General features: G+C 70.2%; 89 protein-coding genes and 11 pseudogenes (1 of these 100 cut by a window edge). 53 read left to right on the forward strand and 47 right to left on the reverse strand.

What is annotated here, in order from left to right:
• Positions 1–598, reverse strand: the 5' portion of a protein-coding gene (gene adhP / locus ACFYNL_RS36200) for an alcohol dehydrogenase AdhP (protein ID WP_388811471.1). It extends 413 nt beyond the left edge of the window; the window shows 598 of its 1011 coding nt (coding positions 1–598); it begins with the start codon at positions 596–598; its stop codon lies beyond the left edge, outside the window.
• 625 nt (positions 599–1223) lie between these two features.
• Here adhP and ACFYNL_RS36205 point away from each other — a divergent pair.
• From ACFYNL_RS36205 to ACFYNL_RS36220, 4 genes are all read left to right on the forward strand, one after another.
• Positions 1224–1916: a response regulator gene (locus tag ACFYNL_RS36205; protein WP_388811714.1), complete on the forward strand. Its 693-nt coding sequence runs from the start codon at positions 1224–1226 to the stop codon at positions 1914–1916.
• A 127-nt stretch (positions 1917–2043) separates the two neighbouring features.
• The gene (gene gap / locus ACFYNL_RS36210) at positions 2044–3072 is read left to right on the forward strand and encodes a type I glyceraldehyde-3-phosphate dehydrogenase (RefSeq protein ID WP_388811473.1); all 1029 of its coding nucleotides are present in this window, start codon (positions 2044–2046) and stop codon (positions 3070–3072) included.
• Between the two features lie 741 nt (positions 3073–3813).
• The gene (locus tag ACFYNL_RS36215; protein WP_388811476.1) at positions 3814–4806 is read left to right on the forward strand and encodes an Acg family FMN-binding oxidoreductase; all 993 of its coding nucleotides are present in this window, start codon (positions 3814–3816) and stop codon (positions 4804–4806) included.
• A 304-nt stretch (positions 4807–5110) separates the two neighbouring features.
• Positions 5111–5812 carry a PE-PGRS family protein gene (locus ACFYNL_RS36220; RefSeq protein ID WP_388811479.1) on the forward strand — a complete coding sequence of 234 codons (702 nt, stop codon included), beginning with the start codon at positions 5111–5113 and terminating at the stop codon, positions 5810–5812.
• 33 nt (positions 5813–5845) lie between these two features.
• On the opposite strand, the gene ACFYNL_RS36225 is transcribed toward ACFYNL_RS36220, so the two are convergent.
• From ACFYNL_RS36225 to epsC, 4 genes are all read right to left on the reverse strand, one after another.
• Positions 5846–6196, reverse strand: coding sequence for a cupin domain-containing protein (locus ACFYNL_RS36225; protein ID WP_388811480.1), 351 nt, complete (start codon positions 6194–6196; stop codon positions 5846–5848).
• An 11-nt stretch (positions 6197–6207) separates the two neighbouring features.
• On the reverse strand, positions 6208–7053 hold the full coding sequence (locus tag ACFYNL_RS36230) for a class I SAM-dependent methyltransferase (RefSeq protein ID WP_388811482.1): 846 nt from the start codon (positions 7051–7053) through the stop codon (positions 6208–6210).
• Positions 7054–7191: 138 nt separating this feature from the next.
• Positions 7192–8118 (reverse strand): cysteine synthase A, encoded by a 927-nt coding sequence (gene cysK / locus ACFYNL_RS36235; RefSeq protein ID WP_388811484.1) that lies wholly within the window; start codon positions 8116–8118, stop codon positions 7192–7194.
• Positions 8115–8702, reverse strand: coding sequence for a serine O-acetyltransferase EpsC (gene epsC / locus ACFYNL_RS36240; protein ID WP_388811487.1), 588 nt, complete (start codon positions 8700–8702; stop codon positions 8115–8117). Before epsC ends, cysK begins: the two co-directional genes overlap by 4 nt.
• Positions 8703–9362: 660 nt before the next feature.
• Between epsC and ACFYNL_RS36245 the strand changes: the two genes are divergently transcribed.
• Genes ACFYNL_RS36245 through ACFYNL_RS36255 form a run of 3 tightly spaced genes read left to right on the forward strand, consistent with a single transcriptional unit; the run spans position 9363 to position 12200 of the window.
• A complete protein-coding gene (locus tag ACFYNL_RS36245) occupies positions 9363–9665 on the forward strand; it encodes a ferrous iron transport protein A (protein ID WP_388811490.1) in 303 nt (100 codons plus the stop codon).
• A complete protein-coding gene (locus tag ACFYNL_RS36250; protein ID WP_388811492.1) occupies positions 9662–11611 on the forward strand; it encodes a ferrous iron transporter B in 1950 nt (649 codons plus the stop codon). Before ACFYNL_RS36245 ends, ACFYNL_RS36250 begins: the two co-directional genes overlap by 4 nt.
• Before the next feature lie 7 nt (positions 11612–11618).
• A complete protein-coding gene (locus ACFYNL_RS36255) occupies positions 11619–12200 on the forward strand; it encodes a NifU family protein (RefSeq protein WP_388811495.1) in 582 nt (193 codons plus the stop codon).
• A 111-nt stretch (positions 12201–12311) separates the two neighbouring features.
• On the opposite strand, the pseudogene ACFYNL_RS36260 reads toward ACFYNL_RS36255, so the two are convergent.
• From ACFYNL_RS36260 to ACFYNL_RS36285, 6 genes and pseudogenes are all read right to left on the reverse strand, one after another.
• Positions 12312–12572: pseudogene (locus ACFYNL_RS36260) on the reverse strand (DUF6457 domain-containing protein); the annotation flags it as partial.
• A gap of 59 nt (positions 12573–12631) precedes the next feature.
• A complete protein-coding gene (locus ACFYNL_RS36265; protein WP_388811497.1) occupies positions 12632–13267 on the reverse strand; it encodes a vitamin K epoxide reductase family protein in 636 nt (211 codons plus the stop codon).
• Entirely contained in the window at positions 13264–14040 is a 777-nt protein-coding gene (gene narI, locus ACFYNL_RS36270) for a respiratory nitrate reductase subunit gamma (protein WP_388811500.1), read from the reverse strand. The genes ACFYNL_RS36265 and narI (ACFYNL_RS36270) overlap by 4 nt, the downstream gene beginning before the upstream one ends.
• Entirely contained in the window at positions 14037–14828 is a 792-nt protein-coding gene (narJ, locus tag ACFYNL_RS36275) for a nitrate reductase molybdenum cofactor assembly chaperone (protein ID WP_388811503.1), read from the reverse strand. Before narJ (ACFYNL_RS36275) ends, narI (ACFYNL_RS36270) begins: the two co-directional genes overlap by 4 nt.
• Positions 14825–16369 carry a nitrate reductase subunit beta gene (gene narH / locus ACFYNL_RS36280; RefSeq protein ID WP_388811506.1) on the reverse strand — a complete coding sequence of 515 codons (1545 nt, stop codon included), beginning with the start codon at positions 16367–16369 and terminating at the stop codon, positions 14825–14827. Before narH (ACFYNL_RS36280) ends, narJ (ACFYNL_RS36275) begins: the two co-directional genes overlap by 4 nt.
• Before the next feature lies 1 nt (position 16370).
• Complete coding sequence (locus ACFYNL_RS36285) at positions 16371–20069, reverse strand: nitrate reductase subunit alpha (RefSeq protein ID WP_388811509.1); 3699 nt, start codon at positions 20067–20069, stop codon at positions 16371–16373.
• Between the two features lie 398 nt (positions 20070–20467).
• Here ACFYNL_RS36285 and ACFYNL_RS36290 point away from each other — a divergent pair, with 398 nt between their 5' ends.
• The 9 genes and pseudogenes from ACFYNL_RS36290 (at position 20468) to ACFYNL_RS36330 (ending at position 30105) form a co-directional block, all read left to right on the forward strand.
• The gene (locus tag ACFYNL_RS36290) at positions 20468–21319 is read left to right on the forward strand and encodes a DUF2249 domain-containing protein (RefSeq protein ID WP_388811511.1); all 852 of its coding nucleotides are present in this window, start codon (positions 20468–20470) and stop codon (positions 21317–21319) included.
• Positions 21320–21418: 99 nt separating this feature from the next.
• Positions 21419–21922, forward strand: coding sequence for a hypothetical protein (locus ACFYNL_RS36295; RefSeq protein ID WP_388811514.1), 504 nt, complete (start codon positions 21419–21421; stop codon positions 21920–21922).
• Between the two features lie 310 nt (positions 21923–22232).
• Positions 22233–23507 (forward strand): TIGR04053 family radical SAM/SPASM domain-containing protein, encoded by a 1275-nt coding sequence (locus ACFYNL_RS36300; RefSeq protein ID WP_388811515.1) that lies wholly within the window; start codon positions 22233–22235, stop codon positions 23505–23507.
• On the forward strand, positions 23488–26118 hold the full coding sequence (locus ACFYNL_RS36305; RefSeq protein ID WP_388811517.1) for a multicopper oxidase domain-containing protein: 2631 nt from the start codon (positions 23488–23490) through the stop codon (positions 26116–26118). Before ACFYNL_RS36300 ends, ACFYNL_RS36305 begins: the two co-directional genes overlap by 20 nt.
• Positions 26118–26564, forward strand: a complete 447-nt coding sequence (locus ACFYNL_RS36310) for a hypothetical protein (protein WP_388811520.1) — start codon at positions 26118–26120, stop codon at positions 26562–26564. Before ACFYNL_RS36305 ends, ACFYNL_RS36310 begins: the two co-directional genes overlap by 1 nt.
• Positions 26565–26593: 29 nt before the next feature.
• Positions 26594–27613 carry an Acg family FMN-binding oxidoreductase gene (locus ACFYNL_RS36315; RefSeq protein WP_388811522.1) on the forward strand — a complete coding sequence of 340 codons (1020 nt, stop codon included), beginning with the start codon at positions 26594–26596 and terminating at the stop codon, positions 27611–27613.
• A 406-nt stretch (positions 27614–28019) separates the two neighbouring features.
• Complete coding sequence (locus tag ACFYNL_RS36320) at positions 28020–28556, forward strand: GNAT family N-acetyltransferase (RefSeq protein ID WP_388811524.1); 537 nt, start codon at positions 28020–28022, stop codon at positions 28554–28556.
• A gap of 64 nt (positions 28557–28620) precedes the next feature.
• Positions 28621–28956, forward strand: a pseudogene (locus ACFYNL_RS36325) (transposase); the annotation flags it as partial.
• A 120-nt stretch (positions 28957–29076) separates the two neighbouring features.
• Entirely contained in the window at positions 29077–30105 is a 1029-nt protein-coding gene (locus ACFYNL_RS36330; protein WP_388811527.1) for an Acg family FMN-binding oxidoreductase, read from the forward strand.
• Positions 30106–30192: 87 nt separating this feature from the next.
• Here ACFYNL_RS36330 and ACFYNL_RS36335 read toward each other — a convergent pair whose 3' ends face one another.
• Positions 30193–30615 carry a pyridoxamine 5'-phosphate oxidase family protein gene (locus ACFYNL_RS36335; protein WP_388811530.1) on the reverse strand — a complete coding sequence of 141 codons (423 nt, stop codon included), beginning with the start codon at positions 30613–30615 and terminating at the stop codon, positions 30193–30195.
• A 313-nt stretch (positions 30616–30928) separates the two neighbouring features.
• Here ACFYNL_RS36335 and ACFYNL_RS36340 point away from each other — a divergent pair, with 313 nt between their 5' ends.
• The 6 genes from ACFYNL_RS36340 to narI (ACFYNL_RS36365) all read left to right on the forward strand — a co-directional run bounded on the left by ACFYNL_RS36340 (position 30929) and on the right by narI (ACFYNL_RS36365) (position 39883).
• Positions 30929–32212, forward strand: a complete 1284-nt coding sequence (locus ACFYNL_RS36340) for a nitrate/nitrite transporter (RefSeq protein ID WP_388811716.1) — start codon at positions 30929–30931, stop codon at positions 32210–32212.
• Positions 32213–32260: 48 nt separating this feature from the next.
• Positions 32261–32734, forward strand: a complete 474-nt coding sequence (locus tag ACFYNL_RS36345; protein ID WP_388811532.1) for a hemerythrin domain-containing protein — start codon at positions 32261–32263, stop codon at positions 32732–32734.
• 309 nt (positions 32735–33043) lie between these two features.
• On the forward strand, positions 33044–36730 hold the full coding sequence (locus ACFYNL_RS36350; RefSeq protein WP_388811719.1) for a nitrate reductase subunit alpha: 3687 nt from the start codon (positions 33044–33046) through the stop codon (positions 36728–36730).
• 2 nt (positions 36731–36732) lie between these two features.
• Entirely contained in the window at positions 36733–38448 is a 1716-nt protein-coding gene (gene narH, locus ACFYNL_RS36355; RefSeq protein WP_388811535.1) for a nitrate reductase subunit beta, read from the forward strand.
• Positions 38445–39116 carry a nitrate reductase molybdenum cofactor assembly chaperone gene (gene narJ / locus ACFYNL_RS36360; protein WP_388811537.1) on the forward strand — a complete coding sequence of 224 codons (672 nt, stop codon included), beginning with the start codon at positions 38445–38447 and terminating at the stop codon, positions 39114–39116. Before narH (ACFYNL_RS36355) ends, narJ (ACFYNL_RS36360) begins: the two co-directional genes overlap by 4 nt.
• Positions 39113–39883, forward strand: a complete 771-nt coding sequence (gene narI, locus ACFYNL_RS36365; RefSeq protein WP_388811540.1) for a respiratory nitrate reductase subunit gamma — start codon at positions 39113–39115, stop codon at positions 39881–39883. Before narJ (ACFYNL_RS36360) ends, narI (ACFYNL_RS36365) begins: the two co-directional genes overlap by 4 nt.
• A 178-nt stretch (positions 39884–40061) precedes the next feature.
• Here narI (ACFYNL_RS36365) and ACFYNL_RS36370 read toward each other — a convergent pair whose 3' ends face one another.
• Both ACFYNL_RS36370 and ACFYNL_RS36375 read right to left on the reverse strand, forming a co-directional pair.
• Positions 40062–41165 (reverse strand): AI-2E family transporter, encoded by a 1104-nt coding sequence (locus ACFYNL_RS36370; protein ID WP_388811542.1) that lies wholly within the window; start codon positions 41163–41165, stop codon positions 40062–40064.
• A 156-nt stretch (positions 41166–41321) separates the two neighbouring features.
• Entirely contained in the window at positions 41322–41684 is a 363-nt protein-coding gene (locus ACFYNL_RS36375; RefSeq protein ID WP_388811544.1) for a hypothetical protein, read from the reverse strand.
• A 405-nt stretch (positions 41685–42089) separates the two neighbouring features.
• On the opposite strand from ACFYNL_RS36375, the gene ACFYNL_RS36380 reads away from it, so the two are divergent.
• Positions 42090–42239, forward strand: coding sequence for a hypothetical protein (locus ACFYNL_RS36380; RefSeq protein WP_388811547.1), 150 nt, complete (start codon positions 42090–42092; stop codon positions 42237–42239).
• 22 nt (positions 42240–42261) lie between these two features.
• Here the strand turns inward: ACFYNL_RS36380 and ACFYNL_RS36385 are convergent, their stop codons facing one another.
• The 3 genes from ACFYNL_RS36385 to ACFYNL_RS36395 form a co-directional block, all read right to left on the reverse strand.
• Positions 42262–43071 (reverse strand): calcium-binding protein, encoded by an 810-nt coding sequence (locus ACFYNL_RS36385; protein ID WP_388811549.1) that lies wholly within the window; start codon positions 43069–43071, stop codon positions 42262–42264.
• Positions 43072–43608: 537 nt separating this feature from the next.
• Positions 43609–44715 (reverse strand): CU044_5270 family protein, encoded by a 1107-nt coding sequence (locus ACFYNL_RS36390; protein ID WP_388811552.1) that lies wholly within the window; start codon positions 44713–44715, stop codon positions 43609–43611.
• Positions 44712–45434 carry an RNA polymerase sigma factor gene (locus tag ACFYNL_RS36395; protein ID WP_388811555.1) on the reverse strand — a complete coding sequence of 241 codons (723 nt, stop codon included), beginning with the start codon at positions 45432–45434 and terminating at the stop codon, positions 44712–44714. The genes ACFYNL_RS36390 and ACFYNL_RS36395 overlap by 4 nt, the downstream gene beginning before the upstream one ends.
• 410 nt (positions 45435–45844) lie before the next feature.
• Between ACFYNL_RS36395 and ACFYNL_RS36400 the strand changes: the two genes are divergently transcribed.
• The gene (locus ACFYNL_RS36400) at positions 45845–46039 is read left to right on the forward strand and encodes a hypothetical protein (RefSeq protein WP_388811558.1); all 195 of its coding nucleotides are present in this window, start codon (positions 45845–45847) and stop codon (positions 46037–46039) included.
• 183 nt (positions 46040–46222) lie between these two features.
• On the opposite strand, the gene ACFYNL_RS36405 is transcribed toward ACFYNL_RS36400, so the two are convergent.
• The gene (locus tag ACFYNL_RS36405) at positions 46223–47779 is read right to left on the reverse strand and encodes a GMC family oxidoreductase (protein WP_388811561.1); all 1557 of its coding nucleotides are present in this window, start codon (positions 47777–47779) and stop codon (positions 46223–46225) included.
• A gap of 96 nt (positions 47780–47875) precedes the next feature.
• Positions 47876–48829 (reverse strand): alpha/beta fold hydrolase, encoded by a 954-nt coding sequence (locus ACFYNL_RS36410; RefSeq protein ID WP_388811564.1) that lies wholly within the window; start codon positions 48827–48829, stop codon positions 47876–47878.
• A 1146-nt stretch (positions 48830–49975) separates the two neighbouring features.
• On the opposite strand from ACFYNL_RS36410, the gene ACFYNL_RS36415 reads away from it, so the two are divergent.
• From ACFYNL_RS36415 to ACFYNL_RS36440, 6 genes are all read left to right on the forward strand, one after another.
• A complete protein-coding gene (locus tag ACFYNL_RS36415; protein WP_388811566.1) occupies positions 49976–50491 on the forward strand; it encodes a GNAT family N-acetyltransferase in 516 nt (171 codons plus the stop codon).
• A gap of 311 nt (positions 50492–50802) precedes the next feature.
• Complete coding sequence (locus ACFYNL_RS36420) at positions 50803–52071, forward strand: cytochrome P450 (RefSeq protein WP_388811568.1); 1269 nt, start codon at positions 50803–50805, stop codon at positions 52069–52071.
• 1093 nt (positions 52072–53164) lie between these two features.
• A complete protein-coding gene (locus tag ACFYNL_RS36425; RefSeq protein ID WP_388811570.1) occupies positions 53165–54463 on the forward strand; it encodes a phosphotransferase in 1299 nt (432 codons plus the stop codon).
• 842 nt (positions 54464–55305) lie between these two features.
• Complete coding sequence (locus tag ACFYNL_RS36430; RefSeq protein WP_388811572.1) at positions 55306–55584, forward strand: hypothetical protein; 279 nt, start codon at positions 55306–55308, stop codon at positions 55582–55584.
• Between the two features lie 183 nt (positions 55585–55767).
• Positions 55768–56877: a helix-turn-helix domain-containing protein gene (locus ACFYNL_RS36435; protein ID WP_388811575.1), complete on the forward strand. Its 1110-nt coding sequence runs from the start codon at positions 55768–55770 to the stop codon at positions 56875–56877.
• Positions 56878–56954: 77 nt separating this feature from the next.
• Positions 56955–57404: a hypothetical protein gene (locus ACFYNL_RS36440; protein WP_388811578.1), complete on the forward strand. Its 450-nt coding sequence runs from the start codon at positions 56955–56957 to the stop codon at positions 57402–57404.
• A 517-nt stretch (positions 57405–57921) separates the two neighbouring features.
• Here ACFYNL_RS36440 and ACFYNL_RS36445 read toward each other — a convergent pair.
• The gene (locus ACFYNL_RS36445) at positions 57922–58353 is read right to left on the reverse strand and encodes a DUF4259 domain-containing protein (RefSeq protein WP_388811581.1); all 432 of its coding nucleotides are present in this window, start codon (positions 58351–58353) and stop codon (positions 57922–57924) included.
• A gap of 58 nt (positions 58354–58411) precedes the next feature.
• Positions 58412–58636 carry a hypothetical protein gene (locus tag ACFYNL_RS36450; protein WP_388811723.1) on the reverse strand — a complete coding sequence of 75 codons (225 nt, stop codon included), beginning with the start codon at positions 58634–58636 and terminating at the stop codon, positions 58412–58414.
• Positions 58637–58687: 51 nt separating this feature from the next.
• Here ACFYNL_RS36450 and ACFYNL_RS36455 point away from each other — a divergent pair, with 51 nt between their 5' ends.
• Together ACFYNL_RS36455 and ACFYNL_RS36460 are read left to right on the forward strand one after the other, a co-directional pair.
• Complete coding sequence (locus ACFYNL_RS36455) at positions 58688–58972, forward strand: hypothetical protein (RefSeq protein ID WP_388811584.1); 285 nt, start codon at positions 58688–58690, stop codon at positions 58970–58972.
• A 224-nt stretch (positions 58973–59196) separates the two neighbouring features.
• A complete protein-coding gene (locus tag ACFYNL_RS36460) occupies positions 59197–60285 on the forward strand; it encodes an AraC family transcriptional regulator (protein WP_388811587.1) in 1089 nt (362 codons plus the stop codon).
• A 19-nt stretch (positions 60286–60304) separates the two neighbouring features.
• On the opposite strand, the gene ACFYNL_RS36465 is transcribed toward ACFYNL_RS36460, so the two are convergent.
• From ACFYNL_RS36465 to ACFYNL_RS36475, 3 genes are read right to left on the reverse strand one after another with little or no spacing between them, the layout of a single operon-like run.
• Positions 60305–61714 carry an aldehyde dehydrogenase family protein gene (locus ACFYNL_RS36465; RefSeq protein WP_388811590.1) on the reverse strand — a complete coding sequence of 470 codons (1410 nt, stop codon included), beginning with the start codon at positions 61712–61714 and terminating at the stop codon, positions 60305–60307.
• Positions 61711–62586: an SDR family NAD(P)-dependent oxidoreductase gene (locus ACFYNL_RS36470; protein WP_388811593.1), complete on the reverse strand. Its 876-nt coding sequence runs from the start codon at positions 62584–62586 to the stop codon at positions 61711–61713. Before ACFYNL_RS36470 ends, ACFYNL_RS36465 begins: the two co-directional genes overlap by 4 nt.
• A complete protein-coding gene (locus tag ACFYNL_RS36475; protein WP_388811594.1) occupies positions 62583–63929 on the reverse strand; it encodes a flavin-containing monooxygenase in 1347 nt (448 codons plus the stop codon). Before ACFYNL_RS36475 ends, ACFYNL_RS36470 begins: the two co-directional genes overlap by 4 nt.
• Before the next feature lie 267 nt (positions 63930–64196).
• On the opposite strand from ACFYNL_RS36475, the gene ACFYNL_RS36480 reads away from it, so the two are divergent.
• Positions 64197–64436 carry a hypothetical protein gene (locus ACFYNL_RS36480; protein ID WP_388811597.1) on the forward strand — a complete coding sequence of 80 codons (240 nt, stop codon included), beginning with the start codon at positions 64197–64199 and terminating at the stop codon, positions 64434–64436.
• Positions 64436–64813: a fic family toxin-antitoxin system, toxin component gene (locus ACFYNL_RS36485; protein ID WP_388811600.1), complete on the forward strand. Its 378-nt coding sequence runs from the start codon at positions 64436–64438 to the stop codon at positions 64811–64813. Before ACFYNL_RS36480 ends, ACFYNL_RS36485 begins: the two co-directional genes overlap by 1 nt.
• 287 nt (positions 64814–65100) lie before the next feature.
• Here the strand turns inward: ACFYNL_RS36485 and ACFYNL_RS36490 are convergent, their stop codons facing one another.
• Positions 65101–65268 (reverse strand): hypothetical protein, encoded by a 168-nt coding sequence (locus tag ACFYNL_RS36490; RefSeq protein ID WP_388811603.1) that lies wholly within the window; start codon positions 65266–65268, stop codon positions 65101–65103.
• A gap of 250 nt (positions 65269–65518) precedes the next feature.
• Here ACFYNL_RS36490 and ACFYNL_RS36495 point away from each other — a divergent pair, with 250 nt between their 5' ends.
• Positions 65519–66061, forward strand: coding sequence for an SUKH-4 family immunity protein (locus ACFYNL_RS36495; protein WP_388811606.1), 543 nt, complete (start codon positions 65519–65521; stop codon positions 66059–66061).
• A gap of 350 nt (positions 66062–66411) precedes the next feature.
• On the opposite strand, the gene ACFYNL_RS36500 is transcribed toward ACFYNL_RS36495, so the two are convergent.
• Entirely contained in the window at positions 66412–66792 is a 381-nt protein-coding gene (locus ACFYNL_RS36500; RefSeq protein ID WP_388811608.1) for a hypothetical protein, read from the reverse strand.
• 234 nt (positions 66793–67026) lie between these two features.
• Here ACFYNL_RS36500 and ACFYNL_RS36505 point away from each other — a divergent pair.
• Positions 67027–67296, forward strand: a pseudogene (locus tag ACFYNL_RS36505) (DUF4158 domain-containing protein); the annotation flags it as partial.
• Between the two features lie 469 nt (positions 67297–67765).
• Here the strand turns inward: ACFYNL_RS36505 and ACFYNL_RS36510 are convergent.
• The gene (locus ACFYNL_RS36510; RefSeq protein WP_388811611.1) at positions 67766–68422 is read right to left on the reverse strand and encodes a DUF4328 domain-containing protein; all 657 of its coding nucleotides are present in this window, start codon (positions 68420–68422) and stop codon (positions 67766–67768) included.
• 383 nt (positions 68423–68805) lie between these two features.
• On the opposite strand from ACFYNL_RS36510, the pseudogene ACFYNL_RS36515 reads away from it, so the two are divergent.
• A pseudogene (locus ACFYNL_RS36515) lies at positions 68806–69184 on the forward strand (integrase core domain-containing protein); the annotation flags it as partial.
• Between the two features lie 19 nt (positions 69185–69203).
• Here the strand turns inward: ACFYNL_RS36515 and ACFYNL_RS36520 are convergent.
• The 3 genes and pseudogenes from ACFYNL_RS36520 to ACFYNL_RS36530 all read right to left on the reverse strand — a co-directional run bounded on the left by ACFYNL_RS36520 (position 69204) and on the right by ACFYNL_RS36530 (position 71053).
• Positions 69204–69987: pseudogene (locus ACFYNL_RS36520) on the reverse strand (IS5 family transposase).
• Between the two features lie 82 nt (positions 69988–70069).
• Positions 70070–70357 carry a hypothetical protein gene (locus ACFYNL_RS36525; RefSeq protein WP_388811614.1) on the reverse strand — a complete coding sequence of 96 codons (288 nt, stop codon included), beginning with the start codon at positions 70355–70357 and terminating at the stop codon, positions 70070–70072.
• Positions 70358–70483: 126 nt separating this feature from the next.
• The gene (locus tag ACFYNL_RS36530; RefSeq protein ID WP_388811617.1) at positions 70484–71053 is read right to left on the reverse strand and encodes a GNAT family N-acetyltransferase; all 570 of its coding nucleotides are present in this window, start codon (positions 71051–71053) and stop codon (positions 70484–70486) included.
• 273 nt (positions 71054–71326) lie between these two features.
• Between ACFYNL_RS36530 and ACFYNL_RS36535 the strand changes: the two genes are divergently transcribed.
• Positions 71327–71608 (forward strand): hypothetical protein, encoded by a 282-nt coding sequence (locus ACFYNL_RS36535; protein WP_388811618.1) that lies wholly within the window; start codon positions 71327–71329, stop codon positions 71606–71608.
• A gap of 320 nt (positions 71609–71928) precedes the next feature.
• Here ACFYNL_RS36535 and ACFYNL_RS36540 read toward each other — a convergent pair whose 3' ends face one another.
• Both ACFYNL_RS36540 and ACFYNL_RS36545 read right to left on the reverse strand, forming a co-directional pair.
• Positions 71929–72186, reverse strand: a complete 258-nt coding sequence (locus ACFYNL_RS36540) for an ATP-binding cassette domain-containing protein (RefSeq protein ID WP_388811621.1) — start codon at positions 72184–72186, stop codon at positions 71929–71931.
• Positions 72187–72287: 101 nt separating this feature from the next.
• On the reverse strand, positions 72288–72485 hold the full coding sequence (locus ACFYNL_RS36545) for a hypothetical protein (RefSeq protein ID WP_388811624.1): 198 nt from the start codon (positions 72483–72485) through the stop codon (positions 72288–72290).
• 118 nt (positions 72486–72603) lie between these two features.
• Between ACFYNL_RS36545 and ACFYNL_RS36550 the strand changes: the two are divergent.
• A pseudogene (locus ACFYNL_RS36550) lies at positions 72604–72804 on the forward strand (iron chelate uptake ABC transporter family permease subunit); the annotation flags it as partial.
• Between the two features lie 168 nt (positions 72805–72972).
• Here the strand turns inward: ACFYNL_RS36550 and ACFYNL_RS36555 are convergent.
• Both ACFYNL_RS36555 and ACFYNL_RS36560 read right to left on the reverse strand, forming a co-directional pair.
• Positions 72973–74139, reverse strand: a complete 1167-nt coding sequence (locus ACFYNL_RS36555; protein ID WP_388811626.1) for an alkaline phosphatase PhoX — start codon at positions 74137–74139, stop codon at positions 72973–72975.
• Between the two features lie 415 nt (positions 74140–74554).
• Positions 74555–75746: pseudogene (locus tag ACFYNL_RS36560) on the reverse strand (IS110 family transposase).
• 344 nt (positions 75747–76090) lie between these two features.
• On the opposite strand from ACFYNL_RS36560, the pseudogene ACFYNL_RS36565 reads away from it, so the two are divergent.
• A pseudogene (locus tag ACFYNL_RS36565) lies at positions 76091–76821 on the forward strand (transposase family protein).
• Between the two features lie 50 nt (positions 76822–76871).
• Here the strand turns inward: ACFYNL_RS36565 and ACFYNL_RS36570 are convergent.
• Positions 76872–78266 (reverse strand): hypothetical protein, encoded by a 1395-nt coding sequence (locus tag ACFYNL_RS36570; protein WP_388811629.1) that lies wholly within the window; start codon positions 78264–78266, stop codon positions 76872–76874.
• Between the two features lie 10 nt (positions 78267–78276).
• Here ACFYNL_RS36570 and ACFYNL_RS36575 point away from each other — a divergent pair, with 10 nt between their 5' ends.
• Entirely contained in the window at positions 78277–78561 is a 285-nt protein-coding gene (locus tag ACFYNL_RS36575; protein ID WP_388811631.1) for a hypothetical protein, read from the forward strand.
• Here ACFYNL_RS36575 and ACFYNL_RS36580 read toward each other — a convergent pair.
• The gene (locus ACFYNL_RS36580; protein WP_388811632.1) at positions 78505–79140 is read right to left on the reverse strand and encodes a TetR/AcrR family transcriptional regulator; all 636 of its coding nucleotides are present in this window, start codon (positions 79138–79140) and stop codon (positions 78505–78507) included. The two genes, ACFYNL_RS36575 and ACFYNL_RS36580, sit on opposite strands and share 57 nt — an antisense overlap.
• A gap of 135 nt (positions 79141–79275) precedes the next feature.
• Between ACFYNL_RS36580 and ACFYNL_RS36585 the strand changes: the two genes are divergently transcribed.
• The 5 genes from ACFYNL_RS36585 to ACFYNL_RS36605 are packed head-to-tail and all read left to right on the forward strand — an operon-like array spanning position 79276 to position 85321.
• Complete coding sequence (locus tag ACFYNL_RS36585; protein WP_388811634.1) at positions 79276–80421, forward strand: VOC family protein; 1146 nt, start codon at positions 79276–79278, stop codon at positions 80419–80421.
• Positions 80422–80444: 23 nt separating this feature from the next.
• A complete protein-coding gene (locus ACFYNL_RS36590) occupies positions 80445–81419 on the forward strand; it encodes a fumarylacetoacetate hydrolase family protein (protein WP_388811636.1) in 975 nt (324 codons plus the stop codon).
• 19 nt (positions 81420–81438) lie between these two features.
• Positions 81439–83016, forward strand: coding sequence for a bifunctional 3-(3-hydroxy-phenyl)propionate/3-hydroxycinnamic acid hydroxylase (locus ACFYNL_RS36595; protein WP_388811639.1), 1578 nt, complete (start codon positions 81439–81441; stop codon positions 83014–83016).
• Positions 83013–84980 (forward strand): acetoacetate--CoA ligase, encoded by a 1968-nt coding sequence (locus ACFYNL_RS36600; RefSeq protein WP_388811640.1) that lies wholly within the window; start codon positions 83013–83015, stop codon positions 84978–84980. Before ACFYNL_RS36595 ends, ACFYNL_RS36600 begins: the two co-directional genes overlap by 4 nt.
• A complete protein-coding gene (locus ACFYNL_RS36605) occupies positions 84977–85321 on the forward strand; it encodes a DoxX family protein (protein ID WP_388811642.1) in 345 nt (114 codons plus the stop codon). The genes ACFYNL_RS36600 and ACFYNL_RS36605 overlap by 4 nt, the downstream gene beginning before the upstream one ends.
• Before the next feature lie 464 nt (positions 85322–85785).
• On the opposite strand, the gene ACFYNL_RS36610 is transcribed toward ACFYNL_RS36605, so the two are convergent.
• Genes ACFYNL_RS36610 through ACFYNL_RS36620 form a run of 3 tightly spaced genes read right to left on the reverse strand, consistent with a single transcriptional unit; the run spans position 85786 to position 87784 of the window.
• The gene (locus ACFYNL_RS36610) at positions 85786–86658 is read right to left on the reverse strand and encodes a haloalkane dehalogenase (RefSeq protein WP_388811645.1); all 873 of its coding nucleotides are present in this window, start codon (positions 86656–86658) and stop codon (positions 85786–85788) included.
• 32 nt (positions 86659–86690) lie between these two features.
• Positions 86691–87095, reverse strand: a complete 405-nt coding sequence (locus tag ACFYNL_RS36615; RefSeq protein WP_388811648.1) for a pyridoxamine 5'-phosphate oxidase family protein — start codon at positions 87093–87095, stop codon at positions 86691–86693.
• Positions 87092–87784, reverse strand: coding sequence for an NAD(P)-dependent oxidoreductase (locus tag ACFYNL_RS36620; protein ID WP_388811651.1), 693 nt, complete (start codon positions 87782–87784; stop codon positions 87092–87094). The genes ACFYNL_RS36615 and ACFYNL_RS36620 overlap by 4 nt, the downstream gene beginning before the upstream one ends.
• A gap of 76 nt (positions 87785–87860) precedes the next feature.
• Here ACFYNL_RS36620 and ACFYNL_RS36625 point away from each other — a divergent pair, with 76 nt between their 5' ends.
• The gene (locus ACFYNL_RS36625) at positions 87861–88517 is read left to right on the forward strand and encodes a TetR/AcrR family transcriptional regulator (RefSeq protein ID WP_388811654.1); all 657 of its coding nucleotides are present in this window, start codon (positions 87861–87863) and stop codon (positions 88515–88517) included.
• A 23-nt stretch (positions 88518–88540) separates the two neighbouring features.
• Here the strand turns inward: ACFYNL_RS36625 and ACFYNL_RS36630 are convergent.
• From ACFYNL_RS36630 to ACFYNL_RS36640, 3 genes and pseudogenes are all read right to left on the reverse strand, one after another.
• Positions 88541–88612, reverse strand: a pseudogene (locus ACFYNL_RS36630) (helix-turn-helix domain-containing protein); the annotation flags it as partial.
• Between the two features lie 80 nt (positions 88613–88692).
• Positions 88693–89127, reverse strand: a pseudogene (locus tag ACFYNL_RS36635) (recombinase family protein); the annotation flags it as partial.
• Positions 89097–89267, reverse strand: coding sequence for a transposase (locus ACFYNL_RS36640; protein WP_388811657.1), 171 nt, complete (start codon positions 89265–89267; stop codon positions 89097–89099). The pseudogene ACFYNL_RS36635 and the gene ACFYNL_RS36640, both read right to left, overlap by 31 nt.
• A 370-nt stretch (positions 89268–89637) precedes the next feature.
• Here ACFYNL_RS36640 and ACFYNL_RS36645 point away from each other — a divergent pair, with 370 nt between their 5' ends.
• Complete coding sequence (locus ACFYNL_RS36645) at positions 89638–91353, forward strand: RICIN domain-containing protein (RefSeq protein WP_388811659.1); 1716 nt, start codon at positions 89638–89640, stop codon at positions 91351–91353.
• Positions 91354–92187: 834 nt separating this feature from the next.
• Here the strand turns inward: ACFYNL_RS36645 and ACFYNL_RS36650 are convergent.
• Positions 92188–93141: pseudogene (locus ACFYNL_RS36650) on the reverse strand (hypothetical protein); the annotation flags it as partial.
• 361 nt (positions 93142–93502) lie between these two features.
• Between ACFYNL_RS36650 and ACFYNL_RS36655 the strand changes: the two are divergent.
• Together ACFYNL_RS36655 and ACFYNL_RS36660 are read left to right on the forward strand one after the other, a co-directional pair.
• Positions 93503–93841 (forward strand): hypothetical protein, encoded by a 339-nt coding sequence (locus tag ACFYNL_RS36655; RefSeq protein ID WP_388811662.1) that lies wholly within the window; start codon positions 93503–93505, stop codon positions 93839–93841.
• A 77-nt stretch (positions 93842–93918) separates the two neighbouring features.
• Positions 93919–95829: a hypothetical protein gene (locus ACFYNL_RS36660; protein ID WP_388811665.1), complete on the forward strand. Its 1911-nt coding sequence runs from the start codon at positions 93919–93921 to the stop codon at positions 95827–95829.
• A 732-nt stretch (positions 95830–96561) separates the two neighbouring features.
• Here the strand turns inward: ACFYNL_RS36660 and ACFYNL_RS36665 are convergent.
• Complete coding sequence (locus ACFYNL_RS36665; RefSeq protein ID WP_388811666.1) at positions 96562–97224, reverse strand: response regulator; 663 nt, start codon at positions 97222–97224, stop codon at positions 96562–96564.
• The gene (locus ACFYNL_RS36670; protein WP_388811669.1) at positions 97199–98371 is read right to left on the reverse strand and encodes a sensor histidine kinase; all 1173 of its coding nucleotides are present in this window, start codon (positions 98369–98371) and stop codon (positions 97199–97201) included. The genes ACFYNL_RS36665 and ACFYNL_RS36670 overlap by 26 nt, the downstream gene beginning before the upstream one ends.
• Before the next feature lie 175 nt (positions 98372–98546).
• Between ACFYNL_RS36670 and ACFYNL_RS36675 the strand changes: the two genes are divergently transcribed.
• Entirely contained in the window at positions 98547–100817 is a 2271-nt protein-coding gene (locus tag ACFYNL_RS36675) for an MMPL family transporter (RefSeq protein WP_388811671.1), read from the forward strand.
• Between the two features lie 423 nt (positions 100818–101240).
• Positions 101241–103727 (forward strand): GDSL-type esterase/lipase family protein, encoded by a 2487-nt coding sequence (locus ACFYNL_RS36680; RefSeq protein ID WP_388811674.1) that lies wholly within the window; start codon positions 101241–101243, stop codon positions 103725–103727.
• A gap of 453 nt (positions 103728–104180) precedes the next feature.
• On the opposite strand, the gene ACFYNL_RS36685 is transcribed toward ACFYNL_RS36680, so the two are convergent.
• On the reverse strand, positions 104181–104438 hold the full coding sequence (locus ACFYNL_RS36685; protein ID WP_388811725.1) for a hypothetical protein: 258 nt from the start codon (positions 104436–104438) through the stop codon (positions 104181–104183).
• 503 nt (positions 104439–104941) lie between these two features.
• Here ACFYNL_RS36685 and ACFYNL_RS36690 point away from each other — a divergent pair.
• Entirely contained in the window at positions 104942–105751 is an 810-nt protein-coding gene (locus ACFYNL_RS36690) for an IS5 family transposase (protein ID WP_388811676.1), read from the forward strand.
• Here ACFYNL_RS36690 and ACFYNL_RS36695 read toward each other — a convergent pair.
• Complete coding sequence (locus ACFYNL_RS36695) at positions 105690–106199, reverse strand: hypothetical protein (protein ID WP_388811721.1); 510 nt, start codon at positions 106197–106199, stop codon at positions 105690–105692. The two genes, ACFYNL_RS36690 and ACFYNL_RS36695, sit on opposite strands and share 62 nt — an antisense overlap.
• Positions 106200–106418 lie beyond the last annotated feature (219 nt).

The following is a 106418-nucleotide window of genomic DNA, read 5'->3' on the forward strand; positions in this document are numbered from 1 at the left end:
TGTCGTCGGTGACGTCGATCGCGGCGACCGTGGCTCCGGCGATCTTCGCGTACTGCACGGCGAGGTGGCCGAGACCGCCGATGCCGGAGATCGCCACGAGCTGGGTCGGGCGGACGCCGGCGACCTTCAGCGCCTTGTACGTGGTCACGCCGGCGCAGGTCAGCGGGGCCGCGTCGCGCGGGTCGATACCGTCGGGGACCACGGCGGCGAAGTCGGCCGGGGCGAGCATCTTCTCGGCGTACCCGCCGTCCACGCTGTAGCCCGTGTTCCGCTGCTGCTCGCACAGGGTCTCCCAGCCGGACAGGCAGTGCTCGCACCGTCCGCACGCCCAGCCCAGCCACGGCACCGCGACGCGCTGGCCGACGGCCAGGTGGGTCACGCCGTCGCCGAGTGCCTCGACGATGCCGACGCCTTCGTGGCCGGGGACGAACGGCGGGCTCGGCTTGACCGGCCAGTCACCGTGCGCGGCGTGGATGTCGGTGTGGCACAGCCCGGATGCTTCGACCCGGATGCGGACCTGACCCGGACCGGGCTCCGGATCCGGCCGTTCCTCGATCATCAGCGGTTCACCGAAGGACCGGACGACTGCTGCCTTCATGGAATGCTCCTCGGAATCTGTCGGTGCGGTGCGGTTCCAGCGTCTACTGCGGCCTGGTGCTGCGGCAGGTGCTGGACGTCCTCACGAGTGGGGCCGGTCGGCCCTGAACCGGGTGCGGCACCCGACCCCTCCGTCCGGCGGACTGCGCTGCTGTGGGATGAGCCGCGGCGTTCGGTGGGTTCGATGCAGTACGGGCGGCAGCCCGCGCCCTCGTGCCGATCCGGCCCGCCAGGCGACCCACAGGCCGCCGGGCTGATCCGCCGCGAGTCCAGCCGCCGGGCTGGTCCGCCGCGAGTCCAGCCGCGCGGTGCTGTGATGCGCGGGACGGCCACGGCGCGGCAGTTCACCCGGCCCGCATTCGTGTGCTGGGCGTACGCCGCAGGAGGCGTGACCGAGACCGACCGTCCCGGTGACCAAGATCTGGAGGTCATTCTCGCTCCACGGCTTGAGGGCGTCGGCCAGATCCGGGTACCCCATGGGCAGACGGCGTGCCAGTGCCGGTAGGGCCGACCGGCCCTGGCCCTTCGGCCCGAGATCGCGCAAGATCTGCGATAGACAAGGACCGGTCGCACCCATGGGTGAAGTCCGGTGCGGGATCCAGACGGCGCAGAACAAGGAGTATCCGATGGCGGACGGCGAGCAGCCCGGCCCCGACAACCCGATCCGGGTCTTCCTGCTGGACGACCACGAGGTGGTACGGCGCGGGGTGCACGACCTGCTCAACGACGAGCCGGACATCACCGTGGTCGGTGAGGCCGCCAATGCCGAGCAGGCCCTGACCCGCGTGCCCGCCCTGCGCCCCCAGGTCGCGGTGCTGGATGTGCGCCTGCCCGACGGCGACGGGGTGAGCGTGTGCCGGGAGCTGCGCTCGCGCATGCCGGAGCTGGCCTGTCTGATGCTGACCTCGTTCGACGACGAGGAGGCCCTGCTGGACTCGATCATGGCGGGTGCGTCCGGGTACGTGCTGAAGCAGATCCAGGGCTCGGACCTGGTGTCGGCGGTGCGCACGGTGGCCAGGGGCCAGTCCCTGCTCGACCCGAGCGCCACCGCCAAGCTGATGGCGCGGTTGCGTCAGGGCCAGGAGCCGGAGCCCGAGCCCGACGCCCTGCCGGGCCTGACCGACCGTGAGCGGGAGATCCTGGCTCTGATCGGTGAGGGACTGACCAACCGGCAGATCGGGCAGCGGCTGTACCTCGCGGAGAAGACGGTGAAGAACCACATTTCCCGGCTGCTGGCCAAGCTAGGTGTGGAGCGGCGCATCCAGGCCGCCGTCATCGCCACCCAGGCCCAGGACCGGCTGCAGCAAGAAGGCCGCTGACACCCCCGGGCGAGCTGTGGGGCCGAACGTCCCGCGGCTCGCCCCCGTACGGCCCATGCCCGATCGCATCCCCGGCCAGCAGGCTGGCAGCGCATACAGACGCGGATCGACCGGGAGGACGACGGACATGAGCGTGCGCGTGGGAATCAACGGCTTCGGCCGCATCGGACGCAACTACCTGCGCTTGGTGCTGCAGCGCGCGGAGACCGAGGCCGGTACGGCCGTCGAGGTCGTGGCGGTCAACGACCTCACCTCGCCGGCCGCGCTGGCGCACCTGCTGGCCTACGACTCGACGTACGGCCGCATCGGCCGCACCGTCGAGCACGACGACACCTCGATCACCGTCGACGGGCACCGCATCGCCGTGACCGCCGAACGCGACCCGGCCGCCCTGGACTGGGCCGGCCTCGGCGTCGACATCGTCATCGAGTCCACCGGCCGCTTCCGCACCCGCGAGGACGCCGGGCTGCACCTGAAGGGCGGCGCCCGCAAGGTGCTGCTGTCCGTGCCGGGCAAGGGCGTCGACGCCACCGTCGTCATGGGCATCAACGAGGACACCTACGACCCGCAGCGGGACCACGTCGTGTCCAACGCGTCCTGCACCACCAACTGCGTGGCGCCCATGGTGAAGGTCCTCGACGACCGCTTCGGCCTCGTCAAGGGGCTGATGACCACCATCCACGGCTACACCAACGACCAGGTCGTCCTCGACGGCCCGCACAAGGACCTGCGGCGCGGCCGCAGCGCCGCCGTCAACATCATCCCCACCAGCACCGGAGCCGCCCGCGCCGTCGGCCTGGTGCTGCCGGAGCTGGCCGGCACCCTGGACGGCATCGCCGTACGCGTCCCCGTCGAGGACGGCTCCCTCACCGACCTGAGCGTGGTCCTCGACCGGCCGGTGACCGCCGACGAGGTCAACACCGCCTTCCGGGAAGCTGCCGACGGGCCGCTCAAGGGAATCCTGCGCGTGTCCGACGCCCCGATCGTTTCCCGCGATGTCGTCGGCGACCCGGCCTCCTGCGTCCTGGACGCCCCGCTGACCCAGGCACACGGCGAGCTGGTGAAGGTGTTCGGCTGGTACGACAACGAATGGGGCTACACCAACCGGCTGCTCGACCTCACCGAGTACGTCGCCGGCACGCTCCCTCGCAACTGACCGAACGGGCCGTGCAATGAGACCAGCTCGGCCCGTCGGCCCCGGCCTTCGGCCCGTCGGCCCCGGCCTCCGGCCCGTCAGTGTGCTCTCACCTGCCGGGCCGGTATGTCCGTGCCCGCTGGACTCGGGATTCCATGGTCGGCCCCGATCCACATCCACGGAACAAGGAGCCATGCACATCAACCGCACCAGCTGGTACCTCTGTTGGGGCGACCGCAGTGGCAAGTGCTCAACGCGGCGGGCTGCGCCGGTGCCCGTAACGGGGACATTTCCCCAAAGGGCCCGGAGCCGGCCCGAATCTCGTCGATCCGCAGGCGACGATCCCTCTGGGGCCGGGCGGCCGCTTCACGGGCTGCCGCCCGGCGCGGGCGCCGTTCCGCCGGGGACGGGGGAGCCCTTCGCGGTGGCAGATCTCGACGCCCGCGCCTGATCCAATGATCATTGCGGGGCCATGGGTGCGTTGAGGGGCAGGCGGCCCCGGATCGGGGCCGATGAGGGTCTTGCTTGCCGGGGCCCGCCGTCCGTCGTGCTGCTGGGCGTGTCGATTCGGCACACACGCCTGCGGTGGCGTCCACGATTCCGTGAGACACCCGGTGCCCCTCGGGCGGACACTGGAAATGGCTCGTCGGGCGCGGACCGGTCGCCGTCGGGCCGCGGCGCCGGCACGTCCCAGCACGCGGCTCATCGGGGTACACGCCGATGCAGACCCGCGGAGTGCCCGCGGCATGTGAGGAGGATTCCATGGCTTCGCCGCAGCTGGATGAGAAGACCGTGACCGGGCTGGTGGCCGACGCCGCTGCGGCGCCGTCCATGCACAACGCCCAGCCATGGCGCTTCCACTACCTGACCGGGGAGCGTCTCCTGACGCTGCGCGCCGATCCGCAGCGGGCGATGCCCCGGTCCGATCCCGACAACCGCGCCCTGCACATCGGCTGCGGGGCGGCACTGTTCAACCTGCGTGTCGCCGCCGCGCACGCGAACCTCCTCCCGGAGGCCCGGCTGCTGCCCGAGCCGCAGGACCCACTGCTGCTCGCTGCCGTCCACCTGGCCGACGAGTCCAGGGGCCGGTCGGACGAGGACCTGGCGCGGCTGCACCCGGCGATTCGCGAGCGGCACACCAGCCGCCATCCCTTCGCCGAGAAAGACGTTCCCGAGGATGTGCGGACCACTCTGCAGGGCGCTGCCGAGCGGGAGGGGGCCGCGCTGCTCTTCCCAGGACTCTGGCATGCCGAGACCGTGCTCGACCTGATCCGCGACGCCGAGAGCCGGGACACTCTGGACCCGGACGCGAGCGAGGACCTGGTCCGCTGGACCCGGCTCGGGCCAGAGGCGGACACGGCCGTCGACGGAGTACCCGAGTACGCGTTCGGGCCGCGCAAGCGGGACGGCAAGGCGCCCGTGCGGGACTTCGCCGCGCGCCGGCGTGTCGCGGACCGCGGAACCACCACGTTCGAGCACGCCCCGCACCTGGCCCTGCTGAGCACTCCTGGCGACGGACCGGCCGACTGGTTGCGCGCAGGTCAGGCGCTGGAGCGCGTCCTGCTGGAAGCGACCCTGGCCGATCTGGCCACCTCCCTGACGTCTCACGCGTTGGAGGACCGCGCGCTGCGACTGCTGGCCCGCGACCCCGCATCGGGGACGGGCCAGGTGCAGATGGTGCTGCGCCTCGGATACGGCCCGAGGGGCCCGGCCACGCCCCGCCGCCCGGTACCGGACATTCTGGAGATCGTGTAGCCAGACGGCACTGCCCTGTTCGGCGGTGTTCTTACGCGTGCCGGTGGCCTCGGCGGGAGCTGAAGTCGGCCCAGTCCCGGTCCCACTGCGCCAGGCGACGCACATCCAGCCGTACCCGAACGGCCCACCAGATGCCTGCCACCAGCACGCCCACACCTGCCCCGGCGGTCGCGCCGAGGGCGGCTCCCTGTGAGCGGGCCTGTGCCGGAGACCAACGGGGTCGTCCTGTGGAGGGCCGATCGGCCCCGTTGCGAAAGCCGGCCGCGCCCACGCCGGCGAAGTGCCGTCGGGCACAATGCCGTTCATGACAGACGAAGCGGCTGATGGCGCCAATGCTCCTCAACTGGGTGCAGCCGTCGCGCTGTTGGCCGACTTCTTGGGCGCCGAGCCGTTGACCGTTGCCATCGCCGCACTGGAGCGGGATCTGGCAGGCAGGCCCGCAGGCGAGATCGGAGACGTGGCCGCCGCCCGGGGCATCAGTCCGGAACTGATGGTGGCAGCTTTGACGGTTCGTGAGAGCCTCGGCCGGCTGAACGACCTCATTCACGCGGCCGGGATCGTGCTGGCGCTGCCGTATCTCCTGGAGGACGGGGAGGAGATCGCCGTACGTCCTTCGCTGGCCGCCGGCAACGACCCGCACCGGCCGTTCGACCTGGAGACGGACCGGCGCGTGGCGGAGTTCAAACTCGCGCGATGGCGCGGCGCGGACGCCATGCGCAAGCGGCAGACGTTCAAGGACCTGGTCATGCTTGCCGCCGACCGCACGGGCCGTCGCGCCGAGCTGTTCGTCGTCGGGCCCGAGCCCGGCCGTTTCCTGCGCACCTCCAGGGCGACGGCGGCCTGGGCGCTGGACCGGACCCCGCACGCGCGCCGGGTGTTCGAGGAGTCCTTCGGCTCCCTCGACGTCTCCGTCGCGCAGTTCACCGAGCGCCACGCCGGCCATGTCCGGGTCACCGACCTGTGTGACGTGCTGCCGCCCACGGTGGCCACGGCGCTGGTGCGCTGAGCAGGGCAGGGCCGGTCCACGGCCGGGCGCAGGTCATGCTGCGGAAGGGACCCCGGATCCGGACGGCTCCGGGGCGGGCAGCATGGTCAGCAGCATGACGCTGGGCTCGATGGCATGCACGGTGTGCGGCAGCCGTGCGGGCAGGTGGATCCAGCTGCCCGGCGTCGCCTCGGTCTTCTCGTCGCCGAGGACGAGGTCGAGGCGGCCGGAGACGACCTGGATGACCACGGGCAGGGCCGAGGTGTGCTCGGTCAGCTCCTGGCCGGCGGCGAAGGCGAAGCCGACCACGCGCAGCCGGTCGTCGCGGTACAGGACCCGGCTGAGGGTGCCGTCCTCGGGCACGGTCAGCTCAGCGGTCAGGTCGGTGATCACGGTGGCGGTCATGGGATGCCTCCTCAGGCATGGGACGGGGTGGGGACGGCGAGCAGACTGATCGCGCCGAGGTGAGCGTTGTGGCGTCGGAAGACGCGGCGCATGTGCAGAACACGCCGTAGGGCGACCGGATCCCGCAGGGCCCGGCCGGCGATGCGCAGGGCGGGGATCAGCCCTTCGTCGTCGATCAGCCGGCGCGGTTCGAGCAGCGCCATCGGTGCTGTCCTCTGGGCGGTGACGGTGAAGCCCTCGGCGGCGAGGAGCTCGCTCCAGCCGCCGGGGGTCAGGGGGCGGGCGCCGACGTGGATGGCGTCCTGGAGGTCCGCAGTGATCCGCTCGACGAGCGCGGGGTCGAGGCCGTCGGGCAGCAGGCACAGTTCGTGGATGGCGTAGCGGCCGGTGGAGTCGTTGAGGAGGCGGCGTGCTTCCCGTATGACGCGTCGCTTCGCGGGGTCGGGCTGCATGGTCAGCATCGCCTCCCCATAAACGACGGTGGCGTCGCCGTCCGGCAGCCTGGTGTCCGCGGCGTCCGACCGAACGGCCCGCACTTTGGTCGGGCCGGGCGAGGCGAGGCTGCTCAGCGTGGCCACAGCGGCGGGATCGCGGTCGACGGCGGTGTAAGCGGCCGGGCGGCGGGTGAGAGTCAGCCGTGCCGTGGCTCCCAGGCCGGCGGCCAGCTCCACCACCCGGTCCTGCGGATCCACTCCCAGGGCGTCCAGCATCCACCGGGTCAGTTCCACACCGCCGGGGCGCAGCACGCGCTTGCCCAAGCGGGCCAGCAGCCAGTGGCCGGGCATGCGGGCGGCGTCCAGTCCGTCGCCGGGAACGGGTACGTGCTTGCGCAGGGCCCGGGGGTCCGTCGATGCCATGGTCGTGCCTCGCTCTCTGCTTGCGCTGTTGCTACTTAGGTGAACCTAACTTGGGAGGTCGGTTGAGTGCGGGGGCCGAACGTCCCGAAATGCAGGGCCCAGTGGCCCAGTCATGGCGGGAGGACTCCGCGGCGCCTCCTACTCGTCGTGGAACAGGTCCGTGCTGAGGTAGCGCTCTCCGGTGTCGGGCAGGATCACGACGATCAGGGCGCCCTTGTGCTGTGGGTGGCGGGCCAGGGTGGCGGCTGCGTGGAGGGCGGCTCCGCCGGAGACGCCGGTGAGGATGCCCTCGGTGCGGGCCAGCCGGCGGGCCTCGGCGCGAGCCTCGGGCGCGGAGACGCGCCGCACGCTGTCGTAGACATCGGTGTCGAGGACGTCGGGGACGAAACCGGCGCCGAGGCCCTGGATACGGTGCGGGCCGGGGGAGCCGCCGGACAGGACGGCCGACTCCGCCGGTTCCACGGCCACCACGGTGACCTCCGGCTTCTTCTCCTTCAGCACCTGGCCGACGCCGGTGACCGTGCCGCCGGTGCCGACACCGGCCACCAGGATGTCGACCTGGCCTGCCGTGTCCTGCCAGATCTCCTGGGCGGTGGTGCGGCGGTGGGCATCGGGATTGGCCGGGTTGCGGAATTGCTGCGGCATGAACCAGCCGTGCTGCTCGGCCAGTTCGGTCGCGCGGGCGACGGCGCCGGTCATGCCCTCGGCGGCCGGGGTGAGGACGAGGTCCGCGCCGTAGGCACGCAGCAGGGCGCGCCGCTCGGTGCTCATGCTCTCGGGCATGGTGAACGTGACCGGGTAGCCCTTGGCGGCGGCCACCATGGCCAGGCCGATGCCGGTGTTGCCACTGGTCGGTTCGACGATGCGTGTGCCGGGCCGGAGCGCGCCGGTCGCCGCCGCGTCCTCGATCATCGCAAGGGCTATGCGGTCCTTGACGCTGCCGCCGGGATTGGCGGACTCCAGCTTGACGAGCAGGCGCACGGGCAGGTCGGCGCCGTAGCGGCGCAGCGCCACCATGGGGGTGCGGCCTATCAGTGACGTGATCGAGGGATATATCGCCGTCATGGTCGTCCTTCTTCTTCGTGTGCGGGGGTGAAGACCCCGGAGCGGGGTGCCGGCGCTGCGTCGTGCGGGCGGGTGGTGGCGGCCGACTGTGCGGTGCGGACGCGGGAGTGGGCGGGGACGTCGCCGAGGACGAGGGCGTGCGCGCCGACGATCGTGTCGTGGCCGACGTGGACCGGGCCGAGCACGGTGGCGCCCACGCCGAGGACGACCCGGTCACCGATCGTGGGGTGCCGCTTGACGGTGTTCGTGTTGCTCCACCAGCCGGTGCCGCCCAGCGTGACGCGGTGGTACAGCATCACGTCATCGCCCAGGACGGCGGTCTCGCCGATGACCACGCCCATGCCGTGGTCGATGAAACAGCGGCGGCCGATGACCGCACCAGGGTGGATCTCAATGCCGGTGACGGCGCGGGAGAGCTGGGAGAGCAGCCGGGGCAGGAGCGGCACGCCGAGCCGGTACAGCCTGTGCGTGATCCGGTGGGCCCAGATTGCCCACAGGCCGGGATACAGCAGGACCTCGACCACATGGATGCCATGCAGGGCGGGGTCCTTGCGGCAGGCCGTCCGGAGATCTTCGAAGATCATGCGCGTCTTTCTCTGGGGCTGGTCGCGGCGTGTGGCCGGCTGTGTTCGGCCGAAGGGCACGCCGTGCTCGACGGCAGAGGGGAGCCGGGCGCGCCCTGCGGCCGCCTCCGAAGCCTCCGGGCTGTTGCCGTCCTCGATGAACGTGAACGCTACGGGCCGCTCCTGACGCAGCGCCCGGTCCGAAGCGCCCGGCATGGGTGGGCCGAACGGTCCGGATCGTCGCTCCAGACACGGGACCAACAGCCCTCCGCGCAGGGACTGTTCGGCCCGCGCGCCGTCTGGCGTGGTCCGGTCAATCTTCATGCCAGAACCGAACGGCAGGACGCCACGGAACGCCGCAGCGGACTGCGGGCTACGCGTTCTCCTACACATAGAGGCCGCAGTTGGCCGCGGTGTCCTGCCGGCTCGGTCGCTGTCCGGCCGCCTGCCACCCGTCCACCAAGGCGGCCGGACAGCCCCTTTGGCATGCCCGGCGACGTCAACGGTGTGCTCAAGCAAGGGCCCGATGGTCCCGCCCCTATGGGGCCGGAGGACCCATATCAATAGGGCTGCAAGCCCCACCTGCCCATCACAGGGGCGAAGTTAGCCTCGCCTTACCGAACGTTCTTGAAGTCCCTCGCGGGGCGGTACTGCCCCGGGCACGATGTGATGGAGACGCAGATGACTGCCTCTGGTGGGGTGTACGAGGAAGCAAGCAGCCGGGGGACCGTCGTCAGGGAAGCCGCGCCGACCTCCCTCGCGGACCTCGTACCCGGTGCTCGTGCCGTGGTGACGCGCGTCGCCGGCGGCGTGCCCGCCGTGGTCCGCCGGTTGCACGACCTCGGATTCACGCCCGGCGCGGTGGTGGAGGCCGTACGCCGGGCGCCGCTGCGCGACCCGGTCCTCTACCGGGTCAAGGACTACGAGGTGTGCCTGCGACGGGCCCAGGCGGCGTGCGTGCACATCGTCGAGGTGGAGCGGTGAACTCTCGCTGCCACGACGCCTCGGACGGCGACGCGACCCTGACCGGGGTGCCGAGGATCGCTCTGGTCGGCGCTCCCAACTCGGGCAAGACCAGCGTCTTCAACGGCCTCACGGGCCTGCGCGCCAAGACCGGCAACTACCCCGGGGTGACCGTGTCCCGCTTCGTCGGGACCGCCCGGACGGGCCACCACCGGCACACGATCGAGGATCTGCCCGGCACGTACAGCCTGGAGCCGATCAGCCCCGACGAGCAGATCACCGTCGACGTGCTCGACGGCCGGCTGGAGGGTGCGGACCGGCCGGACGCACTGCTGGTCGTGGTGGACGCCACCACGCTACGGCGCTCCCTGGGGTTCCTCGCCCAGGTCCTGGCCCGCGGGCTGCCGGCCTGCGTGGTGGTGACGTTCACCGACGAACTGGCCCGCCGCCAAGGCCGCTTGGACGTCGACGCCTTCGCGCAGGCGCTCGGCGTTCCGGTGCTGCCCGTGGTCGGCCACCGCGGGCTGGGCATCGCTCAGCTGCGCGAGCAGCTCACCACCTGGCGCACCTGGCAGGCACCGGCCGTTGCGCCGCCCACCGACTCCGGCGAGCAGGATGCCTGGGCGGAATCAGTCCTGGCCTTCGCCGACTACCGGCCTCCCGAGCGCCACCGAGTCACCCGGCGCGTGGACGCGGTGCTCTTGCATCCGCTGTGGGGGACGGTCGTGTTCTTCGCGGTCATGGCGCTGTTCTTCCAGACCGTCTTCACACTGGCCGCCCCGATGCAGGGCTGGGTGGAGACTCTGTTCGCCTGGCTGTCGGACCAGGTGCACACCCACGTCGGCAACCCGTGGCTGTCCGGACTGCTGGGAGACGCCCTCATCGGCGGGGTCGGCGGCGTGCTCGTGTTCGTTCCGCAGATCGTGCTGCTGTTCCTGCTCCTGGCCCTGCTGGAGGGGGTGGGCTATCTGGCGCGGGCGGCGTTCCTGATGGACCGCGTGATGGCCCGTTTCGGTCTGGAGGGCCGGGCCTTCGTGGCGCTGCTGTCGTCGTTCGCCTGCGCCATCCCCGGCATCATGGCCACCCGTACGCTGCCCTCCGCCAGGGACCGCCTGGCCACGATGATGGCCGCGCCCCTGATGACCTGCTCGGCGCGGCTGCCGGTGTACGTGCTGCTCATCGGCCTGCTGGTCGACCCGGCCGCGACACTCGGACCGTTCGGCGCGCAGGGGCTGGTCATGTTCGGCCTGTACCTGCTGGGCGCGGTCTCGGCGATGCTGGCGGCCTGGGTGTTCAAGAAGCTCGGCGACCGCCACGGACAACCCGTGCCGTTCTTCATGGAGCTGCCGCCCTACCGACTGCCCGCCCCGCGCGCGGTGCTGGCGGCGATGTGGTCCTCCGCGCACGCCTTCCTGCGCAAGTGCTCGACCGTCATCGTCGCCACCAGCGTCGCTCTGTGGCTGCTGCTGAACCTGCCCCTGCACGCGGACGCGCAGCTGCGCGCGGCGGGCGTCGACACCACCGACTCCGTCGCCGTGTCCGCCTACACCGTGGACCACAGCTACGCCGCCGGCCTGGGCCGCCTGGTCGCCCCGGTCTTCGACCCGCTGGGCTTCGACTGGCGCATCAACGTCGGTGTGCTGTCGGCCCAGGGCGCCCGGGAGACCTTCGTCGCCACCCTCGGACAGGTCGCCGCGGCCGAGGACCCCGAAGCGCCGGACCAGGCGCTGCAGGCCATGACCTACCCCGATGGACCCCGTGCCGGGGAGCCGGTGTTCACCGCTCCCACCATTGCCGGGCTGTTGGTCTACTTCGTGTACGCGCTGCAGTGCATGGCCACCGTGGCCGTCCTGCGCCGGGAGACCGGCACCTGGCGATGGCCGCTGATCGCCTTCACCTATCTGACCGTCCTGGCCTGGCTGATGGCCTACCTGGCCCGGACCGTCACCGCCCTGCTGGGCGGGTGAACCGGACGTGGTCCCCGTACACCCCCAGGAGGTGCCCGGCCGGTGCGATCTGCTGCGCTGGATCATCCCCGCCGGAATCCTCACCGGCGCCGGCCCGCTTGCCGCTGTCCCCGCACCGCTCGCCGCCCTGCTGATCGACGGCACCCTCGCGCAGATCACCCTGGAAGGCCAAGCCGTCGTCACCTGTCTCGGTTCCGGTCGCACCTGGCCCGAAGAAGGCGCCCGGGTCCGCACCGCACTCCACGCCGCCCTCGACGATCCCGCCGGATGGATCACGGGCACCGGGACCGCCTCCCACGATGACGACGCAGAGCTGTTCGGCGTGGCACAAGAGGTTCTCGCCGGGGAGGTGGGTGAGTTCGTCCGGTCCCACGGTGGCAGCATCGACCTCGTCGAGGTTCGCGACGGTGTCGTCACCGTCCGTCTGGGCGGGGCCTGCCACGGCTGCCCCGCGTCCTGGTTCACGCTGTACCAGCGCCTGGAGCGCCGACTGAGGCGAGGCCATCCCGGGCTGCGGGAAGTCCGCAACGCCGCCTCACCGGTGAGCCCGTTCGGTCGGCCATACGACTCCGGTGGGGCGTCCGCCTGACCGCGCCGGCGTCGCCGCATGCTCCTGTGCCCCTGACCTCGCGAATCATCTCTGCAGGGGCAGGGGCAGGGGCAGGGGCAGGGGCACAAGAAACCGTGGCGTGGCCGGCGGCTATGCAGCTCCGGGACTGTTGTCGGCCTCACCGGCCCAGCGTGCGGCGAGTTCTCCGGCGCGCCGGGCTGCGTCGGCCACCGCTTGGGGCCCGCCGCCTGCCTGCCCCGCGGCATACCCGACCAGGAAGGTCGTCAGCGGGGCGGCGGGCCGGGCGACTCCGTGAGCGGCGTCGCCCGCAAGGGCGAGAAGCAGGGCCCGGTCGACTTCGAGGTCGATGCCCAGGTCGGCCTTCACCGCGGCCGTCCATTCCTTCAGCACATCGTCCATGATCATCTTTCTTGGGTCCGTGAGCGGGTGGTGGGGAGTGCTGCGATCGGTTACGGGAGGCTGCTCCAGTAGGGCCAGAAGCGGGTGAGGACGAGCAGCACGATGATCCCGTACCAGGCGCCGAGGAGCATCCAGTGTGTGTCTCGGACGACCTCCAGCACACCCTGGGGCACCGGGATGATCCCCCGTTCCAGGCAGTGCAGGGTGACGTACCAGAACAGGGCGATAGTGGCGACCCAGACGACGGCGCAGTAGGGGCAGAGCTTGTTGAGCTCGTACAGCGACTGCACGATCAGCCAGTGAACGAAAGCCACCGCCGTCAGCGCCCCGGCGTCCAGCGCCAGCCACAGCCGACGGTGCAGGCGCGCACCCGAGAGCACGGCGACGCCCAAGGCGACCACGGCGGCGAAGGCACCCAGTCCGAGCAGCATGTTGGGGAAGCCGAACAGGCTGCCCTGCGGGCTGGACATGACGCTGCCGCAACTCACAACGGGGCTGATGTTGCACGGCGGTTGGTAGGCGGGATCGCGCAGGAGCCGCCAGTCGTCCACGGTGAGCTGGAAGGAGGCAAGCCAGCCGACGGTGCCGGTGAGGACCATCGCCCACCCCGTGCGGCGGCTCGCGGCGACTGTGTGCAGGCGCCGGACGGTCGTCGCGTCCGGCGCCAGCGCGGGGCCGTGGCTCATGCGGCTCGACCGGAGCCGGAGGCAGACGGGGGTCGGCCCGCGGTCGTCGCGGGCGCGGCGGAGCGTCGCCGGTAGACCAGATACGGGCGGGCCAGGTATCCGATCGGGGCGCTCCACACGTGGACCAGCCGGGTGAACGGCCAGGCAGCGAAGAGCAGGAACGCGGTCAGCGCGTGCAACTGGAACAGCAACGGGGCCCCTGCGATCGCCTCCGGGTGCGGCTGGAGCACGAACAGGCCACGGAACCAGACGGAGACGGTGGAGCGGTAGTCGTAGCCGGCGCCGAACACGTTGTGGGCGGCGGTGGCGGTGATGCCGAGCAGGACGGTGGCGGACAGCAGTGGGAAGAGGAGCTTGTCACTGCGATCGGTGCCGAGCCGGATCTGGCGGGTCAGCAGGCGGCGGGCGCAGAGCATGCCCAGCCCGGCGACCATGGCGACACCCGCGACCGAGCCCGCCCACACGGCCGTGGTGTGGTACGCGTGCTCGGTGATGCCGACGGCCTCGGTCCATGAGTCGGGAATCGCGAGCCCCACGACATGCCCGGCGATCACCATGAAGGCGCCCAGGTGGAACAGCGGGCTGCCCCAGCGCAGCCACCGGTGTTCGAGGAGTTGGCTGGTGCGGGAGGTCCAGCCGAACTGGTCCTGTCGGTAGCGCCAGACGTGCCCGACCACGAACACGGCGAGGCAGATGTAGGGAAAGGCGACCCACAACAGGAGGTCGGCGCCGCTCGTGGACGCGGCGGCCAGAGGGGTGGGTACGGCGTTCATCGGGGGCCTTCCGTACGGTTGGTCGGAGCGGGTGGCACACAGGTCGGCGGGGCGGGCACGGGCGGCACGAAGGTGCCCGGCGGGGCGAACTCGCCCTCCCCGTACGTCCCGTAGGGGTCGAGGCCGACCTCCTCGTTCGGCGGGCCCTCGGCGACGAGCTGGGCCACGGCCGCGCGGTCGGCCTCGGTGGGCGGGGGAAGCAGGGTGAGCAGCGCGGCCAGGACGTGCCGGTAGGGGGAGTCGGCGTCGGTCAGCGCCCGGTGGATCAACTCCAGCCCGCGCCGGTGCTGGCGCAGCGGTGCCTCGCCGCCACCCGGGCCTACAAGGGCTGCGAACTCCAGCACGACCGGCAGATGGTCGGGCAGTTCGCCCCCGTCGGTGTCCCAGCCCATGGCCTTGTACCGCTGGTTCAGGGTGAGCAGGGCCATGCCCCGGCGGCGGGTGTCGCCGTGCAGGTAGTAGGTGAGGTAGAGGCTGCTCTTGCGGCGCAGGTCGAACATCTCGACGTAGTGGCGCTCCAGCGTCTCGGGATCCTGCGCGGCGAACCAGTCGGTGAACCGGGCCAGGTCCGCCGCCGCGGGCGTGGCCGGAAGAGCCTCCACTACGGTGGTCAACTCCGTGCGCGCTGCGGTCAGTTCGGAGTCGGGGTACTGCAGGAGCAGCGACACGAGCCGCAGTATCAGGGCTCGGCCCGCCGTCTCCTCAGGGGTGAGCCGAGCCGGGCGGCGTACGGCCGCGCGGACGCGGGTGCGGACGAGGGCGGGAATGGTGGAGGGCAGCGGGCTCACGGACGTCCTCCGGCGGGGGCTTCTGGTGTACGGCGGCGCAGGGTGGGGATGCCGAGCATCACGCGGCGGCCGTCGGCGGGCTGCGGGTCGCCGGAGGACTCGACCGGGCAGCGGTTCTCCATGGCGGTCAGCGCGGCGGCGTCCTCCTTGTGCGCGGCCGGAACGACGTAGCGATCGGCGTACTTGGCGACGGCGAGCAGCCGGTGCAGGTCCTCCGCCTCGCGTGTGGTCAGGCCGACTGCCTTGAGCACGGCCTCGTCGCCTTCCTCACCGAGGGTGCGCTCGCGCATGTACGAGCGCAGCGCGGTGAGTTTCATCAGCACCCCGGCGACGACGTCGGCGTCTCCGGCGGTGAACAGTTCCGCCAGGTACTCCAGCGGGATGCGCAGCCGGGTGACGGCGGCGAAGACGTGGTCGGGGTCGTCCTGGTTGCCGCCCGCCGCGTCGACGGCGTCGAGGACGGGGGAGAGCGGGGGCACGTACCAGACCATCGGCATGGTCCGGTACTCCGGGTGCAGCGGCAGCGCCACCTTGTAGCGCATGACCAGGTCGTACACGGGGGAGCGGCGGGCCGCCTCCAGCCAGTCCTCCGGGATCCCCGACTCGCGTGCTGCCGCGCGCACCTCCGGGTCGTGCGGGTCAAGGAACACCCCGCGCTGGGCGTCGAGGAGGTCCTTCTCGTCCGGGGTGGCCGCGGCCTCGCCGACCTTGTCCGCGTCGTAGAGCAGCAGGCCCAGGTAGCGCAGGCGTCCCACGCAGGTCTCGGAGCAGACGGTGGGCTGGCCGGCCTCGATGCGCGGGAAGCAGAACGTGCACTTCTCCGCCTTGCCGGTGGCGTGGTTGACGTAGACCTTCTTGTACGGGCACGCCGTCACGCACATCCGCCAGCCCCGGCAGCGGTCCTGGTCGACCAGGACGATGCCGTCCTCGACCCGCTTGTACATCGCGCCCGACGGGCAGGCCGACACACAGGCCGGGTTGAGGCAGTGCTCGCACAGGCGGGGGAGGTGGAAGAGGAAGGTCTGCTCGAACTCGAACTTGACCTTCTGAGCCCACTCACCGCTGAGGTTCGGGTCGCCGCCGGCGTTCTCGGGCGCACCGCCCAGGCCGTCCTCCCAGTTGGCGCCCCAGGTGATGGCGGTGGGCTTGCCGGTGAGAACCGAGCGCGGGCGGGCGACGGGGATGTCCTTCTGGGCAGGGGCGCTGACCAGGTTGTCGTAGTCGTAGGTGACCGGCTCGTAGTAGTCCTCGATGCCCGGCAGGTCGGGGTTGGAGAACAGGGACAGCAGCCGCTTGATCCGGCCTCCGGAGCGCAGGACGAGACGTCCGCGCTTGTCGAGCATCCAGCCGCCCTTCCACTGTTCCTGGTCCTCGTAGCGGCGGGGGTAGCCGACGCCGGGCTTGGTCTCGACGTTGTTGAACCAGGCGTACTCGACGCCGGTGCGGTTGGTCCACGTCTGCTTGCAGGTGACCGAGCAGGTGTGGCAGCCGATGCACTTGTCGAGGTTCATCACCATCGCGATCTGGGCCATGACGCGCATGTCAGTACTCCACTTGCTGGCTGCGGCGGCGGATGACGGTGACCTCGTCGCGCTGGTTGCCGGTCGGGCCGTAGTAGTTGAAGGCGTACGTGAACTGGGCGTAGCCGCCCGCGAGATGGGTCGGCTTGAGCAGCAACCGGGTGAGCGAGTTGTGGATGCCGCCCCGCTTGCCGCTGACCTCGGTCTTCGGCACGTTCACGTTGCGGTCCTGGGCGTGGTACATGTACACGGTGCCCTCGGGCATCCGGTGGGTGACCACGGCGCGGGCGGCGACGACACCGTTGCGGTTGTACGCCTCGATCCACTCGTTGTCCTTCACGCCGATCTTCTCGGCGTCCTCCAGGGACATCCAGATAGTGGGTCCGCCGCGGGACAGGTCGAGCATGTACTTGTTGTCCTGGTAGTTCGAGTGGATGGACCACTTCGAGTGCGGGGTCAGATAGCGGACGGTGACCTCCGCCCGGCCGTCCTCCCGCAGTTGCTCGTCGCCGTAGTGCTTGGGCGTGTTCAACGGCGGCCGGTAGACCGGCAGTTGCTCGCCCAGCTCGGTGATCCAGTCGTGCTGGACGAAGAAGTGCTGGCGGCCGGTGAGCGTGTGCCAGGGCTTCTTGTGCTCGGTGTTGATCACGAACGGTGAGTAGCGACGCCCGCCGGTCTCCGAGCCCGACCACTCGTACGACGTCATCACCGAGCGGGGCTGGGTGCGGGTGTCGGCGAAGGTGATCCGCTCCGCCTCGCGCTCGGAGGCCAGTTCCACCAGGCCCTCGCTGCCTGTCTGCCGCTCCAGTGCGCGGAATCCCTCGGTGGCCAGACGGCCGTTGGTGGTGCCGGACAGGGCGAGGATCGCGTCGCACATGTGGCTCGCGGTGGCGAGTGAGGGCCGTCCGGCGGCGACTCCGTCCCTGACGGTGCCGTTGCGGTGCCGGAGGTCGTCGATCTCCTGGTCGGGGTGAACGGTGATGCCCTTGGTGGTGGTGCCCAGGGTGTCCAGCAGCGGACCGACGGCGCGCATCTTCTGCGCGATCGCGGCGTAGTCCCGTTCGATGACGGCCAGCTTGGGCATGGTCTGCCCGGGGACCGGCTCGCACTCGCCGGTCTTCCAGTCCCGTACGACCCCGCCGGGCTGGGCGAGTTCGTCGGGGGTGTCGTGCAGCAGCGGCACGGCGAGGACGTCGGTGCGGGTGCCCAGGTGCTCGGCGGCCAGCTCGCTGAAGCGGTCGGCGATGGTCAGGAAGGTGTCGTAGTCGGTGCGGGCCTGCCAGGGTGGGGCGATGGCCGGGGTGAAGGCGTGCACGAAGGGGTGCATGTCGGTCGAGGACAGGTCGTCCTTCTCGTACCAGGTCGCCGCCGGCAGCACGACGTCGGCGAGTAGGCCGGTGGAGGTCATCCGGAAGTCCATGCAGACCAGGAGGTCGAGCTTGCCCTCGGGCGCTTCCTCCCGCCACACCACGTCCTTCGGCCGGTGCTCGGGCGGGGTCTCCTCGGAGCGGACGGCCGCGTCCGTGCCCAGCAGGTGGCGCAGGAAGTACTCGTTGCCCTTGCCGGAGGAGCCCAGCAGGTTGGCTCGCCACACGGTCAGCACGCGCGGGAAGTTGGCCGGGTCGTCGGGGTCCTCGGCGGCGAACCGCAGCCGCCCCGACTTCAGCTCGTCGACGATGTGCTCGGCGACCGGACGTCCCGCTGCCGCCGCCTCGTCCGTGATGTCGAGCGGGTTACGGTTGAAGCCGGGGTGACCCGGCGTCCAGCCCAGCCGCACGGCTTGGGCGAGGCAGTCCGCGAACCCCTTGCCCTGGAACCGCCCTTCCCCGAGCGGGGAGGCCAGCTCCTCGGGCCCGAACGCCTCGTAGCGCCACTGGTCGGAGTTCAGGTACCAGTACGAGGTGCCCGCCATGTGCCGGGTGGGACGCTGCCAGTCGAAGGCGAACGACAGGTGCTGCTGCCCGGTGACCGGGCGGACCTTCTCCTGGCCGACGTAGTGCGCCCAGCCGCCGCCGTTGACACCTTGGCAGCCGGTCATCGTCGTCAGTGCCAGGAAGGCGCGGTAGATGGTGTCGGAGTGGAACCAGTGGTTGGTGCCGGCGCCCAGGGCGATCATCGAACGGCCCTGGGTGCGCTCGGCGTTGCGGGCGAACTCCCGGGCGATCCGGGCCGCCTGCTCGGCCGGCACGGAGGTGATCGTCTCCTGCCAGGCCGGCGTGTACGGCTGTGAGGCGTCGTCGTACGACGACGGCCAGCTGCCCGGAAGGCCGGGCCGGGCCACCCCGTACTGGGCGAGCATCAGGTCGAAGACGGTGGTGACGAGCCGCCCGCCGATCCGGCGCACGGGCACCCCGCGCACCAGAACCGAGCCGCCCTCCGTGGCGCCCTCGTCGAACCGTGGCAGGGCCACGGCCACGGTCTCCTCCGCGCACTCGAGCAGGCTCAGCTCGGGCACGGTGTCGCCCAGGTCGAGGTTCCAGCGGCCCGGCTCGGCTTCCCCCCAGCGGAAGCCGAGCGAGCCGTTCGGCACGACCGGTTCGCCGGTGGCCGAGTCGAGGAGAACGGTCTTGGACTCGGCGTGTTCGGTGTCGCGGCCGAGGTCGGCGGCGGTGAGGAACCCGTCCGGTACGAGACCGCGGTCGTGTTCGCGCAGGGTCACCAGGAACGGGGCGTCGGTGAACGTGCGCAGGTAGTCCTGGAAGTAGGGCACTTCGCGGTCGACGAGGAACTCGCGCAGGATCACATGGCCCATGGCCATCGCCAGCGCCCCGTCCGTGCCCGGGTGCGGGGCGAGCCACTCGTCGGCGTGCTTGACGTTGTCCGCGTAGTCCGGGCTGACCGCGACGACCTTGGTGCCGTTGTAACGGGTCTCGGTGAGAAAGTGCGCGTCGGGGGTGCGGGTCACCGGGATGTTGGAACCCCACATGATCAGATAGCCCGCGTTCCACCAGTCCGCCGCCTCCGGCACATCCGTCTGGTCGCCGAAGACCTGCGGCGAGGCGATCGGCAGGTCCGCGTACCAGTCGTAGAACGACAGCAGCGTGCCGCCGATCAGCGAGTGGAACCGCGCACCGGCCGCGAACGACGCCATCGACATCGCCGGGATCGGCGAGAAGCCGGCGACACGGTCGGGGCCGTACGTCTTGACGGTGTGCACCTGGGCGGCGGCGATCAGCTCGCTGACCTCGTCCCAGTCGGCGCGCACCAGCCCGCCCTTGCCGCGGGCCCGCTTGTAGGCGCGCGCCTTGGCCGGGTCACCGGTGATCTCGGCCCAGGCCGCCACCGGGTCGCCGAGCCGCTTGCGGGCCTCGCGCCACAGCTTCAGCAACGCGCCACGCACATACGGGTAGCGCACCCGGCTGGGCGAGTACGTGTACCAGGAGAACGACGCCCCGCGCGGGCAGCCGCGCGGCTCGTACTCGGGACAGTCCGCGCCGATCGACGGGTAGTCGGTGGCCTGGTGCTCCCACGTGATGATGCCGTCCTTGACATACACCATCCACGAACACGAACCGGTGCAGTTCACGCCGTGCGTGGAGCGCACCACCTTGTCGTGCGACCACCGGTCCCGGTAGAAGCCCTCCCACCGCGGATCGCCCGCGCCGAACACGGCACGCCCGTCGGCCGACACCTCGCTGCGCGTGAGCAGCCTGCGGGCCGCCAGCGGCCAGCCTTCACCGGCACGCGACTGCTGACGCCGTGCGTTCTGATCGTTCTCCATGGCCAGGACGCTAAGCGGGGCATGGCATCCGACACCTGGGGCTGGCGGTCCCTGGCAGATGGCCTACCGGCCCCATGTTGCTGGTGGCAATAGGGACCAATGGTCCCGGTGCCGGGTCCGGTCGGCCGGGGAGTCGTGTGTGCCGGGCGTTGCATGCTGGCTGTGATCGAACCGCAGATGCCCATCTGCCTGTACGACCGCATCCCGTCTGTCAGGCGGCCCATCCCCCGTCCCGGCCGCCGCAGGCACAGCGCGTACGGCGTGTGTGGCCCGGTTCGGTCGTGCGTCCGGCCGCCCCGTGCGGCCGGACGCGGCATCCCCTCCGGAGTCGGTAGCCGGAAATGCCATCACCCGCCTGCATCGACCGGCTGAGCCGGCCCGACCCGCTGGAGAGAGTCATGAGCGTGCTCACCCTCGCCTCGCACCCCCGAGACGCCACGGCCCTGCAAAGTGCCGAGGCGCATCACGCACGACTGGCCGGGGAGCTCGCCGGACGGGTGAAGATGCTGCTCACCGCCGTGGACCGGGACCCGAGCGCAGCCGAGAAGATCCACACCGGTCTCGTGACCTTCTGCGACCGCTCGCTCCTGCCGCACGCCGCGGCCGAGGAAGCCGCGCTCTACCCCGCCGCCCACCGCATGCCCGAGGCCCGCCTGCTGATCGAGAGCCTGATCGGCGAACACCGCTGCCTCACCGCGCTCGTCGACGCCCTGCGCGCCGCACCGAGCCCGGCGGCTGCCGGGGCCGACGCGCGCGCCCTGCAGGTGCTCTTCGAGGAGCACCAGGCCAAGGAGAACGGCCTCGTGCTGCCGCTGCTCGCCGTGACACCCGAGATCTCCCTGGCGGAGCTGCTGGCGGACATGCACCACCGGCTCGCGAACGACTCGTCCACCAAGGGCTCCCCAGAAGATCGGCACAACGAGGAAGGGCACGACATGTACGAAGGGCAGGACATGTCCGAAGGGCAGATCGAGGAGACCGGAGGCTGCGGCGGCGTATGCGGCTGCGGCGGCGCCGAGGAGGTGGACGAACCCGAACTGGACGTCCGAGACGTCCCGCACGCCATCCGTCACGCGACGGTCTTCGGCGCCCTCGACGCCGTCCCGGCAGGCACCGCCATGGTGCTGATCGCCCACCACGACCCGCTGCCGCTGCTCGCGCAGATCGAGCAGCGCAACCCGGGCGTGTTCTCGGTGGAATACCTCGAACGCGGCCCCGAAGCCTGGCGATTGCGGCTCAGCCACCGCTGACCCGACGCCATCCACTCCCGCGGCGGTGCGTGCACCTCGTTTCAGCCGATGTCCACGCACTGCCGCACCAGCAGGCAAAGGAAAGAAGGACAACACGTCATGGACGGATCGCATCGCCGGGCCGGCACCCTGCTCAGGACGGTCGGTACAGCCCTGGTAATCGCCGGACCGGTCATGCTGTGGCGCGGCCGCAGCGGCAGGAAGGAGATCCGCACCGAACTGGCCGCCCAGAAGATCACCTTCCCCGATCACGGGCTGCCCGCCGAACTCTCCGCCTACACCGGCCGCCAAGTGGCAACCGGCCCCGAGGCGCACGCCTACGCCGAGTTCATCAGAGGCAACCTCGCCCATGCCACCGGCGGCCGCACCTACGCCGAGATCACCGCGGAGCTGCACGCCGCCGGAGGCGACGACGAGAAGCTCGCCAAGCTGCGCCAGACCGCGTTCATGGGCCAGTCCCTGCGCGCCTCCCTGATGTCCGCCTACCAGGCATGGCACCTCACGACCCTGGTCACGGGCCTGGGCGCCGCACTCACCGGCCTGGGAGCCGCGATGGTGGCCACCGCGGACGCCCTCACCCCCTGCTCCTCGAACCACTCCTGACCCCGTCTCCTTCTGACGACTGACCGTTCGGTCCTGCACACCTCTCGTGAAGAGGGACCGTCGGCCCAGTAGGCGAAGACCATCGGCCGCCGCGCCGACCACCGCCGCCGGTGGATGCTGACGGCGACCGAACCGGAGGTAATCCCGTGTACGACCACATCGACCACCCTCGTCGAGGCCGATGCCACCGCTGCCACGCACGGCGGGTGCCGCGCACGGTCCGGCCCGGTCACCGTCCGGCCGCCCGCCTCGTCTGCCCTGACTCCAGGGCGGCCGGACACAGCCACAGGGCGCTGGGCAGGGCCGTGCGATGACCGCCCCCGCCCATGCCATCCGCCGCCAGCGGCACGACGCGGGGGAGCGGCCGTTCATCGTCATCTGGGAGTCCACCCGGGCCTGCCCGCTGGCCTGCCTGCACTGCCGCGCCGAGGCCGTGCCCAACCGGGACCCGCGGGAGCTGGACACCGCCGCGGCCCAAGACCTGCTGCGCCAGGTGGCCGCCTTCGGGCAGCCCGCCCCGCTGTTCGTGATCACCGGCGGCGATCCGTTCCAGCGCCCCGACCTCACCGAGCTCATCGCCTACGGCCAGGAGGTCGGGGTCCGGGTCGCCGTCTCCCCCTCCGGCACACCGACGCTCACCGAGCAGCGGCTGCGGGAGCTGCACGCGGCCGGCGCGGTCGGCCTCTCGCTCAGCCTCGACGGATCCACCGCCGAACTCCACGACGGCTTCCGCGGGGTGCCCGGCGTGTTCCGCTGGACCCTGGACGCCTGGGACGCCGCCCGCGCCCTCGGCATGAAGGTGCAGATCAACACCACGATCGCCATGCACAACCTGCACGACCTCCCCGACATCGTCCGCCTCGTCGCGGAGCACGGCGCGATGCTGTGGAGCGCCTTCTTCCTGGTGCCGACCGGCCGCGGACGGTCACTGGGTGCTCTCACCCCGGGCGAGGCGGAAGACGTCCTCAACTTCGTCTACGACGTGGGCCTGACCGTGCCCGCCAAGACCACCGAGGCCCACCACTTCCGCCGCGTCGCCCTCCAACGCCAGATCCTCGCCACCACCGGCGACGACCACGTCAGGGCGCTCGGGCTCGGCCCGCTGTACCGAGAACTGCGTGAGCGCACCGCGGAGTTGGGCCTGTGCGCAGGAGCGCGCCGGGTGCGGCGACCGCCGCTGGACGTCAACGCCGGCCGCGGTTTCGTCTTCGTCTCCCACACCGGCACCGTGCACCCCAGCGGCTTCCTGCCGCTGGGCGCGGGCAGCGTGCGCAAGACGCCGCTGACGGAGATCTACCGCACCTCGGAACTGTTCACCGGCCTTCGGGACCCTGACCGGCTCGGCGGTCGGTGCGGCGCGTGCGAGTTCCGCCGGGTCTGCGGCGGCTCCCGGTCGCGCGCCTACGGCGTCACCGGCGACCCCTACGCCGAGGAGCCGTGGTGCGGCTACCGGCCCGGATCCTTCCCGTACCAGCGCGAACTGGCCGCCCTGCTGTCCGGCGTCGGCGACTCGGAAGTGCCTGCCCGTCCCCGTCCGACCGCCGCCGAGGGCGGCAAGGAGCACCGTGTACAGCAAGAGCGATGACCCGGCCGCGGGCGGTGGCCGCCCGCCCAGCAGGTTCAAGACGTCCGGCGTGCGTAGCCGGCACCTGGCCGCCCACGGCCTGGTCGCGGCCTGGGTGTTGCTCGCGCTGCTGGCGGCGAGCGCCCAGCAGGCACTGCCCGCGGCCCGCTGGCTGGCCGTCCACCTGTTCCTGCTGGGTGCCGCCACCACCGCCATCGTGGTGTGGAGCGAGCACTTCGCCGTCGCCATGCTCCACGTGAAGCTACCGGACCGGCAGTGGAGCAACACCCGGCTCGCTGGCGTCAACCTCGGCGCCGTGGGCGTCCTCACCGGCATGTGGACCGACACGCCAGTCCTGACCGGCGTCGGCAGCGTGCTCCTGATCACCGCGGTCACTGCGCACCTGGTGGTGCTGGTCCGTATGGGCAGGGGTGCGCTGGGCGGACGGCTCGCCCCGATCGCCGACTACTACCGGGCCGCCGCGGTGGCACTGATCATCGGCGGGGCACTCGGCTGGCTGCTGGCCACAGGTAAGGCCGGCCCGCAGTACTACAGCGGGCTGAAGCTGGCCCACGTCCACGCCACCCTCCTCGGCTGGATCGGACTGCCCGTGCTCGGCACGCTGTTCATGCTCTGGCCCACCGTGCTGGGGGTGCGGATGGCCGAGCGCACCACCCGGCTGGCGCGCTGGGTGCTGGTACTGACCGGGGGCGGCCTGCTGATCGCCGTCGCGGGCCTTGCGGCCGGATGGCGCCCCGCCGCCGTACTCGGTGTTGCCGGCTACACAGCAGGCGTCGCCGTCGCGATGCAGCTGTTCGCCCGTACGGTGCGCCGCCGGCCCCCGATCTCGGCGGCCGCCGCGTGGATGCTGGCCGCGGCTGCGGGCTGGCTGCTGGCCGGCGTGCTCGCGGACCTGGTGCTCCTGGCCGCCCGGCCGCTCGCCGAGGCACGGGACGCCTTCGGATCCCTGACCCCTGTGCTGCTCGTCGGCCTTGTCGCGCAGGTCCTCATCGGCGCGCTCACCTACCTGCTGCCCATCGTGCTGGCCGGCGGTCCCAAGGAACGGGCCGCGCTGCGGGCCGTACTCGAACGGGGCTGGGTGCCGCGGCTCGTCGTACTCAACGTCGGCGTAGTCCTGCTCGCGATCCCGCTGCCCGACCCCGCCGGTACGACGGGCATGCTGCTGGCCGGGGCGGGCGGGGCCGCGTTCCTCGCGCTGGCGGTGCGTGTGCTGGTCCGCAGCGGACGGGGACTCGTGCACGACGCGGACACGACGGGTGTGGCGCGGCGGCCCGCCCTGTGGGGCACCGTCGCAGGCGCCGTGGTCACGGTGCTGGCCGTGCTCATGGCCAACAGCGGCGGGGACACCGGCGGCGGGGCGAGCGCCGCCGGGACGACGGGCCCGGGCGCCGGGACCACGCGCACGGTCGCCGTCACCCTGGCCGACATGCGCATCCGCCCGGCCCGGATCGAGGTCGCCGCAGGCACCACGCTGCGGCTCAAGGTCACCAACACCGACACCCAGCGTCACGACCTCAAGGTCGAGGACGGTCCCGCCACCCCGATGCTCGCCAAGGGCGACACCCGCACCCTCGACCTCGGGCAGGTCACCGAGAGCCGCGAGGCGTGGTGCACCCTGCCGGGCCACAAGGCGGCCGGGATGACCATGGACATCGTCGTCACCGGCGACACCAGCACGTCCGGCGACACCACTCATGCGAGCGGGCACGACGGCCACTCCGCGACGACCACCGCGGGCGGCCTCGACCTCTCCGCCGACTTCTCCACCGGCTGGCAGCCACGCGAGGCCGACCTGGCACCCGCGCCCGGCGGGACGGTCCACAAGGTCGAACTGCACGCCGCGCACACCACGGTCGAAGTGGCCCCAGGAGTGAAGCAGCAGATGTGGACCTTCGGCGGCTCCGCCCCCGGCCCCACCCTCCACGGCAAGGTCGGCGACGTCTTCGAGATCACCCTCGTCAACGACGACGAAGGCATGGGCCACGGCATCGACTTCCACGCCGGTTCCCTCGCCCCCGACAAGCCCATGCGCACCATCCAGCCCGGCGAGCGCCTCGTCTACCGCTTCCGCGCCGAGAAGGCCGGAGCGTGGTTGTACCACTGCAGCACCGCACCGATGCTCCAGCACATCGGCAACGGCATGTACGGCGCCGTCGTCATCGACCCACCCGGCCTGAAGAAGGTCGACCACGAATACGTGCTGGTCTCCTCCGCGCTCTACCTCGGCACCCCGGGCAGCACCGCCCAGGTGGCGAAGATGACCAACGGCACCCCGGACGCCTGGGTGTTCAACGGCATCGCCTCCCAGTACGCCAAGCGGCCCCTGAAGATGAAGGCCGGCGAGCGGGCCCGCTTCTGGGTGGTGTCCGCCGGGCCGTCCGACGGCATCGCCTTCCACATCGTCGGCACCGTCTTCGACACCGTGTACAAGGAGGGCGCCTACCTCCTCAAGCCCGGCCGGCCCGGAGGCTCGCAGGTACTGGACCTGGCCACGGCACAGGGCGGCTTCGTGGAGACGACGTTCCCCGAGGCCGGCCACTACTCCTTCGTCGACCACGACATGCGCCACGCCGAGGCGGGAGCGCACGGCACGGTGGAGGTGAGCAAGTAGTGGACACCGTCGGCTGGTGGTCCCTGGTGCGTTTCGCGCACGTGGCCGGTGCGGCCCTGTGGGTCGGCGGCCAACTCGCCCTCTCCCTGGTCATCCTGCCGCTGGCCCGCCACCTGCTCGCCCCGGAGGCCAAGGACACCTTCACCGCAGCGGCCGGCCGCCGGTTCGGAATGCTGACCGGAGCGGTGTTCCTGCCCGTGCAGCTGGCGACCGGCTGGGCCATGGCCTGGCACCGGGGCGTCACCTGGGCCTCGCTCGCCGAACCCGGCTACGGGCGTACCCTCGCGGCCAAACTCGCCCTGTTCGTGGGGGTGATGCTTGCCGCGGCCGGACACGGCATCGCCCACGCCAAGGGCCGCGCCGACCTTGCCCGGATCCTGGCGGTCACCTCCCTCGTCGGCTCGCTCGGCGTCGTCCTGCTGGCCACCGCCCTGCCCGCCACCTGATCCCCGGCCAAAGAGAAAGAGGAGGCATCATGCGCACTCAAGCCCGGCTGGACACCGCCACCGTGGAGTCGCTCCTGGCGGCGGCCGTGGCAGCCCCGTCGATCCACAACACCCAGCCCTGGCGCTTTCGTCTGGACCCCGGCAGCCAGGCACTGGAGGTCCATTCGGCGCCCGAGCGGACACTGCCACGGACCGACCCGACGCACCGCGCCCAGTACCTGTCCGTGGGCGCCGCGGTCTTCAACCTCCGGCTCGCCGCCTTCCACCAGGGCTGGCGGCCGGAGGTGAGACTGCTGCCGGATCCGCACCAACCCGGACTCCTGGCCACGGTACGACTGACCGATCCGCTCGGCGCGGACGACCAGTTGGCGGACTCCGGCCTCTATGAGGCCATCGCGCGGCGCCGCACCTGCCGGATGCCGTTCACCGGCCGACCCGTTCCCGAGCCGATCGTGGCCCAGATGGCATCGGCCGCCCACGCCGCCGGTGCCCGCCTCCACGTGCCGGACATCGCCGGAACACGGCGCCTGCTGCGCCTGACCGCCCGAGCCGAGGCCCGCAACCACGCCCACCCGGACCGCACCGCCGAAACCCGCGCCTGGCTCACCGCCCCGGGAGCAGAAACCCCCTACGGCATCCCCGTCACCGCTCTCGGCCCGCCCGACGCAGGCAGACGCATGCCGATGCGGGACTTCACCGGCGCGCTGCCCGCCCTGCGCCTGCCCGCCCTGTGGTTCGAACGCCACGTCCAGGTGGCCCTGCTGTGGACGCCCCACGACAGGCGGGACGACTGGCTGCGGGCAGGCCAGGCTTTGCAGTACGTCCTGCTCACGGCGACCGCCCACGGGCTGCGCACCTCACTCCTGCACCAGCCCATGGAATGGCCCGACCTACGGGCAGCCACTACCCTGCCGCGACACAAGCGGTGCCATCCGCACATGCTTATCCGGTTCGGCTACGGCCCGGACGGCGCCCACACTCCGCGAGCCCCGGGGCACTGCACTGCACAGCCCCCGGCACCGTCGGCGACCGGGAGCGGAACAAGCTGAGTAGGCGAGAAGTGGTCACGGCGCCGTCGAATGAACTTGCCCGAACAGCCGGTGGGTTGGGGGCGGCCGAGACTCCGGCTGCCCTGCCGGGCACCACAACCGCGGCGGTGGGGTCTGCCGATACGCGCACCAGTTGACCCTCCTCCCACACGGTGCGCCGCCCCTGACACGGCCGAGGGGACTTCCGCGGCGCTTGCCGTGCGGGCAGCACATCGGGGGACTGCCGTAAGTGCCGTAAGTGCCTGTCCCATATCTCCGGTTCTGGGTAACCCTGGCGCCCAGTACTCCAGCCGTAGATCGTGACTTGGCGCAAGGTGACGCCGGTCTGTGGGGCTCGGTCTGACGGCGGTGGCGGGCTACCGAAGTCCGGGCTCGTGCCCCATGCGAGATCTGGCAGGATCTGTTTGTGAGCCGATCCATGGTGACTTTGCGCAAGCTCGCGCTCGACGACTGGCAAGCAGTGCACTCCTGGGCCGGCCTTGAGGAGGCTTGTCGTTACCAGCCTTGGGGGCCGAACAGCGAGGACCAGACGCGCGCGTTCGTGCAAACCGCCGTCGAAGCCTGGTCGCACGCCCATCAGCAGAGATTCGTCTACATTGCTCGCTTCGAGAACGAACTCGTCGGCATGGGTGAGCTGCGCATTCGTAGCCATCGCCATCGGCAGGGCGAAATCTCCTACATCGTGCACCCCAGGGCCTGGGGGCGTGGCGTGGGCACGGGGATCGGACAAGAGCTTCTGTCGCGCGGGTTCGGGGAATTGGGACTCCACCGGATCTACGCGACCTGTGACCCCCGCAATCGCGCGTCGTCTCGGTTGCTGGGCAAGCTCGGTATGACGTACGAGGGCCGGCATCGGCACACCGCGTTGATCCGGGACGGCTGGCGGGACTCCGAGATGTTCAGCATCCTCGAAGCGGAATGGCGGCCGAGCCCCAGGGAATAGATTGTGATCTTGCTGGTGGGGGGCCTGTTCGGGCAAGGGCGCGGCCACCGTTGATCATCGGTGTAAGAACTGCTGGACCATCGCAGAGTGGGCCGGAGAGACCACCCCGGGCGGTATGCAGCCCTTGCTGGGCCGTGCCGAGTGGGACGCCGACCGAGTACGCGACGACGTGCACGATTGCGTGGTGGAGCATCTACGCGACGACCAGGCCGTGCTGGTGGTCGACGAGACCGGGGACGTGAAGAAGGGCACGCGCACGGTCGGCGTTCAGCGGCAATACACCGGTACGGCGGGCAGGATCGAGAAGTCCCAGGTTGCGGTCCATCTGGTCTACGCCGATCGGCGCGGGCATGCGGCGGTGGACCGGGGACTGTACGTCCCGCGCTCCTGGACGGCCGACCCGTCTTCCCGCGCGCCGATTGAGGCCGCATGGCCCGCAGGGGAGGGCCGGTCAACCCTCGCCCCCGCCGGGCCGGCGGCACAAGGTTGACGGGTACAGAGGAGAGGTGAAGGAGCCGTGATGCAGACCCGGGAAGTCGACGCACCGGCCGTTCAGGCCCTGCTGGCCGCGGCGGTGGCGGCGCCGTCGGTCCACAACACGCAGCCATGGCGGTTCGGCCTCGACCCGGACAACAGGTCGATCCTCGTCCGTGTCGACAGAGGACGGCAACTACTGGTGGCCGATCCCCGACTGCGCGCCCAGTACCTGTCGGTGGGCGCTGCTGTCTTCAACATCCGGGTGGCGGCGGAGTCCCTGGGCTGGGATCCCGTTGTCCGGCTGCGTCCCGCACCAGACGATGCGGATCTGCTGGCCACGGTGCAGCTGACCGGGCCCGCCGAGGGCTGGCAGCCGTCCTTGAGAGAGCTGTACGGGGCGGTCGAGCGGCGCCACACGAGCCGGATGCCCTTCACCGGCCGTCCCGTGCCGGACCCGATCGTGAACGAAATGATCAGCTTGGCCCGGGTGGAGGGCGCGCACCTCGATGTTCCCGACATCATCGCGACGCGGCGCCTGCTGCGCCTGACGGCAGCGGCCGAGGCCCGCAACGCCGTCCACCCGGCCCGCGCGGCCGAGACGCGTACCTGGATCACCGCCCCGGGAGCGGACGCCGCCTACGGCATTCCCTTCACAGCGCTGGGGCCGCGGGATGCGTCCGGGCGGATACCGGTGCGGGACTTCACCGGTGCGCGGCCGGTGCCGCGGCTGCCGGCCCTGCGTTTCGAACGTCATGCTCAGGTGGCCCTGCTGTGGACGTCCCACGACGGACAGGATGACTGGCTGCGGGCGGGTCAGGCCCTGGAGCGCGTGTTGCTGACGGCAACCGTGCACGGGGTGCGGACCTCGATGCTGCACCAGGCGATGGAGTGGCCGGACCTGCGGGAGGCGATGGCCGGATCGAGGCGGCGCTGCAGCCCCCAGCTGCTGATCCGTTTCGGCTACGGCCCGGAGGGCGCGCGTACGCCCCGGGCGCCCGCAACCCTGGCAGCTGATTCCCTCACGGGGCTGGAGCGGGGGACCCGCCAGGGCGGTGCCGGATCGGCGGAATGACTCCGCGGCGTCAGCACGCACCGCTGTCTGCGAGGCAGGAGTCAGGTGATGGGCGACAGCAGTCCCGCGGTCGCTACGGACTGTGCCTCACCGCGTGCCGGGCGTTCCCTTGAGCTCCCGTCCGGTGACCATCTCGGACTCGATCCGTACGAACACAGCGTCGTGCAGGGGCATCCAGGAGCTGGGGCCGGCCTGCGACAGCCGTTCGTGCTCTGCGGGATCGGTCACCACAGTTGCCCGTCCGGTGACGATCACGCTCCAGCCGGACCGGGATACCGCATCGAATTCGTCGGCCTCGAAGGCGATCACGACGCCGTCGATGGCCCGGACGAGGTCCGAGTCCGGCGAGGTGCACAGCAGGACGGAGGCGTCCATGTCCAGGGAGAAGTTGATGGGGAGGACCGCGGGCAGGGCTTGCCGGGTGTAGACCACACGGCCGACCGGCACCTTGGCGAGCAGCCGCAGGCACTCCTGCCGGTCGAGTGCGCGAAAGGCGTCGTTCTGGAACATCAGCCCATCGTCCCCCGGCGCTGTGGGGTGGGGTAGGGCCGATCGGCCCTACCCCACCCCACGCCCGGACCGCCGATTGCAGCCACCGTTTCGCAGCGGCGGCGCGGGCGACCTGAGAGACGGGGCCATGGGAGGGACGGCCGGGTCCGAACCCGGGGCCTGTCCGGCCCCCGGTAGGGACTGATGGCCCCTGCCGTCGGCGAGTCCGGATGCGAACAGTGGTTACGGGACGCCGCCTGGCAGGCAAGGGGCCTGCCGCGCGTGTGATCCCGGTGGCGCAGTACCACCCATGCACACGAAAGGGACGGACAACATGGTCCAGCCGTTGAAGTCGAAGAGTGGCAGCTCACCGTCAGCTGCTCCGGTGCCCCGCCAGGCATGGCTGATGCTGGCCCTGGCCACGGTCGGTTTCGCCGTGAACTTCTGGGCATGGGCGCTGCTGAGTCCTCTTGGCCCCCGGTTCAAGGACAGCCTCGATCTGTCGTCGTTCGAGCAGTCGCTGCTGGTGGCAGTGCCGGTCGTGGTCGGCTCGCTGGGCCGTATCCCGGTCGGCGCGCTGACCGACCGGTTCGGCGGACGGGTGATGTTCCCGATCGTGTCGGCGGCCACCATCGTGCCGGTGCTCTACCTCGGTCTGGCCGGGCACTCCTCCCTTGCCGCCCTGCTGGTCGGCGGATTCTTCCTCGGTATCGGCGGCACCGCCTTCGCCGTCGGCGTGCCCCTCGTCAACGCCTGGTTCCCGCCCGAGCGGCGGGGCCTCGCGATCGGTGTCTTCGGCGCCGGCATGGGCGGCACCGCCATCAGCGCCCTGACCACCGTGAAGCTCGTCGACGCGGGCAGCATGGCGACCCCGTTCCTGATCACCGCAGGGATGCTCGCGATCTACGCGGTGGCCGCAGCGCTGCTGCTGCGCGACGCACCAGGCCGCACCGTGCCGACCGAGCCCCTGGCCCGGCGGCTGGCCGCGACCGCCCGCCTGGGCATCACCTGGCAGGCGTCCGCGCTGTACGCGGTCGCGTTCGGCGGCTACGTCGCCTTCTCCGTCTACCTGCCCACCTACCTCAAGACCGGCTACGGCCTGACCCAGGCCGACGCCGCGAACCGCATGGCCGGGTTCGTGCTGCTGGCGGTCGCGATGCGTCCGATCGGCGGCTGGCTGTCGGACCGCATGGGCCCGGTCCGGGTGCTGGCCGGCTCGCTGGCCGTGGTCGTGGCCGGTGCCGTGGTGCAGTCGTTCACCCCGCCCCTGGCCCCGCTCGGCACCATCGCCTTCCTCGCCATGGCCGCCGCACTCGGCGCCGGCAGCGGGGCGACCTTCGCCCTGGTGGCCCTGCTCACTCCTGCCAACCAGGTCGGCTCGGTCACCGGCGTCGTCGGCGCCGCGGGTGGCCTGGGCGGTTTCCTCCCGCCGCTGGTGATGGGTTCGCTCTACGGCGCGTACGGAACCTACGCGGCCGGTCTCGCCCTGCTCGCGATCGTCGCTGCCGCGGCGCTGGTCTTCACCCTCACCGGTGTCCGCACCGCCGTCCAGGGCGGTGACCGGGCTCCGCGCACCGGCCACGGACGCCGGCACCGCACCGCACACACCACCGTGTGACACCACGCAGTCGAGAACCACAGACCGAACAGGAAGGGAGAGACAGCGGTGTGCGAATACTGCGGCTGCCAGGCGCTGGAGACCATCGACGAGCTGACCCAGGAGCACGACAGGGTCGTGACCCTCATCAGCCACGTACGCGACGCCCGGCGTGACGGCGCAATCGCCCGGATGGCCGAACTCGCCCGCGAGATCACCTCCGTGCTCGGCCCGCACACCCGCGTGGAGGAGCACGGACTGTTCCCGGCCCTGGCCGGGGAGTTCCCCGAGCACATCACCATGCTGGAGGACGAGCACCGCCGGATCGAGGCGGTGCTGGCCGAGGCGGACGGACCGTTCCTTACCGACCCCACCTGGCCGGACCGGCTCATCGAGACCCTCGCTCTGCTGCGCGAGCACATCCTCAAGGAGCAGGACGGCGTCTTCCCGGCCGCGCTCGCCAACCTCGACACCGAGCAGTGGGAAGCAGTCGAGAAGGTGCGCGCAGAGGCAGGCAGCACCCTGTCCCGGCCGGCTGCCTGACCGTTTCCCTCACTCCCCACTCGCAGCGGACCAGTCGCTGCACCCGGCCCGTCCGTGCTCATGTGCCCGGACGGGCCGTCCTGTTTTGGCGCGTTCCAGGCGTAGCCCTTCGGAACCCGGGTAACCGCTTCGGCGCGCAGACGATCTCCACCGCTCGTGTTTGCATGATCGAGGGCGTGGCTGTTGACCATTCGGGGGACGGCAGTCGTATCGTCGTTCGCGGCCGGACTCGATCACGACTCGAACGGGCCTCCATGCCCGGGGCGGAGTGGCACGGTGAGCACGGAAACCAGCCAGGCACGAGCGGGTATGGACGGCGAACTGGCGGAGGCGCTGGTGCGCAGCCGCCGCTTCTTCACCAAAGCCGAAGTCTCTGAAGATCTCCGCTCGCTGCACAAGCGGGGCGGCCGTCAGGCGGACGAGTTCTACCGGGACAGGTGGTCGCACGACAAGGTGGTCCGCTCCACGCACGGCGTGAACTGCACCGGCTCGTGCTCGTGGAAGGTGTACGTCAAGGACGGCATCATCACCTGGGAGGCCCAGCAGACCGACTACCCCTCGGTCGGCCCGGACCGGCCGGAGTACGAGCCGCGCGGCTGCCCGCGTGGGGCGGCGTTCTCCTGGTACACCTACTCACCCACCCGGGTGCGCTACCCGTATGTACGGGGCGTACTGCTGCAGATGTACCGCGAGGCCAAGGCCCGGCTCGGCGGTGACCCGGTGGCGGCCTGGGCGGACATCGTCTCCGACCCGGAGAGGTCCCGCCGCTACAAGCAGGTGCGCGGCAAGGGCGGCCTGGTGCGGGTGAGTTGGGACGAGGCGGTGGAGATGGTCGCCGCCGCCCACGTCCACACCATCAAGGAGTACGGGCCTGACCGGCTGGCCGGATTCTCCCCGATCCCGGCGATGTCGATGGTCTCCCACGCGGCCGGCGCTCGCTTCTACTCGCTGCTCGGCGGGGCGATGCTGTCGTTCTACGACTGGTACGCCGACCTGCCGGTGGCCTCCCCGCAGATGTTCGGCGACCAGACCGACGTACCCGAGTCGGGGGACTGGTGGGACGCCGGATACCTCATCATGTGGGGCTCGAACCTGCCGGTCACCCGCACCCCGGACGCGCACTGGATGGCCGAGGCCCGCTATCGCGGCCAGAAGGTCGTCGCCGTGTCGCCCGACTACGCGGACAACGTGAAGTTCGCCGACGAATGGCTCGCGGCCCAGCCCGGCACCGACGGGGCGCTGGCGATGGCCATGGGGCACGTGATCCTCAAGGAGTTCTTCGTCGACCGGGCCACCCCGTACTTCACCGACTACGTCAAGCAGTACACCGACCTGCCCTTCCTGGTCACCCTCGACGAGGTGGAGGGGAAGCCGGGCACCTACACGCCGGGCAAGTTCCTGACCGCCGCCGATCTCGGCGGCGAGGCCGCCACGGCTGAGCATGCGGAGTTCCGGACCGTGCTGCTGGACGCGGCCACCAGGCAGCCGGTGGTCCCGAACGGCACGCTCGCCGACCGCTACGGCGAGGCGGGTGCCGGGAAGTGGAACCTCGACCTCGGCGACACCCAGCCCCTGCTGTCCGCCGAGGGCGGTGACGAGGCACCGGTCGCAGTCGACCTGCCCCGCTTCGATGCCGCTGACGGCAGCGCGGGAACGTTGCGGCGCGGCGTCCCCGTGCACCGGGTCGCCGGGCGCCTCGTGACGACCGTCTACGACGTGCTGTTGGCCCAGTACGGGGTGGCCCGTGAGGGTCTGCCCGGCCAGTGGCCCACCGGCTACGACGACGCGACCGAGCCGTACACCCCGGCCTGGCAGGCGGCGATCACCGGAGTGGACGCCGCAAAGGCGACCCGGATCGCGCGGGAGTTCGCGGCCAACGCCGAGGAGTCCCGCGGCCGTTCAATGATCATCATGGGGGCAGGGACCAACCACTGGTTCCACTCCGACACCATCTACCGTGCCTTCCTCACCCTGACCACGCTCACCGGTTGCCAGGGCGTCAACGGCGGCGGCTGGGCCCATTACGTGGGTCAGGAGAAGGTCCGCCCGATCACCGGCTACTCGGCGATCGCGACCGCCGCGGACTGGAACCGCCCGGCCCGGCTGATGATCCAGACCGCCTACTGGTACCTGCACAGCGACCAGTTCCGCTACGACCCGTTCTCCGCCGACACCCTCGCGGCGGCCGGCGCGGGCGGCCCGTTCGCCGGGCAGACCACGGCGGACGTCATCGCCCAGTCGGCGCGGATGGGCTGGATGCCGTCCTGTCCGACGTTCAACCGCAACCCGCTGGACCTCGCCGACGAGGCAGAGGCAGGGGGCCGCCCGGTCGCCGAGCACATCGTGGACGAACTCAAGGCGGGGCGGCTCGGGTTCGCGGGTGAGGATCCTGACGCGCCGGAGAACTTCCCGCGGGTCCTGACCGTGTGGCGGGCGAACCTGTTGGGCTCCTCGGCCAAGGGCAACGAGTACTTCCTCAAGCACCTGCTGGGCACCGACTCCTCCGTACGCGCCACCGAGGCCCCGCCGGAGGCCCGGCCGCGGGATGTGGTGTGGCGGGAGGAGGCTCCGGAGGGCAAGCTCGACCTGCTGCTGACGCTGGATTTCCGGATGACCAGCACCACGGTCTTCTCCGACGTGGTGCTGCCGGCCGCCACCTGGTACGAGAAGCACGACCTGTCCAGCACGGACATGCACCCCTTCGTGCACGCCTTCAACCCGGCGATCGCCCCGCCCTGGCAGACCCGTACCGACTGGGACGCCTTCCATACCCTCGCCAAGGAGTTCAGCCGCCAGGCCGCCGGCCACCTCGGCGTTCGCAAGGACGTCGTGGCCGCCCCGCTGCTGCACGACACCCCGGACGAGATGGCCAACCCGCGCGGTCGGGTCCGCGACTGGAAGGCGGGCGAGTGCGAGCCGGTGCCCGGCCGCACCATGCCCAAATTGATCACGGTCGAGCGAGATTACGGGGCGGTCGCGGAGAAGATGGCCGCGCTCGGCCCACTCCTGGACTCACTCGGCGCCACCACGAAGGGCGTCACCTTCAAAGTGGAGCGCGAGCTGGAGTACCTGCGGCACAAGAACGGCACCGTGCGCGGGGGAGTGGCGGACGGGCGGCCGTCGATCGCCCGGGACGTGCACGCCTGCGAGGCGATCCTCGCCATGTCCGGCACCACCAACGGCCATCTGGCCACCCAGGGCTTTCACGCCCTGGAGGCCCGCACCGGCAGGCAGCTGGCGGACCTGGCCGCCGAGCACGAGGGCAAACAGATCACCTTCGCCGACACCCAGGCCGCCCCGGTACCGGTCATCACCAGCCCCGAGTGGTCCGGCTCGGAGACGGGCGGGCGCCGCTACTCGCCGTTCACTGTGAACGTCGAGCGCCTCAAGCCCTGGCACACCCTCACCGGGCGGCAGCACTTCTACCTCGACCACGACTGGATGACCGCGCTGGGCGAGCAACTTCCGATCTACCGGCCCCCGTTGAACATGGACGCCCTGTTCGATGAACCGCGCCTGGGGGATGTCGGGGAACTGGGCGTGACGGTCCGCTATCTCACCCCGCACAACAAGTGGTCCATTCACTCCGAGTACCAGGACAACCTGTTCATGCTGTCGCTGTCCCGGGGCGGACCGACGATCTGGATGAGCACGCAGGACGCGGCCAAGGTCGGGGTGAAGGACAACGACTGGGTCGAGGCGGTCAACCGCAACGGCGTGGTCGCCGCCCGCGCGGTCGTCTCGCACCGCATGCCGGAAGGCACCGTCTACATGCACCACGCCCAGGACCGGCTGATCGACGTCCCCCGCACCGAGACCTCCGGCCGGCGCGGCGGCATCCACAACTCCCTGACCCGGCTGCTGATCAAGCCCAGCCACTTGATCGGCGGCTACGCCCAACTGTCGTACGCCTTCAACTACCTCGGCCCGACCGGCAACCAGCGCGACGAGGTCACGGTCATCCGCCGGCGCGCCAACCAGGACGTGGAGTACTGATCATGCGTGTGATGGCCCAGATGGCGATGGTGATGAACCTCGACAAGTGCATCGGCTGCCACACCTGCTCGGTCACCTGCAAACAGGCGTGGACCAACCGCACCGGCGTCGAATATGTCTGGTTCAACAACGTCGAGACCCGCCCCGGCCAGGGATATCCGCGCCGCTACGAGGACCAGGAGACCTGGCGCGGTGGCTGGGAGCTGAACAAGCGGGGCAACCTCGCGCTGAAGGCGGGCGGCCGGTTCAAGAAGCTGATCCAGATCTTCTCCAACCCGGTGCTGCCGTCCCTCGACGACTACTACGAGCCGTGGACGTACGACTACGAGACGCTGACCAACGCCCCGCTGCAGGAGCACACCCCGGTCGCCCGCCCCAAGTCGCTGATCAGCGGCAAGGACATGAAGATCTCCTGGTCGGCGAACTGGGACGACGACCTCGGTGGCTCGGCCGCGACCAGCGAGCAGGACGTCCTGCTGGGCGAGGTCGCGGAGAAGATCAAGTTCGAGTTCGAGCAGACCTTCATGTTCTACCTGCCGCGGATCTGCGAGCACTGCCTCAACCCGTCCTGCGCGGCCTCCTGCCCCTCCGGCGCGATCTACAAGCGGGAAGAGGACGGCATCGTCCTGGTCGACCAGGACCGCTGTCGGGGCTGGCGGATGTGCGTGACCGGATGCCCGTACAAGAAGGTCTACTTCAACCACCGCACCGGCAAGGCCGAGAAGTGCACCTTCTGCTTCCCGCGCGTCGAGGTCGGCTTGCCCACGGTCTGCTCCGAGACCTGCGTCGGCCGGCTGCGCTACATCGGTCTCGTCCTCTACGACGCCGACAAGGTGCTGGAGGCCGCCTCCACGCCCGACGACACCGGCCTGTACGAGGCGCAGCGGCAGGTCTTCCTCGACCCGAACGACCTGGACGTCGTACGGGAGGCGGAGCGGGCGGGCATCCCGCGGGACTGGATCGAAGCGGCGCAGCGTTCCCCGATCCACGCCCTGATCAACACCTACAAGGTGGCCCTGCCGCTGCACCCGGAGTACCGGACGATGCCCATGGTCTGGTACATCCCGCCGCTGTCCCCGGTCGTCGACGCGGTCCGTGACACCGGCCGGGACGCCGAGGACCACCGCACCCTCTTCGCCGCCGTCGACGCCCTGCGCATTCCCGTCGATTACCTCGCCCAGTTGTTCACCGCGGGTGACCCCGCCCCCGTCGACGCGGTCCTGCGCCGTCTGGCGGCCATGCGCGCCTACATGCGCGACATCAACCTCGGCCGCGAGCCCAACGCTGCCATCCCGAGGGAGGTCGGGATGGGCGAGGAGCAGATGTACGACATGTACCGGCTGCTGGCGCTGGCCAAGTACGACGAGCGGTACGTCATCCCGCCCGCCCACGCCGAGCAGGCCCACAAGCTGGAGGAGTTGGCCACCGAGTGCAGCCTCGACTACGAGGGCGGCCCCGGCATGGGCGGCTCCGGCCCCTTCGGCGAGGCCTCCGGTGGCGCGGCGCCCATCGCGGTGGAGAACTTCCACGCACTGCGTGACCGGCAGACTTCCGACACCCCGGCCACGCCGGCCGACAAGGCCACCCGCGTCAACCTCCTCAACTGGGACGGCAAGGGCTCCCCGCCGGGCCTGTTCCCGGAGAAACCGTCAGCCAACGGCGATGGCGGTGGCAGCGGGAGCACCGACCGTGGTGGGGAGGTCGAGCCGAAGCCATGAACATCCTCAAGAAAAAGGCCGCACGGACGGCCGGTACCGAGCCCTGGCATCCCTACGCCTGGCAGGCCCAGTCCCTGTTGCTCGCCTACCCCGACGAGAACTTCGCCCAGCGCCTGGCCCTGGCCGGCCAGGTCGCTTCCACCCTGCCGGAACCGGTCGCCCGCCCCCTGCTGCGCTTCACCACACACGCCGCGCAGACCGCCGCTGCCGACCTGGCCATCGCCTACGTCGCCACCTTCGACCACCGCAAACGCTGCTGCCCGTACCTGACGTACTACGCCCACGGCGACACCCGCAAACGCGGCACCGCACTGCTCCGCCTCAAGCAGACCTACACCAGGGCCGGCTGGCGTCTTGGCGATGACGAACTGCCCGACCACCTCGCCGTCGTGCTGGAGTTTGCCGCCACCGACCCGGGCACGGGAGCGCAGCTGCTCATCGAACACCGGGCCGGCCTGGAGCTGCTGCGTCTGGCCCTGCAGGACGAGGGTTCGCCCTGGGCGTCCGTGCTGGAGTCGGTCTCCGCGACGCTCCCCGCCCTGGCGGGCGACGAACGTGAGGCCGTAGCACGGCTCGCCGCGCAGGGCCCGCCCGAGGAACAGGTCGGCCTCGACCCGTACGCATCCCCCGTGTTCCTGCCCGACCCCGTCGTAGGAGGTCCCCGATGACCGCGCCCGCGCAGCCCTTGACCCTGGCGGCGGAGACAGGCACCGGCGGCATCCTGCTGTGGGTCGTCCTGCCCTACGTCGCGCTCGCCGTCTTCGTCCTCGGGCACGTCTGGCGCTACCGCTACGACAAGTTCGGCTGGACCACCCGCTCCTCCCAGCTCTACGAGAACCGGCTGCTGCGCATCGGCAGCCCGCTGTTCCACTTCGGCATCCTGGTCGTCCTCATCGGCCACATCGGCGGCCTGGTCATCCCCAAGAGCTGGACCGAGGCGGCCGGGATCAGCGAGCACACCTACCACATCGGCGCGGTCGTCCTCGGCACGATCGCGGGCGTCGCCACGCTCGGAGGACTGGCCATCCTGATCTACCGGCGACGCACCGTCGGCCCGGTCTTCTCCGCCACCACCCGCAACGACAAGGCCATGTACGTCTCGCTGACCGTGACCATCGTGCTGGGCCTGGCCGCCACGGTGGCCGCGAACGTCGTCGGCGGCGGGTACGACTACCGCGAGACCATCTCCCCCTGGTTCCGCTCCATCTTCTACTTCCAGCCCGACCCGGGCCTGATGACCGGCGCGCCGGTGTTGTTCCAACTGCACGCGATCAGTGCCCTGTTGTTGTTCGCCGCCTGGCCGTTCACGCGGCTCGTGCACATGCTCACCGCGCCGGTGGGCTACCTGACCCGCCCCTACATCGTCTACCGCAGCCGCGACACCCGCCTTGGCGCCCGTCCTCCGCGCCGTGGCTGGGAACGCGTGGGGTCATGAGCGGCCGGTTCCCCCGTCGCCGGGACGGTGGGGGATCTCCGGCTCTGTGGACATGTGCAGGACTGACCGCCCATGGTCATGCCGCACGGTTCGGCTGCTGAGCCGGACCGTGCGGGCGACAGGTTCCGGGTCGGGTCCTACCTGGGTCCCGGCTGGTGGGGGCGGTCACCGAATTTCGCTACGCCGGGACGCCCACGGGTTCCTCGTCCGACTCGTCGCGAGGCTCGCTCAGTTGGTCGCGCACGTAGTTCCAGACGACCGCGATCAGTGCTGCGACGGGTACGGCGAGGAGACTTCCCACGATGCCGGCCAGGTTGCCGCCGAGCGTCACGGCCAGCAGGACCACTGCCGCGTGGAGGCCGAGCCCACGGCTTTGGATCATGGGCTGGAACACGTTGCCCTCGAGTTGCTGTACCGCGACGATGATGCCCAGCACGATCAGCGCGTCGGTCAGGCCGTTGGAGACCAGCGCGATGAGAACCGCGACGAGACCGGCGAACAGGGCGCCGATGATCGGCACGAACGCGGAGACGAAGGTCAGCACCGCCAGCGGGAGCACCAGCGGTACCCCCACGATCCACAGGCCGAGCCCGATCAGGACGGCGTCGAGCAGCCCGACGGCCGCTTGGGACCGTACGAACGCGCCCAGCGTGTCCCAGGAGCGCGCGGCCACGGTCGGGACATCGGTGGCGAGTCGGCCGGGCAACTGGCGGGCCAGCCACGGCAGGAACCGCGGTCCGTCCTTCAGGAAGAAGAACATCAGGAAGAGGGCGAGGACGGCCGTGATCAAGCCGTTCACCACGGTGCTCACTCCCGTGACGACCGCGGTGACCATGCTGCCGAGGCCGTCCTGAGCGCGGGCGACCGCCGTGTCCATGGCCTTGGTGATCTGGTCGTCGCCGACGTTCAACGGCGGCCCGGCGGCCCACTCGCGCAGCCTCTGAAGACCCTCGACCACTCCGTCGGTCAGCTCGCCTGACTGGGACGCCACCGGTACCGCGATCAGCGCCACGACGCCCACGGCGACCAGGAGGAACAGTACGGTCACGGTGGACGCGGCCAGGGCGGGTGACCACCCGCGACGACGCAGGAAACGAGCCGGGGGCCAGGTCAGTGTGGTGAGGAGCAGACCGATGACGAGCGGCCAGACCACCGACCATATTCGGCCCAGAAGCCAGAGCGTCGCTGCGAGCATGACGAGGACCAGCAGCAACTCCACGGAGATGCGCGCCGATGTACGGAGCGCGGCTCTGGCTCTCGTGGGACTCAACGTGGCAGACATGGGGCCACCTTATTGGTACCCAGGTGGAACGGGTCGTGGGCGGTTCCGGCATCGGGCCGACGGGCTCGCCTGCGTCTGCCTGACGTGTCCGAGGTGGTCCGCCCGTGCGGCGGGCGTGGTGTCGCAGTCGGGCCCGCTGGATGCTGCCGACGCGGGTCAAGAGCGTGCCTCCAGCCAGGGCCGAAGGGAGGCCAGTGTCACCTCGACGTCGTCGCTCCATGAACAGACTTCCAGCCACGACAGGTAGCCGCCTTGCGTGAAGACGAGAACCTCACCGGGGCACTCACCGGCCTCGTTGACCAGCTGTGCTTGGGCCGCCACGACAGTGCTGGGGCCGGTGGGCGCTGGCTCCACCTCAGTGGTGTCAAGTTCGAAGTAGGCGGTACCGCACCCGCATGTGCAGCGAGCTCGCACGCTGAGGTGCGGAACCTGCCGTCGGAGCGCGGCATGAACCGGATTGTCCGAGTTCAGGACTACCTCAAGCACGTCGGCTACGTCGGAAGGCAGGCTCTCCGTCATGCCGTGACCGTATCCGACCAGCAGCTTTGGGTCCCGACGAAGCCCGGCCCATCGTCGTTCGACCGACCGCGTGGTCACGCGTCCGGGACCATGGTGGTCCCAGCGAGACAGCCGTCGACCACCTCCCGTCGGGACTGCAGCGTCTTGAGCTTGCGCTTCACCAACGACCGAGCACTTCGGGCGAGTGCAGCTGGGGAAGTGAGAGGGCAGCTGGAAGACCGTGAGCCAGCCGACGTCTCGCTCGACCGTCCTTCGAGCTCGCCGAGGTACCTGGCGTGATGATGCAGCGCGGCGTGGCGGAGCGTGGTCTGACCAGGGAGCGCGCCGGATTGCTGTGGGCGCCTTTCCACGGGGGCTGATGACGCAGCGGGAACCGGTCGGGCAGCTGCGGGCCACCCCCGTGACGTGACCGGCCTGCTGGATGCTCCTGAGGCCGACGGGCTGGTCGAGCGCGGGCCGCCCTCGACCGATCGGCGCGCAACCCTGGATTTCCTCACCGACCCGGGCCGTACGGCCCGGGCGAGGGTATTTCATGTGATCGCCGTGCGCGTGTGAACCCGCGGGAGCGGCGTCCGGGCTACTGAACGTCCACGAAGTCGCCGGTCGCCTTGACGGCCGGGGTGGTGGAGGTGCCTGCGAAGTTCCAACGCCAGTAGCCGTCTTCGGAGGCGGGGACCGTGGTCGTCAGGGTGCCGGTGCTGGAGGTGTACACGGTTTTGATGGTGGTGTAGGTCGTAGTACCGGCCTTGCGGAACTGGAGCTTGGCAGGCTGGTTGGTGTACCCCCGGTAATCGAGCGTGTCCCAGTTGGCCCGGGTGAGCTTGCCGGTGACGGTGAGGGGCTGGCCCTTGGCAATCGGCTCCGGGGCTGCGTTCACGGTGAGCTTGGAGTGTCGCTGCAGACGAGTCGTCGTGTAGTTCGCCGTGTGGGTCCAGCTGTCGTCATCGGCCACCCCCTGCACACTGACCTTCCAGGTGCCGGCGTGGGCGTTGGTGAGCGCGGTGCCGCCGTACTTCCAGTCCGGTTCGAGGGAGATCGTCTGCGAGCAGGTGGAGGTGGTGGCACTTGAGGCGACGCAGTCCGCATGGGAGTAGTACTGGTTCGACACGATGCGGTCGTCGTAGGTCTCGTAGGGGTTCGCACCATCCGGTCCACGCCACAGGACGAAGTCTGCGTCCTGGATGCCCGACGGGTGGGTGAAGGTCCCGGAAACCGTGATCGTCTTGGCGTAGACATCGACCACGATGTTCGTGCCACCGTCGAAGCGGACGTTGGTGATCTGGACCTCGTCCTGGGTCTCCTCCGCGTAGGCACCGGGGATGACGAAGGCGGCCAGCGCGGCCGCCGCAACGGAACTGAGCAGAACAAAGGCAGCACGCTTGCGCATGTGTCTCCTTCACGGGGGAAGAGCGGGAACCCGGCCAGCGGGCAGGTAAGGCCGGTCAGGGACCGATGACGGACTTGATCGGATACGGGAAGGTCTGCTGCTGCGGTCCACTCCGCCTCAGCGTGAACGGCCGTCGTCGCGGTGTCTTGGCCGTCTTGACCGCGGCCGCCGCAGGGACAGGAGCCCCGGCAGGAGCACGTCTCGTCAGCGACCGTCGATGACGTACTGCACGCGGTACCACCCTCATCTCCCAGATCACGTTGTCATGGCTCAGGCACAGCCGTCACACAGACTGGTCCGCAATATCCAGCGCATCTGCACGCCCAAACGTCACGGTGCGGTACGGACGGGCTGACCACGGCTGCCTGCCGGGCCCCGCGGACCACGCTCCCGTTCGCTGTCCGGTCCCTGTCCGCTCCCTGTCCGGGGTCATCGACCGGAAGAAGCCACAGCCCCGGGGTCGGCTGAACGTCATGTTCCCGGTACCTCCGGTGGTCTCACCGGAGGTACCGGTCATCGCTGCGTGGACCGGATACGTCAGCCGGCCTGTGACGGGGTCTGCTTGATGCCATCGACGATGGCGCGGTTCATGATGGCGCTGGTGAAGATGACCGTGCCGGGCTTGATCAGGCCCTTCTCACCGCTGGTCCCGCTCACCTGAACCGTGCGCTCACCCAGGTAGACGTGCGTCTTCCTGTCGAAGATCCACTCTTCGCGCACACCGCTGGACTCGTCGAGACGGGCCACTGCCACACCGTGCCGGCCCGCCGCGTCCACCGCGTCGTCGACCACGACGACGCCCGGGATCTTCGCGGCGGCCTTGAAGAGAGCCGGGTACAGCTTTGCGGGCGGGTAGCTCTCGCCGAGCAGGTCACCGATGGTGGTGAACGCCTGCTGGTCGGGGGTGTTGCCCTGCCCCTCGGTCTCCTTGTAGATCTTGGCGAGGAGAGCGTCGGGGTCCATGGTCAGCTTGGCCAGGTAGTCGTATGACGGGGCGTTCAGGTTCGCCTTCGGGATGTTGCCCTGCTCGTCGGGCAGGCTCAGGGTCTCGCCCTCGGGGTCGTCGTTGACGGCAGGGTCGATCAGCCAGCCCTTGGTGCCGTCCGGGGACTCCCACACCTGGCGGGTGTGGAGCTCGTGGCTGGCCAGGGTGCTGGTGTCGCCGACGGTCCTCACGAAGCTCTCGGCAGTCTTGGACTCGATGTAGATGTACTGGCCGGGCTTGACGGCCGGCTGCTCCACCTCGGCCGCAGCCAGCGCGATCTGGTCGAGCAGCTGCGGGACGCCCTTGGCGGACGCGACGCCCACGGTGGTGGTCAGGGCCGGTCCTGTGGCGACACCGCCGTCCCCGGCCTCACCGCCGGACGCCACCACACCGGCGACGACCGCCACGGCCACGGCGGCGGCCAGCGCGGGCAAGGTGATCGCCGGACGCGGCAGACGGAACCGCCGATCCTTCGCGGGGGCCACCGTCTCCGCCCCCACACCCGTGTGCTCTGCCTGCTGGGTCTCGTAAATCCGGGCCATCATGCGCTCCTTGTGGAACTGGTGGCGGCCCGACGGCAAGTCGCGCGTCGTCCGGTCGAAGAGCTGGGCGCCCTCTTCCCGCTCGGCAGCGTTCTGCCGGGACGTGTTCGCGTTCATCGGTTTCCTTCCTGTGCGGGCCGGATCGCGTGTGCGTGATCGCCTCTTGTCTGTCGGTCGGGGCGGCCGCCTTCCCGTTTCACGAGACTTTCTTCGAGATTTCTTTCGAGCGCCGTTGCTGTAGGGCTCCTCAACTGCCTTGTGTGCGCTGCCGGTTGAGAACCACGCGCTGCCGGTTGAGAACCGCCCCGGTCGGCCTCGGCCAGCTTGCGCAGCTTCTTGCGGGCGCGGGAGAGCCGGGAGGCCACGGTGCCGGCCGGAATGCCCAGCGCCTGCGCCGCGGTCTCGTAGTCCAGGCCCTCTCCCAGGCAGAGCGCGATGACCTCGCGCTCCGGTCGGCGCAGCGAGGCGAGGGCGGTGAGCGCCGCTGCGAGGCGCTGCCGACCGTCGAGCCTGTCCGCCACCTCCTCGGCGTGGTCGGGGACGGCGAGTTCGGCGGCCGCGGCGGCCTGCGCGGCGGCCCGGTACCGGCGGTTGCTCCGGTACTGGTTGCGCGCGGTGTTGGTGGCGATGCCCAGCAGCCAGGGCCGCAGGGAACCGCCCTCCGCATCGACCTTGTCGCGCAGCCGCCATGCCTCCATGAAGGTCGCGGCCATCACGTCCTCGGCCGTGGACCAGTCGGCGGTCAGCCGGAAGGCATGGTTGTAGACCGCGCGGGCGTAGGTGTCGAAGAGTTCGGCGAACGCGCTCGGATCCCCGGCCCGTACCCGGGTACGCATATGAGTGCTCACCTCAATGAGCTGTCCGGCACCGCGCACCGACTTCCCGTGACCTGCGCCACACTCGACCTGGATCCGCGCTCCAAGCCGACATGACGGACGCCCCCTTGCGCTTCCTCGGCTGCGCGCACGGCGGCGCCGGGCAAGCCCACCTCCGGCCCGACCGTCCAGGGAGCACCTCAGAACAGTTGTCTTGAAGGCCCTGTCGCGTCCGCGCGACGCAGCATCGCACATCCACGCCCGTTGTGCGGCCGTGGAAGCGGTTCAGTGGGTGGTTCAGTGGGTGGTTCAGTGGGTCCGTCGAGGGGCAGGGGCGGGGTGGTGGCGTACGTCCGCCACGGACGGCGGCGTCGTTGCGGCGCACGCTTCGGCGCGGTGTCCGGCAGGGCGGTCAGGCCGCAGCAGGGGCGGTGAGGCAGAGGGAGCAATCGCTGTGGTTCCTGGGTCCCTTCCGCACGGACGAGTGGCTGCTGCACGAGCAGATCTCCCCTTCGGCCGAGCACGGCCGGGCGCTCACCCGCGGAGGCTGCTCGACACGGGCTGCGCCTGGTTGCCGCGCTCGCGCAGGAGGGGACTCATGCGCTTCGACCGGCCGCGGCGCGTAGCCGGTCGGCCCCCGGTCGGCGGCGCCGATCAGCCACGAGGAACACCCGTAGGAGATGCGGACCGCGCTGCGCAGCCCGCGCGGTCGATGCACGATGGCCGGCTGTCGACTGCGGCCAGTTCCGGACATGGCGCCGTGGGACGCCTTGGCCAAGAACGCCGGGTCAATCCGTATGACGCTGCCGTCACACCGGTGCCGGCAGACCGCGGATCATGTCTGCGGCCTTTTCCGCAATCATGATCGTGGGGGCGTTGGTGTTGCCCCGCACCACGGTGGGCATCACCGAGGCGTCCACCACCCGCAGGCCGCTTGTGCCGTGCACCCTGAGCCGGGCGTCCACGACGGGCCCGATGGAGCACGTGCCCGCCGGGTGATAGAGGGTCTGCAGCTCACGCCGGGCGAAGGCGAGCAAACCGGCGTCGTCCGTGGAGCGCGGTACGCGGAAGTCGGCACGGCGGTGCTTGGCCAGGCTGGGCTGGTCGGCGATGTCGAGCAGCATCCGCAGGGCTCGGATCATCGTGAGACGATCTTCCTCGGTGGTCAGGTAGTTGTGCAGAATGCGGGGCTTGGCGCTGGGGAGCGCCGAGCGCAGGGAGACCTTGCCCCGGCTCGTCGGAGCGAGCAGGACCGCACCGAACATGAACGCGTGGTCGGTCACGGGGCTGAGGCCCTCGTCATGGAACATCACCGGTGTGGCGTGCACCTGGATGTCAGGGGCGTCGAGGCCCTGACGAGAGCGGTGAAACCCGCCGGCCTCGCCGACGTTGGAGCTGAGTGGTCCTCGCCCCTCGCTCTCCAACAGGCTGACGTTGTCCGGCGTCTCGGCGGTGAACAGCGACTCGGTGTCGGTGAGAAAGCACAGACCGACATGCGGATGATCCTGCAGGTTCTCCCCGACAGGGAGGTCGACGCGCGGCGTGATGCCACAGGCCGCCAGGTCGCCGCCCGGGCCGATGCCGGAGAGCATGAGCAGCTGCGGAGAGTTGTACGCACCGGCCGACAGCACGACCTCGCGTTCGGCGTACAGGCGCAGCAGTTCGCCGCCGCGATCCACCTCGATGCCGGTCGCACGGTCGCCCTCGAGCAGCACGCGGGTGCACTCGGCGCCGGTCAGCACCTCCAGGTTCGGCCGGGACAGGGCCGGCCGCAGGTATGCGTCGGCCGTGCTGCAGCGCAGGCCGGCGCGCTGAGTGAGGTGGTAGTAGCCGACGCCGTCCTGTTCCGGGCCGTTGAAATCGCTGGTGAAGGGGTGGCCGGCTTCCTGTGCCGCCGCCACGTAGGCGTCCATCAACGGATGCCGGGAGCGGCCTTGACTGACCGTGAGCGGCCCGCCGGTGGCGTGCCACGGTGACGTGGGGCCCGTGAAGTCCTCGGCCTGAAGGAAGTACGGCAGGACGTCCTGCCAGCCCCAACCGTCTGCGCCGCCTGCCGCCCAGGCGTCGTAGTCGCGGCGATTGCCGCGTACGTAGATCATCGCGTTCATCGAGGAGCAGCCGCCGAGCATGCGGCCACGGGGCAGATAGCGACGGCGGCCGTCCAGCCCCGGTTCACACTCGCTGAGGTAACTCCAGTCGTACTTCGTCTGGAAGAGCTGGCTGAACGCCGCCGGAACGCGGATCTCCGCGGCATCGTCGACGGGCCCCGCCTCGATCAGCAGAACGTGCGCGCTCCCGTCCTCGGTGAGCCGGTTCGCCAGCACGCAGCCGGCCGATCCGGCGCCCACGATGATGTAGTCGTACACCTGTGCCCCCTCGCCCCACCCGGTTGACCGTTCCTTTCACCCAAGCGGTAACGGCACGGGAAGCACACCGCGCTCTCAGCCATTGTCGAGGGGGCGTCAGCCCGCTCGATCGGCCTCGTGCAGGGAGACGACGGCCTCCACCAGGGCTTGGGGATTCTCCCAGTTGAGCATGTGTCCGGCGTCCGGCACGATGACCAGACGGGCGCCCGGTATCCCCGCGGTGAGGCGCCGGGCGTGGCTCGGCGGTGTGCTGCGGTCGGCCGAGCCGACCATGACGACGGTGGGAACCGTGATCTCGGGCAGCCGCGGATAGCGGTTCTCGCGCGCGAAGGCCCGGACGATCGGCAGGAGCAAGGCATGGTCCTGGCGGAGGAAGACGTCGAGGAAGACGTCGATCATGGCTGGCGAGGGGCGCTTTCCGCACTGGGCGGCTCCGAAGAGGATTCCGCCGGTCCGGGTGCGTGCCAACTGCTGGAGGATGCCCGTCTCCAGCAGCGGGATCTGCAGCCGGTTGTGCGGTGCTCCGTCGTAGATGCGGCCCGCCCAGGTCGCGAACAGCACCAGACCGCGCAGCCGCCGGGCGACGCCGGGGTGATCGAGCACGGCCCGAAGTGCGACGAACCCGCCCATGGAATGCCCGACCAGGACTCCGTCCTCCACGCCGAAATGCTCCAGGACCGCCAGGCAGTCCTGTGCCATCGGGCCGGAGCCGATGCCGTCCGCACCGCAGGTGGAGCCCTCGTGGCCGCGCTGGTCGAAGACGATGACACGGTAACCGCGTGCCACAAGGGTGGCCTGCACCATGTTCCACTCCAGGAGCGAGACACCGTAACCGTGGGCCAACACCACGGAAGGCCCTTCACCGGCGACGACGGCGCGTAACACCGTCCCGTCGGGCCGGGAAAGGAACACTTGGTCGCCCTCGGGCTCACGGCGCAGCACTTCGCGGGGTACGGGATCCGGCTGACGTCCTATCCCGGCGGCCACCGCCCGCGCCGCCAGGGCGGCGACGGCGGCCCCGGCAGTACCCCAGACCAGTCTCGATTTCATCGAAATCCCCATCCGCTGAGTTCGCCCTCGTGCGCGGCCGGTCCGGGCCGACGCGCATGACGGCGCCCATTGTGTATGGCCGTGTGGATGTGGACGGCGACGCTCATGGAATCGGCTGGGACTCGCTGTTCCCGCTCCGGGATTCGGTCGACGGGGAGTCTCCGGCACCGTCCGGTCCGTTCCCGCAGCACCGACCGGAGCCGTGGACGCATACGCCGCGTCGACCGGGCCGCCACGCCCATGTCGCCTCAGAGGACGCTGACATGGACGCAGTCGTCCTGCGATCCGCTCCCGCGGCGAGCCGAACCTTGACGTCGGCGACATCGACCAGGTGCAGATCTTCTCCTGGCACCGAGGCGGTGGGCGCGGCGCCCAGGGTCAGCGGTCCATCTGTTCGTGTCCGTTCGCGCGCCTTGCTGCTCTTGCGTGGACACGCCAATCGGCGAACAGCAGACCATCGGTGGCACGGCGTTGGACGTGCTGAGGCCGTTCGCTGGCAACAGCGTGGTCCGTCGAGTGAGGGAACCGAGCGCAGAGGCGCGGCCGCGACCGGCGACAGTGCTGGTGACGACGACGTCGCTTTCATGGAGAACGAGATCCGGACACAGATCCGTGCAACAGGGCTGCGCCTGGAGGTTCGGCCGATCGGCTACCGGGGCCCGAGGCGCAGCGCGACTTCGGCGTGAGTCGTCATCGTGCTAGTGGCGGAAGCGCGTACGAACGGTCGGGGGAGGGGACATGAGCGAGCCCACTCCCTCCTGGTCGTGGCCTGTCTCGACGGCCGCCCCCTGCAGAACCGCACTGTCGGGGCGAGAGCTGTTCCCCTGCCGCGTGGAAGTCGGTCACTCCGCTAAGCACGGGCCACTCGTCTTCCTGCCCTGCTGGCGATGTTGAATGATCGCCTATGCAAATTGTTGGGTCATGGTGTGAGCGATGCACGGCATTTGTGGGCCGCGACGGGTACGGCTCACTCATTTTTCCGTTTTCTATGCGTTATTCAACATGAGCTCAGCGTGGCCGAATTGACGTGAAGCCCTCTTGAGTCGGCTCTAAGTCAGCAAAAGACTTCTGCGGTAGCGAGGTCGTACTCGCGTCCCGGTACCCGCGGTACAAAAGTCACGATCGCAATCGTAGGGAGAACCACGTATGTCCGACGCAAGGCGTCGAGACGCCGCACACTCGATCACACTGACCGACGGCACGGCCACCCGGACCCGGAAGGCGGCCACCGCCGACCTGGCACCGGTCCAGGAACTGCACCACCGTTGCTCCCTCCGCAGTCGAGCCCTGCGATACCACGTGGGTAAGTCCGGGCTCTCACCAGCCGAATGGCGCCAGCTGTCCAATCCTGAGCGCGGCACGACGCTGGTGACCACTCCGACCGGGCGTACGGATCACATCATCGCGATGACCAACCTCATGCGCACCGATGAGCAAGGGGTGGGAGAACTGGCGATCCTGGTCGAGGACGCGTGGCAGGACAGGGGGCTCGGTACCGCGCTGGCCGAACACGCGGCCGCCGTCGCCCGTCGCGAGGGGCACCACACGCTGGCCGCCGCGGTGGCGGCGTGCAACAAGCCGATGCTGCACGTACTGGAGAAACTGGACGCGACGCCGGTCGACACCACCGGCTCCGTGGTGGACCTCCGCATCTCGCTCTAGTGCCGCATCGAGAGGCGTCGCGTGATGATCTGGAAGGCCTCATGCGCTCGCCGACGGCCCTCGTACTGGAGTACTTGGGCATGTGCCCGGGGCGGCGAGGGCGCGTGCCGGGCGTCGCGACGGGGCGAACGCTGCCTGTCGGGGCACCAGCGGGGTCGGGCGCTGTCCGGCGGCCCCCGACCCGAAGCGGTTACCGGTGGCGGACTTCGCCGCACCGCGGAGGGGTTGTGACGGTGCGCAGCAGGCCGCCGGCGGTCTCGTGGCGCAACACTTCGCCGGAGTAGGTTCACGGTTCGTATCCACGTACGAGCATGGGAGAGACAGTGATGGGCCAACCCGGACAGTCCAGCCCTTTAATCATCGATCCGACCGGTCGTGATATCCACGGCGAGGCCGCCCGTATCCGCGAGCGCGGACCGGTGACCCTTGTCGAACTGCCCGACGGTGTGCAGACGTGGGCCGTCAGTGACCCCGAGCTGCTCAAGCGCCTGCTCACCGACCCACGGGTTTCCAAGGACCCGCGCCGGCACTGGGCCCGGTGGATCGACGGCGGTGTCTCGCCGGAGTGGCCGCTGTTCACCTGGGTCGCGGTCCAGAACATGTTCACGGCGTACGGCGGCGAGCACAAGCGGCTGCGCTCCCTCGTCTCCAAGGCGTTCACCGCCCGGCGCACTGCTGCGCTGCAGCCCCGTATCGAGGAGATCACCAAGAACCTGCTGGAGCCGCTGGAGGAGTCCCGACGGCGTGGCCAAGTCGTGGATCTGCGTGAGCGGTTCTGTTATCCGCTGCCGATCAGGGTGATCAGCGAGCTCTTCGGGCTGCCGGAGGAGCAGGGCGCTGAGCTGCGCGCCGTCGTGGACGGCGTCTTCCACACCTCCGCCACCCCTGAGGAAGTCACCGACGTCTACACACGGTTCTACGCCGCGCTGCGTGAACTGGTGGCTCTCAAGCGGCGGTCCCCAGGAGACGACCTGACCACCGCGCTCATCGCCGCGCACGACGACGAGAGCCACACCCGGCTCACCGAGCAGGAACTGCTCGACACCCTGGTGCTCATGGTCAGCGCCGGGCACGAGACCACGGTCAACCTCATCGACAACGCCATCCACCTGCTGCTCGCCCACCCGGTCCAGCTGGCGCACGTCCGGGCCGGCCGCGCCTCCTGGGAGGACGTGGTCGAAGAGGCTTTGCGCGTGGAGGCGCCGGTGGCCAGCCTGCCGCTCCGGTACGCCGTCGAGGACCTGGAGATGAGCCGGTTCGGTGGCCCGGACGGCGTGGTGATCGGCAAGGGCGAGGCGATCCTCGCCGCGTACGCCGCCGCCGGGCGGCACCCGCAGAAGTACGGTCCCGACGCCGCCGCCTTCGATGTCACCCGCCTCGACAAGGAGCACCTGTCCTTCGGGTACGGCGTGCACTTCTGCCTGGGCGCCCCGTTGGGACGGCTCGAAGCGCGGGTCGCCCTCCCCGCTCTGTTCGACCGCTTCCCAGGGCTGCGACTCGCCGTCGGGAGCGAGGAGTTGGAGCCGGTCGACTCCTTCATCTCCAACGGCCACCGCTCCTTGCCGGTCCATCTGTCCTGATCACTCCTCCCGCCACCAGCTGCGAAGCCGGGCGGCCGGGCGGCCGGGCCTTGCAGCGCCGGTCGGATCGCCGGCACTGCGGCGCGCCCGCCCGCCGCGGGACCGGCGACAAGGTGCGAGGGCTGCTCGTCGGTCCCGCGGCGGACCGGCCCACGACAGCCGGCGGGAACGTCACGCTGGTGCAGGCGTTACCTCTGAGGGACATGGGGCGATGCGGCGGGCAGCCAAGTCGACGACGGAGCCCACTCAGCACGGCACACTTCCCCTGAGCGCAGGAACATCGCCGGGGTTTCAACCCAGGCAGAGAGGGAGCCCGATGGCGAGGATGCAGTTGTCGGTGCCGTTGTCTCCACGCGCACTTGAATGGCCGACCGTTGTCTTCGCAGCCTCCTGACGGTCGAGGGGCGCAGCCACTGCCGGGACCGCCGTCATCGCCCCGGAGGCCACTGCGATGACGAAGACGGCGCTGAATGTACGTAGCGGCAGGCCGGGCTTCTTCCGCCGGCCCGCCCGCGTACTCACCTGGGTGTCCTGTTGTGTGTTCATGGGGACACGCTGCATGCCCGACCCGCACAGTGCTTCCTGAGCACGGCTGATCGGTTGAGGCAGACAGCCCGAACGGGGTTGTGGCGCGATTGGTGCCCTGAACGTCCGCGGCTCCCTCACCTCCTCCGGACCCTCGCCGACTCGCTCCCGCAAGACCTCACCCCCCAGCCGGCCTCACCCCCAGCCGGCCTCACCGACGACACCGCCGTGATCGTCCTGCGCCTGCCGCGACCAATGGCGCAGCAGACCCAGCCCCGATACCACGGGCGGCTGCGAGCCGCATTCGGGCCTGCCTCAGGTGACGACGCCCAGATCCGACCGGCAGCCGCCCAGGCGCGGCGTCGCACGCAGCCCTACATCCACCCGGGGGTCGGCGTGGCAAGGCTTGCGTGCCTGCCCGTGTGGTGCAGGTGCCGCTCAAGCTGCGTGATCGGCGGGACGCGGACGGGCGTGTCAAGGTTCCGGTCGTCACGGTCGTGCCGCAGGGCCGGTCGGCGGGGCGGAAAACGGGTCGCGCGGACGGTGCGGGACGCGGGACATTGCCCGGATGCGACAGACGGGCGGCCGTACGGTCGGGATCCACCTCACCTACGGGGGCCAGTACTTCGGGTTGCTGGGCCCGTACCAGGTGAACGGGGGGTGGTGGTCGTCAGCCGCGCCCGTTGTGGAGCGGGTGTCGGAGGAGCTGGGGGTGCCTGTCGTGGTGCTCCGGCTCGCGTTCGCGCCTAGCGACGGCAGCAGCGGGTACGGCGGGCACGTGGTTTACCACGTCGAGGCGCTGGAGCTACCGGCTGGGGCGACACCGCGTCAAGCCACTCCCGAGGTCGCCACGTTGCTCGGTCCGGCCGAGCGCCGGGCCGCCTGGGCCACCTCTGCCGGGCTGCGGGAGGCACTCGACTGGGCAGAGGCGGCGTTGGATCGAGCAGGCCGGCCGGCCGACGACAGACCGGAACAGGTCCGGACGTGGAACCTGTCCGGTCTCTTCCGCTTCCGGACCGCCGAGGGCGGCGAAGCCTGGTTGAAAACGGTCAACCCCGCGTTCAACGCCCGTGAGGGCGAGGTGATCGCGCTGCTCGGCTCCGTCGACCCCACGCTGGTGCCTCCCGTCATCGGTTCCGACACGAAGCACGGCCGGCTGCTGCTCGACCACGTGCCTGGTGACGACCTCTGGTCCCCGTCCGCCGAGCAGGTCGTCGCTGTGGTGCCCCGGCTGGTGGCTGCCCAGGCGGCCTTGGCCGCGAGCGGCCGGGCCGCCGCGGCGGGGCTTCGGGACCGCACCCTGCCTACGCTGGTCGCCCAAGTGAACGCGCTGATCGATCGGCTCGCGGCGGAGCAGGGGACGCTGCGCGAGACCGGGGCCGACGGGCCTGAGGGGCAACCCGAGGACCAGCTGACGGAGACAGAGCTGGCGGCCGCCCGCGCGCTCGCAGCGCGGCTGCCCGCGCTGGTCGAGGAGCTGATGCTCTGCGCGCTGCCGAACACCTTGGTCCACGGTGACTTCCACCCGGGCAACTGGCGCTCTGACGGCATTCGGACGGTGATCGTGGACTACGCCGACTCCGCGTTCGGCCACCCGGCCCTGGACGGACTGCGCCCGCGTCAGTTCGTGGACGAGGACCGGTGGACGCAGATCGCCGAGGTGTGGACGCGGGCGTGGCGGGAGCACGCGCCCGGGTCGGCGCCGGTACGCGCGCTGGAGCTGGTCGAGCCCCTGTTCCACTTCGCGTACGCGGTGCGGTATCAGGAATTCCTGGACCACATTGAGATCAGCGAGCGGCCGTACCACGAGACCGACCCCGCCAGTGAGATCCGCAAGGCCCTCGCGTGTGGCTACCAGATTCCTTGACGAAGGATCTCGGACGGGGTCACGGAGCCGGAAGATGAGCCAGGCAAGGTGGATGCCGGCGGCCGGGGGAGGCCGAGCGTGTCGCAGGTGGGTGGCGTCCAAGCCGGCGTGACGTCGTGGACCTGCCCGCCGGGTCCGAGGCGCTGCTCGACACGGCGCGACACCTGGCGCCGGGTGAGTGAGGTGACTTTCACCGGTCCCTGCCTGTGTGCCGGTCGTCGGCGAGGACCTTCACCGGTCGCTGTCGCTATCGCCGTGCGGCTGTCATCGATCGCTTCGTCTCGGCTGCAGCAACGCGACCGGCACCGTTCCTGTCGGCTCACCACCGTTTGTGCAGCCGGCTTGTGTGTTTCGGTCGGCCTGTGCGGGCGGACGGGCTCGGCTCCGCGGCCTGATGTGTCGGGGGTGGGGCGGCTGCTGGTGCAGGGAGGTTCATGAGGTCATGTCCGGTGCGGTGAAGCCGTCCGGGTGGGCCGGGGCGCAATGTGGGGTGGGGCCGCTCGGGCGGGGCCGGATCCTTTCAAGGGGCCGGGCCGGAGTGGACGCCACGGCGTGTGGGGCTGGCGGGGTGACCGTGTCTTGAGGCTGGTTGTGTTGTCCTGGCGAAGAGCTGGGCGTTCGGGGAGGCGTGGGGACCGGATCTGATCGCTGTGTGTGCGGTGTTGACCGTTATGCACGTGCGGTGCGGTCGGATACCGCAGCGATGTCATTTACGTACCGTAGCGGTAGGCATTCGTTTGAGTGAGCATGTAGCGTCCCCACCACGCAACGAGTGAGCCCCGGCACGGCGGCATACCAGACCGGGGCCCAACTCAACTCTTCTCTTCGACCAAGGAGTTGGAATGCTCCCCGACCGAATCTCCGGCTTCGGCCAGCCACTGGATCGGCACTGGCCCAAGCGGTCCGACCGTAACATCCCGCACCAGGCCGCGGTTGAAACCCGCGATCTGCGTGACAAGGAAGTCATGATGCAGGTAGGGGCGTTCATCGCGGCCCCTGTCCTGGGAGTCGTGCTGGTCCTGCGGCCCGAGGCGTACGAACTCGCCGCAGCGGCGGTCTGCGTGCTGCTGGCGGCAACCCGTCGTTCGCACCTGCGCTACCGGCGGCTTCGCAGCGCCTGACGAGAACAGGTGTCCGCCGCCTGGCGGCAACGGCCGGCCGGGCGGCGGACACCGGGCCTGCGGCGCTCACGCAATCGCGGGTGCGGATCGGGGAGAAGCAGGCGGTGGACGGCATCTGCCGAATCTGCCCATTTCCGTACGTCGCGGTTCCCAGCAGCACTTCTTGGAAGGGATGCCCCTGTCATGACACCCAAAGACCCCGGTCCCGTCTACTGCCTCAACCCCGGCTGCGGTAATCCGATAGGCCGCAGCGCCGGTTCGGGGCGTCCGCGCAACTACTGCAGCGACGCCTGCGGACGCGCGTACCGCAGGGCCCGCGAGAAGTCGCCCACCCCCGACACGCTCGCCCATGACGCGTTCGCCGCCCAGGTCGCCGATGACCTGGCCCGAGTGGTCGCGCACATGCTGCAGTTGACCCGGGACCGCCAGCCCCTGTCCGCCCTGACGCTGCTGCGTCTCGTGGAGGGTGACCTGGAAGACCTCAAGGCCGCCCTGATCCAGCAGGCACGCGACCAGCGGCAGAAGAACGCCGACATCGCCCAGTGCCTGGGTCTGCCCTCGGAACAGATCACCCGCAAGCTCTCCGCCGACGCCGTGCGTCGCCGTATCGAGAGCCGCCCGCTGCGCACCCGGACCCGCGTCCGTCTGCCGCGCCAGGCCGCCTCACCGCCCACCCTTGCGCCTCGTACGGTCTCGGCCGCCCGTATACCCGGGCACCGCCGAACGCCCGATGGCGCAGCGGACGTGACTCCGTCCCGGGCCAGAGACCCCGCCCGTCACCGGGCAGGCCCTGCCGCCGTGCTCACTCGCGCTCTGGCGCACCTGCAGCACGTCAGCGGCAAGACCCGGCGCGAACTGGCGGACGACACCGGAGTGTCCGCCTCCTACGTCTCACGGGTCCTCAGCGGCGAACGATGCCCGTCCTGGAAGGTCGCGCGGCTGTTCACGCTCGCCTGCGAGGGGGATCCGGCAGAGGTCCGGCCCCTGTGGGAGGCGGCCCGCGCCCACCTGCCGGTCCAGCGTCAGAGTCTGCCGGCGGCCCTGCGCGGACTGCACCTGGCCGCTGCCCGGCCACCTGCCGACGAGCTCGGCGAGCACACCCGTCTGACAGCGCATGCCATCACCGGCATGTTCCACGGCACCGCCGTGCCGTCCTGGGAAGACGTGGAGGAACTCGCGCACGCCCTCGACGCCGAAGCCCAGCCGCTTCGACCCCTCTGGAATGCCGCATGTGCCGCTGTGGCCGCCCCGCTGTCATCCGCGGGCGGCCCCGTCACCGAGGTGATCGGATGATCATGCACACCACACGCCAGCCAGTCCGTACTCCCACCGCTCCCACGTGCCTCGTTCGCCCGCGAATCAGCCATGCCGTGCGGCGTGAACCGACCGGCCTCGACCCGGCGCTGCCGCCTGCCTTCGAGGCGTTCTGCGTCCTCAACCGCGACAGCTACCTCGACTACGCGCGCGCTCATCTGCCGCCGCAGCAGGCGCACCGACTGGTCTGCGGGGTGCTCGGCGAACTCGCGGTCGGCTGGTGCGACATCGTCAGCAACCTCAACCCGTCGGGCAAGGCCTGGACCGTGCTGCGCGCGCGTGTCCGGGCCGCGGTTCCGGTGCCCGGCGTGCTCGACAGCTGCCCCGCGCAGCAGTACGACGCGCTGGTCCTGCACTGCCGGCTCGGCTACAGCAGTACGGCCGCCGCCTGCGTGATGGGCCTGGACGCGAGCAAGGTGCGTTATCTGGTTCTGTCGGCGACCCCGGCGCGCCGCCACGCCGTACGACACCTCGCACCACGGCCCGAAACCCTGCGCGCTGCCTGAATCGGTGCGCCTGCCGGTCGCGGCCGGCGGGGCTTCGGGGCGGGCGGCCCGGGGGCGATGAGTACACCACCGGCGGGCCGGGGGGCGATGAGCGCGCCGCCGGGCGGCCGGCGCCCGCAAAGCGCAAACGACGGCGCAGTGGTGGCAGCCCCGTTCGGGTGCGGCCGACCGGAGTGCTGTGCTGTGGACCCCCCCTTCGCGGTCCCGGGCGGGCGCGGCGGGTGCGGGGTGGTGCCGACGATGCACCGGCCCTGCCGGCTGTGGTCGGCCCCGTTTCGTGGCCACGAGCCCACGCCATGCGGGACTGGGGGAGAGCGCTCGAAGGGGGGCGGCTCTCACCGGCGTGGACCCATCGACGTGCGAGAGCCCTGGGCCGGGCCGGGCCTGACCTGACCTGTGGCGGCCGCAGCTACGTGCGACAGCGGCCCGTGAGCACCATGGCCACGAGACGGGACGGGGGCTGGCTTCGTTCACTTCTGGTGGTTCTGGCTCAGCTTTCGTGCCGAGTGACTCTCCGTCATGGCTGGACATCGAAGAGAGCGAGGGAAGGAGGTGGCGGGGCAAGCACTGCGCGAAGGCGGGTGAGCATGGCTAGCCACTGTTTCCGGTCCTCCGGGTCGACCCAGTGTGAAGCTGGCCCTTCCTCGTCGCTGGCGATGCGGGCGAGGGCTTCGTCGGCGAGGGCCCGTAGGTCGGCAGGGAACACGGGCATAGGTGTTTCCGGACCGTAGGACATGTCGACGGGTTCGCTTCCCGGGCATTGCGCTGCGATGAGTGCAGCGGCGGCCACCGCCTCTTCGGCTTCCGTGAGATAGCCGGTGGCGTCGATCGTCCGGATGAGGACGCCTCGGATCAGGGCTTCACGAGCCTCGGGCTCGGCGTCGTCGAGAGCGTTGGCGAAGTCCGCGGCTGTGTCGTTGTCGAAGGGACCGGTATCCCAGGTACCCATGTTGATCTCCCTTTGCGTAAGGTCACCCGGATCCTCGCATCAGGGACTGACAACATGACTACGAGGTGCGCAGGACCCGTTTGCGTAGAAGCTGGAAGCCGGCGCGTCCGAACTTCTGACGCTTGAGCATCTTGATCCGGTTGACGTGGCCTTCGACGACTCCGGAGTTCCAGGGCAGGGTCAGGCAGGCGATGACCGCGTCGCCGTCGCGGGTCGATTCCGGCCGCGGGACAGCGGGCGTCCCGGCCATCGTCGGCGCGCCGACCCCCGACCGCCTCGGCATCCTGCTGGCCCTACGCCCCTCCCAGCCGTGGCGCCCGATCGTGGAGCGCCTGTGCGGCACCGCGCTGAGACTGGCCACGCAAGCGGTCGTGAGCGTCGGCTCGGAGGGCGCGGACCTCTCCGACACCGCCCGTCCTTCCGCGAGGCGGCCCGCGTCGCCGAGGCCCCGCCGCCCGCCCAGCCGCTAACCCGTGGCCGCTCCTTCCACGAGCTGTCCGACATCGGCCTGCGCCGCCTGCTGTACGCCCTCAGGCAGGAAACCCGGATCCAGGAGTACACCGAACGACGGCTCAGCAACGTGGCCCCCACCGCGCTCGACGTGCTGCGAGCCCGTTGACGTCCCCTGTGCGGCACGGCCTCACCGCCGCCGGGCGCCGGGGCCGGCTCGGTGGCCGTTCTCCCCCTCCCAACGGGAGTCGGTGAGGGCTGATGAGGTCTGCCATCCTGCATGCTTCCGCGCGGACGCAGCCGCACAGTGAAGGGAGCCAAGAGGTCGGACGGCGTTCCCCGTCCCCGACGCTCTTGCGTAGGTCACGTCCCACTCTTGTCGCAAGGAACCGCATGCCCGGCACGCACGCCCCGACGCCCTCGCCCGGAACCAGCCGCAGCACCTCCGCCACCATCGCGCCGAACATCCTGCGCTACCTCGCGATGGTCGCCGACGACTATGGGCTCGACCTCCCGCCCCTGCTCACGGACGTCGGACTGGACCAACGCGTGATGCGCTCGGCGACGCTGCGGGTCTCCTACCGGCAGGGCAGCGCCGTCATCCGGCGTGCGGTGGAACTCACCGGCGACGCGCATCTGGGCCTTCGCGTGGGCGCGGCTCAGCACCTCACCGCGTGGGGGCTGCCGGGTTTCGCCCTGCTGGCCGCCGACACGCTGCGCGACGCCGTCGAGACCGGCGTGCGGTTCCAGAACCTGTCCGGTGCCATGGTGCTCTGGTCGGCCCGGCAGGAGGAGCCCGGGTATGTGCTGCGGGCCACGCTGCCCGACCCCGCCCTCGATCCGGCTGTCGCGGTCTTCCTCGCGGAGGAGGCGTTGGCCAGCGTCGTCACCCTCACCCGCCTGAGTTCCGGAGAGGAGTTCGTGCCGCGCGGCGTCGAGTTCACGTTCCCGGCCCCACGGGACCCGGGCGTGTTCACGGATCTGTTCCGTTGCCCGGTGCGCTTCGCCGCCGCGGACAACCGCCTGGTGTTCCCCACGGCCTGGGTCCGCCGGCCGATGCCGGGCCGTGATCCCGTCACGTACGCGGCCGTCATGGAACTGCTGGAGCACCAGCTGACGTCGCGCCGTGACCAGCAGGAGCTGCTGGAGGTCTTGGAGATCTCGATCGCGCAGAGCCTGCCGGACGTGCCGTCCTTCGTCGAGCAGGCCCGCCGGCACTCCTCCAGCGAACGCACCCTGCGCCGCCGTCTCGCCGAGTGCGGCACGACATACGAGGCGGTCGTCGACGGGGTGCGGCGTGAAAGGGTCGAACAGCTGCTGCTGCGCTCGGAGTTGACGCTGCGTGACATCGCCCGCCAGGCGGGTTTCTCCGACGTGCGTGCCCTGCGCCGGGCGGTGCACCGATGGCACGGCATGGGCCCAGCCCGGTTGCGTGGGGAGAGCGGGGAAAGCAGGGAGTCGGAAGGGCGCGCAGGCAGCTGAGCCGGGCGCCCTTGTCCGGTCAACGGGTGCGGATCCAGACCGTCTTCTGGCCGGTCCACTGGGCGAATGCGTCGGTGGACTTCTCCACCCCTCCGAAGCCGGACTGCTTCCAGCCGCCGAAGGGGGTCGTGATGTCACCTTCGCTGTAGGCGTTGACGGAGACCACGCCGGCCTCGACGCCGCGCGCCAGCCGAAGCGCCGCGTCCAGGTCCCGGGTCCACACCGAGGCGGCGAGCCCGTACTCGGTGGCGTTGGCCAGGTGTATCGCCTCCTCCTGCGAGGCGAAGGCCTGGACGGCGACGACGGGGCCGAACAGCTCCTTGGTGAGCACGTCGCTGCCCGGCGGGGCCCCGCTGATCACGGTGGGCGGGTAGTAGGCGCCGCGGGACGGCAGCCCGTGCGGCAGGCCGCCGGTGTGGATCCGGGCCCCGGCGGAGCGGGCCGCGTTCACCGCCGCCGAGACCCGGTCGAAGGCGGCCCGGCTGATGAGCGGCCCCACCTGCGTACCCGCGTCGGCCGGATCACCGACGACCAGGCCCTTCGCCGCGGCCGTGAACCGGTCCAGCACCTCGTCGGCGATGCTGTGATGGACCAGGACGCGAGAGCCCGCCGTGCAGTTCTGCCCCATCGTCAAGAAGGCGGCCTCGATCATGTCGTCGATCAGCTCGTCGCCGAAGCCGAGCGCGTCCGGCAGCAGGATCTGGGGGCTCTTGCCCCCCATCTCCAGGGAGACCCGCTTGAAGTTGGTCTCCGCCGCGTCGGCGAGGACGCGGCGTCCGGTGGCCGTGGAGCCGGTGAAGGACAGCGCGCGCACCAGCGGGTCGCGGGCCAGTGCCGTACCGGTGACGCGTCCGTACCCGGGCAGCACGGTGAGCACGCCGTCCGGCAGGCCGGCCCGTGCGGCCAGCTCGGCCAGGTGCAGGGCGGAGCGCGGGGTCGCCTCGGCGGGCTTGAGCAGCAGACTGTTGCCCGCCGCGAGGGCCGGCCCCACCTTCCAGGCCGCCATGGCCAGCGGATAGTTCCAGGGCAGGATCGCGGCGGCCACGCCGACCGGTTCCTTGATCACCAGCCCCAGACTGTCCTGACCGGTGGGCGCGACGCGCCCGAAGACCTTGTCGGCGGCTTCCGCGAACCATCGGATCGACTCGACGGCCCCGGGGACGTCGCCCGACCGGCACTCCGTGATCGGTTTGCCCGCGTCCTCGCTGTCCAGCCGTGCCAGCAACTCGGCGTCGCGTTCCATCAGGTCGGCCAGGCGCAGCAGGACCGCGGCGCGCTCCCGCGGCGACCGCCCCGACCACACGCCGCTTCGGAACACCCGGTGCGCCCGCTCGGACGCCTCGGCCACGCCGGCCGCGCTCGCGGCCGCTACCGTGGCGATCGGCTCGCCCGTCGCCGGGTTGACGACGCGCAGCTTCTCCCCGCTCATGCTTCCTCCACCAGTTCCCAACGCCCGCCCACCTGACGCGCCAGCCCCCTGCGGCGCAGGTCCTCCAGGTACCGGGCCATCCCGCGCTCACCGCGCTTGCGGAACAGCGGGAAGAGTCTCGGCAGCAGGTTCGGCGCCAGCATCGCGGCCCGCACCAGACGGGACTCGCCGGAGCGGACGTAGGACTCGAGGCGGGGCTTGTCCAGCAGGCTCATCACCGCCCTGACGACGTCGGCCGGCTGCTGCGGCGCATCCTGGAACTGCATCGAGTTCCCGCCGTCCACCGCCTCCTGGCGCAGCATCCTGGTGTCCGTCGCCGACGGCAGCACCGAGCCGGCCTTGATTCCCTTGCCCAGCAGGTCCAGCCCGATGGCGAGCATCGCGCCGCGCAGCCCGAACTTGGACGCGGTGTAGATGGGGGTCTCGCCGAGGGGGAAGATCCCGCCGAGGGACACGGTGGTGACCACCCGGGGATCGCTGGACGCCTTGAGCAGCGGGACCGCGATCCGCGTGGTGACCAGGGGCGACACCAGGTTGAGGCGGATCTCCTGCTCGATGCTCTCGACGCTGCGCACGTCGAAGCGTTCGGAGCTGGTCATGCCGACGTTGTTGACCAGGACGTCGATGCGGCCGTGGGCGGCGGTGACGGCGTCCGCCATCTCCTCAACGGCGGCGCGGTCCAGCAGGTCGCAGCCCAGCCCGAGGTGCCCGCCGCCGGGGAGGCCGGCGGCGGTCCGCTCCGCCCGCGCCTCGTCGATGTCGACCACGACGAGGCGGGCACCGCCCGTCGCGAACCGGTGGCACAGGGCACTGCCGATGCCTCCGGCGCCGCCCGTCACCACGATGACCTTGTCACGGAAGTCGTACGTCACGACGCCACCGCCTCGCGGCGCACGGACGTGCCCCGGGGCGGCCGGCCCTCGGTGCGCCAGCCCAACGACGCGGCGACCTTGCCGAGGTACTTCACGAAGGCGTCGCTGTGCACGTACCCGGTGTGGCGGGGTGAGTCGACGAACCTGAGGCCGCCGGAGAGGTCCGGGCGGTCGTCGCGGATCATGCGGGCGAACCTTTCGGCGGTCGGCAACCCGGCTTCGGCGTCCCGGATGAAGGAGGCGATCAACTGCGCCTGGGCGTCGAAGAGTTGGTAGGCGCCGGAGTTCGTCTCGACGAAGCCGACACCGAACAGGCCCTCGTGCTCCCGGGAGAACGCCGACAGGTACAGGTTCGGATGCTGTTCGTCGCCGAAGTACTCCTGCGCGCAGGGGACTTTGTGGAGGTACCCGGTGGCCAGCAGGATCAGGTCGAAGTCCTCGCTGGTGCCGTCGGTGAAGTGCACCGTGCTGCCCTCGGTACGGGCGATTGCGGGCTTGGCCGCGATGTCCCCGTGCTGCAGGTGGTGGAGCAGCATCGAGTTGATGGCCGGGTGGGTCTCGAACAGTTCGTGGTCGGGCTTTTGCAGTCCGAGTCGGCGTGGATCGCCGTTGATGATCCGCAGGAGAGCGCCGAACAGCTTCTGCTGCAGCCACATCGGCAGGTGCGGTCCGCCCGCGGCGATGGTGTCCACCGGACGGCCGAACAGGTGCTTGGGAATGAACCAGTAGCCGCGCCGCATGCTGATCGCCGCGCGGTCGGCGGAGCGGGCCGCGTCGCAGGCGATGTCCAGCCCGGAGTTCCCCGCGCCTACGACCAGTACGCGCTTGCCGCGCAGTTCGTCGCTGCTGCGGTAGGTCACGGTGTGGCGGACCTCGCCGGTGAAGTCACCGGGCAGTTCGGGGACGTTGGGGTGCCACTGTGCGCCCGTGCACACGACGACCTGCCGGTGCCGGCTCGCCCGCCCGTCGGCGCGGGTGACCGTCCAGGTGCCGTCCGGGTTCTTCGCCACACTTCGGACCTCGGTACCGAACTCGATCCGCTCCGTCAGCCCGTACGCCTGAGCGAACGACGTCAGATAGGACAGGATCTGCCGGTGCGGCGGATAGTCCGCGAAGTGGTCCGGCATGGGATAGCCGCCGAAGCCGGAGAGGGTCCTGCTGGATATGAAGTGGGCCGACTCGTACATCGGACTGCCCGGGTTGTCGATGTCCCACAGCCCGCCCGGCCCGCTGTGGCGCTCGATGTGGGTGTACGGCAGGTCCCGCTCCGCCAGCGCCCTCGCGACCGCCAGCCCCGCGGGCCCCGCCCCGATCACGCACGTGTCGTCCTGGTTCTCGCGCACCGGTCCGCCTCCCTTTCCCTGGTGTCAGGTGTTGCGAGGAACCTACGAAGCCGACGTACCCGCGCGAACTGACCTGTGCGGCCACAGAGGGGACCGCAGCGGCCAAGCGGGTGCCGCCCACCCGCCCCGTCCGGCAGGGTGTCGCTGGGAACGGACGAGTCCCGTGCGACACCCGCCCCGTCCAGCCTGGTGTCGCCGGGAACAGACGAGTCCGCCGTTCCTGCTTCCGCCGCCCCCCATCCTGGTAACGGCTGTTACCATGCCGGTATGGCGAAGACACAGCTGGGCGCGCGCGTGGATGAGGACGTGGCGGAACTCGCGAAGAAACGCGCCGCCGACCTGGGACTGAGCATCGGGGACTACCTCGCCAGGCTGGTGCAGGACGATGCCAGCGGCCTACGCGCCCGAGCGGTGGACGCGGCCGCCCGCTTCCTAGCCGAACACCAGGCGGTCTTCGACGACGCCGAGGACGCCCAGCAGACGGCTCGGGGAGCACGCGCGGCCTGATGGACCTGCACATCGACGTTCCCTGGATCCTGCAGGTCGCCGAGGCCGCCGGGGCGGATGATCCGGCCCCCGACGACTACGGCGTTCCCGTCTCGGCGGTCGCCCGCCACCGGGCCCAACTCTTCGAGCAGCCCGTCTACGACGGCCCCTACGCCAAAGCCGCCGCCCTGGTGCACACACTGGGCCGATGCCGCTGGCTGGAGCGCTCCAACATGGCCGTAGCCGCCGCGTCCGGCGTCATGTACCTCGAAGCCGCCGGCATCTCCGTCAAGCCCGTCCGCGAGGACGCCATCGCCCTGAAGGACCTGCTCCTTGACCCCGCCTGCACCGCGGGGAAGATCGCCACTCTGCTGCGGACCTGGCCCACCACCACCTGACGCCTGCAGGCCGGCCACTGCCCCCCCAGCGCCGGCGGCGGGGGCAAGCTGCTCCTGCAGGTCGGTGAACGGCCTTTGCCCTGACGTGCTCGGCTGCGGGCCGAGGCGTCCTCCGGAGGAACGGCGCAGGCCACCGTCCTGCCCGTTCGCGCCCGGTCCGCTTCCCTGCAGCTGGGGCAAGCGCTCGTCATCCGGGACAACTGGGACGACCTTCACTTCAAGACCATCTTCGAGCCGTGGTATGCCGATGCCCGCAGCGAAGTCAGGAACTGCGCCAGGCGCACTCTTCACGACGCATTCGCGTCGAGCACGGCATCGCGCACCTGAAGAACTGGCGCGCCCTCGCCCGCCACCTTGGCCGTCGTGAGCACGTGAGCGACATCGTCCAAGCCGTCGCGGGACTGCTCGCACACCAACAGACCGCCACTCTCTCCCGCAGCTTCAAGCGTGAACACCCTCTGCACCCCAACCCTCGACATGCCACGGCCAACCGTGCACGAGGTCGTCAGGGCGGGGCCGTTGCCCCGACTCCCGCTTCCTCGCCGGGTCGTGACCGTCACCCGCCCGGTCATCGACGCTGGCGGAACCTGGAGCCGATACGCCCCTGGCGACCACTGAGGAATGCGTCGTTCCCGATGGGGCTACGTGCCTGTCAGCCCTGCTCGATAGGGTCCGCATCTCAGCCAGTCCCGGAAGGACTCTCACATGACGACGTTCGGCGAGCTCACCGCCTGGGCCGGCACCGAAAACGTTACAAGGGCAGACCCGGCAGTCGTGTCGGGCTGGCAGATCCCCGAGGATCAGAAGGCACTACTGGTTGGTGTCGGGATCCCCATCGTTGATCAGTTGATCGAGTACGTATCGTTCCAGGTGGAGGCGGCTCCAGCACTCCAGACGTCAGACGGTAGGTCGCTGTACCGGCTCACTCAGAATCATCATGGCGACCTCGTGCCTGGCATGGCATGGTCGTTCGGCGTCGAACCAGAGACAGGCACGGTCTACTACGTCCTTCCACAAGGCGAAGCGTGGTTCGCCAACTCCTCCGTCGACCTGTGGCTGCGGACCCTGCACCACTACGGCCTGCACGTCAGCGAGTCCGAGATCCTCAGCGATCCGGATGACCGCGAGGACGAAGCCCTGGCCGAGCTCGGCATGCTCGCTGACGCACTCAAAAAGATCGATCCACCTGCCTTCAGCGGCTACATCGGATTCATCTGGGCCGAGTTCCTCGACCGCTGGCTCTGGTGATCTCTCGTGGCCGCCACGATGGTCAAGCGATCACTCACCGTGTCCGGCGGGTCCATCAGCTCGCGAATACGCGACACCGCAACGTGCGAGCCCACCAGTCCCAAGGCCACAGCCATGCAGGAACCGTGGGTCACCACCGCCCCCGGCCGCGGCGGCCAGCCCGCACCCCGGCTGGCCTGACGGCCGCCATACGCACCCTGTAAGCCACCCACCCAAGCTCACCGCACCAGTCCTCGGCGCACCGCTGCTCATTCGAGCAGTTCGGCGACGGCGAGGAGGACGAGGAGCTGCTGCCCGCAGCCAGGTGACGGCCTCTGCAGCGCATCCGAGCATCTGACCAGAAATCGCGCCTACGTCGCCGAGTGGGCCACGTAAGCAACCCTGCCGTCGAGCTTCACGGAACCGGTCGTGTCTGCGGGAACCTCGGCCACAATCGAGCCGGTGCGGCCCTCGCCGGGCATCAGAGTGCCGTAGGCGCACTTGAGGGTGTCACCCGTCGGCGTGCAGGGTGCTGAGACTTTGACGATCCGGAGTGTCCGGGGCTCCAGAGAGTGGGTCACGACGACGTGACCGACGGGCTCCTCGCCGTTGGTCAGCGACCACGTCCAGGTAGCGGTGCTCCCGTCGTCGGAGAGCTCCGGGGCCCCGTAGGCAAGGCTGACGCTCGGAACGGCGTGCGCTGACGGCATGTTCCCCACGAGGGTCACCGCAGTCACGGCGGCCGCGAACAAGGGGCGCAGCAGGCGTCGGTACGGGTGATTCAGTTTCATGATCTACCCAACGCCAGCCGTGCCCGGCGGTAACGACAGCGGGCGCGACGTGGGCACAGGTCGCCGAGCCGTTCGGCATCACGCCGGACGCTGCCCGCGAGCGCCGGGCCACTGGGCCGATGTCCTCTGTCAGGAAGCCCCGGGCGGCCGTGAACGCGCCTGATCAAGCCCGGTCGGACCTGCGGGACCCGATTGATGGGGCAGGCCGAGTCGTGCGGGAAGTTCGCCGAGGAGCCGACGGGGCCCGAGCTGGAGCGGTTCTTCTTCCTGGACGATGTCGACCGGGACCTGATCGCGCTGCGCCGTGCAAAGCACCACCACCTCGGATTCGTCTTCCAGATGTGCACAGTCCGGTAGATCGGGCTGTTCCTGGAAAACCCGCTCGCTGTGCCGTGGCCGGTGGTCGGCCACGCGGCCGCGCAGCTCGGGATCGAGGACCCGTCGTGCGTGAAGCGGCACACCGAGGCCGGGCGGGCGGTGAGGGCTTCAACCCTGATGGAGGGTCTCCTGGTGGCGGGCGGAGGTGGCCTTTGGGGCTCAAGAAGGCGCCGCGATGCCCGACGGCGGCACGCGCGGCCGCCACCGCGGCGGCCAGGGCTGCGTGGCGGCGAGCGCCTGGACCACGGGCCATGCCGCGGCCTCCAGCGCGACCTCGGTCCTTGATTCGCTCGTAGGCGCGGCAGGGGGCTTCGACGTTGTCGCTTGGGCCGGGTCGTCCTCGGAGCACGTCCGGCTGCTCTACCAGCACTCGACGGCTCTCGTCCCTCCAATTTCCGCAGGCTCGCAGGCATGGTCCTCCCATGGGGGAGGGGCCCGCGATGCCGTTGCGGGCCCCTCGAAGGCGGTGATTTGTATCCGGTGGCGATCCCGCGGAGGGCTGGAGGGAACCGAGCTACGCCCCAGCATCCAAACGATCTTTGACGGGGCCAGGTGCCTACGACTCTAGGGGCTCCCGAATGGTCTTCTTCAGCATGCCGCTGAGCTGCCAGACGACGGCGGCGGACAGGGTGGCAGCGCAGACGTACAGGAGGTCGCTTTGCATGACCTGCCGCAACGCCTGGCTGGTCTGGCCAGCGGTGTGTGCGTGCTTCAGTGCGGACAGGGCGTTGGCGCCCGCGGTGCCGGCGGCGAGGATGGAGAGCCACCAGAAGGTGAGCAGGGGGTGGCCGCGCTCACGCCGCGACGCGGGCCGGGCGGCGGCCCACAGGTCGTTGACGAACATCTTCAGCACGAAAACGTTGGCAACGGGAACGACCCAGCCGAAGAACAACCATGCGCGGCTGCGGCGCTGCCCCTCGGGCCAGGACAGATCCGCGAGGTCGCGCATGCGCGACATCCAGACGCTGAAGACCAGCACCGCCACGAGGGTGGCGCCGCTCCACCAGCCCCTCAGATTTCCGAGCCACATGTCGGCGTTGAGCAGTGGCAGCGCCTCGCTGCCGTCCGGCTGAGCCGGCAGTGGCGGCGCGTGCAGCACTTGGTACTTGTGCCATGCCGCCACCCCGGCCGCCGCCGTCAGCAGCGAGTACGCGGCGAGCACCCCGTACGTCCATCGGGTCAGCCCGCTCAGCGACCGCGCAGTTCTCCCCACCCCACACCTCCTGGAAGCCGCCCGTTAGGGAGTTCCCGCAGGTCGGCGGGGGATCTTAACCTCACGGGGGTGCGTAAGTCACGGTCCAGCAAACCGAGCGGGGACGGCCCGTCTCCGGTGGGGGCCAGTCGGCGAGGCGGCGACAGGTCAGGCTGCCACCAGATGCGAAAGGACTGCCACCTTTTACTGCGTAGCGGCGTCCGGCCTGGCGTCGTTCATGCTCTGGGCAAGCTCCGTTTGAAGTCCTCGGCGCCTGCGAGCAGTTCGCCACCGTCATCCTCGCTCCGGTCAGCGCCGGCACCTGGCAGAGGCGCGCTCCCACACTCGGCCTCGCCGCTGGCTGGACGAGGGCGGGGGCCATCTGGTCAGGGTCCCCAAGCCCTCTTCGGCAGGACCGCAAGTTGGGCCCGGCACGTATCGGCCCGATCCGGGGCCTGCCCGCCTCCACCGCGCACCGCATCCTCACCCGCCACGGCCTGAACGCTCTGGCCTTCCTGGACCGGCACACTGGCCAGTTCATCCGCCGCCACGAGCGTGAGCGGCCCGGCGAACTCATCCACGTCGGACCAACGGCAAGGTCGAACGCTTCAACCCACCCGGCTCGACGAATGGGCCCACCAGCGGCCCTGCACCACCAACACCGAACGCAGCACAGCCCTGGCAGATTTCCTCCACTCCTACAACCACCACTGCTGCCACACCGCACTCGGCGGCCAGTCACCCATCACCCGCGTGAACAACCCTGCGGGTCAAAACAGCTAGGGCGCGTATCGAGTCGTGATCAACTGGTGGTCCGGGTGAGGTTTTTGATCCAGGTCATCGAGGCTCGTAGGTGGAGGCCAGCGAGGTAGCTGTCCGGGGTCTTGTCGTATCGGGTGGCGATGGCCCCGCCAGGCCTTGAGTTTGTTGATCAGGCGCTCGACGGTGTTCCTCTCCTTGTAGAGGGCGGCGTCGTGGCTGACGGGCCGACCGCCCCCGGAACCTTCTTCTTCCGGTTGGCTGCCTGGTCCTTCTTCTCCGGGATCACTGCCTTGATGCCGCGTTTACGCAGGTGGGCCCGGTTGCCGCGGGATGAGTAGGCCTTGTCCCCGGCGACTGCGTCCGGCCGGGTGCGGGGGCGGCCGGCGGGGCCGCGGACCCGTAACTTCTTGAGCACCGGGATGAACTGCGGGCTGTCCGCGGCCTGGCCCGCGGTCAGCGCGAACGCCAGCGGGCGGCACCTGCAGTCGGCGGCCAGATGAACCTTACTGGTCTGCCCGCACGGTGGTGGAGTCGATGCTGACCAGGGACAGGTCCACCTCGCCCCGCTTCGCCGCTTTCGCGATCAGGCCCTCCAGCAGGGCCTCGAAGACGCCGGCGTCACGCCACTGCCGGAAGCGGTTGTGCACGGTCGACCAGGCGCCGAGCTCCTCCGGCATCTCCCGCCACTGCCCGCCGGTCATGAACCGCCAGATCACACCCTCGAACTGCTGCCAGAGCCGCTCGGGGTACGGGCCGTACTCGCCGATCGGCAGATACGGCCCGACAAACTCCCACTCTGCGTCCGTCAGTTGCACTCGCGTCACACAAAGAAGATCTACCGGACCAGACCCCGCCGCGAAAGCGGAGTCCGGAACTGCCACCGTCTGCCCTCGAGCCGAACCAGGCTCAGCCGAGACCGCGATGGGCGGCCCACAACGTCCCGGCGCGGCTGGCCGCGTCGACAACCAGAGCCGCCAGTTCTGGTTCGTCGGGGACCGGAAACGAGACATATGCGCCCCGACCACCGCCGACTGGTCGACCATAAGCTTTCGCGGCGAGGTGACCGTCCGGGAGGAGTCGGACGTTGAGTGTGGTCAGTTGGAACTCTTCACCACGTCGAGTGTCCGTCCAGCGGAGCGCCTGCGGGATCGTGACGTTGATTGCCAGAGCACTCACTTCCAGGTCGTTGCTCATGGACGGATGCTCTCACGCGAGTCGCACAGGCGGCGGGCGAAGTGGACAGTTTGATCACGACTCGATACGCGCCCTGGCAGCGTCGGGGGACGTACCGGCATCCGCTGCCAGGCGCTGTCTGGCTGCTCAGGGGCAAGGCATGCTCATGTAGAGGGCGTGTTCGTCCGATGAGGGCGTGCCGTAGTAGAGCGTCGTGTCCAGTCCGCAGAAGGTGAATCCCATCCGTTTGTACGCATGGATCGCCGGGGCGTTGATGTTGGTGACTTCCAGCCAGATGTGCCCCGCACCGGATTCACGGGCGAACTTGCCGGCGTGGCCGATCAGAGCGCGGCCGACGCCCTGTCCTCGATGTTCCGGAGCGACTTCGATGTCCTCGATGACCAGCCGCCGGTTCCACGAAGCGTAGGAGACAGTGGCGAAGCCTGCCAGACTACCGTCGATGCCGACAGCGACGAAGGTGCGGCGGTTCGGGTCTCCCTCGATCATGGGGGCATCGGCGTCGTCGGTGTTCTCGGCTGGGAAGACCTTGTGGAGGGGCGGGTCCACTGGGATCTCCTGGAGAGCGAACCCATTCTCGGTGATGGCCACGTGGAAGATGGTGTGGGTGGTGAAGGACCCGTCGAGTGCCTCGATGGCCTCGGTGTCCTCAGGCCGGGCAGTGCGAAACTTGTAGTCCATGTCGTCAACGGTTGTCATGGCATGAACCTATGACTGGTCTGCCCGGCATGGAGCGGGTTCTGGACGGCCTAATCCCGGGCTGCCGGGCAGGCCGCGGCGACCAGGCCACCTGAGAGCGATAAGAGAGGGCGTTGGCCGCGTCGCTGGGCGTGGACCGCAAGACGGTCGGAAGTACCTGGCCCGGCGGAGGCATCCGGGACACCCCGGGCGGGCCGCCGATGAGCGAGGCCGACTGGTTCGAAACTGATCAAGGAGTGTTTCCCGGGGCTGCCCGACAGACGGCTGCGGCAAGTGACCTGGCCGCAGATCGACCAGCACCGCGAGTACATCAAGAGCTTGCTGGGGACGATGACCGTTTCAGCCATCCATCAGCAGCTGCGGAACGAGCGCAAGCTCCAGGAGTCGATCTCTTCCTTCCGCCGCTGGGTGCACGCCACGCCGCCGGAGGGGGCGGCAAGGCCACAGGTCACGGCGCTGCGGGACGAGTTCGAGTCCGGGTCCGAGGCCCAGATCGACTGGGGCTTCCTGGGGCAGTGGATCACCCCGCGCACGGGCCGACGGCACCGGGTCTAGGCGTTCGTCATGGTGCTGCCCAGCTCACGGCGCATGTTCGTGCGCCCAGCGCTGCATTTGGATCAGCTTGCATGGACGGAAGCACACGTCGCGGCCTTCCGCCACCAGTCGGCGGTGTCCCTCGCCGACTGGTGACGGACAACCTGAAGACTGGGTCGACCAGCCCGACATCTACGACCCGAAAATCTACAAGGCCCATGCCGAACCCGCCTACCAATAGCGGGTGTTGGCGGATTCCGCTTGAGCCGCGAAGCCGAAGGACAAGCCGCGGGTGGAGCGGCCCTTTTGCCGCCGTCCGGTCGAGATCTCCTCGGCCCAGGTCATTGCCCTGCGGCCTTGGACGTGACGGCTTTGCGCAAGGCTCTGGCGGTGTCGGGGATTGGGTGCCCGGGCCGGGTGTGCTCGGCGGCGGCAATCAGTGCGGCTGCGGCGCGTCGCCTGCGGTCGACGGTGTCGGCCAGCACCGGCAGGACTGGAAGCCGTTTGCGGGTGTGCTGATCCTCCCCGGCGTCCAGCGCTTCGAATCCGGCGAGGCAGCGCAGCAGTGTCGTCTTGCCGCTGCCGGAGGGGCCGAGCACAGCCATCAGTGTTCGTGAGCGGACCGTGAGGTCCACCGCGCGCGCAGGGCGTGCAGGGAGCCGAAGGACTTGTGCACGCTGGTGATGAGCGGCTCCGCCATTCAGCCGCCTCTCACCGGCACGAGAAAGCCGGTGCGGGCCGTCAGCCACCAGCTCGGTACCGCCGCCAGGAGCACCAGCAAGGCGGCGTGGGGTGACGCGGCGTTGCACGCGGAGACCGATCTCTGAGTCCACAGCGCGGTGGCGCGCATGTCCACGCCGGTCGCGCGCAGCAGGAGCGTGGCGGGCAGCTCCGTCATGCAGGTCGGGGAAGACCAAGACCGGCGGGGCCTGAACCGCGGCGGCGCCGATCGCCGTGACCGCCAGCGGCAAAGACAGCGCCCTTCAGGCCGGCGCGAACGCCGTCCTCCTCAGCCCACCGCCGTGGCCGCCGCCGGCACGATCGGCTTCGGGGGCCTTGTGGCACTCCATGCGGCCCGAGCCCCTCGAGGGCCGACAGCATGCTCGGGTCCCGCCGATCGCGGTCCTCCACGACGCCGCCCTCGTTTGCACCGCCGACCTCGTGGGCCGCACCGTCATCGTATTGGCCGGCTCGGCGCGGGCCTCATGACGCCGTAAGTCGGCACCCCGTACTTCCTCTGTCTGCTTGTACGCAGCCGCCGGTAGGGGAAGTACGGGACTTGCCGCATCGGGCTTCGTATACCGCGGGCGGATGTCGCCGGTGACGGGTCGTTCGACGGTTGGGGCGGTGCTTTGGGTGCCGCCCCAACCGTCACCTGTGTGCGATCAGGTGGTGGTGCGGAACGGTCCGGTGACCTCGTAGGTGATGCCGCCGGAGGAGCTGCCGGTCGTGCCGCGCTGGCTGGAGAAGTACAGCCGTCGGCCGTCGGGGGAGAAGGCCGGGCCGCAGATCTCCGAGCTGGACTGGCCGGTGATGCGCAGGAAGGGGGCGACGATGTCGTCGGGGGTGATGATGCAGATCTCCATGTTGCCGCCGTCCTCGGCGACGAACAGGTCGCCGGAGGAGGATCCGGTGACGTTGTCGACGCCGGTCAGCGGAGCGGTGCCGTTGGTGACGAGGTTGTCGTCGTAGGCCAGTTCGTAGGTGCTGTTGAGCAGGTTGAGCTGCCAGAGGCGGTTGTCGCCCTTGGTGGTGAACCAGACGGTGTCGCCGGCGTAGTGGCAGCCTTCGCCGCCGTTGAAGATCTTGGCACCGGAGACCTGGTCGCGGGTGTAGGTGGGGGAGCCGTCGGGGTCGGGCACGTTCGCCCAGGTGAAGGAGCCGGAGGTGGCGGTGCCCGCCTTCAGCACCTGGAGGGTGCCGGAGGACAGGTCGCCCCAGGTGGTGGGGATGAACCGGTAGAAGCAGCCGTCCGACTCGTCCTCGGTCAGGTAGATGACCTTGCGTACCGGGTCGGCGGCGGCCGCCTCATGCTTGAACTGGCCCATCGCGCTGCGTCGGACGGCGGCCTTCACGCCCCACGGGTCGGTCTCGTAGACGTAGCCACGGCTGACTTCCTCGCAGGACAGCCAGGTGTTCCACGGGGTGGCACCGCCCGCGCAGTTGTTGCGGGTGTTGGACAGGATGCGGTAGGCGCCGGTGATGGAGCCGGAGGAGTTGAACTTGACGGCGCTCGCCCCTCCTCCCGTGGAGATCTCCGAGTTGGAGACGTAGATCCAGCCAGTGCCGTCCGCGAAGCAGGCGCCGCCGTCGGGGGCGTTGTGCCAGGTGTAGGAGGTGCCGGACACGGTCTGGCTGGAGCGCGCGATGACCCTGCTGGTGAAGCCGGACGGTAGCTGGATGCCGTTGGCGTCGGCGGCCAGCAGACCGCCGTACGGGCTGGTGCCGTTCTGGGCCGGGGCCGCGTAGGCGGCGCCGTGCATGAGGGTGCCACCGAAGACCGCGGCCGAGGTGCCGAACACGGCACCGCGCAGGAAGTTGCGACGTTCCACAGGTACTCCTTCAACAAGGGAGGGCTGACGATGACTTGTTGAGCGCCGCCGACTGGTCACAGGGACCGTAGGGCTCCTGGCAGCGGACGGTCAGGGGTCCTTGAGCCAACTCCTTCCGTCCAACTGGTGAGTAGTAATGTCGCAGAAACGATCACTCCGCCACTAAATGAACGAGCGACGAATCTTCGTCGACGAAGTGATGGAGGTCGTTTGCTGCCGCTGGTGAGCCTGAGGGTGGATGCTCTGCTGCAGACCTCGCCCGTACGGACGGCACCTCTCGCCCAAAATCCACGGTGACCTTCGACTGGAGGCGGCCCGGCGAGCCGCTGCCGTGTGTCGCACGACAGCGAACGGCCGGACGGTGGTGGTGTTCGGCGCGCCGCCCCGCTGGACCACTGATTCCTAATGAGGTCTGTCAAGCCGCGAAGAGGCTGGGCGGGGTGAGTTCGTAGCATCGCCCGTCGCGGAGGAGTGCCCAGAGGACTTTGACGCGGCGGCGAGCAAGGGCGAGGACTGCCTGGGTGTGGCGCTTGCCCTCGGCGCGTTTGCGGTCGTAGAACCGGCGCGATTCCTCGCAGTGGCGGATGCTGAACAACGCCGAGATGTAGAACACGCGTTGGAGGCGGCGGTTGTATCGCTGCGGGCGCCGCAGGTTGCCGCTGATCTTCCCGGAATCGCGGTGTACCGGGGCGACGCCGCCGAAGCCAGCGAGGCGGTCGGCGGTGCCGAAGGTCGTCATGTCGCCGCCGGTGGCGGCGAGGAACTCGGCGCCGAGGATGATGCCCAGGCCGGGCATGCTGGTGATCACGTCGAAGGCGCGGTGGTCGCGAAACCGGGCCTCGATGTTCTTGTCGAGTTCGGCCACTTGTTGGTTGAGGCTCATCACCTCCTTGGCCAGCGTGTGCACCAGCTGGGCGGCCAGCTTCTCGCCGGTCAGGCTGGTGTGCTGCCGTTCAACGGCCTCGATGGCGATCACTGCGAGCCGGTCGGGGCGCACAACATGGCGGCTGTGCAGCCAGGTCTTCAGCCGTTTGGCGCCGATGCGGCGGATGGCCGCTGGGGTCTGGTAGCTCGGTCAGCAAGGTGAGTGGGCCGGTGTTGGTCAGATCCAGGGCCCGTTCCAGGCCAGGGAAGATGCCGGTGAGCTGGGCGCGCAGGCGGTTGACGGTGCGGGTGCGGTCGGCGACCAGGTCCGTGCGCCGGCCTTTGAGGATCTTGAGGTCGGTGACGGTGTCGTCGGTAGCACGTAAGGGTTGCAGATCCCGGCGGACGCGGACCTGGTCAGCGATGACGGCGGCGTCCTTGGCGTCGGTTTTGCCCTCGCCGCGGTAGCTCTCGGAGGCGCGGTGGATGGCCCGGCCGGAGATGTAATGCATCGGCTGGTCATGGTTGAAGAGGATCGTGATGGCCAGGGCGGCTCCGCGGTCAGCCAGGTCGATGCCCCAGGTCACCGGGTCGCCCAGAGCCATGACATCGGCGAGGAGTTGGAGGAGTTCGGGTTCGTCGTTGGCGACGCGTCGAGACAGCAGCTGGCGGCCGCTCTCGTCGATGGCGACGCAGTGGTGGTGGGTCTTGCCTGCGTCGATGCCGGCCCAGATCGCGGCCATGTGGTGCCTCCGTGCGGTGTGCTGCTGGTACCTCCCGACGGACGACCTCGCTGTCGATTCCCTACGGAGCGATCATTCGCAATTCCTAATTGGCAGCCGAGTCGTCGTGGGGCACCGGGCGGCCAATCAGTGATAGCCACAAGCGGCAGAGCTTTTTCAACCACACCCGGCGCCCCTGGGTGGGTGAACCATACGAAGGGCTCACCGCCTCCCGCAGAACAATGTAGGGAGCTCTTTCAGAGTGGCCACTGAGCGGGTGACCGGCCGGTGTCCCGCAACGCACGAGGCTCCTGTGCCGTTGAGAGAGGTGTTCGACGTCTCAACTCAACAGCGTGGGAGCCTCGTTGGTTTCCTATCTTGCCTCACTCGACCTGCCTCACGCCCTGGTCGAGTGGGTAACCATGCTCATCGTCACCCGGGAGGGCGACCGCCGCTGCGAGCTCCCGCCGCACCAGCGTGCCCTGGTCGGCCTGGTGTACCTGCACCGGCACGACACCCTCAGCCAACTCGCGGCCGGCTTCGGCATCTCCGTGGGAACCGCCCACGCCTACACGGCAGCCGTCATCGCCCTGCTCTCCGACCGTGCGCCCGGACTGTTGCGCGCCTTGCGTGAAGCCGACCCTGACTACGTCCTGTTGGACGGCACGCTTGCGGAGTGCGACCGGGTCGGCGACAGCCGGGCCGACTTCACCCACAAGCACCGCCGACACGGAGTGAACGTGCAGGTGGTGACCGACCCGCCGGGCCGCTGCTATGGATCTCGCCCGTTCTGCCCGGTCGTGCCCACGACCTGACCGCGGCCCGCACGCACCGAATCATCCGCTTCTGCGAACGCCAGGGCGTCCCGATCCTCGCCGACCGCGCATACATGGGAGCCGGCCCCTGGGTGACGACACCCCTCAGACGCCCACCCGGCCGCGACCTCACATCAACCCAGCAAACCGTCAACCGCGCCGCCGGTCGAGCGCGGCCTCGCACGACTGAAGTCCTGGCGAATCTTCCGCAAGGCCCGGTGCAGCCCAAACGAATGTCGTCAATCACTGCGGCCGTCCTCACCCTGGAGCGGCACCGCTGAAAGAGCTCACTGGGTGCGCCGAACTCCGCGGGTCAGGTCGTGCGGTTCCGTCATCGGCGTCTGTTCCCCTTCGGTCGTCGCTGTGCAGAGCTACGGACGGACGGGCTCAGTCGCCGACGTGGATGCCGGCGGCGGTCGGGGTCGGGTTCGTTGCTGCGGATGATCTCCCGGGTGACGGGGGCGGTGTCGCCGCGGCCGAGGAGGAAGTAGCGGATCATGTGCACCAGGGGGCTGCCTTCGGCCCAGGCGAAGTAGCAGTGTGGCCGCACCCCGGTGCCGTCCCGCAGGGCTAGCAGGATTGCGGCTATGGCGTTGGGCGCGGCCGGGGCCTGGGCGCGCAGGATGCGGTGGCCGTCGACTTCGATGCCGTGCACGGTGAGGGTGTCGCTGAAGTCGGACGGGTCGACGACGTCGATCTCCAGGAACAGCACGTCGGCTGGGCCCGGAACGGGGTTGGTGCCGCGCTGTTCGCGTTCCTTGGCGCTGTACTCGGCGGCGTCGCCGGCCTCGCGGCGGTTGGCGATGATGTTGATGGACTGGTCGTGGGCGAGGGTGTCGGTGATGAACCGGCGGGCGGTCTCGTCGAAGACGAGGCGGTCGGCACGCAGCTCGGTGGTGCGCGAGACGCGCGAGACCAGTGACACGGTGATGATGCCGAGGATGAAGAAGCCGGAGATGGCGATGCCGTCCGGCTTGTCGATGATGTTGGCGATCAGCGCGTAGAGCAGGACCGCGGTGAGCGCAGCGAATCCGGTGGTGGCTGCGCGCCGTCGGTGGCGGGCGACGAAGACGGTGACGGCGAAGGCGCCGGAGACCATCATCGCCAGGATGCCGGTGGCGTAGGCGCCGGCCTGTTTGTCGACGTCGACGTCGGCGTCGAAAGTGATGGTGATGATGATGCACAGGGCGGTGTAGACGAGGACGACCGGGCGCACTGCGCGTCCCCATTCGGGGGCCATGCCGTAGTCGGGCAGGTAGCGGGGCACGATGTTGATCAGCCCCGCTATGGCGGAGGCGCCGGCGAACCACAGGATCAGGATGGTGCTGATGTCGTAGACGGTGCCGAACGCCTCGCCGACGTGTTCGTGCGCGAGCCAGGCCAGGGCGCGGCCGTTGGCGGCGCCTCCGGGCTCGAACTCGTCCTCGGGGATGAGGACGGTGGTGACCAAGCTGGCGGCGAGCAGGTAGACGCTCATGATGAGCGCGGCGACGGTGAGCAGCTTGCGGGTATTGCGGACGCGGGCCTGAAGCCGCTGCTCGTCGTCGGCGCCGTCGGCGGCCACCAGCGGCATCATGCTCACCCCGGTTTCGAAGCCGGACAGGCCCAATACCAGCAGGGGGAAGGCCAACAGGGCAGGGCCGGCCAGATCACCGAAGCCGCCCAGGTCTGTGAGAGAGCCGGTCCACGCCGACCAGGCGTCGGGATCGGTGAGCACATGCGCCACGCCGACGCCGATGACGACGGCGCGACGCCCGCCGCCGCTACGCCGACGACGTCCTCTCCTTCAGCCCCTGGCACGCGAGTTGCTGCTCGACAAAGCCCTGGACGAGCCCATTCCGCCGCAGAACGTTCCCGAAGGGCTCCGCCTGCGGTCGGTCACCACCACGGAGGACGGGGTCGACGCCCGCTTCACCGGCCGCTCGGTCACCTTCCGCCCGGACTCGTCGTCCGCCCAGGTGCCGTCAGTCGAGGTCGGGGAGGGGGCGCCGGGCGACCTCGTGGGCGTCGTCCGCCGGTAGGCCCAGCATGCGCAGGACCATCTCGGCGAGGCTCACCGCTGCCTCGTCGCCGTCCACCTCGGGGCGGGCGAAACGCAGCTCCACCAGGGACAGCAGGGTTCCGCCCAGCGCGGACAGGGCGACCGTCGGGTCGAGGGTGGTGAAACGGCCGGAGGCCATGCCGACCTGGAGATCGCGCAGCGCCCGACGGGCCAGTCCGTTGTCCGAGTAGATGTGCCCGAGGCCGCGGCGGCGCAGGACCTGCATCAGCTCCGGGTGGGAGTCGGCCATCCGGGCGCTGAGTCGGAAGCCGGCCGCGAGAAGCTCCGCCGGGTCGTCGATTCCGGCCAAGCGCTCGTCGAAGTTCTGGCCGAACTCCTCCAGGGCGTCCACCACAGCCGCCTCGAACAGCTCTGTTTTGGACTCGAAGTGGTTGTAGAAGGAGCCGAAGCCGACGTCGGCGCGCTCGGCGATCGCCTGGATGCTGGCGCTCGTGTCCCCGGTCTCGGCGAGTATCTGCCGGGCCGCTCGCACGAGAGCCCTGCGGGTCTCCGCGCGACGCCGCTCGAACCGGTTGCTGGGCGGGGCTGACGTAGGCATGCGCAGAGTCTAACCGTCGGGGCGATGACGATCGCAGTCCTGATGGATTCATCATTTCCTGCCGCGAATACCTTGACGACGAAACTGTCAAAGTTGATGATCTCCTCAATACGGCAATGTTGCTCGGAGGGCACCATGTCTGAAACCCGCGCCGACGGGACCGACGTCCGTACGGCCCACCAGGACCTTCACAACGAGCAGGGCGCCCTGCGCGGCGAACACCCCGGCCGCTCCCGGAACCCGGTGATCAAGGTGGCCGACCTGGCCTGGCTGGAGTTCGAGAAGCCCGACCTGGACCGCGCCGAGGTCTTCGCCCGGGACTTCGGATTCGGCGTCGCCGCCCGCACCGAGCGGGAGCTGTGGCTGCGCGGCACCTTCGCCGGCTCACCCTGCATGGTGATCCGCAAGGGGCGCACCTCCCGCTTCATCGGCCCGGCGTTCCGGGCTGCAGAGCAAGCCGACCTGGACCGGCTGGCCCGTGCCACGGGGACGGCGGTACGGGAGAGCGACGTGCCCGGCGGTGGCAAGGTGGTGGACCTGCTCGACCCCTCGGGCTTCCCCGTGCGGGTAGTGCACTGCGGCGAACAACTTCCCGCGCTGCCGGAACAGAAGCCGCAGCTGCTGAACTTCGGCACGCATCACCGTCGTACGAACGCCACGCAGCGTCCGCCGCGGGAGCCGTCCCGTATCCAGCGGCTGGGCCATGTGGTGCTGGAGACCCGCGTGTTCGCCCGTGCCCTGGACTGGTACCTGGACACCCTCGGCATGATCGTGTCCGACTTCCTGTTCCTGGACGGGCAGCGCGACCGGGGCCCGACGATGGCGTTCATCCGCTGCGACCTGGGCAGCGTGCCGGCCGACCACCACACCCTGGCCATGCACCTGGGCCCGGGCACGGGCTACGTCCACTCCGCCTACCAGGTCACCGACCTCGACTCGATCGCCGCCGGCGGTGAGTACCTCAAGGAGCGCGGCTACAAGCGCAGTTGGGGCATCGGCCGGCACATCCAGGGCAGCCAGCTGTTCGACTACTGGCGCGACCCGGACCGCTTCATGCTGGAGCACTTCGCCGACGGCGACCTGTTCACCTGCGACGTCGAGCCCGGCTGGGCGCCCATGTCGACCAGCGGCCTCGCCCAGTGGGGCCCGCCCGCCACCCGCGACTTCCTCGGCGCGAGCCCCTCCCCGCAGCGGCTCCGCGATGTCGTCGAGGCCCTGCGCGGCGACAACGAGATGGACCCGGCACGACTGTTCGGCCTGCTCAAGGCCGCCAACTCCTGACCCCCTTCACAGAGAGCCACGTCATGAGCATCAATGTCCTGCGCACCGGTGGGGGCACCTCCCGCTCGAGCGAAGCCGAGAGTGGGGGAGGCTGGTGGGTCGTCCGAGGCGACCGGGCCGTCCCCGTCGAGACCAAGGCCGTCACCACCGCCGAACTCGTGGCCGACCGCGCCGCCGTGCGCGAGGCCGCCGCCTCCGGCGAGCCCGGCACGCCCGTGGCCGAGCTGGTCGCGCTCTCGCCGGTCACCACGCCCTGCCGGGTGGTCGCCCAGATGGTCAACTACCGCAGCCACGCCCGGGATTCCGGCTTCACGGGCGACATCCCGCCCGCCTTCTTCCGCAAGGCGTCCGGCTCGGTCAGCGGCCCCGGCGACGCCGTCGTCCGCCCCGCGCACGTGAAGTTCCTCGACTACGAAATCGAGTTGGGCCTCGTCATGGGCGCGTCCCTGCCCGTCGGCACGGTCGTCGAGGAGCGGGACCTGCCGTCGTACGTCGCCGGGCTCGTGATCACCAACGACGTCAGCGCCCGGGAGGTGCAGCTGACCAAGACGCAGTTCTACGAGAGCAAGTCGTACCCCACCTTCACCCCGACCGGGCCGTACCTGGCCCTGGTGGAGCCGGAGGACTTCGCCCATCTCCTCGACCTGCGGCTGAAGTTGAGCGTCAACGGCGAGCTGCGCCAGGACCGCACCCTCGCCGACATGATCGTCCGCCCGGCGCAGGCCCTGACCCTGCTGGCCCGCTTCCAGACCCTCGACCCCGGCGACCTGCTGCTGACCGGCACACCTGGCGGTACCGCCCTCAAGGCCCCGCCGAAGCCGGTCGAGAAGATCGGCGCGCTGCTGCCGCCCGCCGTGAAGTGGAAGGCGTTCTTCAAGAGCCAGGCGAAGAACCCGCACTACCTGCACGCGGGTGACGTGATCACGGCGACGATCGCGACCCCGGACGGCCGGATCGACCTCGGCGAGCAGCGCACGCCCGTCACGGACGCGAAGTAGGGCCCGAGGTGAGCCGCACATGACCATCGATGAAGCCGCACGTGTGCCCGTCGTGATCGTCGGTGCCGGACCGGTGGGCGTCACCGCCGCCCTCCTCCTGGCCCGGCGCGGAATTCGCAGTGTTGTCCTCGAACGCCACCGGGACGTCTACCCTCTTCCGCGCGCCGTCGCCACTGACGACGAGGTGTGCAGGATCCTGCAGGCCGCGGGCGTCGGCGAGGAGTTCGCCGCGATCGCCCGCCCGGCGAACGGGCTGCGGCTGCTGGACGCCCGGCACCGGGTGATGGCCGAGTTCCGCCGCACCGGGCACGGCCTGCACGGCTATCCGCAGACCAGCATGTTCGACCAACCCGAGCTGGAGCGCGTGCTGCGCGACGCCCTGGCCCGGCGCCCCGAGTGCGAGCTCCGGGGTGGCGTGGAGGTCACCGGCATCGGCCCCGACATCACCGGCCCCGTACGCGTCACCTACCGCGACGGCGACGGCGAGCACGAGGTGTGGGCCGACGCGGTGCTCGGCTGCGACGGCGCGGGCAGCCTCACCCGCGAAGCCATCGGAGCCGTATGGGAAGACCTGCGCTTCGAGGAGCACTGGACCGTCATCGACGTCCGCACGACGGCCGATGTCCGTTGCTGGGAGGGCGTCGACCAGGTCTGCGACCCGGACCGGCCGGCCACCTTCATGCGGGTGGGCGAGGACCGCTACCGCTGGGAGTTCCGGCTGCGCGAGGGGGCGGAGCAGCCAGTCCGCGAGCTGGTCGCCCCGTGGCTGCCACCCTCGTACGACGGGGACTTCGAGGTCGTCCGCGAGGCGCAGTACACCTTCCGGGCACGCGTCGCCGACCGGTGGCGCCGCGGACGGGTCTTCCTGCTCGGAGACGCCGCCCACCTCACCCCGCCGTTCATCGGGCAGGGCCTGTGCTCGGGCCTGCGCGACGCCTACAACCTCACCTGGAAGCTCGCCCGCGTCCTCCAACAAGGCGCTCCGGCAGGGATGTTGGACACCTACGAGAGCGAACGCAAGCCGCACGCCCGCCATGTCATCCGGCTTGCGGTCGCCATGGGCTGGGCCATGACCGGCGGCCAGGACGGCGCCGCCGCCCTCCGCCGCAGGGTGCTGGCCGCGGCCTGCCGTATACCCGGCCTGACCGAGCTGGCCGGCCGCGACCTCAGCCCGCCTCTGACCGCCGGACCGCTCGTGCGGCGCGGGGTCCGCCGAGGAGTGGCGGGCACGCACTGTCCGCAACCATGGGGGAACGTCGACGGACGGCGTAACCGTCTCGACGAGCTGCTCGGCGACTCCTTCACCGTCCTGACCGCCACCGAACCCGGCCCCTCACTGACCGCGCTCGCCCACAGCCTCGGCATACGCGCGCTCTGCGTGACCGACCTCGGCGACGACGGCACCCTCGCCGCCTGGCTGCGCGCCGGACGCGCGGACGCCGTACTGCTGCGCCCCGACCGTGTCGTCATGGACGTCGTCCCGGCGGGGGGACGCGACTTCAGGTCGAAGGCCGACTGGGCGGCCCTGCTGCACACGACACGAAGCCCTGTTCCTGCCGAACGGACGGCAAGCCTGTTGAGGAGTACGACGCTATGAGCACGCCCTTCTTCACACCCGATCCGGAGACGGCGGCGGCCAGTCGCATCGCGGAGTTCGCCCGGCGCCAGGGCATCGTCCCGGACGACTACGCCGCCCTGCACCAGTGGTCGGTCACCGACCTGGAGGGCTTCTGGGGCGCGGTGTGGGAGTACTTCGACATCGACGCCGACACCCCCTACGAGCAGGTGCTGGCCGAGGAGAGGATGCCGGACGCCCGCTGGTTTCCCGGCGCCACCCTCAATTACGCCCACCACGCCCTGCGCAACCTGGCCGACGAGGACGTGGCGATCATCGCCCTCGACGAGACCGGCACCGGGTACGAGGTGACGGGGGAGCGGCTGAGCGCGCTGGTCGCCTCCGTCGCCGCCACCCTGCGCGAGCTGGGCGTCGGCAAGGGCGACCGGGTCGTGGGCTATCTGCCCAACACCCCCCACGCGATCGTCGCGTTCCTGGCCGCAGCGAGCCTGGGCGCCGTGTGGTCGGTGTGCGGCCAGGACTACGCCCCCAAGGCCGCCGCCGACCGGTTCGCCCAGCTCGAACCCACCGTGCTGATCGCCGCCGACGGCTACCTCTTCAACGGCACCACCCACGACCGCCGCGACGCCACCCTCGAACTCGCCCGCTCCCTGCCGACGCTGAAGGCCACCCTGCTGGTGGACCACGTGGGCCTGCCCTGGCCGTCGCAGGCGTACCCGTCGCTGGTCATCCCATGGGAGGACGCCGCCACCCGCACCGAGGAACTCACCTGCACGCCCGTGCCGTTCGACCACCCGCTGTGGGTGGTGTTCTCCTCCGGCACCACCGGCCTGCCCAAGGGCATCGTCCACGGCCATGGCGGCGTCCTGCTGGAGCACCTGAAGACCCTCGGCCTGCACTCCGACCTCGGCCCCGGCGACCGCCTCCTGTGGTACACGACCACGCACTGGATGATGTGGAACCTGGTCGCCTCGACCCTGCTGACCGGCGCGACGACGTGCACGTACGACGGCAGCCCGGCGCCCTTCGCCAAGCTCGACGTCCTGTGGGAACTGGCCGCCCGCCACCGGATCACCGTCTTCGGTACCAGCCCCCAATACCTGCTGGGCATGGCCAAGTTCGGCATCGACCCGTCCGGCCATGACCTGTCGTCGGTCCGCGTGGTCGGCTGCACGGGGTCCGCCCTGCCGGCGTCCGCCTACCCGTGGGTCCGCGACCATGTGGGGGAGCGGGTGCTGCTGGCTTCCATCAGCGGCGGCACGGACGTGGTGTCGGGCTTCGCGGGCAGTGCGCCCAACACCCCGGTCTGGGCCGGGGAGTTGTCGGCACCGCACCTGGGGGTGGCGCTGGCCGCCTACGACGCCGAGGGCCTGCCGGTGGTGGACCGGGTCGGCGAGCTGGTCGTCACCCGACCCATGCCGTCGATGCCGCTGTCCTTCTGGAACGACCCCGACGGCAGCCGCTACCGCGACGCCTACTTCTCCTACTGTCCCGGCGTCTGGCGGCACGGCGACTGGATCACCCTCACGGGCCACGGCTCGGTGATCGTCCACGGCCGCTCCGACAGCACGCTCAACCGTAACGGCGTCCGGCTCGGCAGCGCCGACATCCACGACGTCGTCGAACGCCTCCCCGAGATCACCGAGGCCCTGGTCATCGGCGCGGAGGAACCCGACGGCGGCTACTGGATGCCGCTGTTCGTGGTCCCCGCGGCAGGGGTGACGCTGGACGACGCCCTGCGCGAGAGCATCAAGGAGGCCATCCGCACCGGCGCCTCGCCCCGCCACGTCCCCGACGAGATCCTCGAAGTCCCCGGTATCCCGCACACCCGCACCGGCAAGAAACTGGAGGTCCCGGTCAAGCGCCTGCTCCAGGGCGCCCCGGTCGAGCAGGTCGTGAATCCGGCCGCCGTGGACGCCCCCGAACTCATCGCCTACTACGCCGACTTGGGCGAAGAGCGCCGCAAGGACAGGACCACCGCATGAGAACAGTGCTCGCCGTCGCCCTGTCCTTCGTCTTCCTTCCCCTGGGCCTGGCGAAGATCGCCGCGGTGCCGTTGATGCGCCAGGCGGCGGCCCACCTCGGCATGTCACCGGGCCTCTACCGCGTCGTCGGCGCACTGGAGGTGGCCGGGGCCGCCGGTCTGCTGCTGGGACTGGTGTCGCTCCCGCTCGGCGTGGCCGCCGCGACGGGACTGGCGTTGCTGATGGCCGCGGCGGCGGTGGTCCACCTGCGCCATGGCGACCCGCCGCTCCGGGCGCTCCCGGCGGCCGTACTGGCCCTGATCGCCGTGACGTACGCGGCAACGGCGGTGGCCGCCGGCTGACGTACGTCCTGTACGGGCCGGGCAGGGCAGCCCCTTGTGAGGGTGGCGGCTGCCCTTCCCCGGCTCCCCGCGGGCCGCCATCGCAGACCGGCCTCCCCCTCCCCCCGGGGCCGGGGTGGCCCGCGTCGACGTCCGGGGCCTGCGAGACGACCGGCTCGACAGGCCCCGGACGAGCAACCCCGTCTCCCTCACCGACCGACCCCGGCGACCACCGCCGTCATGGTGCCGACATACTGACCAAGGCGATGGAATCGGGCACGGCGCGACTCTCGGCTCGCCCGGGGGACACCTGTGCTCATGGCCGCGGCAGCGGTGGTTCACCGGCGCCACGGCGACCCGTCGGCGCGGGCGCTGCCCGCCGCCGTTCTGACCCTGGCGGCAGGTGACGCCGATCGCGGCGTGTACATCCGTCTGCGGCAGCACAGCTTGCCCTGGGACGATCGGCACGTCGTGGTAGAGGACACCTATGGGCGCGCCAGGCCATGGCGGTCGGCCCAGGCGTTGATCGCCGCGGCCAGTTCCTCGGGACGGTCCTCCGGGGAGTGGTGACCGGCGAGGCCGTGACGGGAGACCTCCAGGCCTGCGATGTTTGCCTCGCACCAGGCCACGGCCCTTGGGTCGGTCATCGCACCGGGTCCCGGCTCGAACGCGGCGAGCAGCTTGGGGACTTCGGGGCTTTCGGCCAGCCAGGCGTCGTAGTGCTCGACGCGGGCCACGACGTCGGCGGGCTCGCTGTCCAGCGGCATCATGCGCGTCCACGCCAACACCGGGCGGCGGCTCCGCGGGGTGGGAAAGGGGCGGCGGTAGACCGCCAGGTCGGCAGGGGCGAGCGGGGTGGCGACCGTGTCCGGGAGCCCTTCGATGAACAGCGACTTCTCCAGGACCATCGCCTCGCCCACCCCGGGGGTACGCAGGAGGGTGAACAACTCCCGCCCCGCACCCGGGAACTCGTCGCCGACCAGCGGCTTGATGATTGTCTCGGTGAAGGCAAGACCGCGGACCCGGCCCGGGAGACGGGCGGCCCGGTCGAAGGCGAGCGCGCCGCCCCAGTCGTGGCCGACGAGGACGGCCTCGGTAAGGCCGAGGGCGTCGAACCAGGCGTCGAGGTAGCGGGCGTGGTCGTCGAAGGAGTAGGCGAGGTCGGGCTTGCCGGAGTCGCCCATGCCGATGAGGTCCGGGGCCAGCAGGCGGCGGCCGGGCGCGGCCACACCCGGCAGGACGTTCCGCCACAGGTGGGAGGAGGTGGGGTTGCCGTGGAGGAAGACGAACGGCAGCCCGGCAGGGTCGCCGCACTCGCGGTAGTGGAGGGTGGAGTCGAGGACGGGAAGGGTGGGCATCGCGGGGTCACTTCGCTTTCCATACGGGGGATTCAGAGGTTGAGGCTCAGGACGTGGTCGACGGCGATCTCGACGACGACCAGGTCCGGCGGGGCGGGCGGGGCCGCGCCGTAGCGGACGGTGTAGCGGCGGACCGCCTCGGCCAGGCGCGCGGGGTCGTCGGTGACGGTGGCCCGGCCTTCGAGGGTGACCCAGCGAAAGCCGTCCGCCTGGCAGAGCGCGACGCGTACCGTCGGGCCGCCCGCCGCCACGTTCCGGGCCTTCCGGGCCTTGGCCCGGGTGGTCACGCGGGCCAGGCCGGTGGACGCGTCGAAGGTGAAGCGGACGGGGGTGACGTGCGGGGTGCCGTCGCGGCGGAGGGTGGTGAAGGTGGCCGGGTAGGGGCGAGTGAGGAACTCCCGCAGGCCGGCCGGCAGTTCGGCGGTCGCCCGGCTCACTTCTTCTTCACGCCCTCATCCCAGATCAGCTTGGCGATATTCGGCTTCACGGCCGTGGTGATGACGCCCATGGCTGTCCGGACGTACCGCCGTTCCTCCAGCTCGCGCAGCATGCTCGCGGCGAGGTCGGCGCGGGCGGTGAAGACGCCGTCGGCGCTGGTCTCGGCGGTGTGGTACTCCGTGACGACGGGGTACTCGAACAGGCCCGAGGGTCGCACGAAGGTCCAGTCGAGGCTCGTTCGACGGATCACGTCCTCCATGCGGCGCATGTCCTCGTGAAGAGTGCGGCCCAGGCGCCGGTTCACCAGCGGGTCGAGCACAAGGTTGAAGAAGTGCGCGCCGGTGGGACGCCAGTTCGGGTCGGCGATGCTGGAGCTGACGGCGAGAAGTCGCTTGATGCCGTGGCGGGCCATGGCCCCGGTGATGGCCGTGGCGCTCGCCGAGTACGTGGTGATGGTCTCCTTGCTGAAGCGTGCGCCCAGCGCGGAGAGAACGGCGTCCGTCCCGCCGAGCGCGGCATCGACGGCCACCGGGTCGGTGGCGTCGGCGACGGCCACGTTGAGGCCGGGCCGCGCACGCAGGGAGCCGGGGCGGCGGGTCACGGCGACGACCTGGTGGCCGGCGGCGAGGGCCTGCTCGGTGAGGTGGCGGCCGGTCGGTCCATTGGCGCCGAAGACTGCGATACGCATGGTGTCGGGTCATCCCTTCGTGTGTTTCCCGGAACGCCCTTGACTGTGCTGATCACGAAGCACAGGCTCAACGTTGATGAATAACCCCGCCCTCGCACCCGCCCGCACCCGAGGCCGCCCGCGCGGCAACCCGCCGACCCGCCAGGTGATCGTCTCGGCGGCCCGCGGGTTGTTCCTGGAGCACGGGTATCGGCGCACCACCGTGCGTGCGGTGGCCGGGGCGGCCGGGGTCGATCCGGCGCTGATCGCCTACCACTTCGGCTCGAAGAAGGGCCTGTTCGCAGAGGTGATGCAGGTCCAGTGCGCCAACGCACTGGCGGTGGACGACGTCCTCGGCGGCGACCCGGCCACCCTCCCCGACCGCCTGATCGACGCGGTCACGGATCTGTGGGAGGACGCCGACTTCCAGCAGCTCACCACCCAGGGCGACGAGGCCGCCGAAGTCATCCGCGAATACCTGGAACACGAGCTGCTGACCCGGCTTGTTGAATTTCTCGGTGGCCGGGACGCGACCGCCCGCGCCACAGCCGTGGTGACGATCCTCGGCGGCCTCATCTACACCCGCTACCTCAACCCCTTGCCTACCCCCGCCGCTCTCACCCCGTCCGAGACCCGCCACATCCTTGCCCCGGCACTGCGCACAGCTCTGGCCCCGAGGCTGCGCACCGCGACAACCGCCAGAGCAGGCCGTCGAGGCTCACCGACTTCCGCTGGAGGCGCCGTCCGGCATTGACCACTTCGGCACCTGCGATGTGGCTACCCCTGGAGGTAGCGGTGCGCGGAGGTCTTCGAGATACCGGTCTTGCTGCTGATCTCCCCATTGCTGCTGTCTTGGTCCTTGAACGTGCCGCGTACTCAATCTTGTCGAAAGGAGTGGCTACGGGGCGGCCGATGCGGCGGCCCGCGGTTTCGGCGACGGCGCGGGCGTGGGTGGCGCGTTCGGCGGTGAAGGTGCGTTCCATCTTGGCGAACAGGGCCGGCAGAGGGAAGGCGATGCGGCCCATGCCCTCATCGGCGGTGGTGATCGGCAGCGGGTCGGCCGGCGAGCGTACGCCGATGTGCTTGTCGTTCAGGCCGTGCACCAGGTTGAGGACTTCGCGCGGGTTTCGGCCGAGCCGGTCGAGGGTGTGCACCACGATTGTGTCGCCGGGGTGGGTGTAGGCGACCACGGACAGGCCTCCGGAGGCACCACGCGCGCCGCCGGGCCGCCAGGCCAAGCCGCTCCGCGGTCGCCTGCGGCGAGCCTGGCCCCTCAGTACGTGGCGACGCCGCAGAATACGAAACGCATCCTGCGGCGCGTGATTCCACGTAACTATAGGAAGTCGGACGGCATCGCCCGCCATTTGGTGCCGTTGTCGACGAGGTAGCGCACCGCGTCGATCATCTGCCGGTGGCGGTAGCCCTCCGGACGCCCGCTGCGGCCCGCCAGCCGGCCCGGAACCGGCGGCAGATCCCGCACCAGGGCCCACTCGGCATCGCTCATGTCCGAGCCGTACCGGGGCCGACGATCCGGCCGGTCGACCGCGTTACCGAACCTGTGGGCGAGGCAGTCACACCCACGATTGGACGAGCTGGACCGGGCAACGACCACGCGACACTTCGACAACAGGGCCTCTTGCATCTCGCTGGACTCGACAACCGTGAGCTGCCAAGAGGCCCTTTTCTCATGCCCCCGCACCGGCTAACTCACCCGAATCAGGGCGTTGTTCGAACCGCGGACCACACGAGCGGATAGAGAACAGCCAGTCAACCGGCTCGCCCATGCCGCGAGGACAGGGACCGACAACGCCCAGACGTATCCCGACCCCAAGGCCGGGCATCCGAGCGCTGGTTGTAGTTATAGCCTGCACGCTGTGAAACAAGCGTTCGAGCGCGTACGGCGCCTTCTCCTTCCCGCGGTCGGGGCGACCCTGACCGCGACCCTGTTGCTGCCTGTGCAGTCCGCTCAAGCGGCCCCCGCCCTGGACTCCTTCTCCGCCAATTTCACGCTGACCCGCGTGGACGGAGACAAATCCGGCCTCATCTCCTCCGCCGAATCGGCCGGCGTCGCCAGGGCATCCGTCACCGACGTACTGGGCTCCCGCACCGGCCGCCCGTCCCTGTGCCACGGCACCGGACTGAACGGCACCCTGAAGTACGACGGCTTTTGCTGGGACGACGCCGACGACCGGACCGGCTACACGGACACGGACAGCACCGGCACGAAGATCGGCGGCTGGATGCCGCAAGGCTTCTCCGGTTCGCACGACGCGACCGCTGACGGCCTGTACGCCGGTCGGCACCTGTACGCCGCGTCCTGGTACTACGGGACGTACGTCAAGGACGATCCCAAGAGCCCCTATGAGGAGTACACCCGCATCTCCATCGCTCAGTCGACCGGCGATCAGGTGTCGTACGGCCATGTGGCGCTCGTGGAGCCCGTCAACGGCAACTTCAAGAAACTGGCCCACCGCTCGCACGCGGACGGCGTCGCCTGGTACGGCAACCGGCTGTTCGTGGCCAACGGCGTCGAACTTCAGGTCTACGACCTCACGCACCTGTGGAGAATGAACGACACCAACAGCGCCGCCACCGGCCTGAGCGGCGGTCAGACCTCGGCGCGCTATCACCGCTGGGCCCTGCCGCTGCTGGCGCGCTACACCACCAAGCCGGACGTCAACCCCGATGAGACCAACGGCCACCCGTTTCCCAACGACAACCCTCGCAGCTGCGGCCCCACCAACGGAGTTCTGTGCCTGAGCAGCCTGAGCATCGACCGGTCGACGTCCACGCCGTCCCTGGTCTCGGTGGAGAACCGGTCGGGGGCCGGGGCCCGGATCGTCCGCTGGCCGCTGTCCCAGCTCGGTTCGAGCCTGCCGACCCGCGTGACGTCGTACACCACGGGCTACACCACACCCGTGTACAACGTGCAGGGCACGGCCACCGATGGGGAGAACTTCTACATGAGCGGTGACTGCCCCGGCTCATGGCCGTCAGGCTTCTCCTGCGTCCATGTGGCCAGTCCGGGCAACGGCCCCCATGTCCTCACCCAGGCGCCGTATCTGACGCAAGGCCTGTCCTGGGACCGGAACGCCCGGCGACTGTGGGGGCTGAACGAGGCACTGGAGGACTCCGCAGGTCCGCACCGCGTGGTGTTCTCCATCGTCCCCGACGCCGGTAAGGCGGTCGACGGCTGGGGGTGGATGTCCAACTTCAACAAACCGGGCTTCGTTTGCGCCACACCCCAGGGCGACGGCACCGCCAACGGCACCGTCGTCACGGTGTGGCACTGTACCGGGGCCGAGAGCCAGCGTTGGGCATACGTCAACGGCCGCCTGGTCAACAAGGCGAGCGGAAAGTGCCTGACTCCGCAGGGCGACGCCGAGGGCACCGACGGAGCCGTGCTGACCCTGTGGACCTGCAACAGCTCGGCGAGCTCCCAGCTGTTCGGGCCGGACGGCGCCACGATAACCAACCGGCTCGGCAAGGCCGTCACGCCCAGAGGTAATTCGCTGGCCGACGGCACCTGGCTGACCCTGTGGACGAACAACCGTGCGGGCGTCCAGGAGTGGAGCGTCAAGGGCTTCTAAAGCGGGTCGTACAAGGCCGCCTTGATCAGGCAGCTGTGCTGGCTGCTGGTGTGTGTGGTCATGCGGCCAGGGCAAGGTTGTGCGTGCGGGCGGCGCCAGGCGTCCGGGTTGGGAGGCGGAGAGGGGCACATGCCGCACTCCAGAGGCGAGAGGTTCTGCCTGATCAGTACAGCACCGGCCCGACTCGGCGCCTCCCGGTGTGTGGGGGCGGCGGCCGAAGCGCCTGGAGACGCCCTGATGCATCAGCTGCTGGCTGGTCCGCAAGGAGCGGCCGAGCGAACGACCTGGGCAACCTCGCCGCCTGCACTGCTGACGCCCTGACCGACCTCACCCGTCTGAGGCCGATGCGTTACCGGCCCGACCGCATGGGCGACCAGCCCGCCAGCAGGTACCCGACCGGCACGGGAACGAGCTGCCCGAACGTCGACTACGAAGGGTCCCGGCTCAAGCGGTCCGCGGGGATGCGCTCCTGCATCGGACCGGCCCACACGGTCACGCTGATCGCCAGCCATCCCGGCCGTCGCCGTTGCGGCGACCAGCACCAGCAGCGGGACACTCGCGGCCATCGCCCCCCGGAGGCAAGGCCAGGGAGCCGGTACCCGCGCACACCACCTGACCTGGTAAGCCGCGTGCCTCGCTGGTCCCAATCAGCCTGCTTTGACCAATCCCACTCACTACGTCATCCAGCTGATCCGGTGCCAACCATCGGCGGCTTCGTTGTCCCGAAGATCGATGAGGTACTGCCGAGCCCGTGTCACTGAGCGCCTTGGGGTGGCTGGTGAGCGCCCGAGTTGGCGGGTGGAGCAGTGCCGGGGGTCTTGGCCTGAGCGTTTTCTACGGCATCAGCTTCGCCATCATGGCGGGCGGCAGTGACGGGTTGGCGGCCGCCGCTTCCACCACCTGCCAGTGGTTGTCGGTGAGCAGTTCGGTGATGACCGGCGGCGGCAGAGCCGGGTGACCAGCGGCTATTGGCCTGGCCTGCCTGTCCGCCAGGCAGGCCAGCAATGCCGGGGCTGTCGCGTTGCGGTGCCGGGCGACCTCGCGAAGAGCCTTCTGCACCGGCGGCGCGTGCCGGGTCAGTTCCTCCAACAGGGTGGGGGAGGCGTCCGGGTTGGTCGCCACCTTGGCCACAACCCGGGCTCCGTGCCGGGCGACCATGGCACGCAGCCGGGTTTCGGAAAGGCCCGGGTGCGGTGCGACGGACTTGACCACCTTGGCGTCGGGGTCGGCGGCCAGCGCGTCGCGGATCCCGGCCGGCAGATCGCGTCGTGCGGCCAGGAGCATCCGCACGCCCGGATTCGGCGACTCGGCCAGCTCCGCGACCTCCGCCGGAGAGGCGGCGGCGATGCGCGGCAGCAGGGTCGGGCCGATCCTTGTGACGCCCGCCAGGTGGGTGAGCACGTCGAGCGGCACATTCGGGTTGTGCGCGAGCCTGCGCTGCACGTCGTGGCCCCGGTCGGTGGCAAGCGCACGGATCAGGGCGGCGTCGAGTGCAGGATTGCCGGCGAGGTCGGCCCGGACTCCCGGGAGGGGATCGGCGGCGAGCCGTTCGCAGACCGGCGGCGGCAGGTCGGGGCGGGCTGCGAGTGCGGTGCGCAGCAGCATCGAGGAGTGGTCGGCGAGGCGGATGGCGGCGTCGATCGGCGTGGCGGGGTTCAGCAGCGCCATGTGCTGCGTCTCGTGGACGGTGGACTGGTGGGAGCCGTCGCAGGCGGCGTCCGCGGGCAGATCGCAGTCGGGCCGGGGGCAGTGCGGATGGTGCACGAACGGCGTCTGTTCGCGGTCGCTCCTTCTGGCACAGCGGGCCATGATCCGGTCCCGGATGCCCGTCAGTTGCCGCCACGCACACAAAGGTTGCCGCGATCGAGGGCAAGCAACCGGATACGGCTTCGCGACCACCGGATGCTCGCCGACGCGGCCCGCACCTGGCTGGAGCACGACCGCGACCCCGGCGCCCTGTACCCGGGCACCCGGCTGACCCGGGCCGAGGAACTGTTCCCGGACCCTGCGGCCGACCTCGCGCTGACGGAGTCGGAGCGGGACTTCCTCACCACCGCGCTCGACGCCCGGGAGGCGGAGCGCAGAGCCGCGGCTCAGTATCAGCCGCAGACACCGGATCCTGACCGTCTCGCTGTCCGCGGTCCTGGCGGTGGCGCTGCTGACGGGCCTCGCCGTCTGGGACGCCTACCACGACAACGAGCGCCGGCGCACCCAGGAAGCGGCCCGACGGGTCGCCGACGAGGCAGACGCCCTGCGCACCACCGACCCGCGCGCGGCGCTGTTGCTGGGTGCGGCTGCCTGGCGTGTCGCCGAGCTGCCCGAGACCCGCCGCGCCCCGCTCGGTTCCCTCGCCCAGCAGGAGACGGACTCCTTCACCGGCCCTGTGCCCGGCGATCCGGTCTCTGCCGGGGCCAGCAAAAGGCCTCTGCTGCACCAGTGGGGCCAACTCGATCCGCCCGGGCGGGGCGAACGGCATCGCAGCCAATGACGTGTACGCCGGTTAGGGACGGTCGCGCCTGGGCTGAGGGACTTGTCCCACCATGAGTCGGCGGGGATCATGACCGCGTGCACCACCGAGAGGAACTCCACGAACTGCTCCCATGCGCCGGACTCACGGTTGTCGAGGACGTGCGCCCGGGCATTCTGTTCCCGCCGGAGGCCGGCTGGCGCATCGCCCGGGGGATCGCAGCGCCGGACGGCACCGTCCGGGAAGCGCTCGACGCCGAGTGGTGGCGCCGCCTTGCAGGTGCCGACGGCGAGTTCCTGGTGGCCGTCCTCGGACATCGGATCGGCGGGAACGACGCCTGGTGGACCCGGGTCCGCTACGCCGGCGGCGGTGTGCCGGGGCTGACAGGCGACCCGGGGTTCGTGGCGCTCTCCCTCGACGGGCAGGTGCTGCTGGCTGAGGTGCCCGGCGCGGACAGGCCTCGGGTGACGGCCCTCGACCGATTGTCGGAGCGGCTGGAGGAGGCCGCCACGGCTGCCGGGCGCGAGACGGACGTCGAGCGCGCCGAGGTGTGGTCGGCGGTGCCCGGCCAGCCAGCATGGCCTTTGCACTGGGCGGAGGGGATCGGGTCCAATCCGGCCGCGCCGGACGAGTTGCTGGTCCGGCTGCTGGATGTGGAGGTGGGCTTCCTGCACGGCTGCGACCGGCCCGCCGTTCTCGACGCCGCCGTGGCGCATCCCGATCCGCGGGTGCGCTCGAGGCCCGCGGACACCTTTCGGCCCAAGCTCACGTCAGATCAGTGGGTACGCCTGGTCCGCGCCGAACCGTCGCCGAGCCGGCGAGTGCTCTGGGCCGAGCATGCCTGCGCCTGGGGCGTCGAACTCCCCGGGGACCTGTACGACGACCTCCTCGCCGGCCCGTCCCGTGCTCGGGCCGCCGAACTCCCGGGGCTCCCCGCACACCACCTCCCCAGCCTCGCGGCCGACGCCGATCCCCGGGTGCGGGCGACTGTCTGCGCCCGGTGGGAAGACCTCGCCGCGCCGCTGCGGGCGCGCCTGCTGGCTGACACCGACGACACGGTGCGTACGGCGGCGCTGCTCGCCCACCACACCGGTATCCCCATGCCTCGCGAGGTCTTTGCCGCGCTGCCCGCGCCCCGGCGCGCGCTCGAACAGTGCCGTCTCGCGCCCGAGCTGGAGGCGGATCTGGTCCGGGACGGGGACGCGGAGGTACGCCGAGCACTGGCCGCCAACCCGGCGCTCAGTGCCCACAGCGTCGCCGTCCTGGCGGAGGATCCATACGACGACATCCGCTCGGTGGTGGCACTGCGGCCCGACCTCAACGAGGAGCAACGTGCCGCGGTGCGCTACGACTTCGACCCGACGTCGATGTCGCGCACTCTGCCCTGGGTCGAGGGCCTGCACGGTGACGCCGACGCGATGCGCCGCCTCGCCGTATCGTCCCATCCGCTCATCCGCCGAAGCGTGGCCCGTGCCCGGCATCTTCCATCGGACGTCGTGGAGCGTCTGGCCCGGGATGAGGACCGGACAGTCCGCCTGTTTCTCGCCGAATCGTGCGATGACGCGCCGGCCGAGATGCTGCTGGAGGTCTGGCGCTGGTGGGACGGCAGCTTCACTCACCCCGACCGCCCCCGCAGCCACCCCAACTTCCCCCGTACCGGGCTGCTGCGCTTTGCCGACGACCCCGATGGGCGGATGCGCCGCCTAGCCCTGGACGATCCGGAGTCCACGCCTGCCGACGTCGCACGCCTCGCCCGCGACCCAGAAGCCGAGGTGCGCCGCCGCGCGGCCGAGGACACCCGGCTGTCACCGGCCGACGCGGTGCGACTCCTGAACGACCCAGCGGCCCACGTCCGCGGGACCGCGATGCGCAATCCGCGGCTGCCAGCCCGCGTCCTTGCCGGACTGCTGCACGACCGCTACACGGCATGCGAGGCGGTCACCAACCCTGCGATCCCGGTCCCCGTCCTGCACCGCATCCTGGCCGCGGCCGCGGCAGCCCGGCGCTGAACACAGCCACCCTGCCGGGCGGCCGTGGCGGTCTGACTCTGAAACTCTGGCACGCCCCCGCCCAGGCGGCTCGACCGGCCTGGCCCTTGAGGTGGTCGCCTGGCGGATTATGGGTGGCCCACTGCCAGACGTCGGCCACCCCCATGCTCTGGTTGGCGTCAGCTCCACCTCTGGGGTGCTAGGGAGCGGATCAGGGAGGAGGAGCTCGTTAGGGAGGAGGAGCTCGTTAGGGAGGAGGAGCTCGTTAGGGCTGATGTCCAGTGCGAGCGACAAAGCGATTGGATCGTCCGCACTGGAAGCGGGACGCCCGCGGGCTGACCGTGTTGGTCCAGTTACGCCTGCTCGCCCACTTCGGTATGCACAGCTCGGCAGGTTGCGCGCCCAGCCGAACACGACCAGTTGGTAGATTCTTGAACGCCCGTCGAAGTGAAGGCGCTGGCTAGTTGGGGGTGGAACCGCCTCTGCCCGGCCCGGTTGAAGAGTCCGGGCAGACGCCTTGAGGGTCGTTGCGCGATCTGCCCTCGGTTCAAAGTCTGCCGAGGCGGTTGGGTGAGGTGCCAGGCTCAGCACGCTTTGCTGGCATAGGGACATGAGGGCTGGCAGCCTTGCGGGCGCGGGCGATGACATGTTTGGTCAGGCGTTGGTTGTTCTCGCTTCGGCGTTCGGGGCGGCGGTGGCTTCGGCGGCCGGCACCGAGGTGTGGTCGGGATGGGGACAGGCCCGGCACCCGGCTCAGGTTCCGGGGAGGATACGGCGCGTTTCGTAGGCCCACATCGCGATCTCCACCCGGTTGCGGGCGCCGAGCTTGGCCATCAGGCTTGCCAGATGCGTCTTCACCGTGCTGAGGCTGATGTGCAGTGCATCGGCGATCTCGGTGTTGGTCAGCCCGCGAGCGACGGCGAGGAGCACCTGCTCCTCGCGGGCGGTGACGGGGGAGACCGGCTGGGCCACGGGCCGGCCGGCGGGCAGGTCCGCGAATGCCTGGAGCAGACGGACGGTGACGCTGGGCGCGATGAGCGCCTCACCGTCGGACGCCGACCGTACGGCCTGCGCCAGAAGGTCCGGTCCCGTGTCCTTGAGCAGGAATCCGCGGGCGCCGGCACGCAAAGAGCCGTAGACGTACTCGTCGAGGTCGAACGTGGTGATGACGACCACGACCAGCGGGTCGGCAACGCCCGGGCCGGCGACCAGCCGGGTGGCCTCGAGCCCGTCGAGTACGGGCATGCGGATGTCGAACAGGCAGACGTCGGGGCGTAGTTCGCGGGCCAGACGTACCGCTTCCCGCCCGTCGGCGGCCTCGCCGACCACCTCGATGCCGGGCTGGGCGTTCAGCATGATCCGCAACCCGGTACGGATGATCGTCTGGTCGTCAGCGACGAGGACGCGAATGGACACCGCTCTCCCTCCTCGCTCTCGGCAGTTCGGCTTCGACATGCCAGCCCCGGTCGGTACCCGGGCCGACTCGTAGTGTGCCGCCGAGCAGGGTCGCGCGCTCGCGCAGTCCGGTAAGTCCGTATCCATCGCGACCACGGCCGGTGCGCCGGCCGTTGTCGCGCACGCTCACCCGTACCGTGTGCCGTTCCGCGGCGACCCGAACGACGAGCTCGGTCGCGTCGACCGCATGGCGCAGCGCGTTGGTCACCGACTCCTGCACGATCCGGTAGACGGCCGCGTCCACGGCCGGGGGCAGCGCGTCCAGTTCGCCGTCCAGCCCCAGGTCGACCCTGAGGCGAGCACCCGGGGTGCGCACCAGGCGCTCCAGATCTGCGACTCCGGCAGGGGGCGCCAGCTCGGCACCGACCCCGCGGTCGCGCAGCGCGGCGACCATGGCGCGCATTTCCTCCAGCGTGCGTGCCCCTTCCTCCTCGACCCCCTCCAGCGCCTCGACGGCGGCGGACGGGTCGGTGCCCGCGAGCACCCGGCCCGCCTGGGCGATGATCACCATGGCCGACACGTGGTGGGCCACCGTGTCGTGCAGTTCCCGGGCGAGCTGCTCGCGCTCGCGGGAGCGCACCTGCTCCAACTGCCGCTCACGAGCGGTCACCCGGAACCGCACGGCAGCCCCGACCACGCCGGGCAGCAGAAGGAAGAGCAGTCCCACCACATTTTCGAGGACCGGCGTCTCGTCCGTGACGGAACACAGCGCGCCGGCCGCGAGGATCACCGCGCCGCCCAGCACGATCTCGCGTCCCGATCCCCACCGGAGCAGCGCGTAAACCAGCACGAGCACGACCGCGCCGGTGTACAGGCCGACGGGCTCGCGCGGTGCGGCGACGAGCGAGGCCACCGCAAGCAGGACCACCGAGCCGAACGCCAGCGTCACCATCGCCAGCGGGCGGGTCCGGCGCCACAGGGGCAGCAGGCACAGCCATACGGCGAACACCACCGCCAACGGCCGCCACACGACGTTCTCGCGCAGGGTGGCCTCCAGCGCCACACCGGCAAGGCCCGCAGCGAGCAGTGCCCAGTCCCGCCGCACCCGGGCGGGCGCACCGGGCGGCCGGGGTTCGGTCCACAGGGTTCGCAGGTCGTCTCGGAGCACGGTTCTCAGCCTAGGGACCGCGGCGCGGCGCGCATCGGCCGAAAGGACGGGTCGTCACTCCGCCCCGGGGCCGACGGATCCGCGGCCCGCGGGCCGATGCCGCGGAGCGCCGTGGCGACGAGCCTCGGCATCGGCGGCCGTACAAGGACGGCCGACGAGGTGGTTGGAGGACCCGATGCTCTCGAAAGCCCTGTTGCGCCTGGGCACAAGCGCCGCCCGTCATCCCTGGCGGGTGATCGCGGCATGGCTGATCGCCGCCACGCTCGCCGTCCTCGCCGCCGTCGCCTTCGGCGGGCGTACCGCGGACTCGATGACCGCTCCGGGACTGGACTCGCAACGGGCCGCGGAACTGATCGAGCGGGCAGGCACCGGCCAGGAGGGGATGACCGCCCAAGTGGTCGTCACCCCCCTCGACGACGGTGCGACGTTCTTCGACGACGACGGCGCGCGCACCGCTCTCACGCGGCTGCAGACCGAGGTGAAGCGGCTGCCGCACGTGCTCGGCACGAGCGACCCGGCGCGGGCACTCGACACGGGCGGGGCCACCGCCGTGCGCGCCGGCCTCGTCTCGGCCGACGGGCGGATCGCGGTCGTCCGGGTGCAGTACCCCGACCAGAGCCAGCTGTCGGCCGAAGACCTCGACGCCCTCGTCGGTCTCGGCGACCGGCTGCGCGCCGAACTGCCCCTGTGCATCGAGATGGGCGGGAACCTCTTCTACGCCTTCTCCGACCCCGACGGCGGCGCGAGCGAGCTGATCGGCCTCCTCGCCGCGGCCGCGATCCTGTTCCTGGCGTTCGGTTCGCTCGTCGCCGCCGCGCTGCCGATCGGCATGGCGGTCTTCGGGCTGACCGTCGGGGTCGCCACGATGACGGTACTGGCGGGGGTGACAGAGGTCCCCACCTTCGCACCGGTCCTGGGCAGCATGGTCGGGCTCGGAGTGGGCATCGACTACGCGCTGTTCGTGCTCGCCAGGCACCGGGAGTACCTCGCGTGCGGGCTCGATCCGCAGGCGGCGGCCGGACGAGCGGTGGCAACGGCGGGGCGGCCGGTGGTCTTCGCCGGCGGCACCGTCGTCGTGTCGATCCTCGGCCTGGCGGTCGCGAACGTGCCGTTCATGACGGTGGGCGGGGCTGCCGTCTCGATCGTCGTCCTGATCATGGTGCTCGCCTCGGTGACACTGCTGCCGGCCTTCCTCGGCGCGGCGGGCCCGCGCCTGGCCCGGGCCGGCCGGATAGGCCGGGCTCTGCAGACCAGGAAGCCGGGCCGACTCGCACGGCGGCGGGACCCGGCGGCAGGCGCCGCCCACGCCGCCGGGTGGCGTCGCTGGATCGGGCACGTCAGCCAGCACCCGATGCCGTACGCGGTCGGCGCGGCGGGGCTGCTGCTGACCGCGACGCTGCCCGTGCTCGGCCTGCGCGTCGGCCTCCCCGACGACGGCTCACTGCCGCAGAGCCGTACTGAACGCCGGGCCTACGACCTCGTCGCCGAGGGGTTCGGCCCGGGCACCAACGGTCCCCTCGTCATCGCCGCAGACCCCTCCGGCGATCGGGGAGTGCTGGACCGTCTCGTCACCACGGTCGCGGCGGATCCGGGCATCGCATCCGTCGCGCCGACACACATCGATCGGGCCACCGGCATCGCGACCCTCGTGGTCTTCCCGACCACCAGCCCTCAGGACAAGGCCACGGCCGACACCATCGCCCGGCTGCGCACCGACGTGCTGCCCACGGCGATCGGGCACGGCCCGGCCAGGGCCCACGTCGGCGGCGCCGCCGCGAGCCTGTCCGATGTGGGCCAACGCACCAGCCAACGCCTGCCTGCGTTCGTCGCCGCCGTGCTGGCGATGTCGTTCCTGCTGCTGATGCTGGTCTTCCGCTCGATACTCGTACCGCTCAAGGCGGTACTGCTGAATCTGCTGAGCATCGGCGCGGCCTACGGCATCATGGTCGCGGTCTTCCAATGGGGCTGGGCCGGCGCACTCATCGGGCTGGAAGCAACGGTTCCGATCGTGTCGTTCATCCCGATGTTCCTCTTCGCCATCCTCTTCGGCCTGTCGATGGACTACGAGGTGTTCCTCCTCTCCCGCGTACGCGAGGAGTACCTGCGCACCGGCGACAACGGCACGGCGATCGTCGAGGGCGTCTCGCGCACCGCCCGGATCATCACCTCGGCCGCCCTCATCATGGTGGCGGTCTTCCTGTCCTTCGCCGTCGCCGACGACCCCTCCACCAAAATGTTCGGGCTCGGCCTGGCCACCGCGATCTTCATCGACGCCACCGTCGTACGCATGGTGCTGGTGCCGGCGACCATGACACTCCTCGGCCGGACCAACTGGTGGCTGCCGAAGTGGCTGGACCGGCTGCTTCCCCGCGGCCCGGTGGGCACCGACGACACCGACGCGGAATCCCCGGGTGAAGCCCTGCGTCCACGGCTGGTTGACCGTTGAGCTGCCGCCGCGTCCACACCTGCGGACGACCCGGCTTGGTTCCCGTCGGCGGCATGAAGGTCAACACCGACGTGGTGCGTCACCAACGTCATGGCTGGCAACAACCAGCTCGTCTATCGGGTCGTGATCAATGTGCGGGATACGCCTTCGTCCTCTGTAACGACACCGCAGGTCACTCGCCGTGCCAGGATTCGGCGGTGTCGGGGAGGGGCCGGGCGTGGACGGGCGCCCATGCCACGGTTTGCGTCATTGTCGGCGAGAACGGCGAGCCGCCGAACCGTCGGGAGGCCGGCCTCGTCTCTCCCAAGGTCGGGCGCCCGGTTCATGACGCGGGCGAGCCTGCGCCCGGCTTCTCACCGTTGCCCCGGCGGCCCCTGCCGCTTCTCCAGTGCCGCAGCCGGCGCTGTTCGACAAGGAGGAAACATGGCAAGACCCCTCTTAGGTGCAGGCGAAGGCCGCATCCGGTGCAGACCGGGCACGGCGAAACCGGGCGGCGTGCACAGGGCGCTCACGGGCCCACTCGCGTGGCTCATGGCCGCGGTGGCCGCCGCGACGCTGCTGGTGGTTGCTGAGCCGACGGCCACCCCGGCGCAGGCCGTCCCCCGGCCCCTGTCCTCGACGCCATTCATCACCTTGAATATGCAAGGCTCGAATCAGGGACTGAGGTGGCAGGACACCGTCAGGCCGTTCATGCAGCAGGTGCAGATGGTGATGCTGCAGGAAGTGGGCGCCGATCCACCGGCGGGCAGTAATCGGCCCGACGTTCTCGGACCTGACACCCAGATCATCGGCGGGGAAGAGGTCAGGCACATCCCTTGGGCGCCGGAGAGCAGCACCAGGGACCCGCTTCCTTACCACGTGTACTTCCTGCAGACCGACGACAACGGCGGCAGAGGCACTGGCGGGCGGGTCAACATCGCCACCGTGACCCGCGACGAACCGGATGATCTCGCGATAGTGGTCAATCCCCGGGCTCGCGGTCGCACAGCGCTGGGCCTCCGCTACGGTCTGACCTGGTACTTCAACTTCCACGCACTGTCCGGCGGAGGTACCGACTCGGCTCGCATGATTGCCGAGATCGCCAGAACGGTTGAGGGCTGGGGCCGGCAAGACGGGAACAGCTACACCTGGGTGGTGGCGGGTGACTTCAACCGCGAACCGGCGGAACTCGCCACGGATCAGGGCGCCCCGAACCTGGAAGGCTACTTCTACCGAACTCACCAGCCCACGCACCAAAGCGGTCGCGAGTTGGATTACGCCGTGTCCAACGACCAGGTCATCGGGCACCAGGTCTACCGGCTACATGGTGTGGGCGGGGATCACTATCCCGTGCAGGTAGGTGGAATCCGCGCCCGGGGCGAGGTGGACCCGCCTCCGCTTCGTGACGACATCGTCCTGGGACCCCAGGGGGATTCGATCACTGTCGGCGAGAACAGCACCGACAAGAACGGCTACCGCCTTCCCCTGTGGAACGACCTCACGCCGTCGGCGCTCGAGGACGGGTTGATCAGCATCGAAGGGAAGCGATTCAAGCGGGACTTCGTGGGTGACCAACGCTCGGGCACCCTGCCCGATCGTGACCATGACGGAGTCTCCGGCGAGCGGATCGACGAGATCATGGAACGGGTGGACTGCACGGTGCCCGCCTACCGGCCCAATGTGGTGACGCTGCACGCCGGAACGAACGACATGAACCAGAACAGGGACCTGGCCACCGCGCCGGACCGGCTCGGCGCCCTGATCGACCAGGTACTCCACGACGCACCCGAGGCGGTCGTCATCGTCGCCACCCTCATCCCCTCCACCAAGGACGGCCTGCAGCCCAGGATCGACGCCTACAACGCCCGGATCCCCGGCCTGGTGAAACAGCGGCAGGAGCAGGGCAAGCACGTCCTTGTGGCGGACATGAGCATGGTGACCACCGATGACGTCGACGGCTCCCATCCCAATGACACCGGCTACCGGAAGATGGCCGACGTCTTCTACAACGAGATCTGGAGAGCGTCCGATCTGGGCTGGATCGAGAAACCCGTTCCCGGCAGCGGGAAGGAGTGCCCGGAGGAAGAGGGCAGCAAAGCCGGTCCGGGGTGGCGTGCGCTGGGAGTCATCGCGCCGGGTATGGAGTACCCCGAGGGCCGCACCGACATCGTCGAACTCAACGGCGACAACCGTGGCGACTATGTTCGGCTGAGTGGCAACGGCGGCTTGCGGGTCGCCCTCAACACCGCCGGTGAACCCGGCAAGCCCGACTGGGTCGAGCTGGGAGTGAACTACCCAAGGCGGCCTTGGGGACCCGCATCAGTGATGCGGTTCGCCGACCTCAACGGTGACGGCCGCGACGACATGGTGAGGTTCCCGGGCTTCTCGGACAAGTTTGTTGACTTCGTCGAGAATCTCGGCGTCAAGGACGGACGAATCCAATGGGGAGACATAGGGCTGATCTTCGCTCCCATCGCCGGCATTCCCCTAGAGGCCGTCCGCTTCGCGGACATCGACGGTGATGGCCGGGACGACCTCCTTCGCGTCGGTGAGAACGGCGCCGTCCACGCCTACGTGAACCAGCCGGGAGACCGGATCGAGACGCCCCGATGGGTGGAACGGCTCGACTGGGCTCCTGGAGTCCGGTACGGCTCCAGGGACAAGCTCCGCCTCGCCGACGTCAACGGTGACCGCAGAGCCGACTACCTGATGGTCGGTGGCAGTGGTGCCGTCCACGCCTACATCAACAACGGCGGAAGGGACAGCGGCGGCTTCACGGAACAGCTGAACTTCGTCAACGAAACCGGCTATCCCGGCGACAAGGCGGTGTTCCGCGACATCAGCGGCGACGGCAGGGCCGACTACCTCGTCGTCTATGACGGCGGATCCGTCCGCGCCTGGCTCAACCGAGGCGGAAACACCGGGCCGTGACCTGCGGTTCTCCGTCCAGCGACCCGGCATCCTCGGAACGCCAGGACGCGACGACGGCCGTCAGCGCGGCGGGGAAAAGCTGAGACGCGAGTGGAGCGATCGGTCGCTCCCCGCCCGTGACAGCCCGGCCAAGCAGAGTCTGTTCCCCGTTGCCGTTCTCAGGCTGAGTGGTCGACCTTGACGGGCATGGCCAGGGTGGTGAGATCGCCGCGGTCGGCGCTGACGTGCGTCGGGCACGGTCGACGACGACCTGCGGGCCGCCGTCGCCGAGCTCCGTCGTTCGGGGACCGGACGCTCACTCCGTGACTGGAGATGTGCAACGCGATACGTTCGCCGGTGCCTCGTCGGCCCCGGCGTCCAGAACCGCCTCGACCGCAGCGAGGGGCATGGCGATCTCGCGGAGCTGACGCAAGCGAAACGTGACGGGCCGGTCGTGGCCCCTCAGGTCGAGCATCACGTCGGACCGATGGCCGTGCTCACGGCGGGATAGAGCGTGGTCATCTCGAACTGGATCTGGGGGGACTCGCCCGCACCGTGGCGAGGACCGGGATGCCCGGCCCGTCGTGGCCCGACAGCTCCACCCGCAGGCAGCGTGGGACGCTGGAGGCTGGCGTGGTGCTGCTGGACGCGCTGCTCGGTCACGGCGTCGGCAGCGTCCAGGGCCCGCACGTCCCAGGGGGGCAGGACCTGATCGACTGCATCCGCCAGCACGGGCCCCTTCGCACCGGCGCCATGTCGTGGCAGGCATGGGGACCATCCCCGTGGGCGCGAGGAGCAGATCGCCGGCCGGGACAGCCACGGCGCACCGAGGGCCCATCCCCGCGGGCGCGGGGATGGGCCCTGCTCCTCGATGACGTGCCGCAGCACGTCGTCCTGTTCCCCGCGTCCGCGGGTCCGAGGGGATGTCCCTGCCCCTTCGCAGGCTCAGGTCAATGGGGCGGCCTCACTGGCTTTTCTTATTCCGCTCGCGTGGCCGACGTGGTTCGAACGGGGTGCTGGATCGGGTGAGTTGTCCGGTGTTGAGGCATGACGGAAGGGCCTCTTGGTAGCTCGCGGTTGTCGAATCCAGCGAGTTGCAAGAGGCCCTGGTGTTGAAGTGTTGCGTGGTGATGGCTGACGGGCCCAGTCTGGCCACCCTTGGGTGTGACTGCCTCGCCCACAGGTTCGGGAACGCGGCCGACAGGACCGGCCGCCGGCCGCGGTACGACTCCGACATGAGCGATGCCGAATGGACCCTGGTGCGGGATCTGCTGCCGGTGCCGGGATGGCTGGCGGGCCGCGGCGGCCGTCCGGAGGGCTACTGCCACCGGCAGATGATCGACGCCGTGCGCCACCTCGTCGACAACGGCATCAAGTGGCGGGCCATGCCCGCGGATTTTCCGCCCTGGCCTCGCGTGTATGCCTTCTTCGCCCGCTGGCGGGATACCGGGCTGGTGGCGGAACTGCACGACCGGCTGCGTGGTGCCGTCCGCCGGGCGGAGGGCCGTGAGGAGGCGGCGAGTGCGGCGGTCGTGGACTCGCAGTCGGTGAAGGCGGACGCCACCGTCGCCTTCGCTTCACGGGGGTACGACGCGGGGAAAAAGATCAACGGACGCAAGCGGCACCTGCTCACCGACACGCTCGGCCTCCTGCTGGACGTGCTGGTCACGCCGGCGTCCACGATCGACCGGGACGCCGCCCGCATCCTGCTGCCCGCGGCGAGGAGCCGCTTTCCGCGACTTTCTTTGATCTGGGCCGACGGCGGCTACCGCGGCCACCTCCAGGACTGGGCCGCCCCGCACCTCGGACTCGTTCTCGACGTCGTCCGCCGCAGCGACGGCGTCTGCGGCTTTCAGGTCCTGCCCCGCCGCTGGGTCGTGGAAAGATCCTTTGCCTGGTTCCTGCGCAGCCGGCGCCTAATCCGTGACTACGAACGGCGCATCGACACCAGCGAATCTGTCATCCGGTGGTCGATGACCATGCTCATGAGCCGCCGACTGGCCGCCCATCATCAGCAGCGTTCTGCGTCAGCGCGGACAGCGTGAACCTGCCCGGCTTCTCTTCGATCAGCCAGCCCCGTTCCACCAGCCGTTTCAGCCGGGCCCGTGCTCCCTCGACGCGGGAGACGGACGCGCTGTCCCAGCCCAGCACCACCGCTGCCCACCGGGCACCCAGCCCATCGGCTCCCGCGTCCAGGGCAGCGGCCATCAACGCCTGGTAGTCCACCGACAGGTCCTCGACCCCGGCCGCGTTCTCCCGGTGCGGCACCGCGCGTCGCGGCCCGACCGGCTTCCTCCGCGACGACCCAACGGCCACCACCGCGGGCTCTTCCTCCTCGGCCAGCGCCTCCAGATACTGCTCCAGACCGATCACCCGGCGCCTGAGGACCTCTTCCGCGTCAGCCAAGTCCGTCCGCACCCGCACCAGTTCGGCTTCGAGTTCCTCCACCCGCACCGCCGCGGCCTTCCGCCGCGCTTCCAGAACCGCTCGCATCGACGGCATCCGCCACCCCCACAACATCCCGACCGGCAACGAGTCGAGGCTTCCGTGCCAGCTGCAATCCCATGTCTGACCAGCGGAATCCGCACACGGGGTTCGGAAAGAGAACGACCTCTAACGACCTCGTGCATGGTTGGCCGTGGCTCGGCGCGGGAGTGGCTCGTTGAACCGAGCATGGTGGGGGCTGGGGCGCGTGAGTTGATCGTGGCGGAG

The sequence above is a fragment of the Streptomyces sp. NPDC007808 genome (assembly GCF_042868655.1).
GTDB lineage: Bacteria > Actinomycetota > Actinomycetes > Streptomycetales > Streptomycetaceae > Streptomyces.

Excerpts from the sequence above, each read along its gene's own strand:
- ACFYNL_RS36205 (WP_388811714.1), top strand. The coding sequence starts at position 1,224 with ATGGCGGACGGCGAGCAGCCCGGCCCCGACAACCCGATCCGGGTCTTC.
- gap (WP_388811473.1), top strand. The coding sequence starts at position 2,044 with ATGAGCGTGCGCGTGGGAATCAACGGCTTCGGCCGCATCGGACGCAAC.
- ACFYNL_RS36215 (WP_388811476.1), top strand. The coding sequence starts at position 3,814 with ATGGCTTCGCCGCAGCTGGATGAGAAGACCGTGACCGGGCTGGTGGCC.
- ACFYNL_RS36220 (WP_388811479.1), top strand. The coding sequence starts at position 5,111 with ATGACAGACGAAGCGGCTGATGGCGCCAATGCTCCTCAACTGGGTGCA.
- ACFYNL_RS36225 (WP_388811480.1), bottom strand. The coding sequence starts at position 6,196 with ATGACCGCCACCGTGATCACCGACCTGACCGCTGAGCTGACCGTGCCC.
- ACFYNL_RS36230 (WP_388811482.1), bottom strand. The coding sequence starts at position 7,053 with ATGGCATCGACGGACCCCCGGGCCCTGCGCAAGCACGTACCCGTTCCC.
- cysK (WP_388811484.1), bottom strand. The coding sequence starts at position 8,118 with ATGACGGCGATATATCCCTCGATCACGTCACTGATAGGCCGCACCCCC.
- epsC (WP_388811487.1), bottom strand. The coding sequence starts at position 8,702 with ATGATCTTCGAAGATCTCCGGACGGCCTGCCGCAAGGACCCCGCCCTG.
- ACFYNL_RS36245 (WP_388811490.1), top strand. The coding sequence starts at position 9,363 with ATGACTGCCTCTGGTGGGGTGTACGAGGAAGCAAGCAGCCGGGGGACC.
- ACFYNL_RS36265 (WP_388811497.1), bottom strand. The coding sequence starts at position 13,267 with ATGAGCCACGGCCCCGCGCTGGCGCCGGACGCGACGACCGTCCGGCGC.
- narI (WP_388811500.1), bottom strand. The coding sequence starts at position 14,040 with ATGAACGCCGTACCCACCCCTCTGGCCGCCGCGTCCACGAGCGGCGCC.
- narH (WP_388811506.1), bottom strand. The coding sequence starts at position 16,369 with ATGCGCGTCATGGCCCAGATCGCGATGGTGATGAACCTCGACAAGTGC.
- ACFYNL_RS36285 (WP_388811509.1), bottom strand. The coding sequence starts at position 20,069 with ATGGAGAACGATCAGAACGCACGGCGTCAGCAGTCGCGTGCCGGTGAA.
- ACFYNL_RS36290 (WP_388811511.1), top strand. The coding sequence starts at position 20,468 with ATGAGCGTGCTCACCCTCGCCTCGCACCCCCGAGACGCCACGGCCCTG.
- ACFYNL_RS36295 (WP_388811514.1), top strand. The coding sequence starts at position 21,419 with ATGGACGGATCGCATCGCCGGGCCGGCACCCTGCTCAGGACGGTCGGT.
- ACFYNL_RS36300 (WP_388811515.1), top strand. The coding sequence starts at position 22,233 with ATGACCGCCCCCGCCCATGCCATCCGCCGCCAGCGGCACGACGCGGGG.
- ACFYNL_RS36315 (WP_388811522.1), top strand. The coding sequence starts at position 26,594 with ATGCGCACTCAAGCCCGGCTGGACACCGCCACCGTGGAGTCGCTCCTG.
- ACFYNL_RS36330 (WP_388811527.1), top strand. The coding sequence starts at position 29,077 with ATGCAGACCCGGGAAGTCGACGCACCGGCCGTTCAGGCCCTGCTGGCC.
- ACFYNL_RS36335 (WP_388811530.1), bottom strand. The coding sequence starts at position 30,615 with ATGTTCCAGAACGACGCCTTTCGCGCACTCGACCGGCAGGAGTGCCTG.
- ACFYNL_RS36340 (WP_388811716.1), top strand. The coding sequence starts at position 30,929 with ATGGTCCAGCCGTTGAAGTCGAAGAGTGGCAGCTCACCGTCAGCTGCT.
- ACFYNL_RS36350 (WP_388811719.1), top strand. The coding sequence starts at position 33,044 with ATGGACGGCGAACTGGCGGAGGCGCTGGTGCGCAGCCGCCGCTTCTTC.
- narH (WP_388811535.1), top strand. The coding sequence starts at position 36,733 with ATGCGTGTGATGGCCCAGATGGCGATGGTGATGAACCTCGACAAGTGC.
- narJ (WP_388811537.1), top strand. The coding sequence starts at position 38,445 with ATGAACATCCTCAAGAAAAAGGCCGCACGGACGGCCGGTACCGAGCCC.
- narI (WP_388811540.1), top strand. The coding sequence starts at position 39,113 with ATGACCGCGCCCGCGCAGCCCTTGACCCTGGCGGCGGAGACAGGCACC.
- ACFYNL_RS36370 (WP_388811542.1), bottom strand. The coding sequence starts at position 41,165 with ATGTCTGCCACGTTGAGTCCCACGAGAGCCAGAGCCGCGCTCCGTACA.
- ACFYNL_RS36375 (WP_388811544.1), bottom strand. The coding sequence starts at position 41,684 with ATGACGGAGAGCCTGCCTTCCGACGTAGCCGACGTGCTTGAGGTAGTC.
- ACFYNL_RS36385 (WP_388811549.1), bottom strand. The coding sequence starts at position 43,071 with ATGCGCAAGCGTGCTGCCTTTGTTCTGCTCAGTTCCGTTGCGGCGGCC.
- ACFYNL_RS36390 (WP_388811552.1), bottom strand. The coding sequence starts at position 44,715 with ATGAACGCGAACACGTCCCGGCAGAACGCTGCCGAGCGGGAAGAGGGC.
- ACFYNL_RS36395 (WP_388811555.1), bottom strand. The coding sequence starts at position 45,434 with ATGCGTACCCGGGTACGGGCCGGGGATCCGAGCGCGTTCGCCGAACTC.
- ACFYNL_RS36410 (WP_388811564.1), bottom strand. The coding sequence starts at position 48,829 with ATGAAATCGAGACTGGTCTGGGGTACTGCCGGGGCCGCCGTCGCCGCC.
- ACFYNL_RS36415 (WP_388811566.1), top strand. The coding sequence starts at position 49,976 with ATGTCCGACGCAAGGCGTCGAGACGCCGCACACTCGATCACACTGACC.
- ACFYNL_RS36420 (WP_388811568.1), top strand. The coding sequence starts at position 50,803 with ATGGGAGAGACAGTGATGGGCCAACCCGGACAGTCCAGCCCTTTAATC.
- ACFYNL_RS36425 (WP_388811570.1), top strand. The coding sequence starts at position 53,165 with ATGCGACAGACGGGCGGCCGTACGGTCGGGATCCACCTCACCTACGGG.
- ACFYNL_RS36430 (WP_388811572.1), top strand. The coding sequence starts at position 55,306 with ATGCTCCCCGACCGAATCTCCGGCTTCGGCCAGCCACTGGATCGGCAC.
- ACFYNL_RS36435 (WP_388811575.1), top strand. The coding sequence starts at position 55,768 with ATGACACCCAAAGACCCCGGTCCCGTCTACTGCCTCAACCCCGGCTGC.
- ACFYNL_RS36445 (WP_388811581.1), bottom strand. The coding sequence starts at position 58,353 with ATGGGTACCTGGGATACCGGTCCCTTCGACAACGACACAGCCGCGGAC.
- ACFYNL_RS36450 (WP_388811723.1), bottom strand. The coding sequence starts at position 58,636 with ATGCCGAGGCGGTCGGGGGTCGGCGCGCCGACGATGGCCGGGACGCCC.
- ACFYNL_RS36460 (WP_388811587.1), top strand. The coding sequence starts at position 59,197 with ATGCCCGGCACGCACGCCCCGACGCCCTCGCCCGGAACCAGCCGCAGC.
- ACFYNL_RS36465 (WP_388811590.1), bottom strand. The coding sequence starts at position 61,714 with ATGAGCGGGGAGAAGCTGCGCGTCGTCAACCCGGCGACGGGCGAGCCG.
- ACFYNL_RS36480 (WP_388811597.1), top strand. The coding sequence starts at position 64,197 with ATGGCGAAGACACAGCTGGGCGCGCGCGTGGATGAGGACGTGGCGGAA.
- ACFYNL_RS36485 (WP_388811600.1), top strand. The coding sequence starts at position 64,436 with ATGGACCTGCACATCGACGTTCCCTGGATCCTGCAGGTCGCCGAGGCC.
- ACFYNL_RS36495 (WP_388811606.1), top strand. The coding sequence starts at position 65,519 with ATGACGACGTTCGGCGAGCTCACCGCCTGGGCCGGCACCGAAAACGTT.
- ACFYNL_RS36525 (WP_388811614.1), bottom strand. The coding sequence starts at position 70,357 with ATGAGCAACGACCTGGAAGTGAGTGCTCTGGCAATCAACGTCACGATC.
- ACFYNL_RS36530 (WP_388811617.1), bottom strand. The coding sequence starts at position 71,053 with ATGACAACCGTTGACGACATGGACTACAAGTTTCGCACTGCCCGGCCT.
- ACFYNL_RS36545 (WP_388811624.1), bottom strand. The coding sequence starts at position 72,485 with ATGACGGAGCTGCCCGCCACGCTCCTGCTGCGCGCGACCGGCGTGGAC.
- ACFYNL_RS36575 (WP_388811631.1), top strand. The coding sequence starts at position 78,277 with ATGACGACGGCGCGACGCCCGCCGCCGCTACGCCGACGACGTCCTCTC.
- ACFYNL_RS36580 (WP_388811632.1), bottom strand. The coding sequence starts at position 79,140 with ATGCCTACGTCAGCCCCGCCCAGCAACCGGTTCGAGCGGCGTCGCGCG.
- ACFYNL_RS36585 (WP_388811634.1), top strand. The coding sequence starts at position 79,276 with ATGTCTGAAACCCGCGCCGACGGGACCGACGTCCGTACGGCCCACCAG.
- ACFYNL_RS36590 (WP_388811636.1), top strand. The coding sequence starts at position 80,445 with ATGAGCATCAATGTCCTGCGCACCGGTGGGGGCACCTCCCGCTCGAGC.
- ACFYNL_RS36595 (WP_388811639.1), top strand. The coding sequence starts at position 81,439 with ATGACCATCGATGAAGCCGCACGTGTGCCCGTCGTGATCGTCGGTGCC.
- ACFYNL_RS36600 (WP_388811640.1), top strand. The coding sequence starts at position 83,013 with ATGAGCACGCCCTTCTTCACACCCGATCCGGAGACGGCGGCGGCCAGT.
- ACFYNL_RS36605 (WP_388811642.1), top strand. The coding sequence starts at position 84,977 with ATGAGAACAGTGCTCGCCGTCGCCCTGTCCTTCGTCTTCCTTCCCCTG.
- ACFYNL_RS36610 (WP_388811645.1), bottom strand. The coding sequence starts at position 86,658 with ATGCCCACCCTTCCCGTCCTCGACTCCACCCTCCACTACCGCGAGTGC.
- ACFYNL_RS36620 (WP_388811651.1), bottom strand. The coding sequence starts at position 87,784 with ATGCGTATCGCAGTCTTCGGCGCCAATGGACCGACCGGCCGCCACCTC.
- ACFYNL_RS36625 (WP_388811654.1), top strand. The coding sequence starts at position 87,861 with ATGAATAACCCCGCCCTCGCACCCGCCCGCACCCGAGGCCGCCCGCGC.
- ACFYNL_RS36640 (WP_388811657.1), bottom strand. The coding sequence starts at position 89,267 with ATGAGCGATGCCGAGTGGGCCCTGGTGCGGGATCTGCCGCCGGTTCCG.
- ACFYNL_RS36675 (WP_388811671.1), top strand. The coding sequence starts at position 98,547 with ATGCTCTCGAAAGCCCTGTTGCGCCTGGGCACAAGCGCCGCCCGTCAT.
- ACFYNL_RS36680 (WP_388811674.1), top strand. The coding sequence starts at position 101,241 with ATGGCAAGACCCCTCTTAGGTGCAGGCGAAGGCCGCATCCGGTGCAGA.
- ACFYNL_RS36690 (WP_388811676.1), top strand. The coding sequence starts at position 104,942 with ATGAGCGATGCCGAATGGACCCTGGTGCGGGATCTGCTGCCGGTGCCG.
- ACFYNL_RS36695 (WP_388811721.1), bottom strand. The coding sequence starts at position 106,199 with ATGCGAGCGGTTCTGGAAGCGCGGCGGAAGGCCGCGGCGGTGCGGGTG.